This window comes from Salmonella sp. 741265073_HBA (assembly GCF_046569105.1).
GTDB lineage: Bacteria > Pseudomonadota > Gammaproteobacteria > Enterobacterales > Enterobacteriaceae > Salmonella > Salmonella enterica.
In genome coordinates, this window is the sequence record NZ_JBKFRY010000014.1 from 1 (window position 1) to 115343 (window position 115343).

Annotated in this window: 105 protein-coding genes, 4 pseudogenes and 1 riboswitch (1 of these 110 running past the window's edge); of the genes and pseudogenes, 58 read left to right on the forward strand and 51 right to left on the reverse strand. The window is 52.8% G+C overall.

The window, feature by feature from the left end; translation table 11 throughout:
* Positions 1-93: 93 nt before the first annotated feature.
* Together murI and btuB are read right to left on the reverse strand one after the other, a co-directional pair.
* Positions 94-945 carry a glutamate racemase gene (murI, locus tag ACLD3P_RS17480; protein ID WP_262944092.1) on the reverse strand — a complete coding sequence of 284 codons (852 nt, stop codon included), beginning with the start codon at positions 943-945 and terminating at the stop codon, positions 94-96.
* Entirely contained in the window at positions 890-2734 is a 1845-nt protein-coding gene (gene btuB / locus ACLD3P_RS17485; RefSeq protein WP_411006553.1) for a TonB-dependent vitamin B12 receptor BtuB, read from the reverse strand. The genes murI and btuB overlap by 56 nt, the downstream gene beginning before the upstream one ends.
* A gap of 65 nt (positions 2735-2799) precedes the next feature.
* A riboswitch (cobalamin riboswitch) is annotated at positions 2800-2993 on the reverse strand.
* A gap of 114 nt (positions 2994-3107) precedes the next feature.
* On the opposite strand from btuB, the gene trmA reads away from it, so the two are divergent.
* Positions 3108-4208: a tRNA (uridine(54)-C5)-methyltransferase TrmA gene (gene trmA / locus ACLD3P_RS17490; RefSeq protein ID WP_411006552.1), complete on the forward strand. Its 1101-nt coding sequence runs from the start codon at positions 3108-3110 to the stop codon at positions 4206-4208.
* Positions 4209-4254: 46 nt separating this feature from the next.
* Here trmA and ACLD3P_RS17495 read toward each other — a convergent pair whose 3' ends face one another.
* Both ACLD3P_RS17495 and fabR read right to left on the reverse strand, forming a co-directional pair.
* Entirely contained in the window at positions 4255-4614 is a 360-nt protein-coding gene (locus ACLD3P_RS17495) for a YijD family membrane protein (RefSeq protein WP_000813838.1), read from the reverse strand.
* A gap of 15 nt (positions 4615-4629) precedes the next feature.
* The gene (gene fabR / locus ACLD3P_RS17500; protein WP_000971958.1) at positions 4630-5265 is read right to left on the reverse strand and encodes an HTH-type transcriptional repressor FabR; all 636 of its coding nucleotides are present in this window, start codon (positions 5263-5265) and stop codon (positions 4630-4632) included.
* Between the two features lie 198 nt (positions 5266-5463).
* Between fabR and sthA the strand changes: the two genes are divergently transcribed.
* Positions 5464-6864: a Si-specific NAD(P)(+) transhydrogenase gene (sthA, locus tag ACLD3P_RS17505; protein ID WP_001120789.1), complete on the forward strand. Its 1401-nt coding sequence runs from the start codon at positions 5464-5466 to the stop codon at positions 6862-6864.
* On the opposite strand, the gene oxyR is transcribed toward sthA, so the two are convergent.
* The 4 genes from oxyR to argC all read right to left on the reverse strand — a co-directional run bounded on the left by oxyR (position 6847) and on the right by argC (position 11330).
* A complete protein-coding gene (gene oxyR, locus ACLD3P_RS17510; RefSeq protein ID WP_001025919.1) occupies positions 6847-7764 on the reverse strand; it encodes a DNA-binding transcriptional regulator OxyR in 918 nt (305 codons plus the stop codon). The two genes, sthA and oxyR, sit on opposite strands and share 18 nt — an antisense overlap.
* A 283-nt stretch (positions 7765-8047) precedes the next feature.
* Positions 8048-9424, reverse strand: coding sequence for an argininosuccinate lyase (argH, locus tag ACLD3P_RS17515; protein WP_001230054.1), 1377 nt, complete (start codon positions 9422-9424; stop codon positions 8048-8050).
* A 117-nt stretch (positions 9425-9541) separates the two neighbouring features.
* A complete protein-coding gene (gene argB / locus ACLD3P_RS17520; RefSeq protein ID WP_086776771.1) occupies positions 9542-10318 on the reverse strand; it encodes an acetylglutamate kinase in 777 nt (258 codons plus the stop codon).
* A 7-nt stretch (positions 10319-10325) separates the two neighbouring features.
* Positions 10326-11330 (reverse strand): N-acetyl-gamma-glutamyl-phosphate reductase, encoded by a 1005-nt coding sequence (argC, locus tag ACLD3P_RS17525; protein WP_000935332.1) that lies wholly within the window; start codon positions 11328-11330, stop codon positions 10326-10328.
* 88 nt (positions 11331-11418) lie between these two features.
* Here argC and argE point away from each other — a divergent pair, with 88 nt between their 5' ends.
* The 6 genes from argE to ACLD3P_RS17555 all read left to right on the forward strand — a co-directional run bounded on the left by argE (position 11419) and on the right by ACLD3P_RS17555 (position 20586).
* Positions 11419-12570: an acetylornithine deacetylase gene (argE, locus tag ACLD3P_RS17530; RefSeq protein WP_000800208.1), complete on the forward strand. Its 1152-nt coding sequence runs from the start codon at positions 11419-11421 to the stop codon at positions 12568-12570.
* A 391-nt stretch (positions 12571-12961) separates the two neighbouring features.
* Positions 12962-15613, forward strand: a complete 2652-nt coding sequence (gene ppc, locus ACLD3P_RS17535; protein ID WP_001005549.1) for a phosphoenolpyruvate carboxylase — start codon at positions 12962-12964, stop codon at positions 15611-15613.
* A gap of 210 nt (positions 15614-15823) precedes the next feature.
* On the forward strand, positions 15824-17557 hold the full coding sequence (locus ACLD3P_RS17540; RefSeq protein WP_001528929.1) for a phosphoethanolamine transferase CptA: 1734 nt from the start codon (positions 15824-15826) through the stop codon (positions 17555-17557).
* Positions 17558-17717: 160 nt separating this feature from the next.
* The gene (locus ACLD3P_RS17545) at positions 17718-18554 is read left to right on the forward strand and encodes a helix-turn-helix transcriptional regulator (RefSeq protein ID WP_000274595.1); all 837 of its coding nucleotides are present in this window, start codon (positions 17718-17720) and stop codon (positions 18552-18554) included.
* A gap of 254 nt (positions 18555-18808) precedes the next feature.
* Entirely contained in the window at positions 18809-19471 is a 663-nt protein-coding gene (gene fsa, locus ACLD3P_RS17550; protein ID WP_000424866.1) for a fructose-6-phosphate aldolase, read from the forward strand.
* Between the two features lie 11 nt (positions 19472-19482).
* Entirely contained in the window at positions 19483-20586 is a 1104-nt protein-coding gene (locus ACLD3P_RS17555) for a glycerol dehydrogenase (protein ID WP_000374038.1), read from the forward strand.
* A gap of 106 nt (positions 20587-20692) precedes the next feature.
* Here ACLD3P_RS17555 and katG read toward each other — a convergent pair whose 3' ends face one another.
* The 3 genes from katG to ACLD3P_RS17570 form a co-directional block, all read right to left on the reverse strand.
* Positions 20693-22873 (reverse strand): catalase/peroxidase HPI, encoded by a 2181-nt coding sequence (gene katG / locus ACLD3P_RS17560; RefSeq protein ID WP_131046849.1) that lies wholly within the window; start codon positions 22871-22873, stop codon positions 20693-20695.
* Positions 22874-23037: 164 nt separating this feature from the next.
* Positions 23038-23928 (reverse strand): methylenetetrahydrofolate reductase, encoded by an 891-nt coding sequence (metF, locus tag ACLD3P_RS17565; RefSeq protein ID WP_000007508.1) that lies wholly within the window; start codon positions 23926-23928, stop codon positions 23038-23040.
* Between the two features lie 194 nt (positions 23929-24122).
* On the reverse strand, positions 24123-25679 hold the full coding sequence (locus ACLD3P_RS17570; protein ID WP_183052843.1) for a bifunctional metallophosphatase/5'-nucleotidase: 1557 nt from the start codon (positions 25677-25679) through the stop codon (positions 24123-24125).
* Between the two features lie 135 nt (positions 25680-25814).
* On the opposite strand from ACLD3P_RS17570, the gene ACLD3P_RS17575 reads away from it, so the two are divergent.
* Both ACLD3P_RS17575 and ACLD3P_RS17580 read left to right on the forward strand, forming a co-directional pair.
* Entirely contained in the window at positions 25815-26939 is a 1125-nt protein-coding gene (locus ACLD3P_RS17575; protein WP_316988030.1) for a cytoplasmic protein, read from the forward strand.
* Between the two features lie 234 nt (positions 26940-27173).
* A pseudogene (locus tag ACLD3P_RS17580) lies at positions 27174-27604 on the forward strand (hypothetical protein).
* Positions 27605-27666: 62 nt separating this feature from the next.
* On the opposite strand, the gene ACLD3P_RS17585 reads toward ACLD3P_RS17580, so the two are convergent.
* Positions 27667-30099: a bifunctional aspartate kinase/homoserine dehydrogenase II gene (locus ACLD3P_RS17585; RefSeq protein ID WP_411006551.1), complete on the reverse strand. Its 2433-nt coding sequence runs from the start codon at positions 30097-30099 to the stop codon at positions 27667-27669.
* A gap of 2 nt (positions 30100-30101) precedes the next feature.
* Complete coding sequence (metB, locus tag ACLD3P_RS17590) at positions 30102-31262, reverse strand: cystathionine gamma-synthase (protein ID WP_000197211.1); 1161 nt, start codon at positions 31260-31262, stop codon at positions 30102-30104.
* 264 nt (positions 31263-31526) lie between these two features.
* On the opposite strand from metB, the gene metJ reads away from it, so the two are divergent.
* From metJ to ACLD3P_RS17605, 3 genes are all read left to right on the forward strand, one after another.
* Positions 31527-31844, forward strand: a complete 318-nt coding sequence (metJ, locus tag ACLD3P_RS17595; protein ID WP_000852811.1) for a met regulon transcriptional regulator MetJ — start codon at positions 31527-31529, stop codon at positions 31842-31844.
* Between the two features lie 455 nt (positions 31845-32299).
* On the forward strand, positions 32300-34090 hold the full coding sequence (locus ACLD3P_RS17600) for an aryl-sulfate sulfotransferase (protein ID WP_411006550.1): 1791 nt from the start codon (positions 32300-32302) through the stop codon (positions 34088-34090).
* Positions 34091-34290: 200 nt separating this feature from the next.
* Positions 34291-34953, forward strand: coding sequence for a TIGR02117 family protein (locus tag ACLD3P_RS17605; protein WP_220538418.1), 663 nt, complete (start codon positions 34291-34293; stop codon positions 34951-34953).
* Positions 34954-34998: 45 nt separating this feature from the next.
* Here the strand turns inward: ACLD3P_RS17605 and rpmE are convergent, their stop codons facing one another.
* On the reverse strand, positions 34999-35211 hold the full coding sequence (gene rpmE / locus ACLD3P_RS17610) for a 50S ribosomal protein L31 (protein WP_000715284.1): 213 nt from the start codon (positions 35209-35211) through the stop codon (positions 34999-35001).
* 203 nt (positions 35212-35414) lie between these two features.
* On the opposite strand from rpmE, the gene priA reads away from it, so the two are divergent.
* From priA to rraA, 7 genes are all read left to right on the forward strand, one after another.
* Positions 35415-37613 (forward strand): primosomal protein N', encoded by a 2199-nt coding sequence (gene priA, locus ACLD3P_RS17615; RefSeq protein ID WP_411006719.1) that lies wholly within the window; start codon positions 35415-35417, stop codon positions 37611-37613.
* A 154-nt stretch (positions 37614-37767) separates the two neighbouring features.
* The gene (gene cytR / locus ACLD3P_RS17620) at positions 37768-38793 is read left to right on the forward strand and encodes a DNA-binding transcriptional regulator CytR (protein ID WP_000841339.1); all 1026 of its coding nucleotides are present in this window, start codon (positions 37768-37770) and stop codon (positions 38791-38793) included.
* A gap of 93 nt (positions 38794-38886) precedes the next feature.
* Positions 38887-39873, forward strand: a complete 987-nt coding sequence (gene ftsN / locus ACLD3P_RS17625) for a cell division protein FtsN (protein ID WP_000068803.1) — start codon at positions 38887-38889, stop codon at positions 39871-39873.
* Positions 39874-39964: 91 nt separating this feature from the next.
* Positions 39965-40495: an ATP-dependent protease subunit HslV gene (gene hslV / locus ACLD3P_RS17630; RefSeq protein ID WP_000208240.1), complete on the forward strand. Its 531-nt coding sequence runs from the start codon at positions 39965-39967 to the stop codon at positions 40493-40495.
* A gap of 9 nt (positions 40496-40504) precedes the next feature.
* Complete coding sequence (gene hslU / locus ACLD3P_RS17635) at positions 40505-41836, forward strand: HslU--HslV peptidase ATPase subunit (RefSeq protein ID WP_001293360.1); 1332 nt, start codon at positions 40505-40507, stop codon at positions 41834-41836.
* Positions 41837-41902: 66 nt separating this feature from the next.
* Positions 41903-42832 (forward strand): 1,4-dihydroxy-2-naphthoate polyprenyltransferase, encoded by a 930-nt coding sequence (gene menA / locus ACLD3P_RS17640; protein WP_000139639.1) that lies wholly within the window; start codon positions 41903-41905, stop codon positions 42830-42832.
* 92 nt (positions 42833-42924) lie between these two features.
* Complete coding sequence (gene rraA, locus ACLD3P_RS17645; RefSeq protein ID WP_000872918.1) at positions 42925-43410, forward strand: ribonuclease E activity regulator RraA; 486 nt, start codon at positions 42925-42927, stop codon at positions 43408-43410.
* 221 nt (positions 43411-43631) lie between these two features.
* Here the strand turns inward: rraA and zapB are convergent, their stop codons facing one another.
* A complete protein-coding gene (gene zapB / locus ACLD3P_RS17650) occupies positions 43632-43871 on the reverse strand; it encodes a septal ring assembly protein ZapB (RefSeq protein WP_000051370.1) in 240 nt (79 codons plus the stop codon).
* Between the two features lie 398 nt (positions 43872-44269).
* Here zapB and ACLD3P_RS17655 point away from each other — a divergent pair, with 398 nt between their 5' ends.
* The 4 genes from ACLD3P_RS17655 to fpr all read left to right on the forward strand — a co-directional run bounded on the left by ACLD3P_RS17655 (position 44270) and on the right by fpr (position 48609).
* Positions 44270-45115, forward strand: a complete 846-nt coding sequence (locus ACLD3P_RS17655) for an MIP/aquaporin family protein (RefSeq protein ID WP_000084285.1) — start codon at positions 44270-44272, stop codon at positions 45113-45115.
* 20 nt (positions 45116-45135) lie between these two features.
* Entirely contained in the window at positions 45136-46644 is a 1509-nt protein-coding gene (glpK, locus tag ACLD3P_RS17660) for a glycerol kinase GlpK (RefSeq protein ID WP_000136809.1), read from the forward strand.
* Between the two features lie 111 nt (positions 46645-46755).
* Positions 46756-47766, forward strand: a complete 1011-nt coding sequence (glpX, locus tag ACLD3P_RS17665; protein WP_001250617.1) for a class II fructose-bisphosphatase — start codon at positions 46756-46758, stop codon at positions 47764-47766.
* A 96-nt stretch (positions 47767-47862) separates the two neighbouring features.
* The gene (gene fpr / locus ACLD3P_RS17670) at positions 47863-48609 is read left to right on the forward strand and encodes a ferredoxin--NADP(+) reductase (RefSeq protein ID WP_000796303.1); all 747 of its coding nucleotides are present in this window, start codon (positions 47863-47865) and stop codon (positions 48607-48609) included.
* Between the two features lie 109 nt (positions 48610-48718).
* Here the strand turns inward: fpr and ACLD3P_RS17675 are convergent, their stop codons facing one another.
* Positions 48719-49147 carry a DUF805 domain-containing protein gene (locus ACLD3P_RS17675; RefSeq protein ID WP_000155237.1) on the reverse strand — a complete coding sequence of 143 codons (429 nt, stop codon included), beginning with the start codon at positions 49145-49147 and terminating at the stop codon, positions 48719-48721.
* A 100-nt stretch (positions 49148-49247) separates the two neighbouring features.
* Here ACLD3P_RS17675 and ACLD3P_RS17680 point away from each other — a divergent pair, with 100 nt between their 5' ends.
* Together ACLD3P_RS17680 and tpiA are read left to right on the forward strand one after the other, a co-directional pair.
* On the forward strand, positions 49248-49844 hold the full coding sequence (locus tag ACLD3P_RS17680; protein ID WP_000802241.1) for a YiiQ family protein: 597 nt from the start codon (positions 49248-49250) through the stop codon (positions 49842-49844).
* A 112-nt stretch (positions 49845-49956) separates the two neighbouring features.
* The gene (tpiA, locus tag ACLD3P_RS17685) at positions 49957-50724 is read left to right on the forward strand and encodes a triose-phosphate isomerase (RefSeq protein WP_001216339.1); all 768 of its coding nucleotides are present in this window, start codon (positions 49957-49959) and stop codon (positions 50722-50724) included.
* A 91-nt stretch (positions 50725-50815) separates the two neighbouring features.
* Here tpiA and ACLD3P_RS17690 read toward each other — a convergent pair whose 3' ends face one another.
* From ACLD3P_RS17690 to lsrA, 7 genes are all read right to left on the reverse strand, one after another.
* Positions 50816-51580 carry an epimerase gene (locus ACLD3P_RS17690; protein ID WP_411006549.1) on the reverse strand — a complete coding sequence of 255 codons (765 nt, stop codon included), beginning with the start codon at positions 51578-51580 and terminating at the stop codon, positions 50816-50818.
* Positions 51581-51589: 9 nt separating this feature from the next.
* The gene (lsrG, locus tag ACLD3P_RS17695; protein WP_001543603.1) at positions 51590-51880 is read right to left on the reverse strand and encodes a (4S)-4-hydroxy-5-phosphonooxypentane-2,3-dione isomerase; all 291 of its coding nucleotides are present in this window, start codon (positions 51878-51880) and stop codon (positions 51590-51592) included.
* An 82-nt stretch (positions 51881-51962) separates the two neighbouring features.
* Positions 51963-52838: a 3-hydroxy-5-phosphonooxypentane-2,4-dione thiolase gene (gene lsrF / locus ACLD3P_RS17700; RefSeq protein WP_000774146.1), complete on the reverse strand. Its 876-nt coding sequence runs from the start codon at positions 52836-52838 to the stop codon at positions 51963-51965.
* Positions 52839-52866: 28 nt separating this feature from the next.
* On the reverse strand, positions 52867-53889 hold the full coding sequence (gene lsrB, locus ACLD3P_RS17705) for an autoinducer 2 ABC transporter substrate-binding protein LsrB (RefSeq protein ID WP_000090737.1): 1023 nt from the start codon (positions 53887-53889) through the stop codon (positions 52867-52869).
* A gap of 28 nt (positions 53890-53917) precedes the next feature.
* Complete coding sequence (gene lsrD, locus ACLD3P_RS17710) at positions 53918-54919, reverse strand: autoinducer 2 ABC transporter permease LsrD (protein ID WP_411006548.1); 1002 nt, start codon at positions 54917-54919, stop codon at positions 53918-53920.
* The gene (gene lsrC, locus ACLD3P_RS17715) at positions 54916-55959 is read right to left on the reverse strand and encodes an autoinducer 2 ABC transporter permease LsrC (RefSeq protein WP_411006547.1); all 1044 of its coding nucleotides are present in this window, start codon (positions 55957-55959) and stop codon (positions 54916-54918) included. Before lsrC ends, lsrD begins: the two co-directional genes overlap by 4 nt.
* On the reverse strand, positions 55953-57488 hold the full coding sequence (lsrA, locus tag ACLD3P_RS17720) for an autoinducer 2 ABC transporter ATP-binding protein LsrA (RefSeq protein WP_411006546.1): 1536 nt from the start codon (positions 57486-57488) through the stop codon (positions 55953-55955). The genes lsrC and lsrA overlap by 7 nt, the downstream gene beginning before the upstream one ends.
* Positions 57489-57743: 255 nt before the next feature.
* On the opposite strand from lsrA, the gene lsrR reads away from it, so the two are divergent.
* From lsrR to ACLD3P_RS17735, 3 genes are all read left to right on the forward strand, one after another.
* Positions 57744-58703 carry a transcriptional regulator LsrR gene (lsrR, locus tag ACLD3P_RS17725; protein ID WP_411006545.1) on the forward strand — a complete coding sequence of 320 codons (960 nt, stop codon included), beginning with the start codon at positions 57744-57746 and terminating at the stop codon, positions 58701-58703.
* Positions 58704-58792: 89 nt separating this feature from the next.
* Positions 58793-60385 (forward strand): autoinducer-2 kinase, encoded by a 1593-nt coding sequence (gene lsrK, locus ACLD3P_RS17730; RefSeq protein ID WP_000113084.1) that lies wholly within the window; start codon positions 58793-58795, stop codon positions 60383-60385.
* A gap of 13 nt (positions 60386-60398) precedes the next feature.
* Positions 60399-60749 (forward strand): cupin domain-containing protein, encoded by a 351-nt coding sequence (locus tag ACLD3P_RS17735; RefSeq protein WP_001173085.1) that lies wholly within the window; start codon positions 60399-60401, stop codon positions 60747-60749.
* A gap of 89 nt (positions 60750-60838) precedes the next feature.
* Here ACLD3P_RS17735 and ACLD3P_RS17740 read toward each other — a convergent pair.
* From ACLD3P_RS17740 to cpxP, 11 genes and pseudogenes are all read right to left on the reverse strand, one after another.
* Positions 60839-60979 (reverse strand): annotated as a pseudogene (locus ACLD3P_RS17740) (CDP-diacylglycerol diphosphatase); the annotation flags it as partial.
* Between the two features lie 45 nt (positions 60980-61024).
* Positions 61025-61150, reverse strand: a pseudogene (locus ACLD3P_RS17745) (hypothetical protein); the annotation flags it as partial.
* A gap of 97 nt (positions 61151-61247) precedes the next feature.
* Positions 61248-61970, reverse strand: a complete 723-nt coding sequence (locus ACLD3P_RS17750; protein WP_001518326.1) for a GntR family transcriptional regulator — start codon at positions 61968-61970, stop codon at positions 61248-61250.
* Between the two features lie 62 nt (positions 61971-62032).
* On the reverse strand, positions 62033-63073 hold the full coding sequence (locus tag ACLD3P_RS17755; protein ID WP_000557882.1) for an ADP-ribosylglycohydrolase family protein: 1041 nt from the start codon (positions 63071-63073) through the stop codon (positions 62033-62035).
* Between the two features lie 9 nt (positions 63074-63082).
* Positions 63083-64042 (reverse strand): aminoimidazole riboside kinase, encoded by a 960-nt coding sequence (locus ACLD3P_RS17760; protein ID WP_411006544.1) that lies wholly within the window; start codon positions 64040-64042, stop codon positions 63083-63085.
* 10 nt (positions 64043-64052) lie between these two features.
* Positions 64053-65387: an MFS transporter gene (locus ACLD3P_RS17765; protein ID WP_174895244.1), complete on the reverse strand. Its 1335-nt coding sequence runs from the start codon at positions 65385-65387 to the stop codon at positions 64053-64055.
* A gap of 262 nt (positions 65388-65649) precedes the next feature.
* The gene (locus ACLD3P_RS17770; protein ID WP_000750756.1) at positions 65650-66405 is read right to left on the reverse strand and encodes a CDP-diacylglycerol diphosphatase; all 756 of its coding nucleotides are present in this window, start codon (positions 66403-66405) and stop codon (positions 65650-65652) included.
* A 100-nt stretch (positions 66406-66505) separates the two neighbouring features.
* A complete protein-coding gene (locus tag ACLD3P_RS17775) occupies positions 66506-67495 on the reverse strand; it encodes a sulfate ABC transporter substrate-binding protein (RefSeq protein WP_000758711.1) in 990 nt (329 codons plus the stop codon).
* 203 nt (positions 67496-67698) lie between these two features.
* Positions 67699-68661, reverse strand: a complete 963-nt coding sequence (gene pfkA, locus ACLD3P_RS17780) for a 6-phosphofructokinase (RefSeq protein ID WP_000591793.1) — start codon at positions 68659-68661, stop codon at positions 67699-67701.
* 184 nt (positions 68662-68845) lie between these two features.
* Entirely contained in the window at positions 68846-69748 is a 903-nt protein-coding gene (gene fieF, locus ACLD3P_RS17785; RefSeq protein ID WP_001077322.1) for a CDF family cation-efflux transporter FieF, read from the reverse strand.
* 147 nt (positions 69749-69895) lie between these two features.
* Positions 69896-70396 (reverse strand): cell-envelope stress modulator CpxP, encoded by a 501-nt coding sequence (gene cpxP / locus ACLD3P_RS17790; protein WP_001233468.1) that lies wholly within the window; start codon positions 70394-70396, stop codon positions 69896-69898.
* A 150-nt stretch (positions 70397-70546) separates the two neighbouring features.
* Between cpxP and cpxR the strand changes: the two genes are divergently transcribed.
* The gene (gene cpxR / locus ACLD3P_RS17795) at positions 70547-71245 is read left to right on the forward strand and encodes an envelope stress response regulator transcription factor CpxR (RefSeq protein WP_001033731.1); all 699 of its coding nucleotides are present in this window, start codon (positions 70547-70549) and stop codon (positions 71243-71245) included.
* A complete protein-coding gene (gene cpxA, locus ACLD3P_RS17800) occupies positions 71242-72615 on the forward strand; it encodes an envelope stress sensor histidine kinase CpxA (protein WP_000580402.1) in 1374 nt (457 codons plus the stop codon). Before cpxR ends, cpxA begins: the two co-directional genes overlap by 4 nt.
* Before the next feature lie 50 nt (positions 72616-72665).
* Here cpxA and ACLD3P_RS17805 read toward each other — a convergent pair whose 3' ends face one another.
* The 3 genes from ACLD3P_RS17805 to sodA form a co-directional block, all read right to left on the reverse strand.
* Positions 72666-73061 carry a nuclear transport factor 2 family protein gene (locus tag ACLD3P_RS17805; RefSeq protein ID WP_000133441.1) on the reverse strand — a complete coding sequence of 132 codons (396 nt, stop codon included), beginning with the start codon at positions 73059-73061 and terminating at the stop codon, positions 72666-72668.
* An 11-nt stretch (positions 73062-73072) separates the two neighbouring features.
* Positions 73073-73762, reverse strand: a complete 690-nt coding sequence (gene yiiM / locus ACLD3P_RS17810) for a 6-hydroxyaminopurine reductase (protein ID WP_000559223.1) — start codon at positions 73760-73762, stop codon at positions 73073-73075.
* A gap of 69 nt (positions 73763-73831) precedes the next feature.
* Complete coding sequence (gene sodA / locus ACLD3P_RS17815; protein ID WP_000122632.1) at positions 73832-74452, reverse strand: superoxide dismutase [Mn]; 621 nt, start codon at positions 74450-74452, stop codon at positions 73832-73834.
* Positions 74453-74780: 328 nt separating this feature from the next.
* Between sodA and ACLD3P_RS17820 the strand changes: the two genes are divergently transcribed.
* Genes ACLD3P_RS17820 through ACLD3P_RS17830 form a run of 3 tightly spaced genes read left to right on the forward strand, consistent with a single transcriptional unit; the run spans position 74781 to position 77598 of the window.
* The gene (locus tag ACLD3P_RS17820) at positions 74781-75764 is read left to right on the forward strand and encodes a TRAP transporter substrate-binding protein (RefSeq protein ID WP_000812822.1); all 984 of its coding nucleotides are present in this window, start codon (positions 74781-74783) and stop codon (positions 75762-75764) included.
* An 18-nt stretch (positions 75765-75782) separates the two neighbouring features.
* Entirely contained in the window at positions 75783-76298 is a 516-nt protein-coding gene (locus ACLD3P_RS17825) for a TRAP transporter small permease (protein ID WP_001091413.1), read from the forward strand.
* A complete protein-coding gene (locus ACLD3P_RS17830; RefSeq protein ID WP_000566800.1) occupies positions 76291-77598 on the forward strand; it encodes a TRAP transporter large permease in 1308 nt (435 codons plus the stop codon). Before ACLD3P_RS17825 ends, ACLD3P_RS17830 begins: the two co-directional genes overlap by 8 nt.
* Before the next feature lie 157 nt (positions 77599-77755).
* Here the strand turns inward: ACLD3P_RS17830 and ACLD3P_RS17835 are convergent, their stop codons facing one another.
* Entirely contained in the window at positions 77756-78439 is a 684-nt protein-coding gene (locus tag ACLD3P_RS17835) for an oligogalacturonate-specific porin KdgM family protein (protein ID WP_000378716.1), read from the reverse strand.
* A 618-nt stretch (positions 78440-79057) separates the two neighbouring features.
* Between ACLD3P_RS17835 and rhaT the strand changes: the two genes are divergently transcribed.
* Entirely contained in the window at positions 79058-80092 is a 1035-nt protein-coding gene (gene rhaT, locus ACLD3P_RS17840) for an L-rhamnose/proton symporter RhaT (protein ID WP_000063541.1), read from the forward strand.
* Here rhaT and rhaR read toward each other — a convergent pair.
* Positions 80089-80937, reverse strand: a complete 849-nt coding sequence (gene rhaR, locus ACLD3P_RS17845; protein WP_000013292.1) for an HTH-type transcriptional activator RhaR — start codon at positions 80935-80937, stop codon at positions 80089-80091. The two genes, rhaT and rhaR, sit on opposite strands and share 4 nt — an antisense overlap.
* 152 nt (positions 80938-81089) lie before the next feature.
* Complete coding sequence (gene rhaS, locus ACLD3P_RS17850) at positions 81090-81926, reverse strand: HTH-type transcriptional activator RhaS (RefSeq protein WP_001636299.1); 837 nt, start codon at positions 81924-81926, stop codon at positions 81090-81092.
* A gap of 287 nt (positions 81927-82213) precedes the next feature.
* Between rhaS and rhaB the strand changes: the two genes are divergently transcribed.
* The 5 genes from rhaB (at position 82214) to rhaM (ending at position 87495) form a co-directional block, all read left to right on the forward strand.
* Positions 82214-83683 carry a rhamnulokinase gene (gene rhaB / locus ACLD3P_RS17855; RefSeq protein ID WP_411006543.1) on the forward strand — a complete coding sequence of 490 codons (1470 nt, stop codon included), beginning with the start codon at positions 82214-82216 and terminating at the stop codon, positions 83681-83683.
* Positions 83680-84939, forward strand: coding sequence for an L-rhamnose isomerase (gene rhaA, locus ACLD3P_RS17860; protein ID WP_024798218.1), 1260 nt, complete (start codon positions 83680-83682; stop codon positions 84937-84939). The genes rhaB and rhaA overlap by 4 nt, the downstream gene beginning before the upstream one ends.
* A gap of 142 nt (positions 84940-85081) precedes the next feature.
* Positions 85082-85909, forward strand: coding sequence for a rhamnulose-1-phosphate aldolase (gene rhaD / locus ACLD3P_RS17865; protein WP_001179697.1), 828 nt, complete (start codon positions 85082-85084; stop codon positions 85907-85909).
* Positions 85910-86035: 126 nt separating this feature from the next.
* Positions 86036-87184: a lactaldehyde reductase gene (gene fucO, locus ACLD3P_RS17870; RefSeq protein ID WP_023217882.1), complete on the forward strand. Its 1149-nt coding sequence runs from the start codon at positions 86036-86038 to the stop codon at positions 87182-87184.
* A complete protein-coding gene (rhaM, locus tag ACLD3P_RS17875; RefSeq protein ID WP_000619478.1) occupies positions 87181-87495 on the forward strand; it encodes an L-rhamnose mutarotase in 315 nt (104 codons plus the stop codon). Before fucO ends, rhaM begins: the two co-directional genes overlap by 4 nt.
* 88 nt (positions 87496-87583) lie before the next feature.
* On the opposite strand, the gene ACLD3P_RS17880 is transcribed toward rhaM, so the two are convergent.
* Positions 87584-88132, reverse strand: coding sequence for a helix-turn-helix domain-containing protein (locus tag ACLD3P_RS17880; RefSeq protein WP_001517951.1), 549 nt, complete (start codon positions 88130-88132; stop codon positions 87584-87586).
* Between the two features lie 100 nt (positions 88133-88232).
* Here ACLD3P_RS17880 and ACLD3P_RS17885 point away from each other — a divergent pair, with 100 nt between their 5' ends.
* Complete coding sequence (locus tag ACLD3P_RS17885; protein ID WP_000683586.1) at positions 88233-88892, forward strand: AzlC family ABC transporter permease; 660 nt, start codon at positions 88233-88235, stop codon at positions 88890-88892.
* The gene (locus tag ACLD3P_RS17890) at positions 88892-89215 is read left to right on the forward strand and encodes an AzlD domain-containing protein (RefSeq protein ID WP_000527673.1); all 324 of its coding nucleotides are present in this window, start codon (positions 88892-88894) and stop codon (positions 89213-89215) included. Before ACLD3P_RS17885 ends, ACLD3P_RS17890 begins: the two co-directional genes overlap by 1 nt.
* Positions 89216-89570: 355 nt before the next feature.
* Here ACLD3P_RS17890 and ACLD3P_RS17895 read toward each other — a convergent pair whose 3' ends face one another.
* Positions 89571-90671: a YiiG family protein gene (locus ACLD3P_RS17895; protein WP_411006542.1), complete on the reverse strand. Its 1101-nt coding sequence runs from the start codon at positions 90669-90671 to the stop codon at positions 89571-89573.
* A gap of 192 nt (positions 90672-90863) precedes the next feature.
* A complete protein-coding gene (gene fdhD / locus ACLD3P_RS17900) occupies positions 90864-91700 on the reverse strand; it encodes a formate dehydrogenase accessory sulfurtransferase FdhD (RefSeq protein ID WP_001059743.1) in 837 nt (278 codons plus the stop codon).
* A gap of 194 nt (positions 91701-91894) precedes the next feature.
* Between fdhD and fdnG the strand changes: the two genes are divergently transcribed.
* Genes fdnG through fdhE form a run of 4 tightly spaced genes read left to right on the forward strand, consistent with a single transcriptional unit; the run spans position 91895 to position 97418 of the window.
* On the forward strand, positions 91895-94945 hold the full coding sequence (fdnG, locus tag ACLD3P_RS17905; protein ID WP_077248424.1) for a formate dehydrogenase-N subunit alpha: 3051 nt from the start codon (positions 91895-91897) through the stop codon (positions 94943-94945).
* A gap of 12 nt (positions 94946-94957) precedes the next feature.
* Positions 94958-95860 (forward strand): formate dehydrogenase subunit beta, encoded by a 903-nt coding sequence (gene fdxH, locus ACLD3P_RS17910; RefSeq protein ID WP_411006541.1) that lies wholly within the window; start codon positions 94958-94960, stop codon positions 95858-95860.
* Entirely contained in the window at positions 95857-96492 is a 636-nt protein-coding gene (gene fdoI, locus ACLD3P_RS17915; RefSeq protein ID WP_000829025.1) for a formate dehydrogenase cytochrome b556 subunit, read from the forward strand. Before fdxH ends, fdoI begins: the two co-directional genes overlap by 4 nt.
* Complete coding sequence (gene fdhE, locus ACLD3P_RS17920) at positions 96489-97418, forward strand: formate dehydrogenase accessory protein FdhE (RefSeq protein ID WP_000027730.1); 930 nt, start codon at positions 96489-96491, stop codon at positions 97416-97418. Before fdoI ends, fdhE begins: the two co-directional genes overlap by 4 nt.
* Before the next feature lie 46 nt (positions 97419-97464).
* Here the strand turns inward: fdhE and ACLD3P_RS17925 are convergent, their stop codons facing one another.
* Together ACLD3P_RS17925 and ACLD3P_RS17930 are read right to left on the reverse strand one after the other, a co-directional pair.
* Positions 97465-97755, reverse strand: a complete 291-nt coding sequence (locus tag ACLD3P_RS17925; RefSeq protein ID WP_000362050.1) for a helix-turn-helix domain-containing protein — start codon at positions 97753-97755, stop codon at positions 97465-97467.
* Positions 97756-98067 (reverse strand): annotated as a pseudogene (locus tag ACLD3P_RS17930) (type II toxin-antitoxin system RelE/ParE family toxin). It abuts the gene before it with no gap.
* A gap of 217 nt (positions 98068-98284) precedes the next feature.
* Between ACLD3P_RS17930 and ACLD3P_RS17935 the strand changes: the two are divergent.
* The 3 genes from ACLD3P_RS17935 to ACLD3P_RS17945 all read left to right on the forward strand — a co-directional run bounded on the left by ACLD3P_RS17935 (position 98285) and on the right by ACLD3P_RS17945 (position 100054).
* On the forward strand, positions 98285-99214 hold the full coding sequence (locus ACLD3P_RS17935) for an alpha/beta hydrolase (RefSeq protein ID WP_411006540.1): 930 nt from the start codon (positions 98285-98287) through the stop codon (positions 99212-99214).
* Between the two features lie 85 nt (positions 99215-99299).
* Positions 99300-99611, forward strand: a complete 312-nt coding sequence (locus ACLD3P_RS17940) for a type II toxin-antitoxin system HigB family toxin (protein ID WP_111769633.1) — start codon at positions 99300-99302, stop codon at positions 99609-99611.
* Entirely contained in the window at positions 99608-100054 is a 447-nt protein-coding gene (locus ACLD3P_RS17945; protein WP_001259009.1) for a type II toxin-antitoxin system HigA family antitoxin, read from the forward strand. The genes ACLD3P_RS17940 and ACLD3P_RS17945 overlap by 4 nt, the downstream gene beginning before the upstream one ends.
* Positions 100055-100068: 14 nt before the next feature.
* Here the strand turns inward: ACLD3P_RS17945 and fabY are convergent, their stop codons facing one another.
* The 6 genes from fabY to ACLD3P_RS17975 all read right to left on the reverse strand — a co-directional run bounded on the left by fabY (position 100069) and on the right by ACLD3P_RS17975 (position 104878).
* On the reverse strand, positions 100069-101010 hold the full coding sequence (fabY, locus tag ACLD3P_RS17950) for a fatty acid biosynthesis protein FabY (RefSeq protein WP_001518251.1): 942 nt from the start codon (positions 101008-101010) through the stop codon (positions 100069-100071).
* A gap of 44 nt (positions 101011-101054) precedes the next feature.
* Positions 101055-101492 (reverse strand): D-aminoacyl-tRNA deacylase, encoded by a 438-nt coding sequence (gene dtd, locus ACLD3P_RS17955; RefSeq protein ID WP_000560969.1) that lies wholly within the window; start codon positions 101490-101492, stop codon positions 101055-101057.
* A complete protein-coding gene (locus ACLD3P_RS17960; RefSeq protein ID WP_000921423.1) occupies positions 101489-102361 on the reverse strand; it encodes a virulence factor BrkB family protein in 873 nt (290 codons plus the stop codon). The genes dtd and ACLD3P_RS17960 overlap by 4 nt, the downstream gene beginning before the upstream one ends.
* Positions 102355-102954: a glucose-1-phosphatase gene (gene yihX, locus ACLD3P_RS17965; protein WP_411006539.1), complete on the reverse strand. Its 600-nt coding sequence runs from the start codon at positions 102952-102954 to the stop codon at positions 102355-102357. The genes ACLD3P_RS17960 and yihX overlap by 7 nt, the downstream gene beginning before the upstream one ends.
* Positions 102955-103144: 190 nt before the next feature.
* A complete protein-coding gene (locus tag ACLD3P_RS17970; protein WP_000059693.1) occupies positions 103145-103948 on the reverse strand; it encodes a DeoR/GlpR family DNA-binding transcription regulator in 804 nt (267 codons plus the stop codon).
* 33 nt (positions 103949-103981) lie between these two features.
* On the reverse strand, positions 103982-104878 hold the full coding sequence (locus ACLD3P_RS17975) for a sugar kinase (protein ID WP_080108605.1): 897 nt from the start codon (positions 104876-104878) through the stop codon (positions 103982-103984).
* Positions 104879-105042: 164 nt separating this feature from the next.
* Between ACLD3P_RS17975 and yihU the strand changes: the two genes are divergently transcribed.
* The 9 genes from yihU to ACLD3P_RS18020 all read left to right on the forward strand — a co-directional run.
* The gene (gene yihU, locus ACLD3P_RS17980) at positions 105043-105939 is read left to right on the forward strand and encodes a sulfolactaldehyde 3-reductase (RefSeq protein ID WP_000268248.1); all 897 of its coding nucleotides are present in this window, start codon (positions 105043-105045) and stop codon (positions 105937-105939) included.
* Positions 105940-105961: 22 nt separating this feature from the next.
* Positions 105962-106840 (forward strand): sulfofructosephosphate aldolase, encoded by an 879-nt coding sequence (gene yihT, locus ACLD3P_RS17985; RefSeq protein WP_001067413.1) that lies wholly within the window; start codon positions 105962-105964, stop codon positions 106838-106840.
* Positions 106841-106855: 15 nt separating this feature from the next.
* Complete coding sequence (gene yihS, locus ACLD3P_RS17990; protein WP_000870942.1) at positions 106856-108097, forward strand: sulfoquinovose isomerase; 1242 nt, start codon at positions 106856-106858, stop codon at positions 108095-108097.
* A 3-nt stretch (positions 108098-108100) separates the two neighbouring features.
* Entirely contained in the window at positions 108101-108958 is an 858-nt protein-coding gene (locus tag ACLD3P_RS17995; protein WP_015406200.1) for an aldose-1-epimerase, read from the forward strand.
* Between the two features lie 43 nt (positions 108959-109001).
* Complete coding sequence (locus ACLD3P_RS18000; RefSeq protein WP_411006538.1) at positions 109002-111038, forward strand: alpha-glucosidase; 2037 nt, start codon at positions 109002-109004, stop codon at positions 111036-111038.
* 45 nt (positions 111039-111083) lie between these two features.
* Entirely contained in the window at positions 111084-112466 is a 1383-nt protein-coding gene (locus tag ACLD3P_RS18005; RefSeq protein WP_000084245.1) for an MFS transporter, read from the forward strand.
* A gap of 45 nt (positions 112467-112511) precedes the next feature.
* Entirely contained in the window at positions 112512-113933 is a 1422-nt protein-coding gene (locus tag ACLD3P_RS18010; protein ID WP_000064888.1) for an MFS transporter, read from the forward strand.
* Between the two features lie 67 nt (positions 113934-114000).
* A complete protein-coding gene (gene ompL, locus ACLD3P_RS18015) occupies positions 114001-114693 on the forward strand; it encodes a porin OmpL (protein WP_000838828.1) in 693 nt (230 codons plus the stop codon).
* Positions 114694-114849: 156 nt separating this feature from the next.
* Positions 114850-115343, forward strand: partial view of an STM4015 family protein gene (locus tag ACLD3P_RS18020; protein ID WP_411006537.1) — the 5' portion only. 355 nt of this gene lie beyond the right edge of the window; only the first 494 of its 849 coding nucleotides appear in the window; it begins with the start codon at positions 114850-114852; its stop codon lies off the right edge, out of view.

The following is a 115343-nucleotide window of genomic DNA, read 5'->3' on the forward strand; positions in this document are numbered from 1 at the left end:
GTCAGTGGTGGCGCATTATAGGGAGTTATTTCTGCCTGACAAGAGGAAATTTAAAATAATTTTTCAAGTGCCTGGTATTTACCCAAAACGCCATTAAACCGCCAGTTTTTCGAGCGTTTCAAAGCCATAACGCTGTAAAACGGGTAATAATTGTTCAGCTCCTGGCGTCATTGCCATGCAATAAGCAATATTGGCATCGGTTGATTTCGCATCCGGCGCTTCATGTTCCAACAGCCAGGCTGTACGACGCGCTATCGCCGCGCCGGAATCCACTAACCGCGTCCCTTCGGGTAGGACTTGCAAAAGCTCGTCCCGTAATAGAGGGAAATGCGTACACCCCAGAACGACCGTATCAGGCGGCTCCGGCATTCGTAGCCATGGGCGTAATATGCGGCGCAGCTCTTCCAGCGATACCGAGTCGCCATGTAATTTAGCTTCCGCCAGTTCCACCAGTTCTGCCGACCCCAACATCGCTATCTGACATTCATTGGCGAAGCGCGCAATCAGCTCGTGAGTATAAGGACGTTTGACCGTCGCTCTCGTCGCCAGTAGCCCGACGACGCCATTGGCGGTCAGCCGCGCCGCTGGTTTAATCGCAGGCACAACGCCCACTACCGGGAAGGCAAACTTTTCACGTAATGCGGGAAGTGAGACCGTACTGGCGGTATTGCAGGCAATCACCGCCAGTGAAAGGGGATAGCGCTGCTGTACTGCAGTCACAATCTCGACAACGCGCTTAACGATAAACGTTTCGCTCTTTTCCCCGTAGGGGAAAGCCACGTTATCGAAAGCATATATATAGTGGAGATCCGGCAGGAGCCGCCGAATCTCATCATAGACCGACAATCCACCGACGCCGGAATCAAATACCAGCACGGTGGGACGTGGTTCAGAAGGTGTAGCTGCCAGACAAGGTGTATTCTCGTCCTGCAGTTTGGTAGCCATAAACTGTCTCGTAATCTTTGTCGAACAGGTTGGCTATTTTACCACGAACTGTCAGATGTGAGGTGACCGGATATGCAACCGTAAGATCCCATAAACTGACGCCGCCCATTTTTACTGTCCGGTATGGGTAAGCGGAGTAATCCGAATCATAGCGGGAACCAAGGTATTGATATGTCACCCCCCAGTCAAAATCGTAAACGTCCCAGTCAAGTTGATATTTTGCCATCTGTTTGGAACGCCGGGGTAATGGCGTATCGGTAATCGCATTACGCGCATCAACGTAATCATAACTGACCGTATGCGTTAACGGTCCGGTATCGAAATTCGCCGTCGCCTCAATACCTTTAATGCGCGCCTTACCTTCGTTGTAATATTTTTGCAGATGATCGTCATAATCGATCATGTCATTAATATCGTTACGATAACCTGAAATACGCCAGCTGACGCCAGCGGTTAGCCCTTCAAATGCGCCTTCCCACTGTTTACTCTTTTCAGGATTCAGGTTCGGATTACCGTAATAACCATACAGTTGGCCCAAATTAGGCGCTTTGTAGGAGGTTCCGTAGGAGGCAATAAAGCGGTAACCTTCTATAAACTCCCATCCCGCGCTGGTTTGCCATGTACCGTGACGACCAAACTGGGAGTTGTCATCACTGCGCGCCGCCGCTTCCAGAGTGAAGTCACCCAACTGTTGTAATCCTGTCAGGTAAACCCCGGTATTACGCTGGTCATATCCCTCGGGCACATAGCCGGTACCTGGCGTGGTAGTCTGTTTCTGCCAGTCTACGCCCGCCCCAACATTACCGTGCCCCACGACCACACTGTTGGTCCATTGAACATTGTACTGTTTCATCTCATCCAGCGTGGCGGAGGTATCATACCGGCCATAGTGCGGATCATAGTTGTAATCTTTACTGTGGCTATAGCTTGAAACCAGCTGAGACTGAATACGTTCGCCATTAAAGCGCAGCCCGGCGTCCCAGCTTTGGCTATAAAGTTTGCGTGTATCAATCAGCGGCGAGCCCGGCGAGTAATAGGCGTCGTAATCGGTACGGTTATCGTAGCCATAACCACGCACGAATCCGCTCCAGCGATCAGAAAAGGTATGCTCTAACGCGCCATAAAGCGTTTTACTCAAAAAGCCGTCCCGGTCAGGCTGCGCCTGCATCCCGGTACCGCCTTTCGCTACCACGTCAAACCCTTTGGTGTATTCGTAATCGCCGATCAACGTCGCCCGCGTGTTTTCGCCAAGTTGCTGTTGCGTCGAGATGTCGTAATTCTGGTAGCTATTGCTTCCCCATCCAGCGGTTAATGTTGTGCCTGGGTTATCGCGCGTCGTAATGATATTCACTACGCCGCCGATAGCATCAGAACCATAAATAGCGGAGCGCGGACCGCGAATATATTCAATGCGCTGTACCAGCGACACCGGGAACTGGCTGAGATCGGCGGACCCGCTCACGCCTGCTAAATTCAGACGCACGCCGTCAATCAATACCAGTACATGGCTGGAGTTGGTGCCGCGAATGAAAATGGAGGAGTTTTGTCCGGCGCCGCCGCTCTGCGCAATATCGACGCCAGGCAAACGGCGCAGAACATCATTTACGGAGGTCGATTGCCAGCGTTCAATATCCTGACGCGTCACGATGGTAACGGGCGCCAGAACCGCGCTGCGCGGCTGCTGAAAACGGTTGGCGGTAACAACCAGGGTATCCGGGCTAGTGTCCTGCGCCCAAGCGGAAAAGGCCGTGACGGAGAACGCCGTCAGCAGCGTAGCTTTTTTAATCATTGTAAAGCATCCACAATATAAGAAGGATGCCGCAGGCTTCATCGATAGTACGCGATGATGAAAAACCAGATGCGACGTTAGCCGGCAGGTCTTCGGGCTTGGAGGGTTATCCGTTGGCTGGATAGCAGAAATGATGACTTCCCGCCGGAGGCAGTGTCTGCTTACGCTCTCATCTCACCTTTCCTTACCGCTGCGCGTCAGCTCCAGATTTTCACTGGATTCCCTATTAACTCACAGGACCGGCCCACGGATGCTACCGTCTGTCACAACACCCTGTCCAGACCGCGCATCACAAATCAGAAATCATCAATAGCTGGACATCCACTGAGCAATCCCTACAATCCCCGCGTACTTTTATTATTCAGGATGCGATATGACCCCCGAACATCTTCCGACAGAACAGTATGAGGCGCAGCTGGCCGAAAAAGTGGCGCGCTTGCAGAGTATGATGGCGCCGTTTTCTGGCCTGGTTCCGGAAGTATTTCGCTCGCCGGTCAGTCACTATCGTATGCGTGCGGAATTTCGCCTGTGGCATGACGGCGATGACCTGTACCACATTATGTTTGATCAGCAGACCAAAAGCCGGATTCGCGTTGACACCTTCCCGGCGGCCAGCCAACTGATTAATACCTTAATGAAGGCGATGATTGCCGGCGTGCGCGATAATCATGCACTGCGGCATAAGCTGTTCCAGATCGATTATCTCACGACCTTGAGCAACCATGCGGTAGTGTCGTTGCTGTACCATAAGAAGCTGGACGAAGAGTGGCGTGAAGCCGCCACTGCGTTACGCGATGCTTTACGCGCGCAAGGTCTGAACGTACACCTGATTGGCCGGGCTACTAAAACCAAAATCGAATTGGATCAGGATTATATTGATGAGCGTCTGCCTGTGGCAGGTAAAGAGATGATCTACCGCCAGGTCGAAAACAGCTTTACGCAGCCAAACGCCGCCATGAATATTCAGATGTTAGAGTGGGCGCTGGAGGTGACGAAAGACTCAAAAGGCGATCTGCTTGAGTTGTATTGCGGCAACGGCAATTTTTCTTTAGCGCTGGCGCGCAATTTTGACCGCGTGCTGGCAACCGAAATCGCCAAACCGTCCGTCGCTGCCGCACAGTACAATATTGCCGCTAATCATATTGATAATGTGCAAATTATTCGCATGGCGGCGGAAGAGTTTACCCAGGCGATGAATGGCGTTCGTGAGTTTAACCGCCTGCAGGGGATCGACCTGAAGCGCTATCAGTGCGAAACCATTTTTGTCGATCCGCCGCGCAGCGGTCTGGACAGCGAAACGGAAAAAATGGTGCAGGCTTATCCACGTATTCTGTACATTTCCTGCAATCCGGAAACGTTGTGCAAAAACCTGGAAACGTTAAGCCAGACGCACACGGTGTCTCGCCTGGCGCTATTCGATCAGTTCCCGTATACGCATCATATGGAATGCGGGGTATTACTTACCGCAAGGTAAAATGTACGTCGGATGGCCGGTTATACCGCCATCCGGCCTTCGCACACTACTCTGCGGTGTCCTGCTTGCGGTTACGCAGCTTAAAGCCAATCCAGAATACCAGAATCACCGACAGCACCGCCGGGAAGAAATTAGAGCCAATATCCGGATATTCTGCACGCACGACGGTGCTATACAGTAAAACGCCAAGAATGAAACAGGCGGCGGCCAACCCCGGCAAACCTACCGGCATAGTACGATTTTGGTAGCGCTGATGCAGGCAATATACCGTCAGCACCAGCGAGATAACCGGGAATACGGAGAACGGCACAATAGCGCTAAACAGCGCCGCGAATGTGCCGTTAATCGATAAGCCAGCGATGAGCGCCAGCAACAGCGTACCTTTATCTTGACCTGACTGTTTCATTACTCGTCCTTCACGTTATTCGGAATGATGTGCTATTTTCTCTTGCTCACGGCGATACCAGTAATACGCCCCTTTCGCAATCATGCGCAGTTGCAATACCAGCCGCTCTTCTAATTGCCGACGCTGTTCAGCGCCGATGTCCAACGCCTCTGCGCCCGCGCTAAAAACAATAGTCACCATCGCTTCGGCCTGGGCTTCAGTAAACGCGCGCGGCATATGGTTTTCGAGTTCCAGATAGTCGGCAAGTTCCGCAATAAAATGCTGAATCTCCCGCGCGACGGCGGCACGAAACGCCGCTGAAGTGCCGGAACGCTCGCGCAACAACAGACGGAAGGCGTTGGGGTTGTTGCCGATAAACTCCATAAATGTGGAGACCGACGTGCGAATGACGCTGCCGCCTTTCGCGATGCGCTGTCGCGCCTGACGCATCAACTGACGCAGCATCAGACCGCTTTCATCCACCATCGTCAGACCGAGTTCATCGACATCGCGAAAATGACGGTAAAACGACGTTGGCGCAATGCCCGCTTCACGCGCCACTTCACGCAAACTCAGGCTGGCGAAACTCCGCTCAGCGCTCAGTTGGCTGAATGCAGCTTCCACCAGCGAACGCCGGGTTTTTTCTTTTTGTTGCGCTCTAACACCCATCACAATGTCTGAATCCTTCCATATGCCTTATTCGGCACTATACCAGAGAATAAAAGTAACGGGTTCACACTGGATTGTGAATGATTGTTTACAGACAGTTTGTGCTCCGGCTTCGCAAAAAAGCACAACGATAATTGGGTTAAAGCTGGGCAAATGTTATCATCGTGTTTATTTTATGTATAAAAACAGGTGAGTAATACCATGCCACATTCCTGGGATTATGATGCAGTCGTCATAGGGTCAGGCCCCGGCGGTGAAGGCGCTGCAATGGGTCTGGTTAAGCAAGGAGCACGCGTCGCGGTGATTGAGCGTTATCATAACGTTGGCGGCGGATGTACCCACTGGGGCACCATTCCATCCAAAGCCCTTCGCCACGCAGTCAGCCGCATTATTGAATTTAATCAAAACCCGCTCTATAGCGACCACTCCCGTCTTCTTCGTTCTTCATTCGCCGATATCCTTAATCATGCCGATAACGTGATTAATCAACAAACGCGTATGCGTCAGGGGTTTTATGAGCGTAACCACTGTGAAATCTTGCAGGGCAACGCCCATTTTATTGACGAACATACCCTGGCGCTGGAATGCCATGACGGCACGGTTGAAACTCTGACGGCAGAAAAATTTGTTATTGCCTGTGGTTCGCGTCCTTACCATCCCAATGATGTGGATTTCTCGCATCCGCGCATTTATGACAGCGACTCAATCCTGAGTCTCCACCATGAACCGCGCCACGTTATTATTTACGGCGCCGGCGTTATCGGCTGCGAATATGCGTCCATCTTCCGCGGTATGGATGTGAAAGTGGATCTGATCAACACCCGCGATCGCCTGCTGGCCTTTCTCGATCAGGAGATGTCCGACTCTCTCTCTTACCATTTCTGGAATAGCGGCGTGGTTATTCGCCACAATGAAGAGTATGAGAAAATCGAAGGCTGCGATGATGGCGTCATCATGCACCTGAAATCCGGTAAAAAACTGAAGGCTGACTGCCTGCTCTATGCTAATGGCCGTACCGGTAACACCGATTCGCTGGCGCTGGAGAATATTGGTCTGGAAACAGACAGCCGTGGACAGCTCAAAGTCAACAGTATGTACCAGACCGCCCTGCCGCACGTCTATGCGGTGGGCGACGTGATTGGCTATCCCAGTCTGGCCTCTGCCGCCTACGATCAGGGGCGTATTGCAGCGCAGGCGCTGGTGAAAGGCGAAGCGACCGCGCATCTTATCGAAGATATCCCCACCGGGATTTATACCATTCCGGAAATCAGTTCTGTCGGCAAAACCGAGCAGCAGTTAACGGCAATGAAAGTGCCTTACGAAGTGGGCCGCGCGCAATTTAAGCATCTGGCGCGAGCGCAAATCGTCGGCATGAACGTCGGCACGCTAAAAATTCTCTTCCACCGCGAAACCAAAGAAATTCTGGGGATTCACTGCTTTGGCGAACGCGCCGCCGAAATTATTCATATCGGCCAGGCGATCATGGAGCAGAAAGGTGGCGGTAACACCATCGAATACTTCGTTAACACCACCTTTAACTACCCAACCATGGCGGAAGCTTATCGGGTTGCGGCGTTGAACGGCTTAAACCGCCTGTTTTAACGCCTTGTCGAAATGGCCATCCATTGCGCCACGGATGGCCTCTGCCAGTTGCTCATAACGGCTACGCAGCGGCGATCCCGGGCGATAAACCAGCCCCACGGTACGACGCGGCTCCGGCTTAATGCATGGCAGATAAACCACGCCGTCGCGCTTACGCTCCTGCGGTACGGCCAGCGCGGGGAGTAGTGTAATACCACTGCCCGCCGCCACCATGTTGCGCAGCGTTTCCAGACTGGTCGCCCGGAAATGGGTATCTTCATCCGCTCCCGCTTCAAAACAGAACCCCATCGCCTGATCGCGCAGACAGTGGCCATCTTCCAGCATCAGCAATTTCTCGCCCGCCAGGTCGGACATCGGCACGCGATCGCGATTCGCCCACGGATGATCCTCATAAATAGCCAGCATCATGGGCTCATCAAACAGCGGCACTTCGATAAACGCCTCGCTCTCTTTCACCAGCGCCAGAATAGCGCAGTCAAGCTTGCCGCTATCGAGTTGCGCTAACAACTGATGCGTTTGCGCCTCATGCAGATACATTTCCAGCTTCGGGAAAGTCTGGTGCAACATTGGAATGATAAGCGGCAGCAAATAGGGACCAATCGTTGGGATTAAACCAATATGCAGCGGGCCGGACATCGTCTCGCCTTGTTGGCTTGCCATCTCCTTGAGCACCTTGACCTCACGCAGTACGGTACGCGCCTGATCCACCAGCAGTAAGCCCGCCTGGGTAAACAGCACCTTACGGCTCGTACGCTCCAGCAGCATAACGCCCAGCTCATCTTCCAGCTTACGTATTTGCCCACTAAGGGTTGGCTGGCTGACGTGACAGGAGTCCGCCGCTCGCCGGAAATGGCGATGTTCGGCTAACGCCACCAGATATTCAAGATCACGAATATTCATTATTCATCCTCCGTCGCCACGATAGTTCATGGCGATAGGTAGCATAGCAACGAACGATTATCCCTATCAACCTTTCTGATTAATAATACATCACAGAACGGAGCGGTTTCTCGTTTAACCCTTGAAGACACCGCCCGTTCAGAGGGTATCTCTCGAACCCGAAATAACTAAAGCCAACGTGAACTTTTGCGGACCTCTGGTCCGCTTTTTTTTGCGTAAAAAAGCCCGGCGTCGCTGATGCTCGGCCGGGCAGTATTACCTGATAGCGCGACGCTTATAAGGCCTACAACGCGAGGCGCGCCCTGGCATCGTCGATGGCCTGCGCCACCTGCTGCGGAGAAACGCCGCCTTTTGCCGCCCGTTTATCCAGACACGACTGCAAAGACAATATCGGATACACATCGTCGCCAATCACGCGGCTGAATTTCTGTAAATCGGCCAGCGGCAACGCTTCCAGCGGCTTACCCTGGCGAATAGCTTCTACCACCGCTTCGCCGACAATATGGTGCGCTTCGCGGAACGGCACGCCTTTCGCGACCAGGTAATCCGCCAGCTCCGTGGCGTTGGCATACCCCTGTTGCGCCGCGTCCTGACAACGTGGGCGTTTCACCTGAATACCGTCCAGCACCAACGCCGCCATATGCAGGCAGTCAAGCCAGGTATCGAGCGCATCGAACAGCCCTTCTTTGTCTTCCTGCATATCTTTGTTATACGCCAGCGGCAGACCTTTTAAAGTCATCATCATGCCGGTTAGCGCCCCTTGTACGCGACCGCACTTACCGCGAATCAGCTCCAGCGCGTCCGGGTTTTTCTTCTGTGGCATTAACGATGAACCGGAAGTCACGCGGTCAGAAAGCTCTACAAAGCCCGCTTCACCAGAATTAAAGAAAATCAGATCTTCCGCGAAGCGTGACAGATGCACCATGCCGATAGCCGCATCAGAAAGCAGTTCCAGTACGTGGTCACGATCAGACACGCTGTCCAGGCTGTTGCGGGTCGCAGACGTAAAGCCCAGCCAGCCTGCCAATTGTTCACGGTCAATTTCATAGGCCGTTCCCGCCAACGCGCCGCAGCCTAGCGGACTCACGTCCAGACGTTTAAGCGTGTCCTGCAGGCGGCTTTCATCGCGCGCCAGCATTTCGACATACGCGAGACACCAGTGGGCGAAAGTCACTGGCTGCGCGCGTTGCAGATGGGTATATCCCGGCATTACCGCGTCCTGGTTCGCCTGCGCGGTTTCCACCAGCGCGCTCTGTAGCTGGCGGTTAGCGGTAAGCAGTTCCCTCACCGTCTCTTTGCACCACAGTTTCAGGTCCGTCGCCACCTGATCGTTACGGCTGCGTCCGGTGTGCAGCTTTTTACCCAACTGACCCACTTTGTCGATGAGCTTACCTTCCACCCAGCTATGGATATCTTCCGCATCGCTTTGCAGGATTTGCTGCGGATTCGCGCGAACCTCTTCCAGCAGCACGTTCAGCGCTTCTTCCAACTGTCGTTGCTCATCGGCAGTCAGTACGCCTACCGTGACCAATGCTTTGGACCAGGCCACAGAACCGACAATATCCTGCTCCGCCAGACGGTAATCGAAGCGCAACGAATCATTGAATTGTTTAAACCGCTGGTCTGCCGCCTGTGTAAAACGCCCACCCCAAAGTGCCATAATAGACTTCCTTAAATTCTTCGAATTTCACTGCCGGATGGCGCTACGCTTATCCGGCCTATAATTTCTGTTCACGTAGGCCCGATAAGGCGCAGCCGCCATCGGGCGAACAAATAGTTAAGCCAGAATACGCGTGCCAATCGGCGTGCCGTTAAACAGCGCCGGCAGTTGCTCCGCATGACGCCAGGAAGCGATATCCACAGGGCGACCCAGCGCCCGCGCAGCATCGAGGGCCGCATTCACTTTCACAATCATCCCGTCGGTAATAATGCCCTGGTCGATAAGCTGCTCGGCTTTGGACGCCGTCATTTCGGCGATACGCTGGCCTTTGCCGTCCAGAATACCGCTCACGTCAGAAAGCAGGATCAGATCGGCCCCCAGCGTCGCCGCCAGCGCGGTTGCCGCCTGATCGGCGTTGACGTTCATCAGTTGGCCGTCGTCTGTTACGCCAATGGAGCTGACCACCGGCAGAAAGCCATTTTCCAGCAGCATGTTAATCAGCTTCGGCGACCCCGGCTGTGCCAGCCCGACGTGGCCTAAAGCTTCATCGAGTTGGGTCACTTTTACGCTGTCGCCATCGCCCAGAAACAGACCAACAGAGGCGATATGGTGTTTCTTCGCCCAGGCCAGCAGAGTTTTGTTAGCGGTTCCCGCCAGCGCGCCGGTAATGATGCCAATCTGATCGGCAGGCGTCACGCGCAGGCCGTCTTTCTTTTTCACTGGCAAATTAAGCCCTTTCATCAGCTCATCCACCACGCAACCGCCGCCGTGAACAATCACCAGCGGACGCTGATGGGACTCACGATAGTTGACCAGCGCGGTAAAAAGACGTTCCAGAGCCTCTTCGCTATCCAGTAATACGCCACCCAGCTTGATAATTAATGGATTCATCATTTCACCCTTAAATAAGAGACTGCGTTTCAGCGAAGCCAAAACGAATATTAGCGCACTGCACCGCCTGCGCCGCTGCGCCTTTCAACAAGTTGTCTTCGGTTGCCACCACAATCAGATGTTCGCCCTGGACGGCAAAACCAATATCGCAGAACGGCAGCCCGACGACGTTCTTTAACGCCGGAACGCCTTTGTCATACAGGCGCACCAGCGGTTTGTCGCCATAGGCTTTTTGCAACACGTCGGCGACCTGCGCATGGGTTACTCCCGCTTTCAGGCGGCAGGTAATGGTTTCCAGAATCCCGCGCGGGAAATTCCCCAGATGCGGGGTGAAGATGACCTCCGCGCCCAGATGGGCGGCGATTTCCGGCTGATGACGATGCGTAAACACGCCATACGGTTGCAAACTCACTTCACAGAAACTGTTCGATATTGCCGCCTTGCGCCCCGCGCCGCTCACCCCGCTGGTGGCATTAATTACCGGCCACTGCGTCAGATCCAAAAGACCGCCGTCAATCAGCGGTTTTAGCGACAACTGCGCTGCGGTTGGATAGCAACCAGGAACCGCAATCAGATTCGCCGTGTTCAGTTTATCGGCATTCCACTCCGCCAGACCGTACACCGCCTGCTCCAGCAGCTCAGGATACTGATGAGTAAATCCGTAGTACTTTTCATAGAAGGCGCGATCGTTTACCCGAAACGCGCCGGAAAGATCGAATACGACGCATCCGGCCTGTAAAAATTGCGGCGCCAGATCGTGGCTCACTTCATGCGCTGTCGCCAGGAACACCACATCAACATCTGCACTAAAATCACGTACATCCGACATCGGTTGCAATGGCAGGTCGACAATCCCTTTTAACTGCGGATGTAAATCAGAAATTAACTTTCCTGCATCATTGCTTTGCGCTGAGACGGTCAAAGCGGTTATGGTCATATGTGGGTGGCGATTTACGTAGCTTACAAGCTCTGCGCCCGCATAACCGCTAGCGCCTACAATCAGCGTATTCAACATCGGGTTCCTTTATGCTCAACGTTAATGTATTTTTATTCATAATTAATGCATGAATATTGATACTATCATGACCTGAGGTGTGTCAACAATGAAAAACGTTTTACCGCCATTTATCGAGATTTACCGCGCTCTGATTGCCACACCGTCGATAAGCGCAACCGAAGAATCCCTGGATCAAAGTAATGCGTCTTTAATCACTTTGCTTGCAGGCTGGTTCAGCGATCTTGGTTTCAACGTAGAGGTTCAACCGGTTCCAGGAACGCGAAACAAATTTAATATGCTCGCCAGCACCGGACATGGCGCGGGCGGTTTGCTGCTGACCGGCCATACCGACACGGTTCCCTTTGATGACGGACGCTGGACGCGCGACCCGTTCACGCTGACCGAGCACGACAATAAGCTCTATGGTCTGGGCACTGCGGATATGAAAGGCTTCTTCGCTTTTATTCTGGACGCGCTACGTGACGTTGACGTCACAAAGTTGAAAAAGCCACTCTACATTCTGGCGACCGCCGATGAAGAGACCAGCATGGCGGGGGCGCGTTATTTTTCCGAAACCACGGCATTACGTCCGGACTGCGCGATCATTGGCGAACCGACGTCGTTGCAACCGATACGCGCGCACAAAGGGCATATCTCTAATGTCGTTCGCGTCCTGGGGCAGTCCGGTCATTCCAGCGACCCGGCGCGTGGGGTTAACGCCATTGAACTGATGCACGATGCGATTGGCCATATCATGCAACTGCGTGACTCGCTGAAAGCGCGGTATCACTACGAGGCGTTTACCGTTCCGTATCCAACGCTGAATCTGGGCCATATTCACGGCGGCGATGCCTCAAACCGTATCTGCGCCTGCTGCGAATTGCATATGGATATTCGTCCACTGCCGGGCATGACGTTAAACGACCTTAATGGACTGCTTAACGACGCGCTGGCCCCGGTAAGCGAACGCTGGCCGGGCCGCCTGACGGTGGCGGAATTACATCCGCCGATTCCAGGTTACGAGTGTCCACCGGACCACCAACTGGTTGAAGTAGTAGAAAAACTGTTGGGAACAAAAACCGACGTGGTGAACTACTGTACTGAAGCGCCGTTTATGCAGACATTATGCCCAACGCTGGTGCTTGGTCCGGGCTCAATTAATCAGGCGCATCAGCCGGATGAATATCTCGAAACGCGTTTTATTAAGCCAACCCGGGAATTGATTACCCAGGTAGTACACCATTTTTGCTGGCATTAATGCATATTGCCCGGTGACACGATGTTTACCGGGCCTCCCCCGTCTTGTAGGCCGGATAAGCGCAGCGCCATCCGGCATCTCTACGCCACATGTTCATAAGCATTTCTTATTTGGCACGATGCGAATTAACTTTAATAAATTACCGCCATTTTTTCGTTTGCTGAACCGATTTCGCAGTAATTGACGCCACGGGTTTTACGTGGCTTTATAAAGATGAGAAGTGATGTGAAAAAGCTTGGTCCGAAAGATTTCGCGTTGCGGCAAGACGGCAAACGAGCACATCCCAGGGAGCTTACATAAGTAAGTGACCTGGGTGGGAGAGCGCAGCCAACGCCGCCGCAGCGTGAAAGATGCAGGACAATTACAACAGAGATGGGGTGTCTGGGATCATATGAACGAACAATATTCCGCGTTGCGTAGTAATGTCAGTATGCTCGGCAAGGTGCTGGGAGAAACCATCAAGGATGCGCTGGGAGAACACATTCTTGATCGCGTAGAAACAATTCGTAAGCTATCCAAATCTTCACGCGCCGGCAATGAAGCTAATCGCCAGGAGCTGCTCACCACGCTACAAAATTTGTCTAATGACGAGCTGCTGCCAGTTGCGCGCGCGTTTAGTCAGTTCCTGAACCTGGCCAATACTGCCGAGCAATACCACAGCATTTCGCCAAAAGGCGAAGCCGCCAGCAACCCGGAAGTGATTGCCCGCACTCTGCGCAAACTGAAAAACCAACCGGACCTCAACGACGCAACCATCAAAAAAGCGGTAGAGTCGCTGTCTCTGGAGTTGGTGCTAACCGCCCATCCGACAGAAATTACCCGCCGTACGCTTATTCACAAGATGGGTGAAATCAATAACTGTCTGAAACAGCTTGATAATACCGATATCGCCGACTACGAACGCCACCAGGTGATGCGTCGCCTGCGCCAGTTGATTGCCCAATCCTGGCATACGGATGAGATCCGCAAGCAGCGCCCAAGCCCGGTGGATGAAGCCAAATGGGGCTTCGCCGTGGTTGAGAACAGCCTGTGGCAGGGCGTACCTAACTATCTGCGTGAACTGAACGAACAGCTGGAAGAAAATCTCGGCTACAAATTGCCGGTAGATTTTGTGCCGGTACGTTTTACCTCCTGGATGGGCGGCGACCGTGACGGCAACCCGAACGTGACGGCGGATATCACCCGCCACGTACTCTTGTTAAGCCGCTGGAAAGCCACCGATCTGTTCCTGAAAGACATTCATGTTCTGGTATCAGAACTGTCGATGGTCGACGCCACGCCGGAGCTGCTGGCGTTAGTGGGCGAAGAAGGCGCGTCTGAACCGTATCGCTACCTGATGAAAAAATTGCGCGCCCGTCTGATGGCGACCCAGTCCTGGCTGGAAGCGCGTCTGAAAGGCGAGAAACTGCCCAAACCGGATGGCCTGCTGACGCAAAACGAGCAGCTCTGGGAACCTCTGTACGCCTGCTACCAGTCGTTACAGGCCTGCGGCATGGGCATTATCGCCAACGGCGAGTTACTCGACACGCTCCGCCGCGTGAAGTGTTTCGGCGTACCGCTGGTGCGTATTGATATCCGTCAGGAGAGCACCCGCCATACCGAAGCGCTGGGCGAAATTACCCGCTACCTTGGTATTGGCGACTACGAAAGCTGGTCGGAAGCCGACAAGCAGGCCTTCCTGATCCGCGAGCTGAACTCCAAACGTCCGCTGCTGCCGCGTAACTGGGAGCCGAGCAACGATACCCGCGAAGTGCTTGAAACCTGCAAGGTTATTGCCGAAGCGCCAAAAGGGTCGATCGCCGCCTACGTGATTTCAATGGCGAAAACGCCGTCTGATGTGCTGGCTGTGCATCTGCTGCTGAAAGAGGCTGGTATCGGCTTTGCCATGCCGGTCGCGCCGCTGTTTGAAACCCTCGACGACCTGAACAACGCCGACGACGTGATGACCCAGTTGTTGAATATCGACTGGTATCGCGGGCTGATTCAGGGTAAGCAGATGGTCATGATCGGCTACTCCGACTCGGCAAAAGACGCCGGCGTTATGGCCGCGTCATGGGCGCAGTATCAGGCGCAGGACGCCCTGATCAAAACCTGTGAAAAAGCCGGCATCGAGCTCACCCTCTTCCACGGCCGCGGCGGCTCTATTGGCCGTGGCGGCGCGCCAGCCCACGCGGCGCTGCTTTCGCAACCGCCAGGCAGTCTGAAAGGCGGTCTGCGCGTGACCGAGCAGGGCGAGATGATCCGCTTCAAATACGGCCTGCCGGAAGTCACCGTCAGCAGCCTGTCGCTCTACACCAGCGCAATTCTGGAAGCAAACCTGCTGCCGCCGCCGGAACCGAAAGACAGCTGGCGTCATATTATGGATGAGCTTTCCGTCATCTCCTGTGAAACCTACCGCGGCTACGTGCGCGAAAATAAAGACTTTGTACCGTACTTCCGCTCCGCGACGCCGGAACAAGAGCTGGGCAAATTGCCGCTCGGCTCACGTCCGGCGAAACGTCGTCCAACTGGCGGCGTCGAATCGCTGCGCGCGATTCCGTGGATCTTCGCCTGGACGCAAAACCGCCTGATGCTGCCAGCCTGGCTGGGCGCGGGTACTGCGCTGCAAAAAGTGGTGGAAGACGGTAAACAAAGCGAACTGGAAGCCATGTGCCGCGACTGGCCGTTCTTCTCCACGCGTCTTGGGATGCTGGAAATGGTATTCTCGAAAGCCGACCTGTGGCTGGCCGACTATTACGATCAGCGTCTGGTGGCGAAAACGCTATGGCCGCTGGGCAAAGAGCTACGAGACCTGCTGGAAGAAGACATTAAAGTGGTGCTGGCGATTGCCAACGATTCGCACCTGATGGCCGACTTACCGTGGATTGCGGAGTCCATTCAGTTAAGAAACGTTTATACCGATCCATTAAACGTGTTGCAGGCCGAGTTGCTGTATCGTTCCCGTCTGACTGAAGAGCAGGGCAAATCGCCCGATCCTCGCGTCGAACAGGCGTTGATGGTCACGATTGCGGGCGTCGCCGCCGGTATGCGCAACACCGGCTAACGCCAAAAGAAAGCCGCCCTCACGCAGTTATGTGGGGGCGGCATGAAATACTGCTGTCATCCTCGTCATTTTTTCAATATATTCCTGTCTGCATTTTATGCATTTGTAAATCTTTCTTAGCAAAACGTGCGGCATAAAGCAGGTTTGCTTCAGATTCTTTTAAGGTTCAGGCGTTACGTTTGGCGCTACGATTAAAGACAGGCTCTCATTATGCAATCCACATTACTCCAGACTAAACCCGCGTTTAGCTGGAAAGCCCTGGGCTGGGCACTGCTCTACTTTTGGTTCTTTTCCACCCTCCTGCAGGCCATTATTTATCTCACCGGATACAGTGGGACAAACGGTCTGCGGGATTCGCTACTGTACAGCTCACTGTGGCTGATCCCGGTCTTTCTGTTTCCAGGCCGCATCCGGGTTATTGCTGCCGTTATTGGCGTCGTACTCTGGGCCGCCTCGCTGGCGGCGCTGAGCTATTACGTAATCTACGGGCAGGAGTTCTCGCAAAGCGTGCTGTTTGTGATGTTTGAAACCAACGCCAATGAAGCCAGCGAATATTTAAGCCAATATTTCAGTCTGAAAATTGTTCTTGTCGCGCTGGCTTATACGGTGGCGGCGATTTTGCTGTGGACACGTCTGCGCCCGGTTTATATTCCATCCCCCTGGCGTTATCTGGTGTCGTTTGCCCTGCTGTACGGGCTGATCCTCCATCCCATCGCGATGAATACCTTTATCAAGCATAAGTCGATGGAGAAAACGCTGGATAGCCTGGCGTCACGAATGGAACCCGCAGCACCGTGGCAATTTATTACTGGCTACTATCAGTACCGTTTACAGCTCGCCTCGCTGAATAAACTGCTGAATGAAAACGATGCCCTGCCGCCGCTGGCTAACTTCAAAGACCACTCCGGCGATGCGCCGCGCACGCTGGTACTGGTGATTGGCGAATCGACCCAGCGTGGCCGTATGAGTCTGTACGGTTATCCGCGCGAAACCACGCCGGAACTGGACGCGCTGCATAAAACCGACCCCGGGCTGACCGTGTTTAATAACGTGGTAACTTCGCGACCGTACACCATTGAGATTCTGCAACAGGCGCTAACGTTCGCGGACGAAAAGAACCCGGACTGGTATCTGACGAAGCCATCGCTGATGAATATGATGAAACAGGCCGGGTATAAAACCTTCTGGATCACTAACCAGCAGACGATGACGGCGCGTAATACCATGCTGACCGTGTTCTCTAAGCAGACTGATAAGCAGTTCTATATGAACCAGCAGCGCACTCAAAGCGCACGCGAATATGACAGCAACGTGCTGGCGCCGTTTAAAGCGGTGTTAGCCGACCCGGCGCCGAAAAAATTCATTATTGTGCATCTGCTGGGAACGCACATTAAATACAAGTTCCGCTATCCAGAAAACCAGGGCAAGTTTGATGGTAAAACCGACCATGTTCCGCCGGGATTAAGCAGCGACGAACTGGAATCGTATAACGATTACGACAACGCGAACCTGTATAACGACTATGTTGTCGCCAGCCTGATTAAGGACTATAAAGCGACCGATCCGAACGGTTTCCTGCTCTACTTCTCCGATCACGGTGAAGAAGTGTATGACACGCCGCCGCATAAGACGCAGGGACGAAACGAAGATTCGCCAACCCGTCATATGTATACGGTGCCGTTCCTGCTGTGGACCTCAGAGAAATGGCAGGCGGCGCATCCGCGCGACTTCTCACAGGATGTCGATCGTAAGTACAGCAGTTCCGAGCTTATCCATACCTGGTCGGACTTAGCGGGCCTGACCTATGATGGTTACGACCCGACGCGTTCCATCACCAACCCGCAGTTCAAAGAGACCACGCGCTGGATTGGCAACCCGTATAAGAAAAATGCGCTGATTGATTATGATACGTTGCCGTATGGCGATCAGGTCGGTAATCAATAGCCTATATGCTGCCCGATAACGCTAACGCTTATCGGGCCTGGTGTTCTTCTCTCCCGTAGTCCGGATAAGGCGCAAAGCGCCGCTATCCGGCAATAATCGCTTGAGGACATCGGTTTTCGACGTTACTGTTTCCTCTGTTTGCGATCGGCAGGGGATTATCATGTATCACGACGTCAGCCACCTTCTCTCCCGTCTCATCAACGGCCCGCTGCCGCTGCGCCAGATTTATTTTGCCAGCGCCAGCGGCCCAGCGCCGGAACTGGCGTACCAGGTGGATTTTCCGCGGCTGGAGATTGTGCTGGAGGGCGAGCTTACTGATATGAGCATTACCGCCCCGCTCATTCCTTGCGATGTTCTCTACGTTCCGGCTGGCGGCTGGAACATCCCGCAGTGGCAAACGCCCGTCACCACCCTGAGCATTCTGTTTGGCAAACAGCAGTTAGGTTTCAGCGTGGTCCACTGGGACGGTCAGCAGCATCAAAACCTCACGAAACAGCACGTTGCGCGCCGCGGCCCGCGTATCGGCTCGTTCCTGTTACAAACGCTTAATGAGATGCAGATGCAGCCGCAAGAGCAGCAAACGGCCAGATTGATTGTCGCCAGCCTACTAAGCCATTGCCGCGATCTGCTCGGCAGCCAAATCCAGACCGCCTCCCGCAGCCGCGCGCTTTTTGAAGCCATTCGGGAGTATATTGATGAACGCTACGCCGCGCCGTTGACGCGCGAATCGGTAGCACAGGCGTTCTATATCTCGCCAAATTACCTCTCGCACCTGTTCCAGAAAACGGGGGCCATCGGCTTTAACGAATACCTGAACCATACGCGACTGGAACACGCCAAAACGTTGCTGAAGGGTTATGACCTGAAAGTGAAAGAGGTGGCGCACCGCTGCGGCTTTGTCGACAGTAACTATTTCTGCCGCCTGTTTCGCAAAAATACGGAACGCTCGCCGTCGGAGTATCGCCGCCAGTATCACAGCCAGCTAACGGAGAAATAATCCACACGCCAGTAAAGAGAATACAGTAGATAAAACGCGCATTTACTGGATTATTGTAATATCAATGCAAAAACCTCACTCCCCCACATGGCATACAACAGCACGTTATACGTTAATCATCACCAACTTGTGAAGTAAATCACACTTTACCAAGAGCATCACATTTGTCCAGTTTTTGGCAGATTTGTCACATAGCGTATCCGGGGCACGCTCCTTTATCCTGTCCATAACGAAAACTCACGAAGAGAAAGACTATGGAACTCTATCTGGATACCGCTAACGTGGCGGAAGTTGAACGTCTGGCGCGCATTTTCCCGATTGCCGGCGTCACCACCAATCCAAGCATTGTGGCAGCCAGCAAAGAATCTATCTGGGATGTGCTGCCCAGGCTGCAAAACGCCATCGGCGAAGAAGGCACTTTATTTGCGCAGACCATGAGCCGCGACGCGAAAGGGATGGTGGAAGAAGCCAAACGGCTGAATAACGCCATCCCCGGCATTGTGGTTAAAATTCCGGTGACCGCCGAAGGTCTTGCAGCGATTAAATTGCTGAAAAAAGAAGGCATCGTGACGCTGGGCACCGCCGTCTACAGCGCATCGCAGGGCCTGCTGGCGGCGCTGGCGGGCGCAAAATATGTCGCTCCCTACGTCAACCGCGTTGATGCGCAGGGCGGCGATGGCATTCGTATGGTTCAGGAGCTGCAAACGCTACTGGAACATCACGCTCCCGACAGCATGGTGCTGGCGGCCAGCTTTAAAACGCCGCGGCAGGCGCTGGATTGCTTACTGGCAGGTTGCCAGGCGATTACCCTTCCTTTAGATGTAGCGCAACAAATGCTCAATACGCCTGCGGTAGAGTCAGCAATAGAGAAGTTTGAGCAAGACTGGAAAAACGCTTTTGGTAATCTGAACCTGTAGGGGAGAAATGTATGGATCGCATTATTCAGTCACCAGGTAAGTATATTCAGGGTGCAAACGTCATCGCGCGTCTTGGCGATTATTTAAAACCAATGGCGAACAACTGGCTGGTTGTGGGCGATAAATTCGTGCTGGGATTTGCCGAAGAGACGCTGCGCAAAAGCCTGACGGATGCCGGTTTGTCAGTAGAAATCGCCCCGTTTAGCGGCGAATGTTCGCAAAATGAGATCGACAGGCTGCGCGCCGTCGCCGAAAAAAGTCAGTGTGGCGCCGTACTGGGTATCGGCGGCGGTAAAACGCTGGATACCGCCAAAGCGCTGGCGCACTTTATGAACGTCCCGGTCGCTATCGCGCCGACCATCGCCTCTACCGACGCACCGTGCAGCGCGCTCTCGGTTATTTATACGGATGCCGGTGAGTTTGACCGTTATCTGCTGCTGCCGCATAACCCGAATATGGTCATTGTCGATACGCAGATAGTGGCGGGCGCGCCGGCGCGTCTGCTGGCAGCCGGTATCGGCGATGCGCTGGCGACCTGGTTTGAAGCGCGCGCCTGCTCACGCAGCGGCGCCACCACAATGGCGGGCGGTAAGTGTACACAGGCCGCGCTGGCGCTGGCGGAGCTATGCTATAACACGCTGATCGAAGAAGGCGAAAAAGCCATGTTGGCCGCCGAACAGCACGTCGTCACGCCAGCGCTGGAACGCGTCATCGAAGCCAACACCTACCTGAGTGGGGTCGGTTTTGAAAGCGGCGGTCTGGCCGCAGCACACGCGATTCATAACGGTTTAACGGCGATTCCGGATGCGCACCACTATTATCACGGTGAGAAGGTCGCTTTCGGTACGCTGACGCAACTGGTGCTGGAAAACGCGCCGGTCGAAGAGATCGAAACCGTTGCGGCGCTGTGCCATTCCGTTGGCCTGCCGATTACGCTGGCGCAACTGGATATTAAACAGGATATCCCGGCCAAAATGCGCACCGTCGCGGAAGCCTCCTGCGCAGAAGGTGAAACTATTCATAACATGCCTGGCGGCGCAACGCCGGATGAAGTGTACGCCGCGCTGCTGGTCGCCGACCAGTACGGTCAACGCTTCTTGCAGGAATGGGAATAAGGTCTGCTTGCAATGAAAAATCCCCGCAATTGCGCGGGGATTTTTTTGCCCGGTGGGCATATGAGACGGTAGGCCGGATAAGCGTTAGCGTCATCCGGCATAAGATTTACAACAGATCGAAACGGTCCAGGTTCATCACTTTCACCCATGCCGCGACGAAGTCCTTCACAAACTTCTCGTGCGCATCGCTACACGCGTAAACTTCCGCCAGCGCGCGCAGTACGGAGTTGGAACCAAACACCAGATCGGCGCGGGTCGCCGTGTATTTCACCTCGCCAGTCAGACGATCCCGGCCTTCGAACAGCTCATTAGCGTCGTCGGTCGGCTTCCACTCGTAACGCATATCCAGCAGATTAGCGAAGAAGTCTGTACTGAGCACGCCCGGTCTGTCGGTAAAGACACCGTTCTGGCTGCCGTCAAAGTTGGTTCCCAGCACACGCATCCCGCCAACCAGTACCGTCATTTCCGGCGCGGTCAACGTTAACTGCTGCGCTTTATCAATCAACAGCGATTCGGTCGTCGACACATCCAGACGCGCACGATAGTTACGGAATCCATCGGCAATCGGTTCAAGCAGCGAGAACATCTCGATGTCGGTCTGATCCTGACGCGCATCCACCCGGCCCGGCGCAAAAGGTACGCTGATGCTGACACCCGCAGCAGCGGCCGCCTGCTCGATACCGACCACGCCCGCCAGCACAATAATATCGGCCAGCGAGGCTTTATTCGTCGTTTTCTGGAGCGCTTCTAATACCGGCAGAACGCGAGCCGCAACAGCGTTAACATCCCAGTCGCGCTGAGGCGCTAATGCCAGACGCGCGCCGTTAGCGCCGCCACGCTTATCGCCGCCGCGGAAAGTAGACGCGGATGCCCAGGCAACCGAAACCATCTCGCTAATAGAAAGCCCGGATGCAGCGATCGCCGCTTTCAGGTTGATAATGTCTTCCTGCGTTGGCTGGTAGAGCGGTTGCGGCAACGGATCTTGCCAGATCAGATCTTCTTTCGGCACTTCCGGTCCGATGTAACGCGCTTTTGGTCCCATATCTCTGTGCGTCAGTTTGAACCAGGCACGAGCAAAGGCTTCATTAAAGGCCTGCGGATCGTTAAGGAAACGGCGGGAAATCTTCTCGAACTCCGGATCAAAACGCAGCGTCAGGTCGGTGACCAGCATGGTTGGCTTACGTTTTTTCGACGGATCGAACGGGTCCGGGATGATATCCGGCGCGTCTACCGCTTCAAACTGGATAGCGCCAGCCGGACTACGGGTTTGTACCCACTCATATTTGAACAGGTTCTCGAAGAAATAGTTGCTCCACTGGGTCGGCGTCTGCGTCCAGACCACTTCCAGCCCGGAGGTGATAGCATCCGCGCCAACGCCGCTACCATAGCTGCTGGCCCAACCTAAGCCCTGCGCTTCAATCGGCGCGGCTTCCGGATCGGCCCCTACATGGGATGCCGCTGCCGCGCCGTGGGTTTTACCGAGGGTATGCCCGCCAGCGATCAACGCCACGGTCTCTTCGTCGTTCATCCCCATATTGCCAAAGGTAGCGCGAATGGCGGCGGCGGCAGAAAGTGGTTCGCCACTGTGATCCGGCCCTTCCGGGTTAACGTAGATAAGGCCCATCTCGGTCGCGCCCAGCGGCGCTTTTGCCAGCGCTTCAGGGTGTCGGTGAGTCAACCAGGCTTTTTCATCGCCCCAGTTCACATCCAGATCCGGTTCCCAGACATCTTCACGCCCGGCGCCGAAACCGAAGGTACGGAAGCCGGAGTTTTCCAGCGCCACGTTACCCGCCAGAATAAACAGGTCGGCCCAGGAAATTTTCTGGCCATATTTCTGCTTAATCGGCCACAACAAACGACGCGCCTTATCCAGGCTGACGTTATCCGGCCAGGAGTTAAGCGGCGCAAAACGCTGTTGACCACGACCTGCGCCGCCACGACCATCAATAGAACGGTAGGTGCCAGCGCCATGCCAGGCCATACGAATAAACAAACCGACATAGCTGCCCCAGTCGGCGGGCCACCACGGTTGTGAATCGGTCAGCAGCGCCTTGAGATCCCCTTTCAGGGCGGAGTAGTCTAACTTGCTAAACTCTTTGCGGTAGTCAAAGTCTTCACCCAGCGGGTTAGAACGGTTGGAATGTTGATTCAAAAGATCCACGCGAAGCTGGTTCGGCCACCAGTCGCGGCTGGCAGTCCCTGCGCCTGCGCTTCGGTCATGCCCCCCCTGATGGAAAGGACATTTTCCAGTGGATAACGTGTTATGGGTATCGTCGGTCGTGCTCATATCTCAGCTCCCTTTTAAAGTGTTACCGTTACGATATACACCAGGAGCAAATAGATATAGTTGAATTAATCCACAGATTCGATAGCTAATACCTTTTATATTTTTAGTTACAGAGATGTAGATCAATATGAGGTGTAATAAAGCTCCCGGCAGGGAGCTGGAGGTTATAAACCCGGTCTTACGCCCAGTGTGTGGCAAATGGCATAACTCATTTCCGCACGATTCAACGTGTAGAAGTGGAAATCCTTCACTCCTTCACGGCTTAAAATTTTCACCATGTCCATCGCAATGTTAGCGCCCACCAGCTTGCGGGTTTCTGCGTCATTATCCAGCCCCTCAAACATCAGTGACATCCAGGACGGAATGCGGACATTGGTCATATCGGCAAATTTTTTCGCCTGTTTAAAGTTAGACACCGGTAAAATGCCGGGAATAATTTCTACGTCGATACCGGCAGAAACACAGCGGTCACGAAAACGCAGGTAGCTTTCCACATCGAAGAAAAATTGGGTTATCGCGCGGTTAGCGCCAGCATCCACTTTACGCTTCAGATTAAGCAGATCGGCCTGCGCGCTTTTCGCTTCCGGATGTACCTCCGGATAGGCCGCTACTGAAATATCGAAATCGGCCACCTCTTTGAGCAAACCAACCAGATCGGCGGCGTACATCTCCGGCTTACCGCTGCCCGGCGGCAAATCGCCGCGCAAAGCGACAATGTGGCGGATACCGTTATTCCAGTAGTCGCGGGCAATGGTGCGCAGTTCATCGCGCGTGGCGTCAATACAGGTAAGGTGCGGCGCGGCCTCAAGCCCAGTACGCTCTTTAATGCCTTTAATAACGCTATGAGTGCGGTCGCGTTCCCCGGAGTTGGCGCCATACGTTACCGAAACAAACTTCGGTTTCAGACTGCTCAGGCGATCGATGGAGTTCCACAGGGTTTGCTCCATTTCACTGGTGCGCGGCGGGAAAAATTCAAACGAAACGTTAATCTGACCCTGTACTTCCGCCAGGCTCTGATTCAGGGCTTCCCGCTGGTTGGCGTGAAAAAAGCTCATACCTTACCTCATCAATCGCATGTTATTATTTGTTGTGTTGTAAACATCTATCCGTTTAGACGTCCAGATGTAAAAATGACGGAAAAGCAGAAGGACGTCAACTGAAAAATCACGCCAAAGAATGAGGAATATTCAGCAAAGTTGAATTTTCTTCATGTCACGCCGCGACACTGAACGCGCCGCGGCAGGGGAAATTACTTCTTCACATCCGCAACGCGCATCCCTTTGAGCTGCTCATCCGTGATGGTGTTGCCCGCCTTAAAGTAATCGACTATCGCATTCGACACATAGTAGCCGCCGGAGGTATTCCGCGCCTGGCCTTCCGTGAATGCCGCAAAACCGTCGCCGCCGTCGGCAAGGAAGCTGTTGGTAGCGATGTGATAAACCGTAGCATCGTCAATCGGCTTGCCATTGAGCGTCAGCACGGTAACCCGCTGGCCGATAGGTTTGCTGCTGTCATACTTCATCTCCAGCCCTTTAGACACCTGCAAGACGCCGTTGCTTAATCCAGCGCCATGCTCCATCAGGCTGCGCAATTGTTTACCGGTTAAATCCATCGTGACCAGTTCATTAGGGAACGGGAAGGTACTGATTACCGCCCCCATCGTCACCGCGCCAGCCGGGATTTCGTTGCGGATACCGCCAGAGTTAGTAAGCGCTAACTGGGTGTCTTTCCCCGCCGTAAAAAGCAGCGCATCCGCCGCCAGATTCCCCAGCGACGACGATTCGCCATACGCGCGGGTCAACTCAACCGGCGACTGCGCCACCGTCTGCTGCACGACTTTATCGAGCTTTTTGTTCCAGCCGTCGATCACCTGTTTCGTTTGCGGATCTGGCTTCCACTCATCAGCAAAAATGGTCTTCAGCTCGAAGTTCTTCACCGTAAACTGATGCGGCTTTTCCTGGTAGTCCAGCACCAGTTTGCCGACATCAATGCCGCCGCTGTCCGTTGAGAGGATCAGCGTATTGCCGACTTTAATCGGTTCCGGCGTACCGACATGCGCGTGGCCGGTAATCAAAATATCCAGCCCTTTTACCTGACTTGCGGTCTGAATATCTTTATCCAGCGCGCGTCGCACATCGGTATTCCCCATGCTGGACTGGCGGGCCGGGGTGCCTTCGTGGATCAGCGCGACGGTCAGATCGACTTTACCTTTAAGTTCATCAATGTAACGTTGCAGCCACTTAATCTCATCGCGTGCCTCAATGCCCACGCGCGTCGCGGCAGAAACCGTATCATTAAAAGCAAAGACACCGTGTAAGCCGATTACGCCAATCTTGACGCCATCTTTTTCAATAATGGTGTACGGCTTATCCCAGAAGGATTTACTGCTGTCCTCATAAAAAATATTGCCCTGCACGATAGGGAATTTCGCCCGGCTCAGTTGCAACAATGTATTGTCCCAGCCATGATCGAACTCATGATTACCGATAGTGGCAGCGTCATACTGCATGGTATTCAAAATATCGATAATCGCTTTACCCTTCGTCAGACTGCTGATATACGGTCCGGTAAAGTAATCTCCGGCATCAAAAAACCACGTCGCCTTATTTTTGGCTTTTTCCTGCTTCACCAGCGTAGTGATATTGGCCCAACCGCCAATATCGCGTTTACCGTCAGCAATCCACGGCACTTTATAAGGCTCCACATGGGCGTGTAGATCGTTGGTGTAAATAATGGTGACATCTTTGGCGCAGGCCCAGAACGGCAGCGTGAACAAAATACCGGCAGCAAGCAGTTTTACTTTCATAAATAAGTCCCTTTCAGTCATATAAAGATTCGCTACGTTACGTTCTGAAAGGTTTTTTTATGTGAGAGTCCTCACACCCGCGTACCGTTTTATGAAGGCAGAATCAACGACCTGCCAAAATCGTTGGTAAAATGTATGCCGCCTCTGTTCACCATTAATGCCTGCAAAAGCGCTGGTTGTCGCAATCTTGGGCTGCCTGACTCGCCGGATTATGTGTGGCCGGACTATCGCCTGGGTTATCCGGCATTGCATTGTCGAGCCTGCGGCAGTTATCCGCCGCTCTTCAACGAGGGGGAATTTCGCCGCTGGGCGTCTGCTTATATCGCGCAATATGCCAAAGAGCATGGTCACTTTTGTCCCGACTGCTATCAAAAAACATGGATTCGCTATGGACGTAATCCCGGCGGAACGCAGCGACTTCAGTGCCAGTACTGTAAGAAGGTCTGGACGCCAAAACAGCACGCGCTGAATGTCGCCGAAACGCCGGAACAGATTTGCAGTATTCCGCTGCTCGTACCGTTTCAGGGAGCGAATGCCTTCCAGCAATTGTATTTTTTATTCAGTTTTGACGCTGTTCGCGGCAATATTCTTCACCTTTCCAGCAATTTCACGTTACTTTCTGCCGGAAAGAGTTTGCATTACCACTGGAAAGGAATTGCGCCGCCCGAGGGTGAGAATGGCGATATTATTCACCGTATCGCCACTAAAGAACGGCAATTTTTGCAGCGCAGTCAGTTCGATGAGATTCAGTATGGCCCGGCGGCGCTTAAACGTAACGCGCAAGGAACAATACTTCGCCCGGTCATTACGGCGCATGGTCATTTTCGGGTGCTGAAAAACCGCTTTCCTGATGTCACGACACACATCATTGCCCATGAGTGTTTTTTGCGCGGCGCGGTCATTACGGCATGGGCGGAGCGGTTTCGCCAGCGTCTCTCCTCGCTGTGGTTCGTTGAGGAAGAGATAAACGATGACGATTACCGCGCAGAGTGGCAACTGTTAGGCAAAACATGGCAGGGATGGTGGCAAAATCAGTGGCAACTCTGGGGGCAAGGTCACAACCGCAAAATGGTCTGTTCGTTAACTGGTTCCCACTTAGAACAAGGTGTCGCCGTTAATCTGGCGGCCAGTCGCCGCTTTGTTACCTGGCTATGGCAACAACCTGAATTCCAGCAAAGCGCCCACTATTCCGCCAAACGCGTCACGCAAATTCTGTATTTGCTGACGGAAAAATATAACTCACAATGGAATCACATTTAACCCAATGATGTAATGCCACGCATAAAAAATCACAGATTATCATTCAGAAGGCGCTATAGATTTAATCACCTCACATCCTGCTTTTATACGCTGAAAAAGAATAGAACTATTTGATAAAATGGCCCTTCGTTTTAAGTTAAAATCGGCTATAAACGTTGTTCACATAATAAATATTTATTATCGATTTGAATAGTTCTATACATTCTTATTTTCTATGGAAAACAAGGGATAAATATGGAAATTACTTTACCGTCAATGTCAGATAAAAAATGGACCTGCGCCGATCTCCTGAGTAGCTATCGATTCTGGGGGATCACTTTTTTCTTTTTGGTGCTCTCTTTTATCGGTTCGCTGGGATCGTCGTATGGTGTTTATTTTTGGAGTAAATCACTGTCTATTCCAGCCGATCGTATTGGTGTTATTCTCGTTGGCGTAAATGGCCCATCTGACGTAGTCAGGCTTATCATAGCACAGCAATATTGTGTCTGACGCTTAGCGGCGAAGTCCGAACATTGCTGGCGAATGCAAACGAAAATACGGGGATACAGAGCGGCTGGGCGCTATTTTGGGCCTTGCTGTTCCCCCCTGTCGGCATAGCCATTATTCAGGCGAAGATGAATCGATTTATCGTCGCCAATGCAGAAAACGCATCTGACGAAGAATAAACAGATACCCCGGTTTGCCCGCTGCCGGATCTGGCGAAGCCGCTATCCGGCAGGCAGGTGTATTACAATAGCTGCGCCAGGCGGTTGATGTCAGACTGAATCGCCCCGGCGGTCACATCGCGGCCCGCGCCCGGCCCACGGATCACCAACGGGTTATCGCGATACCAGCGGCTTTCAATAGCAAAGACATTATCGCACGGCAGCAGCGCCGCCAGCGGATGTTCCGGACGCACCGCTTCAACGCCGACGCGCGCTTTGCCATTGGCGTCGAAACGCGCCACGTAACGCAACACCAGCCCCAATTCGCGGGCTGCTTCCAGACGCTGTACCATCTGTTCATTCAGCGCGTCGCCGTTTTCGAAAAAGTGATCGATAGACCCTTCTTCACAATGCGCCGGCACCAACGATTCTACACGCACCTGATCCGGCTCGATGTCGTATCCCGCCTCGCGCGCCAGAATCACCAGCTTACGCATGACATCTTTTCCGGAAAGATCGACGCGCGGATCGGGTTCCGTCAACCCCTGCTGCCAGGCCTGATCCACCAGATCGGTGAACGGCACCGTACCGTCAAATTGCAGGAACAGCCAGGATAGCGTCCCGGAGAAGATCCCGCTGATCGAGAGAATCGTATCGCCGCTGTCAATCAGATCCCGCACCGTGTGGTTGATCGGCAATCCCGCGCCCACGGTGGCGTTATACAGCCAGTAACGCCCGGTTTTTTCAAACGCGTCATGAATCTGGCGATACTTATCGCTGGCGCTTGCGCCCGCCAGTTTATTGGCGCTAATCACATGAAAACCGTGGCTGGCGAAATCCAGATACTGATCGGCCAATTGCTCGCTTGCTGTCACATCCAGCACCACTAAATCATCATACGGATGCGCACGCATCCACAGGAACAGCGACTCTTCGTCCTGCTCAACGGCTTCATCATCAAAGAATGCCAGCGCGCGGCTGGCGTCCAGCCCCTCATAATTCAGCAGGCTACGGCGGCTATCCACCACGCCCGCCAGCACAAATTCAAAACCAGTACGCGCGGAAAGCGTGCTTTGTTCACGGGCAAACAGTTCAAGCCAACGGGAGCCGATGTTCCCCTTACCGAACAGCATCAGGCCAATGCGTTTTTCGGCACGGAAAACCGACTGATGCAGCCCCTGAATCAGGCTCTCAGTCGGGCCGGTACGCAGGACCGCCACCAGACTGATGCCCTCCTCCGACTGCCAGGTAAATTCCACTGGCTGACCTTTCAACTGCTGCCAGAAGCGATGGCAGTGTAGCGGATTGCGAGTAACGCCCGCACCGACCATCGCCACCAGCGCCAGCCCCTGCCGCAGGCGCAATTCGCCCGGAAGCCCGACATCGTCGAGGAGTTTCAGTACGCTATCCGCTACCTCGGCGGTATAGCAGAACTGCAATAGCTGGCGATCGCGATGCACGCCCACCGCCAACGGACGCGCCTGCGCCCGTTTTAAAATTTGGTCGAGCTCTTTATGCGCCAGCCTGAAATCCTGGCTGGCGGGCACCTGAAACTCAATCAGACAGATATCATCGTGACTGGTCACGATACGCGCGCCCGTCCCGGAAGCCAGCACACGTTCAATGCGCGTGGAGCCTTGATCCGGCGTGTAGCTACAGCGCAACTGGAGGTCAATATCGCTGCCGGAAACCGGCTGTAGTGTGCGGGCGTGCAGAACAGGCGCCGCCAGACGCGCCAGCTCGCTGGCTTCGTCCAGACGCAGCAACGGCAGCAGGCAGGCATCTTTCACTTTACGCGGGTCGGCGCTATAAACGCCCGCGACATCGCTCCAGATGGTCACGCGGGAAACGCCCGCCAGCGCGCCGATTTGCGTGGCGGAATAGTCGGAACCGTTCCGGCCTAACAGGACCGTTTCGCCGTCGTGATTGCGGCTGATAAAGCCGGTCACGACCAGACGTTTGCCAGGATGCTGCGCCAGTAGCTGTTGCAATAAAGGATAAGATAGCCCTTCATCAACCTGCGGCTGTGCGGCGCGTTCGGCGCGTAAAAATGCGCGCGCGTCCAGCCAGGCGGCATCCAGACCCTGGTGATTCAGGACGGCGGACATCAATCTCGCCGACCAAATTTCGCCGTGTCCGACGATCTCAGCATAGACGGCATCCGTTACGCCGCCGTCGAGCAAGGCGGCAAGACGTTCCAGATCGCTGATAAAAGCGCTGGTTAAGTCATCTGCCGCGTCGGCGGGAAGCAGCCCGCTAATCAGATCGCACTGGTAGCGGCGTAACGTCTGTAATACCTGATGCGCAGAAAGGCGATCGGTCTGGCTTAACTTGAGCCAGCTAATCAACTGGTTGGTGGTACTGCCTGCGGCGGACACTACCATCATATCGTCAGGCTGCGAATACTCCGCCATAATGCCTGCGACACGCAGGTAACACTTCACATCCGCCAGACTACTGCCGCCAAATTTATGCAGTTGACGACCTTTCGCCCCTGCCTGCGCAATCACACTCATGTTTACCCCTTGTTTGCAGCCCGGAAGCCATTTTCCAGGTCGGCAATTAAATCTTCGCCATCTTCAATACCGGTGGAGATACGCAGTAGCGTTTCGGAGATCCCGGCGGCGGCACGCGCCTGCGGCGACATACCGGCATGCGTCATGGTGGCGGCGTGAGAGATCAAACTTTCCACTCCCCCTAAAGATTCCGCCAGCGTAAACAGCGACAGCCCGCCCAGAAAACGACGCAGCGTCTCCTCATCCCCATCCAGTTCAAAACTCAACATTGCGCCAAAGCCTTTTTGCTGACGCGCGGCAATCTCATGTCCCTGATTTTCCGGCAGCGACGGATGATACAGTTTTTTCACCAACGGCTGGGTTTGCAGGTAATCCACAATCGCCTGCGCGTTGCGCTGCGCCAGCTCCATACGCGGCACCAGAGTTCGCAAACCACGCAGCAGCAGATAACTATCAAACGCCCCGCCCGTCACGCCAATATTATTCGCCCACCACGCCAGTTCAGTGACCATTTCCGGATCTTTAGCAATCACCACGCCGGCCACGACATCCGAATGACCGTTGAGATATTTCGTGCATGAATGCAACACCAGATCGGCACCCAACGCCAGCGGATTTTGCAGCGCCGGGCTTAAAAACGTGTTATCAACGACGCTCACTGCGCCCGCCTCGCGCGCCAGCCGACAGATTTTCGCAATATCCACCACGCGTAACAATGGATTACTTGGACTTTCTACCAGTACCAGCTTCGGTTTTTCTTCCAGCGCCGCCTGTAAGGCGCGTTCATCGCCCTGATCGACAAACCGCACACGATAACAGCCGCGTGTCGCCAGACTGTCAAACAGACGATAACTGCCGCCGTAGCAATCATGCGGCGCGACCAGCAGATCGCCCGGCTTGAGGAAAACGGTGGTGACCAGATGAATCGCCGACATGCCGGTATTCGTCAATACCGCGCCCGCGCCGCCTTCCAGTTCCGCTAATGCGCGCTGAACCACATCACGCGTGGGATTACCGCGGCGGGAATAATCATGCGCGCGCGGCTCATTGAAACCGGTAAAGTTATAGGTACTGGAGAGATGGATTGGCGGCACAACGCAGCCGTATTGCTCGTCGTCGTTTAATCCGCTACGCACTGCGATAGTGGCCTGTTTACGCGTCATATGAAGATATTCCTGGCTGAGTCGGTGAAAGTCAGGCCACAGATTAACCACTACCACAATAGACGTCAATACATCTGGACATCTAAACTTCTTTGCGTATAGATTGAGCAAACCGCAAATAGCCGTTAAAATTATATGCATTAGCGCACATCTGCGACCGCTAACTTCGTGTCAGGGCCGCGCCACTACGGTAAACTACGCGCGATTATGGTCCGGGCTCAGGTTCAGACCTCAATATTAATGACGAAGAGGATTAAGTATCTCATGGCTGAATGGAGCGGCGAATATATCAGCCCATACGCTGAGCACGGTAAGAAGAGTGAGCAAGTCAAAAAAATTACGGTTTCCATTCCTCTGAAGGTGTTAAAAATCCTCACCGATGAACGTACGCGTCGTCAGGTGAACAACCTGCGCCACGCCACCAACAGCGAGCTGTTGTGTGAAGCATTTCTGCACGCCTTTACCGGGCAACCCTTGCCGGATGATGCCGATCTGCGAAAAGAGCGCAGCGATGAAATCCCGGAAGCGGCAAAAGAGATCATGCGTGAGATGGGGATTGACCCGGAAACGTGGGAATACTGATAGCAAAGCATGCGGTCAGAACGCCTCTGGCCGCGCTTTTTTAACGATTCCCTTGTACACGGCTATCTCCGACATTTTTCTAAATGTTCATCTTCCCGAATAGCCCTCGGTGGATAAATTTGTCAGACATGATAAGTTTCTCTTCGTTATTTTCCTGAAAAAAATTCCCGGCATGCCATAACCGATATAATTTTACTATATTTAAACTTCCAATCTTTATTTAAAGTTTCACGTAGCAAAGCGCACATGAATAATAATACACCACCATATATTTACTGAACAAATAGTATAACGATGAGTATTGTTAAAAAGACCATGGACACCTCATATTTGTGACCAACATCATTATTCCCCTCCGCGGATTGTTTTACTTTTTTAAATGTTTTTTCATCTCCAACAAATAAGAAAGTTAATATACATTCAACTTATCGATAATATCGAATGGGGAAATAAATATGTTATTTACAAGGAAAGTCTTACCTGTATTATGCTGCCTGTGTTTGAGCGGCAGCGTTTTGGCCTCAGGCGTTTTAGACCCAAACAGGCCAATGGTCGCATCAGCAGATGTCATTCCAGTACATGAAGGGCCATTAGGTATGGTCGATGTCGCACCCTACGGCGGCGTTTTCCCATTAACAGCAATCATTAATAAAGCCAATCATAATGTACAGGACGTGAAGGTTACCGTTTTAGGGAAAGGGGAAAAAGGTATCCCGATCAGTTATGATGTCGGCCCGCAGGCTATAAATACCCATGACGGCATACCTGTATTTGGCTTGTATCCAGATTATGTCAATAAGGTTAAAGTTGACTGGACTGAAGAAGGTAAAAAACAAACTTATACGTGGTCCATTTACGCCGCACCGGTATCATTACCCTCTACTACCGGGCAAACTGCCGTTCTTCCTACAGTAGAACCGGTTAAAGTCGATAGCTCGCTTAAAAATCGCTTATATCTTTTTAACCATATAACAGGGATGCCAAGAACCGGCCACATTATGCATGTCGCAGGCGGCGCGGCGAACTGGGATTATACCGGTATCAACTGGATTAGCGATACGAATGGCGATGTTCGCGGCTATATGAATATTGATAAATTCCGTAACCAGGATGATATAACGCGCTTTGGTTCCATGATGAGCTTCCATCAGGTTAACGATGGCAATCTTATTTTTGGCCAGGGTCAACGTTACTTTAAATATGATTTCTTAGGCCGCGTTATTTCCGATAAACGACTGCCAAAAGGATTTATTGATTTTTCGCACGCCATTACCGAAACGCCGAAAGGCACCTACCTGCTGCGTGTCGCAAAAGAAAATTATCCATTAAATGGTAAATACACCATCAATACGGTGCGTGATCATATTCTTGAAGTTGACCAGAACGGCGATACCGTCGATTACTGGGATCTGCCAAAAATCCTCGCCCCCTATCGTGACGACGTTATTCTGGCGATGGATCAGGGAGCGGTATGTTTGAGCGTCGATGCCGAACATTCCGGTCAGGTCATGACCAAAGAGCAGCTTGCAAAGCAACCCTTCGGCGATATCGCGGGTTCCGGCCCGGGCCGCAACTGGGCGCATGTTAACTCCGTCAGCTACGATCCTCGCGACGACAGCATTATCATTAGCTCGCGCCACCAGTCTGCCATCATCAAAATTGGTCGCGATAAAAAAGTGAAATGGATACTTTCCGATCCATCCGGCTGGAAAGGCGAACTGGCGAAAAAAGTGCTGAAACCCGTAGACAGCAACGGTAAACCGCTGACCTGCGAAGCGCACCACTGCGACGGTGGATTTGACTGGACATGGACACAACATACCGGTTGGTTAGTGCCATCCAAAAGCACCGGAGGTAAAACCGTCGTGACCGCCTTTGATAACGGCGATGCGCGCGGCATGGAACAACCGGCCATGCCGTCAATGAAATATTCCCGCGGCGTGGAATATCAGATTGACGAAAAAAATATGACGGTTTCCCAAATGTGGGAATATGGTAAAGAGCGCGGTTTTGACTGGTACAGCGCCATTACTTCCGTCACGGAATATCGCCCGGAAACCAAAACGATGTTCATGTACTCGGCTACAGCGGGAATGAGCGGTACAAAACCGATCGTTTCCGTTCTGGATGAAGTCAAAGACGGTACTCAGGATGTGATGCTGGAGCTAAAAGTACACAGTAACCGTGCCGGTATGCTGGGTTATCGGGCGCTGATTATCGATCCAGAGCAGATGTTTAAAAAATAAAGCGAGATAGTAAAAGTAAAACAGGCGGAAGCTAACTTCCGCCTGAATGGTTAAAACGTATTGTAGTTATGACATTCGCTTTATTACCCTCGAAGAGGAATGTAAAAATATCAATGGATTACCAATCCGGTACCGACCCGATAAGCGCTGCGTCATTAGACAAACGCCACAACATACCGCGCCTTTACTGGTGATATGTCATGAAAAATCTCTTTATCGCCTGGTTAAGTTTATTGCTATATGGCTGCACAACCTTTCCACAAGCCGTAAAACCTACGACAGGCGGACATCCCTCCCCGACGGAAATCTATATCGTCAGTCATGGCTGGCACACGGGAATTATTGCGCCGGCCCATGATGTTAATACCGTTCTGCCACAGCTTAAAAAACGGTTCGTTCAGGAGGCGCAGTGGTATGAAATCGGCTGGGGCGATAAGGGCTTTTATCAGTCACAAGAAATAACCACCGCGCTTACGCTCCAGGCCATGTTCTGGTCATCCGGCGCGGTTATGCACATCGTAGCCTTTTCCGGTAAACCAGAACGCTATTTCGCCGGTAGCGAGATAAAATCACTGCTCCTGCACACAAACCAGCGTAACAGTCTGATGCGCTATTTGGGCCGCAGCTTTGCGCGTGACGAAGAGGGTAATCTGATTCCGTTAAAACAAGGAATTTACGGCGATAGCCAGTTTTATGCCGCGAATGGCCGCTACGGCATACTCAATACCTGCAATAAATGGACAGCGAAGGGGCTGGAAAGCGCGGGACTGACTATAAATCCTTCGTTAAAACTCACGGCAGGAAGCGTAATGAAAGCGATTGCGGATCACAGAATGTGTCTGAACAAATACTGTTATCCCTAGAAAACAAAAAAAGCGCCCTGCGGCGCTTTTTTTTCTGGCAGTAACTTATTTGCTGCCAGGGATGCTGAAGCGCTTGTTGAAGCGCTCAACACGACCACCGGTATCAACAACACGCTGCTTACCAGTGAAGAACGGGTGGCATTTGCCGCACACGTCCAGGTTCAGGTCGTGACCCACGGTAGAGTGGGTTTTGATAACATTACCGCAAGAACAGGTTGCAGTAATTTCTACGTAATTCGGGTGAATACCTTTTTTCATGGGGAACCTCAGTGTAAGGCCGCGTCGCTCTTCCAGCCCTAACGCCAGACACCACGCGAAGTTAATAGTAAAGGGTTTGATGCTCACAACACGCACCAAAGGCGGCGAATCATACAGAATTTGACCACCGTATGCAAACTGATCCGCGCTCCCTTATCGTAATGTGTATACTACCCGACGAAATTTCAAGTCAGGAAGATGCTATGTCCGTCGCGCACGTTGCCTTGCCCGTTCCGCTTCCCCGAACCTTTGATTACCTGCTGCCGGAAGGCGGGGTCGCCAAAGTCGGGTGCCGCGTGCGCGTGCCGTTCGGCAAGCAGCAAGAGCGCGTGGGCATTGTCGTCTCGGTTAGCGACCACAGCGAATTGCCGCTCGATGAATTAAAATCGGTCATTGAAATCCTGGATAACGAGCCAATCTTTTCTCCCTCCATCTGGCGCTTACTCCTCTGGGCGGCGGATTACTACCACCATCCCCTCGGCGACGTTCTGTTTCACGCTCTGCCGGTTTTACTGCGTCAGGGAAAACCAGCCAGCAACGCGCCCCTATGGTATTGGTTCGCCACCGAAGAGGGGCAAGCCGTCGACATCAACAGCCTGAAACGCTCCGCCAAACAACAACAGGCGCTGGCGGCGCTACGGCAAGGAAAGATCTGGCGCTATCAGGTAGCCGAGCTTGATTTTACTGACGCCACGCTGCAAACGCTGCGGCGTAAGGGGCTTTGTGAGCTTGCCAGTGAAACGCCCGCGTTTACCGACTGGCGGGAGCGTTATGCCGTCGCAGGAGAGCGCCTGCGGCTGAATACCGAACAGGCGACAGCAGTCGGCGCGATTCACAGCGCGTCGGACGGTTTCTCCGCCTGGTTGCTGGCAGGCGTAACCGGTTCCGGCAAGACCGAAGTGTATCTGAGCGTGCTGGAAAACGTCCTCGCCCAGGGCAAACAGGCGCTGGTGATGGTGCCGGAAATCGGCCTGACGCCGCAAACGATCGCCCGTTTTCGCGAACGTTTTAACGCGCCGGTGGAAGTGCTGCATTCCGGGCTAAACGACAGCGAGCGTCTTTCGGCATGGCTGAAAGCGAAAAACGGCGAAGCGGCGATTGTCATCGGCACGCGCTCCTCGCTGTTTACGCCGTTTAAAAATCTTGGCGTGATTGTCATCGACGAAGAGCACGACAGCTCTTATAAACAGCAGGAAGGGTGGCGCTACCATGCCCGCGATTTGGCTGTGTATCGCGCCCATAGCGAGCAGATCCCGATTATTCTCGGCTCCGCCACCCCAGCCCTGGAAACGCTATGCAACGTGCGGCAGAAAAAATACCGGATGCTGCGTCTGACGCGGCGCGCAGGCAATGCCCGTCCAGCCCTGCAGCATGTGCTGGATTTAAAAGGCCAGCGTCTTCAGGCGGGACTGGCGCCCGCCCTTATCGCCCGTATGCGCCAACATCTCCAGGCCGACAATCAGGTAATTTTATTTCTTAACCGCCGGGGATTCGCGCCCGCGCTGCTTTGCCACGACTGCGGCTGGATTGCGGAGTGCCCGCGTTGCGATCACTACTACACGCTGCACCAGGCGCAGCATCATTTACGCTGTCATCACTGCGACAGCCAGCGTCCGGTACCGCGTCAGTGCCCCTCCTGCGGCTCCACACATATGCTACCGGTTGGGTTAGGGACGGAACAGCTGGAGCAGGTGCTGGCGCCCTTCTTCCCCGGCGTGCCGATCTCACGAATCGACCGTGATACCACCAGTCGTAAAGGCGCGCTGGAGCAGCATCTGGCGGAAGTTCACCGCGGCGGAGCGCGCATTCTGATAGGCACACAAATGCTGGCGAAAGGCCATCACTTTCCGGACGTCACGTTGGTGGCGTTGCTGGACGTCGATGGCGCGCTTTTTTCCGCAGATTTTCGTTCGGCGGAACGCTTCGCCCAGCTCTACACTCAGGTTTCCGGCCGCGCCGGGCGCGCGGGTAAACAGGGCGAAGTGGTGCTCCAAACGCACCATCCTGAGCATCCCCTGCTGCAAACGTTACTGTATAAAGGCTATGATGCGTTTGCGGAGCAGGCGCTGGCGGAACGGCAAACGCTCCAGCTTCCGCCGTGGACCAGCCACGTCATTATTCGCGCAGAGGATCACAACAATCAGCAGGCGCCCGTCTTTCTCCAGCAGTTGCGTAATCTGATTCAGGCCAGCCCGCTATCAGACGATAAGCTGTGGATCTTAGGTCCGGTTCCGGCCCTCGCGCCAAAACGCGGCGGCCGCTATCGCTGGCAAATTTTACTTCAGCATCCTTCACGGATTCGCCTGCAACACATCATCAGCGGCACGCTGGCGTTGATCAATACGCTCCCTGAAGCGCGGAAAGTTAAATGGGTTCTGGACGTCGATCCGATTGAAGGATAGTCCTCACGATGCGAGGCGGATCGTAAAATTAAAGATCCATCACACTTTTTATGAAAATTCTGTAACCGCTTCCACGCACTATCTGATAAAAATGTTTTCGATGAGTGTTACCAGGGATAGATCTGCGCCAGCAGTTCCCAGGCGAGGAGAAAGAGTGAAATCGAACAAGCAGGTTACTGCCGCTACGATGAAGGATGTTGCGTTGAAGGCGAAAGTCTCTACGGCAACCGTATCCCGCGCGTTAATGAACCCCGATAAAGTCTCCCAGTCGACCCGTAGCCGGGTTGAACAGGCCGCGCTTGAAGTGGGTTATTTCCCGCAGTCGATGGGGCGAAATGTAAAACGCAATGAATCCCGTACGATTCTGGTGATTGTCCCGGATATTTGCGATCCCTTCTTCAGTGAAATTATCCGCGGTATCGAAGTGACCGCGGCAGAACAGGGGTATCTGGTGCTGATTGGCGATTGCGCCCATCAAAACCAGAAAGAAAAAACCTTTCTTAATCTCATCATCACCAAACAGATCGACGGCATGGTACTTCTCAGTTCCCGACTGCCCTTTGACGCCAGCGTTGAGGAGCAGCGCAATTTGCCTCCGATGGTGATGTCGAATGAGTTTGCGCCGGAGCTTGAACTGCCGACGGTACATATCGATAACCTGACCGCCGCGTTCAATGCCATGAACTACCTGTTGGATTTGGGCCACAAGCGGATTGGCTGTATTGCGGGGCCGGAAGATATGCCGCTCTGTCACTATCGCTTACAAGGTTACGTACAGGCATTAAGACGCAGTGGCATTGTGGTCGATCCGCATTACATCGCCCGTGGCGACTTTACCTACGAAGCCGGGGCAAACGCATTAAAGCAGTTGCTTGAGCAACCGTTGCCGCCTACCGCCGTCTTTTGTCATAGCGACGTAATGGCGCTGGGCGCCCTCTCCTGGGCCAAGCGCCAGGGTCTGAAAGTGCCTGACGATCTGTCGATTATCGGCTTTGACAATATCGCGCTAGCCGAGTTTTGCGACCCTCCGTTGACAACCGTGGCGCAGCCGCGTTTTGACATTGGTCGCGAGGCGATGCTGCTGTTGCTCGATCAGATGCAGGGGCAAAATGTGAGCAGCGGCTCGCGTTTAATGGATTGCGAGCTGATTATTCGCGGTTCTACGCGCGCTTTACCCTAAAGTAAATAGCTTTAAGACTCACCTGTCTGGTCAAAGGCCCGCCGCTTCAGTAACATGACGGGCTGACGAACGAATAAATACAGCGAAACGATAGTGGCACAACGAGATTATGTACGTCGCGGCCAACCGGCTCCTTCGCGGCGCAAAAAGAGCACCTCACGGAACTCACGGAAGAAGCAAAGCAACATGCCTGCCGTCTCGCCGGCAATGGTCGCGATTGCGGCAGCCGTCCTTGTGACCTTTATCGGCGGTCTGTACTTCATTACTCACCATAAGAAAGAAGAGTCCGAAACGCTACAAAACCAGAAAGTCACCGGCAATGGGCTTCCGCCAAAACCGGAAGAGCGCTGGCGTTACATCAAAGAGCTGGAAAGTCGCCAGCCGGGCGTGCGTACGCCAACGGAACCGTCCGCCGGCGGTGAAGTCATGAATCCGAATCAGCTCACCAGCGAGCAGCGTCAACTCCTGGAACAGATGCAGGCGGATATGCGTCAGCAGCCGACGCAGCTTAACGAAGTGCCGTGGAACGAGCAGACGCCAGAACAACGCCAGCAAACGCTACAGCGCCAGCGTCAGGCGCAGCAGCAGCAGCAGCAGCAGCAGTGGGCTCAAACGCAGCCTGTTCAGCAACCACGTACGCAGCCGCGGGTAAACGAACAGTCGCAAACGCGCACGGTACAGTCCGCCCCGGCGCAACCCGCGCGCCAAAGTCAGCCGCCGAAGCAGACGGCCTCGCAGCAACCTTATCAGGATTTGCTGCAAACGCCGGCGCATACCAGCGCGGCAGCGCCGAAAGCCGCACCAATTACGCGCGCGCCTGAAGCGCCGAAGGCGACAGCAGAGAAAAAAGATGAGCGTCGCTGGATGGTGCAATGTGGTTCATTCAAAGGCGCCGAGCAGGCAGAAAGCGTCCGCGCTCAGCTGGCGTTTGAAGGCTTTGACTCCAAAATTACCACCAATAACGGCTGGAATCGCGTGGTTATCGGGCCGGTGAAAGGTAAAGAAAATGCCGACAGCACCATTAACCGTCTGAAGATGGCGGGCCATACAAACTGCATTCGACTCGCCACCGGGGGTTGAAACCCTCAAAATCTCCCCCATCTATACTTGCATTATGCCCCGTACGCCGTACGGGGCCGCAATTCAGCATTAGTAACCAAGGGGTCTGCTCGTGACAACAATAGTAAGCGTACGCCGTAACGGCCACGTGGTAATCGCCGGTGATGGTCAGGCCACACTGGGTAACACAGTAATGAAAGGCAACGTGAAGAAAGTCCGCCGCCTCTACAACGACAAGGTCATTGCGGGCTTTGCGGGCGGTACTGCGGATGCATTCACGCTGTTCGAGCTGTTTGAACGTAAACTGGAAATGCATCAGGGGCACCTGGTCAAAGCCGCCGTTGAACTGGCGAAAGACTGGCGTACCGACCGTATGCTACGCAAACTGGAAGCGTTGCTGGCCGTCGCGGATGAAACCGCCTCGCTCATCATCACGGGTAACGGCGATGTCGTGCAACCTGAAAACGATTTAATTGCTATCGGCTCCGGCGGTCCTTATGCCCAGGCTGCCGCTCGCGCTCTGTTAGAAAATACCGAGCTCGGCGCGCGCGAAATTGCTGAAAAGGCGTTGGATATTGCAGGCGATATCTGCATTTACACCAACCATTTCCACACCATTGAAGAATTGACCGCCAAAGCGTAAGGACCTCTCATGTCTGAAATGACCCCACGCGAAATTGTCAGCGAACTGAACAAACACATTATCGGCCAGGATAACGCTAAGCGTTCCGTGGCGATTGCATTGCGTAACCGCTGGCGTCGTATGCAGCTTGATGAAGAGCTGCGCCACGAAGTAACGCCGAAAAATATTCTGATGATTGGCCCGACCGGCGTCGGTAAAACCGAAATCGCCCGTCGTCTGGCAAAACTCGCCAACGCGCCGTTCATTAAAGTCGAAGCCACCAAATTCACCGAAGTGGGCTATGTCGGGAAAGAAGTGGACTCTATCATCCGCGATCTGACCGATGCCGCTGTGAAAATGGTTCGCGTACAGGCTATCGAGAAAAACCGCTATCGTGCGGAAGAGTTGGCGGAAGAACGTATTCTCGACGTACTGATCCCACCCGCAAAAAATAACTGGGGCCAGGCCGAACAGCAGCAGGAGCCTTCTGCCGCCCGTCAAACGTTCCGCAAAAAACTGCGCGAAGGCCAGCTCGACGATAAAGAGATCGAGATTAACCTCGCCGCCGCGCCGATGGGCGTAGAGATTATGGCGCCTCCGGGCATGGAAGAAATGACCAGCCAGTTGCAGTCTATGTTCCAGAACCTGGGCGGTCAGAAACAGAAACCGCGTAAGCTGAAAATTAAAGACGCGATGAAACTGTTGGTTGAAGAAGAAGCTGCTAAGCTGGTCAACCCGGAAGAGCTGAAACAGGACGCTATCGACGCGGTTGAACAGCACGGCATCGTGTTTATCGATGAAATTGACAAAATTTGTAAGCGTGGCGAAACCTCCGGCCCGGATGTTTCACGCGAAGGCGTACAGCGCGACTTACTGCCGCTGGTAGAAGGCTGCACGGTTTCAACCAAACACGGGATGGTCAAAACGGATCATATTCTGTTTATCGCCTCTGGCGCGTTCCAGGTGGCGAAGCCGTCTGATCTGATCCCGGAACTGCAGGGCCGTCTGCCGATTCGCGTTGAACTTCAGGCGCTGACCACCAGCGATTTCGAACGCATTTTGACCGAGCCAAACGCCTCCGTCACCGTGCAGTATAAAGCGCTGATGGCAACTGAAGGCGTCAATATCGAGTTCACCGATTCCGGTATTAAACGTATTGCCGAAGCCGCCTGGCAGGTTAACGAAACCACCGAAAACATCGGCGCGCGCCGTCTGCATACCGTACTGGAGCGTCTGATGGAAGAGATTTCCTATAACGCCAGCGATCTGCACGGCCAAAACATCACAATTGATGCGGAATATGTGAGCAAACATCTGGATGCGCTGGTCGCAGATGAAGATCTAAGCCGTTTTATCTTATAATCGCGTCCAATGCATTTTCATCACTGTTGATGGGGCTGAAAAGCCCCATTTTTATTGGCGCTAAATATGACTGAACAACAACAAATTAGCCGCACCCAGGCCTGGCTGGAAAGCTTACGACCCAAAACCTTACCCCTCGCCTTTGCGGCGATTATCGTCGGTACGGCCCTGGCATGGTGGCAAGGCTATTTCGATCCTCTGGTCGCACTGCTGGCCCTTATCACCGCCGGGCTGCTGCAAATTTTATCCAACCTCGCCAACGATTACGGCGACGCTGTCAAAGGCAGTGATAAACCGGATCGCATCGGGCCGCTGCGGGGGATGCAAAAAGGCGTCATCACCCGGCAGGAGATGAAGCGGGCGTTAATCATTACCGTCGTGCTGATCTGTATCTCCGGACTGGCGCTGGTGGCGGTCGCGTGCCATACGTTAACCGATTTTGTCGGCTTCCTGATTTTGGGCGGGCTGTCGATTATCGCCGCCATCACCTACACCGTGGGTAATCGGCCCTACGGCTATATCGGGCTGGGTGATATCTCTGTTCTGGTATTCTTTGGCTGGCTAAGTGTCATGGGGAGCTGGTATCTCCAGGCGCATACGTTGATTCCGGCGCTAATTCTCCCGGCCACCGCCTGCGGTTTACTGGCGACGGCGGTGCTGAATATTAATAATCTGCGCGATATTAATAGCGACAGAGAGAACGGCAAAAACACCCTTGTGGTACGACTCGGCGATGTCAACGCGCGTCGTTATCACGCCTGTCTGTTGCTAGGCGCGCTGCTCTGTCTGGCGCTGTTTAATCTGCTCTCGCTACACAGTCCGTGGGGATGGTTGTTTATTCTGGCCGCGCCATTGCTCATTAAACAAGCGCGCTACGTAATGCGCGAAAGGGAGCCTGCGGCAATGCGCCCGATGCTTGAACGTACCGTTAAAGGCGCGTTGTTAACCAACCTGTTATTTGTGATTGGGATACTCTTAAGTCAGTGGGCCGTTTAACTGACAAATATCAATTAACAATTGATGATTTTGCCAACAGTATACTTAGCGCGATATACTAAAAATTCTCGCAGCAACTGAACGTTAAGCCTATGAAATACGATACTTCCGAGCTTTGTGACATCTATCAGGAAGATGTCAACGTCGTGGAACCGCTGTTCTCCAATTTTGGAGGACGGTCGTCGTTTGGCGGACAAATCATCACGGTAAAATGTTTCGAGGACAACGGGTTGCTGTACGATCTGCTCGAACAAAATGGCCGTGGTCGGGTTCTGCTGGTCGATGGCGGCGGTTCTGTCCGTCGTGCATTAGTCGATGCGGAGCTGGCGCGTCTGGCTACGCAAAATGAATGGGAAGGGCTGGTTATCTATGGCGCGGTGCGTCAGGTGGACGATCTGGAAGAGCTGGATATCGGCATTCAGGCGATCGCCGCCATTCCGGTTGGCGCCGCAGGTGAAGGCATTGGGGAAAGCGATGTGCGCGTCAATTTCGGCGGCGTGACGTTCTTCTCCGGCGATCATCTCTATGCCGACAACACCGGGATTATCCTTTCCGAAGACCCGCTTGATATCGAGTGATCAAAAAAGGCGCCGTAAGGCGCCTTTTTTATGCGTTGTCGCTGATTGCCGGATGGCAGCTTACGCCTTATCCGACCCACCGGTATCCGCATTCTAAACCCTCTATAGATTTCGCGTCAGGGCAAGGCGGCAAGTAAGTGAATCCCCAGGAGCATAGGCCACTATGTGACTGGGGTGAACGCACGCAGCCAACGCCGCCATAACGTGAAATATGACGAGGATTAGACTTCTTCCATACGACCAAGCAGCGCCTGCAAACGTTCCTGCCAGCCGCTCTGCTGTTCCTTCAGAGAATTATTTTCACGCTCGAGTTCTTCACGCTGATGCTGTGCAGACTGCACTTCCTGCGTCAGGCTGTTGTTCTTTTCTTTCAGCTCTTCAATTTCCATCTGTAACAGGGTGATGGTGTCAATCGCCTGCTGTACTTTTGCTTCCAGTTTCTCAAACACTTCTAAAGACATGATCTTACCTCTCCTGAATTGCAAGGCGACGCTTCACGTAAACGCGCACAATATATAGTGTCGATTGTATGAAGCCCCGCTCTCGCTGTCCAGCGACATACCGCGTAGATCGCGGTTTGCAGCAATTTTCATCCATCTCCTGGTAACATTCATTCAATAACTTAAAAGTGTTAACATATTGGTTAATGAAATGATTCAATTCACTCTCTTCTGCTGTCTCAAAATGCGCCTCATGGCGCGATAACGCTCATTTTATTGACGCAGTACACACATTTTGATTTCGATATTTCTCGTTTTTGCTCGTTAACGATAAATTAACAGTGTGCCTACAGGGCATCGTGGATGTCCATGACCTCCTCGCATACCAATAATCATTACATACTCTTCAGGATCCGATTATGAGTCAAACATCAACCTTAAAAGGCCAGTGCATTGCTGAATTCCTCGGTACCGGGTTGTTGATTTTTTTCGGTGTGGGTTGTGTCGCTGCGCTTAAAGTTGCCGGAGCTACTTTTGGACAGTGGGAAATCAGCGTCATCTGGGGTCTGGGGGTAGCGATGGCTATCTACCTGACGGCAGGTGTTTCTGGCGCACACCTGAACCCGGCAGTGACCATCGCACTCTGGCTATTTGCCTGTTTCGACAAACGTAAAGTTGTTCCTTTTATTATTTCTCAAGTTGCCGGCGCCTTTTGCGCAGCGGCGTTAGTTTACGGGCTTTATTACAATCTTTTTGTGGACTTCGAACAAACCCACCATATCGTCCGTGGCAGCGTTGAAAGTCTCGATCTCGCAGGCATTTTCTCAACTTACCCGAATCCTCATATCAATTTTGTGCAGGCCTTCGCGGTTGAAATGGTGATTACCGCTATTCTGATGGGGCTGATTCTGGCGCTGACCGACGACGGCAACGGCGTACCTCGCGGTCCGCTTGCGCCACTGCTCATTGGTTTACTGATCGCCGTTATCGGTGCCTCTATGGGGCCGTTGACCGGGTTTGCGATGAATCCGGCGCGTGACTTTGGCCCCAAAATGTTTGCCGGGCTTGCCGGCTGGGGTGAAATTGCGTTTACCGGCGGTAGAGACATTCCTTACTTCCTGGTGCCGCTGTTTGGCCCCATCGTCGGCGCCATTCTGGGCGCGTTTGCTTATCGCAAATTTATTGGCCGTCATTTGCCGTGCGATACCTGCGTCGTGGAAGAGAAGGACTCCACCGCGACCACACAACAAAATGCTTCGCTGTAATCTGATTACGGGACAAAATTATGACTGAAAAAAAATATATCGTTGCGCTCGACCAGGGTACCACCAGCTCCCGCGCGGTCGTTATGGATCATGACGCGAATATCGTCAGCGTATCACAGCGTGAATTTGAGCAAATTTATCCTAAGCCAGGCTGGGTAGAACACGACCCGATGGAAATTTGGGCGTCCCAAAGCTCAACGCTGGTAGAAGTGCTGGCTAAGGCCGATATCAGTTCCGATCAGATTGCCGCTATCGGTATCACCAACCAACGTGAAACCGCGATCGTCTGGGAACGTGAAACCGGCAAACCGATATACAACGCTATTGTCTGGCAGTGCCGTCGTACCGCCGATATTTGCGAACAGCTTAAACGCGACGGCCTGGAAGATTACATCCGCGACAATACCGGTCTGGTCGTCGATCCGTACTTCTCTGGCACTAAAGTGAAATGGATCCTTGACCATGTGGAAGGTTCGCGCGAACGCGCGAAGCGTGGCGAGCTGCTGTTCGGTACGGTGGATACCTGGCTTATCTGGAAGATGACGCAGGGCCGCGTCCACGTTACGGATTACACCAACGCCTCACGAACCATGCTGTTCAACATCCATGATTTGGACTGGGACGATAAGATGCTGGACGTGCTGGATATCCCACGCGCGATGCTGCCCCAGGTACGTAAGTCCTCCGAAGTCTACGGCCAGACCAATATTGGTGGTAAAGGCGGTACACGTATTCCTATCGCCGGGATTGCCGGGGATCAGCAGGCCGCGCTATTCGGCCAACTGTGCGTAAAGGAAGGAATGGCAAAGAATACCTACGGCACCGGCTGCTTTATGCTGATGAACACCGGCGAGAAAGCGGTAAAATCGGAAAACGGCCTGCTGACCACCATCGCCTGCGGCCCAAGCGGCGAAGTCAACTATGCGCTGGAAGGCGCGGTGTTTATGGCGGGAGCGTCCATTCAATGGCTGCGTGATGAAATGAAGCTCATCAGCGACGCGTTCGACTCCGAATATTTCGCCACGAAAGTGAAAGATACCAACGGTGTCTACGTGGTTCCAGCCTTCACCGGTCTGGGCGCGCCGTACTGGGATCCGTATGCCCGCGGCGCCATTTTTGGCCTGACCCGCGGCGTGAACTCTAATCACATTATCCGCGCGACGCTCGAATCCATCGCTTACCAGACCCGCGACGTACTGGAAGCGATGCAGGCCGACTCCGGTATCCGCCTGCACGCTCTGCGTGTGGACGGCGGCGCAGTGGCCAACAACTTCCTGATGCAGTTCCAGTCAGATATTCTCGGCACGCGGGTGGAACGCCCGGAAGTGCGCGAAGTGACCGCGCTGGGCGCCGCCTATCTGGCTGGTCTGGCCGTCGGTTACTGGCAGAACCTGGACGAGCTGCAGGAAAAAGCCGTCATTGAGCGAGAATTCCGCCCCGGCATTGAAACCACCGAGCGTAACTACCGTTACAGCGGCTGGAAGAAAGCGGTTAAACGCGCAATGGCGTGGGAAGAGCACGACAAGTAAGGTCGCCATCCGGCAAAATCTTTGTGCGGGGGCAACTCCGCACACACATCAATTATTCCCTCCTTCCCCTGTGCTACACTGCGCGCCACTCCTTTTTGCTACGAGTTTTTTATGAGACGAGAACTTGCCATCGAATTTTCCCGTGTGACCGAAGCGGCGGCGCTGGCTGGCTACAAATGGCTGGGACGCGGCGATAAAAATACCGCGGACGGCGCGGCGGTTAACGCCATGCGTATCATGCTCAACCAGGTCAACATTGACGGCACCATCGTGATTGGCGAAGGCGAAATCGACGAAGCCCCGATGCTCTATATCGGCGAGAAAGTCGGTACCGGCCACGGCGATGCGGTAGATATCGCCGTCGATCCGATTGAGGGCACGCGCATGACGGCGATGGGTCAGGCGAACGCGCTGGCGGTGCTGGCGGTCGGCGATAAAGGCTGTTTCCTGAATGCGCCCGATATGTATATGGAAAAACTGATTGTCGGTCCGGGCGCCAAAGGGGCGATCGATCTCAATCTGCCGCTGGCGGATAATTTGCACAACATCGCGGATGCGCTGGGTAAACCGCTTGGCGATCTGACCGTGACCATTCTGGCAAAACCGCGTCATGACGAGGTCATCGCAGAGATGGCCAAACTGGGCGTACGCGTGTTTGCCATTCCTGACGGCGACGTCGCGGCCTCAATTCTGACCTGTATGCCGGATAGCGAAGTCGACGTGCTGTACGGGATTGGCGGCGCGCCAGAAGGCGTGGTATCCGCAGCGGTGATCCGCGCGCTGGACGGCGATATGCAGGGGCGTCTGCTGGCGCGCCATGACGTGAAAGGCGACAGCGAAGAAAACCGCCGCATTGGCGAACAGGAACTGGCGCGCTGCAAAGCAATGGGCATTGAAGCGGGCAAGGCGTTATGCCTGGGCGACATGGCGCGTAGCGATAACGTTATTTTCTCCGCGACCGGCATCACGAAAGGCGATCTGCTGGAAGGAATTAGCCGGAAAGGCCATATTGCCACGACGGAAACACTGCTGATCCGTGGCAAATCACGCACTATCCGCCGCATTCAGTCGATCCACTATCTTGATCGTAAAGATCCGGATGTACAGGCACATATCCTCTAGCGCATTTGTTAGTTAGAGCCTTCCAGCCTCGCGGGGCTGGAAATCTTTCTCCTGACGAACGAAGATAAGGTTAGCGATTCAGAACAGGAGAAAACCATGGCCGATTGGGTAACAGGTAAAGTCACTAAGGTGCAAAACTGGACTGACGCACTGTTCAGCCTGACCGTTCACGCCCCCATTAATCCTTTTACTGCAGGCCAATTTACCAAACTCGGACTGGAGATCGATGGCGAGCGCGTTCAGCGCGCGTATTCCTATGTGAATGCGCCTGACAATCCGAATTTAGAGTTTTATCTGGTGACGGTTCCGCAAGGAAAGCTCAGCCCACGGCTGGCGGCGCTAAAACCTGGCGATGAGGTACAAGTGGTCAGCGACGCGTCGGGTTTCTTTGTACTGGATGAAGTGCCTGACTGCGAGACGCTATGGATGCTGGCGACCGGAACCGCTATTGGCCCGTATTTGTCTATTCTGCAATATGGCCAGGATGTCGCGCGCTTTAAAAATCTGGTCTTGGTCCACGCCGCACGCTTCGCCGCCGATTTAAGCTATCTGCCGCTAATGCTGGAACTACAACAGCGTTATGAAGGCAAGCTGCGCATCCAAACGGTGGTCAGCCGGGAGAGCGTGCCAGGCTCGCTTACCGGACGCGTGCCAGCGCTCATTGAAAACGGCGAGCTGGAAAAAGCCGTTGGATTACCGATGGATAAAGAGACCAGCCACGTTATGCTGTGCGGGAACCCGCAGATGGTGCGCGATACGCAGCAACTGCTGAAAGAGACCCGACAGATGACTAAACATCTGCGCCGCCGACCGGGGCATATGACAGCTGAACATTACTGGTGATGTTTTACCGAATGGCGGCTGGGGCTTATCCGGCCTCCTGCAAATCATCACCAATCTGTGGGCCCGGTAAGCGTCAGCGCCACCGGGCAAATTACGGTTTACCGCCCGTTTACGGTTCTGCTTTAAACTTCACGTCCTGTGTCGCTTTCCCAAACTTATTTTCCCCCTGAACACCGACAAACGCGCCCAGATCGATAAGCATCATCACCAGGATCAGCGTCGGAATAAATCGCCCGACGACCCACTGCCACATCCCCGGCAGCATCACCCAGTTTCCGGCCAGCAGCATCCACGCCAGAATCATTAGCAACGCCCACGCGCCGGAACGCCCCCGGTCATGCAGACGTTTGACCATGACGGCGGCGGTCGGCCACAGCAGGCACACCAGGCAAAATGCCGCCGTTTGGATATCAAGCAGGTTTTTCCCCGCCAGCGAAAATAGCGCCAGCATCCCGGCAAACCAGAGGCCGATCCAAATCCAGAAATCACGGCGTCCGATACGCCCTTTAAATGAGAATAACCATTGCTGTATGGTCATGTAAGTTCCTTATATTTTGCCTTCCGCTACAGTTTACCCTTTTGACAAGCCCGACAGTTATCGTTTTAATCGTGAGCAGTCCTAACGAAAGGTAAGATTGATGAAGCCAGGATGTACTCTGTTTCTACTGTTGTTTTCTGCTCTCACCGCCAGCATAACGGCGCACGCGCAGCTCTCTTCATCGACCACGACAGCGCCCTATCTGCTGGCGGGCTCGCCAACCTTTGATCTTTCTATTAGCCAGTTTCGTGAGAACTTTAACCGCCAGAATCCCGATCTGCCGCTCAATGAATTTCGCGCCATTGAGAATAGCCGCGATAAGGCGAATCTGACCCGCGCCGCCAGTAAGATTAACGAAAATCTGTATGCCTCCACGGCGTTGGAGCGCGGTACGCTCAAAGTGAAAAGTATGCAGATTACCTGGCTGCCCATTCAGGGGCCGGAACAGAAAGCGGCGAAAGCGAAAGCGCTGGAATATATGGCCGCCATTATTCGTACTGTCGCCCCGTTGCTGACAAAAGAGCAAAGCCAGAAAAAACTGCAAAAGATGCTTATCGCCGGTAAAGGTAAACACTATTACGCCGAGACCGAAGGCGCGGTACGTTATGTTGTCGCAGATAACGGCGAAAAGGGGCTGACCTTCGCGGTTGAACCGATTAAGCTGGCGTTATCTGAAAATCTGGAAGGGGCGAATTGATGACAAAAAGCAAAGCCTTTCCGGGGATGAATCTCTATACTGTTTCACAGACCATGCTGCTCTGACGAGCGGCCATCTTCCTTAATTCGCTGACTAAGCGTGGAGAAATGAAATGCGACATCCTTTAGTGATGGGTAACTGGAAACTGAACGGCAGCCGCCACATGGTAAACGAACTGGTGGCTAACCTGCGTAAAGAACTGACGGGCGTAGCAGGCTGCGATGTGGCAATCGCTCCGCCGGAAATGTATATCGATCTGGCGAAACGCGCTGCTGCCGGTAGCCACATTATGCTGGGCGCGCAGAACGTTGATCTGAACCTGTCTGGCGCATTCACTGGTGAAACTTCGGCTGAAATGCTGAAGGATATCGGCGCGCAGTACATTATTATCGGCCACTCCGAGCGTCGTACTTATCACAAAGAATCTGACGAGCTGATCGCCAAAAAATTCGCCGTACTGAAAGAACAAGGTCTGACGCCGGTACTGTGCATCGGTGAAACCGAAGCGGAAAACGAAGCGGGCAAAACAGAAGAAGTATGCGCACGCCAGATCGACGCGGTACTGAAAACGCAGGGCGCGGCAGCCTTTGAAGGCGCGGTTATCGCTTACGAACCCGTATGGGCGATCGGTACCGGTAAATCTGCAACGCCTGCGCAGGCTCAGGCAGTGCACAAATTCATCCGTGACCACATTGCTAAAGCTGACGCGAAAATCGCTGAACAGGTCATTATCCAGTACGGCGGTTCTGTTAATGCCTCCAACGCAGCCGAACTGTTCGCGCAGCCGGACATCGACGGCGCACTGGTAGGCGGCGCTTCTCTGAAAGCTGACGCCTTCGCGGTGATCGTGAAAGCAGCAGAAGCGGCTAAGCAAGCTTAATTGCCAATCAATGTCTGATGGCGCTGCGCTTATCAGGCCTACCAGCCGAGTGCTTATGTAGGCCTGATAAGGTAAAGCCGCCATCCGGCATTTATGCTGTGGAGGGTAAGAAAGTAGTATCCCCGGCAACCTTAAACATCGCCCTCCAGCTCCGCGTATTCTCAACCAGCCGATCATCACGAAATAACGCACTACCAGAAACAACACGATCGATGCCCTGTGCAATCAGCGAAGGCAATTGATCCTGCGTTAACGACCCATCAATAACGATAATTTTACCTTCGCGTTTATCACCAAGTAGACAGAGAAGCTGCGCCACACGCTCGTGCAAATCACTGAAGCGCATTTTACTGCCGTATCCAGGGTTTACTGCCAGTAGTTGAATAACCTCAACGTCGCTCAGAATGGGGATAATGACATCCAGAGGCGTTGCCGGGCATAAACTAATCCCCCGGATCACCGGCATTTCACCGCCGATAACGGGCACGGTCTGCTGACTAAGCCAACTTAACGTATGATGCAGATGAATATCGCCTTCAGCCTGAAGCGTGATGCAGTGTGCGCCCGCCTTCACGCAGGCTTGCGCCGCCGTCCATTGATCCGCTACCATCAAATGAACATCTTTGATAAAGGTTTGCGGCAGTTGCCCAACTGCCCATGGCCCAACGGTAAACTGCGGGCAAAATTGACCATCCATCAAATCCAAATGCAACAGCGGCTGGTTTAGCGCTTCCAACTGTTGCAGATAGCGATGCAACGCAATCCACTGCCCTGCCAGAATACCCACACTAAGCGGATATGACGCTAACAATGCCACACATGCTTCGCGCGTTAATCCGGCAAACTGGCTGTTCATGAGCGCTCCTTAAGGCATCAAACCCATAAAAACTTTTTTTGTCCGCGGACCGGTCATCAACGGTTCAAGCTGCTCCACGCAAGTTTTGTAGTGTGGCGTTGTCTTGTGAAAAGCGACGGCCTGTTCATCAACGTAGGCTTCATAAATATAAAATCGCGTAGGCACCTGCGGATCCTGCAGAACATCAAAACGCAAGTTACCCGGCTCTTTAATTGAGCCCAGATGATTCTGCCGAAAAACATCGATAAATTGTTCAACCTTGTCATCATGAACGTTAATTTCAACCAGCGTAACGTGCATCATTAACCCCCTGATTATTCAAAATAAAATAACAGTCATCCCCATCTCCTCGCATCGGTAAAAGATGGGGAAGCGATCTCATTTAACCTTTCTCACTCAAAAACAGCTCATAAGCACGCTCTGCTGTTTCGTTATGATGAACGACAGCATGTACCGCTTTAATCATGGCTACCGGATCTTCTGACTGGAATATATTACGCCCCATATCTACGCCAGAAGCCCCCTGGTCAATCGCCTGATAGCACATTTCCAATGCTTCACGTTCAGGCAGTTTTTTACCGCCGGCGATGACAATCGGCACCGGACAACCTGCCGCAATACGCTCAAAACCTTTATCGACATAATACGTTTTGATAATTTGCGCCCCCATTTCCGCAGCGATACGCGTTGCCAGTGAAAAATAACGCTGGTCGCGAGCCATATCTTTACCCACCCCGGTCACTGCCATTATTGGCATCCCGACGCGTAACCCGGCATCAATCAGTTGAATAATATTTTTAATCGACTGATGTTCATGCTCACTACCAATATAAACCTGTGCGGCAGCAGCACAGCTATTCAACCGCACAGCGTCATCCATCGCCACCGCAACCGCCTCATTGCTTAATTCAGTGAGAATAGAATTCGCCCCGGACGCGCGTAAAACGACTGGTTTATTAATTGCCGGAGGTACCACACTGCGTAATATGCCGCGAGTACACATTAAGACATCAGCATATTCAAAGAGCGGCGCAATATTGATATCAATACGCTCAAGTCCGGTTGTCGGCCCCTGGAAATATCCATGGTCAAAGGCCAGCATGACCGTTTTTCTGGTCTTGGGATTAAAAATCCTCGCCAGTCTGGACTGCATTCCCCAATCCAGCGCGCCACAGCCTTTTAATGCGAACAAAGTGTTAGTTTGTGGTTTATCGGTGTGAAAATCTTTGCCATCTTTAATATCATCTAAATCAGCCATTCTTTACTCCGTCGATACATAACAGTTATCAGAAATCATATTTGTCGATATTGTCTTTGTTGAAAATGACACGCTCCGGCAATAACACAATGCCGTTACCTTTTGCCTCATAGTGATATCCCTGCTCACTATTAGGTGAAACGGTGACTTTGCCGATGCCGGGAATATCCAGTGAATCACCGACATTCATTGGCATATTTTTCAGCAACGCGTTGGCGACATATACGGAAATTTTTCCCTGTTGGACGACATCCCACAGGCCAAACTCTTTAACAGTGCCGCGCTGAACATAAGGGCGCATTACATTCGGCGTACTAAAACCAACAATCGCGAGATTATTGCGTTTAAGGTTCTCCGCCGCCTGTGCCGCAGCAGGTAAAGCGTTAGCGTCAGGCGCGATGATGGCATCCAGATCGGGATACGCTTTGATGATACCTTCCGCCGTCTGGAGCGATTTCGTGGCATCGTTATAGCCAAACTGGGTAGTGACTATCTCCCACCCCGGATGTTCCTGGCTAATTTTGGCTTTAGCTTCTTTCACCCACTGGTTCTGGTCGGTCACCGTTGGGCTGGAATAGAAGAAAGCGACTTTCGCTTTCTCTTTGTCCACCTGATGAGCGGCCATCTCTACCAGCATGCTGCCGAGCTGTTTTGGCGTCCCTTGATTGATATAGTAAGAGCGGCACTCCGGCTTGGTATCGGAATCCCAGGTTAATATTTTCACGCCTCTTTGCATTGCCCGCTTCAACGCCGGGCACAGGCCATCAGGCGAAACGGCAGAAACGATAATGGCGTCATACCCCTGATTGACAAAGTTATTCACCAGTTGAACCTGGCCTGAGACGCTGGGCTCTGTAGGGCCATCGTAAGTTACGTCAATGCCCAGCGCTTTTCCCGCTTCCTGCGCGCCATTGCCGCCGCTGGTAAAAAAGCCCACGCCAACCAGTTTGGGAATAAAAGCAATCCGCTCTGCCGCCTGCACGGTCATTGCCGCAGATGCCAGACCAAACGCAGTGAGTAAGGCGATCATTTTAATGCTGTGTCTTGCCATTTTTTTCTCCATAAATTTCAAAAGGAAATCATGCCTGATGCGCATTGCGACGGCGTGAGTACCATTCAAGGATTTGGTGACGATGCAAACTGACGGAACGACCAACGACAACAACAATGAGAAGCGCACCGGACAATGCGCTGGAAATTTGATTCGGCACTCCGGCCATCTGTAGCCCCTGCTGTAAAAATCCCACCAGCAGCGCCGCCAACGCGGACCCCATAATCGACCCGGAGCCGCCATAAATATTGGCGCCTCCCAGCACAACCGCCGTAATGGCCGGCATCAGGAAAGAGGCGCCCAGATCCGAACGTGCGGAGCCAAAGTAAGAAACCAGTAATACGGCGGCGATCGCGGAGGCGCATCCGGTCATGGCATACACTGTATACAACGTGCGATTCACCGGGATCGCGCTGTACTGCGCGACACGGGCGCTCTGGCCAATCAGAAAAACGTTGCGTCCCATATGCGTGCGATGCATGAGCAGCCAGAAAAACAGACAGCACACAAGAAAAAAAATAAGCGGCATGGGAATACCAAGAAATGAAATATTGGCAAAGTCAGTGAACGCTGTGGGAAATCCACCAATACCTTCATAACCCGTGGCGCCAGCCATACCAGATAACAATAATGCGCTACCACCAAATAAATACATGGTTCCTAGGGTAATCACCAACGGGTTTACGCCGGTATAAATAATAAGTCCGGCATTTATCAGCCCACATATTGCGCCGAGTAGTATGGTAATAATAATCGCTAAAGGTAGCGGCATACCGAGCTGAAACAGCACACCCAGGGTAATCGCGCATAGCCCGATTGTAGAACCAAATGAAATATCCATGCCACCGCTGACAATAACCATTGTTAGCGGCAAAGCGACAATACCGATACAAATAAAATCGCTAGTGCTAAAAAGTAAGACATTAATATCTAATAAACGTGGATTAATCAGACCGAAAGCCAGAATTTCAAAGATCAATAAGGCTGCCAGCGCAATTTCCCAGCTATAGCGTCGCCATGGATTCATCATGCCACCTCTTTGTTTTTATTCTGTTGTGCGTGCGTTTTTGCTTCCGCCTGTAGTGGAGTGGGTGGTGATATAAAACGGGCATATTTCTGGCGGCGCAGATTGCGTTGTAATGCGCAACGCAGCCGCCCATCGAATACCAGTACGCCCAACAATACCAGGCCGGCAATAAAATCGTTCCACCAGGCGGGAATACGCAGCAGCACTAACACACTATCGATTTGCGTAAGAAAATAAGCGCCGAGAATAGCGCCGATGACCGTGCCTGACCCGCCTAACAGGCTAATTCCCCCCAATACGCAGGCCGCGATGGCTTTCATTTCCAGCCCCGTGCCGGTTTGATTGGGAATAAAGCCAATCTGCGAGGCAAACACGATTCCAGCCAATGCCGCCATACCGCCATTAAGTGAAAATGCCATGATGCGTACCATCTCGGTACGGACACCCAATTGCCGGGCGCCCTGCAGGTTATCGCCGGTGGCGTAAAAATTGCGGCCAAAGGCGGTTTTCGCCAGGAGCCAGGCCATAAGCAGCGCTAACACCAGGGTAAACCAGCCGATTGCGGAAATTCCCAGAAACACCGGAGCAGAGAGTTGCTTTAAGCCTGCGGGTAATCCTTCAATCCATTTCCCCCCTGTCCATAGCAGCATGATCCCACGATACAAGCCCAGCGTTCCCAGCGTGGCGACAATGGCGGGTATCTTCAACCAGGCAACCAGTACGCCATTAAAAAATCCGGCGACAATTCCTAACATTAGTGTGGCCAGGCAGGCGACCGGCAGGCTATAGCCGGCGTTTAACATCACTCCCAGCAATACCGCGCACATGCCTGTCGTCGAGCCCACCGATACATCAATATTGCGGGTGAGCATTACCATCGTCGCGCCAATCGCCAACAGCATCAAAATTTGCGCGCTACTGAAAACCATTGTCAGCGTTTGCACGCTCAAATACTGGCTATCCAGCGCGCCAGGAAACACGAATAAACAGACTATTGCCAGCAGTGCCGTCGCTTCCCGGTTATTTTGGATGAATTTCAACATGTTGCCTCCGACGCACCATGTTCGCCAAACGCAACGTGCATGATGGTATCAACGTTAATTTCCTCGCCGCATAACGCAGGCCCCCCCAGTTCCCCCTGGTGCATGACATATACGCGATCGGCCATTTGCTCTATCTCTTCCAGATCGGAGGAAATAAACAGCACTGCGACATTTTGTTGCGCGATACTGCGCAACAGCTGATAAATATCGCTGCGGGCGGAGACATCGACACCGCGTGTCGGTTCATCGGCAATCAGTAATTGCGGAGAGGCTTCCAGGCATTTGGCAATCAATACTTTTTGCTGGTTACCGCCGGATAAAGTACGCGCCGCCTGTTCGGCATTATTGAGTTTGATATTTAACGCGCGGTGGTAACGTTCAAGGGTGGCGTTATCCCGCTGGGGCTTTATCCAAAATCCTTTTTGGTTGTGGGTCAGCGAACAGACATTCCATGCCAGGGAAGCGTCAAGATACAGCCCGGATGACTGCCGATCTTCCGGCAAATAGACCAGGCCGAGCTGCAACCGCTGTTGGGTTGTCAGGGCGTTAATTTCTTGACCATTGAACAGCATCCGCCCCGCATTGACCGGTCTAATACCGTACAGCGTTTCAGCCAGTTCTGTGCGTCCCGCGCCGACCAACCCGGCCAGACCAAGTATTTCGCCTGCCCGCACCTCAAGGTTGATATTCATAAAACCTTCGCCCGTCAGCGACTCCAGCGCTAATACCGTCGCGCCGCGTTCGTTCTGCGGGCGGCTGCCAGGCAATTCCAGCCACAACTTTTGATTCGCGGAAAGACTGACGCCCTGCGTTGCCGGGGTGATAGCTTGAATAATCTCGTCGGTAGAAAGGTCATGCGTTTTTCCGAATAATGCGATTTTACCGTCACGCATCACGCTAACGCAGTGAGCTAACTGTCTAATTTCTGGCAGCTTATGAGAAATAAATACAATTCCGACACCCTTTTTCAGCAACTCTTGCAGACGCGTAAATAACCGGTCAGTTTCGGCAGGCGTTAACGACGCCGTGGGCTCATCAAGAATTAAGATTCGCGAGTCGCGCATCAAGCCGCGCATAATTTCAACGATCTGGCGGTCTGCAACATCAAGCGTACCCGCAGCGCTCGCCGGATCGAGTTGGCATCCCATCGCCTTTAATAGCTGCTGCATTTTTTCCGTGGAGGCCTGACGTCCCTGCAAGCCAAACAAGATATTTTCCCGCACAGATAAACTCGGAAATAACAGAGGCTCCTGGGGAACCAGGTAAATGCCATACTGGTGCGCCTTCAGAGGCGTTAAATGACTGCAACGCACACCAGCAATATCGATAGTCCCTCCATCTGGCGGGACTATACCGGCAATAATCTTCATTAATGTTGATTTACCCGCACCATTGCCGCCAAGCAATGCGTGCACCTCTCCCGCATGCAGAGTAAAGTCAATTCCCTTTAGTACTTCGACGCCGGAATAACTTTTATAAATGTTCTGCACACAAATCAGAGGGGATGCAGTATTGTGACTGATTTGCATGTTGCCTCCGCTCCCTCAATGTTGACTGACGGGACTGAACAAATGTTTTTTGAAAAAGAAATTGTTCAAAACGGTAGTAGTTATTTGGTCAAAAAACTCTCATCCAGATCACGTTTTCTGAATAAATGAATTTTTAGATGATAAATGTTCAGATTTGGCGCGTTTTTGTGGCGTTAATCACGGTTATTTCGGAGTGATAACTGAACAATTGTGTTAATGATTTAGAAATGTTCAAAGTAAAGCCAGGTTATGACAATGAGCGATAATACGTTGGTATCTGATTATGGAATGTGCGAAGAAGAGCTGGTGGCGCGTATTGCCTGGTTCTACTATCACGATGGATTGACGCAGAGTGAAATCAGCGAGCGTCTGGGGCTAACCCGGCTAAAGGTTTCTCGTCTGCTGGAGAAAGGGCATCAGTCCGGTATTATTCGCGTACAAATCAACTCCCGTTTCGAAGGGTGTCTTGAGTATGAAAATGCCTTGCGTAACCACTTCGCATTGCAGAATATCCGCGTGCTGCCGGCATTACCCGATGCCGATATTGGTCTGCGCTTAGGAATCGGCGCCGCCCATATGTTGATGGAGTCACTGCGGCCACAGCAACTACTGGCCGTCGGCTTTGGCGAAGCCACGATGACCACATTAAAACGCCTCAGCGGATTTATCTCGGCGCAACAAATCCGACTGGTCACGTTATCCGGCGGCGTGGGGCCGTATATGACCGGAATAGGCCAGCTTGATGCCGCTTGTAGCGTAAGTATTATGCCCGCGCCGCTGCGCGCATCATCGCAGGAAATTGCCTGCACGCTGCGCAATGAAAATAGCGTGCGGGATGTGATGCTCACAGCGCAAGCTGCCGATGCCGCCATCGTGGGGATTGGGGCAATTAACCAGAAAGATCAAGCCAGTATCTTAAAATCCGGTTATATCACTCAGGGTGAACAACTCATGATTGGCCGCAAAGGCGCAGTAGGCGATATTCTGGGCTATTTTTTTGATGCTCATGGCGAAATTATTCCAGACATCAAAATCCATAACGAATTAATTGGCCTGAAGTTAAATTCACTTTCCACGATCCCAACCGTGATTGGCGTCGCCGGCGGCGAACAAAAAGCAGAAGCTATTATTGCCGCTATGCGCGGTAACTATATCAATGCGCTGGTTACCGATCAGAAAACCGCAGGGAAAATAATTCAACTTATTGAAAAATAAAAAAAAATAAAACAACACTTACCTCAATTCAATAAACAATAACTGACAGGATTTTATGTAACGATGTAAAAATAGCCGAGGATAAAAAAATGGCTCGACTCTGTACCCATACTGAATCAGGACATTACCTGATGGCTCTTGACGCCGGTACCGGTAGCGTCAGAGCAGTAATTTTTGATCTACAAGGAAAGCAAATAGCTGTCGGTCAAGCGGAATGGCAGCATCTGGCCGTGCCGGATGTGCCTGGTTCGATGGAGTTTGATCTTGCCAAAAACTGGCAACTGGCTTGCCAGTGTATCCGTCAGGCACTACAGAAAGCCGCCATCCCTGCAACGGCTATCGCTGCCGTATCGGCCTGCTCGATGCGTGAAGGCATTGTTATTTATGACAGTAACGGCGAACCCATTTGGGCCTGCGCTAATGTTGACGCCCGCGCGGCGCACGAAGTCAGTGAATTAAAAGAGCTGCACGATAACACCTTTGAGGAGGAAGTTTATCGTTGCTCCGGGCAAACGCTGGCGCTCAGCGCTATTCCGCGTCTGCTCTGGCTTGCCCACCATCGTCCGGATATTTATCATCGCGCGTCAACCGTCACTATGATCAGCGACTGGATGGCCTTTATGCTCAGCGGCGAACTGGCGGTCGATCCCTCCAACGCAGGCACGACGGGGTTATTGGATCTGGTGACCCGCAACTGGAAACGTAGTCTGTTACAGATGGCGGGCCTGCGTTCTGACATTCTCTCGCCGGTAAAAGAAACCGGGACGCTGCTCGGTCACATTTCACAGAAAGCGGCTGAACAGTGCGACCTGCAAGCGGGTACGCCGGTCATCGTTGGCGGCGGCGATGTGCAGTTAGGCTGTCTGGGGCTGGGCGTCGTACGCCCGGCGCAAACGGCCGTGCTGGGCGGAACCTTCTGGCAACAGGTGGTCAATCTTCCCGCGCCGGTCACCGACCCAAACATGAACGTTCGCATCAATCCTCATGTGATCCCCGGTATGGTACAAACCGAGTCTATTAGCTTTTTTACTGGGTTAACGATGCGTTGGTTCCGCGACGCCTTTTGCGCCGAGGAAAAACTAATCGCTGAAAGGTTAGGTATTGATGCGTATTCCCTGCTGGAAGATATGGCCAGCCGGGTGCCTCCCGGCGCGTACGGTGTGATGCCCATCTTCTCTGACGTTATGCGTTTTAAACGCTGGTACCATGCCGCGCCGTCGTTTATCAATCTGTCTATCGATCCTGAAAAGTGTAATAAAGCGACCCTATTTCGCGCGCTGGAAGAGAATGCCGCCATTGTTTCCGCCTGCAATTTACAGCAAATTGCCGCGTTTTCCGGCGTACAGGCCGACTCGCTGGTTTTTGCCGGCGGAGGATCTAAAGGCAAATTATGGAGCCAAATCCTTGCCGACGTTACGGGACTCACCGTTCACGTACCTGTCGTCAAAGAAGCTACCGCGCTAGGGTGCGCTATTGCCGCAGGCGTTGGCGTGGGTATCTGGCCATCGCTGGCGGAAACGGGAGAAAAGCTAGTGCGCTGGGATCGGGAGCATAAACCTAATCCTGAAAATTTCGCTGTCTACCAGCAGGCCAGAGAAAAATGGCAGGCCGTTTATCAGGATCAACGCGCGCTGGTCGATGGTGGCTTAACGACATCCCTCTGGAAAGCGCCAGGCCTGTAACAGGAGAATAAGCATGCAAAAAACGAATGAGAAGAATCATCAATACCGCTTTGGCGATAATGGCCCTAAATACTTAATCCGTGGGCCGGGCTGCGATATGGGCGTCGTCATACTACAACCAGGGCAGTCATTCCCTAACCATCGCCATAATACCGCTTGTGAGATTTTTTATACCCTAAGCGGTGAAGTGTGCCTGTATCTGGAAGGAACACCTCATATCCTGCAAACTGGAGATGTTTTACAGTGCGAACCTGGGGAGGCGCATTATCTCATTAATAACGGTGATAAACCCTGGAAAGGCGTGTTTATTAAATCGCCGCATCTGGAAAATGACAGCCACCCCGCAGATCCACCGGCCTGGTAACGCCCGCGCCATCGCCAGATTTTGCCGGATAGCGCCACGAGAGCCTTGTCCGGCCTCCAAACGGCATTCGTTAATGCAATATCAAGCTGTCATTTGATGACCTGTTGGTTCAAGATATCACACTGATGATCCTGAATTTCCTCGGCAGAAGCGCGATTGAAGATCAGTAAATTACGCTCGGTCGCCAGCAGGACAAAAGAGCCATCGCTTTGGCGTATCACCGCCAGCGCGATACATCACAGCATCCCCGCCCGCGCAGGAACTTTCCCTGGTCCCATCGCCACAGCAAAAAATAGCAGTGCGGTCATAAACTCCGGCAGTGGCGAAGTCGCCCAGAGCAAAATGGTGATGCCAACGATGATAGAAGGAAGAAACAGAGGATGGGACAACCAGAGCGACATACCTGTCTCCTGACGATTTTTTCAGCAAGAATACGACGGACAGTAAGGCAGGTAAACGCCAGATATAGTGGGGTTATCGCAGGATTAAGCGGACAGATCAGTGATAATGAATTTCACCAAAGTATTCAGACAGCACGTAATAGCGGCAATACTCAAAAGGACTGTCCTTCCCGGCCTGAAACGTCTGTCTGGCGACGGATAACAGCGGTTTATTGGCGGCGATTTGCAATTTTTCGCACAGGTCAGCGGAAGGTAAAATCGCCTCAACTTTTTCTATCGCCGAGTCGCTTGTGACGTTTAATAACGAATAAAGCGACGTATGCTCCAGCGCCTGCGGTGTGAGTTGCAGATCGGGAAAGAAGCTAAGATCGAGATAGATCTTTTCATGGTTAAACGGACGGTTATTCAGGCAACGAATACGCGAAATATAGAGATAGTGATGCTGTGCGGGCAGGCTCAAGCCGTCTGCCTGAGCGTCGCGCGCGCGGCGCGGCGCGATTTCCAGAATACGGTTCTCAATCGCCACGCTGGCGTCCTGGAGATCGCGGGTAATACCGCGAAACGTGTGCCCGTAGCTCACGCCTTCCGGCACCGAGCACACCACCGAACCACTCCCGCGCTGCGACGAAATAATGCCCGCATTGATCAGTTCGCTCCAGGCCTGTTTAACCACAATCAGCGAAACGTTATAAGCCCTGGCGACCTCTTTTTGCGTCGGCAACTGGCTGCCTAAAGGCAAAGACCCGTTCTGGATCTGCTGACAGATGATAAAAAATAGTTGCTTATAAAGCGGAGTAAAGCTCGTTTTATCAACCTGCAAGCTGCGCACCTCACGTCTTCGCCAGCAGGGGACGTTTTACCGTCCCCGGCAGGGTGAATTCGCTACCCTGCGATTTGCCTGGCCAGTTCTGCCAAATCGAAATGATTCATACGATCCAAAGTCGTTAAATAATCGGCGGGAAAAGCCTCCACGCCATGGAATGCGCCGGAAATCGCCCCGACCATGGTGGCGACAGTATCAGTATCATTGCCGATATTAACGCCGGAGATAATAGCATCTACGGCAGAATTCGGACAACACGCGAACAGGCCAAAGGCCGCCGGCACCGCTTCACTCACGTGCAGCCCGGAGCCAATAATATCAGCAAGTTCCACCACCGCCGTTTCCCAATGGCGATGACGTTTACCGATATCTACGGCCAGCTCAATGCGTCGGGCAACGGAAGGACCTGCCACCATCATCGCACCTTGCTCCTGCGCCAGCAGATAGCCTCTTTGCGCACCGTAAATACCGGCGGCAATAATGCTGTCTGCGTTGGTCTGCGCTCTTAACGCCTCGCTGGTTGCCGCCGCCATCGCCGCTGCGCCGGACATCGCCAGCACGTTATTATGGGTAAAGCGGCAAATCTGCAGCGCGCAGTCAATCGCCGCGTCAATATCACCCGGATGCAGCACCGCCGCTGGCCAAATCTTCATGGCGGCGCCGTTCGTTGCCTCCGCGTTACCCTTATTAATAATCTGTACCGACTGTTTCTCGCCTTCCAGCTCACCCTGTAAAGAGGCACGGTTATCATTGAATATTGCCTTCATTGCCGCACGCGTCGTCGGGCCGGTAAAGTTGGCGTAGTACGGGTAATCCAGCCACTGCTGAAAAGCCTCGCGCATCGCCTCGTCGCTGACCTGGCGTTGATGGCGCAGCAGCGCATCCATGATGTACTTCGCCTGAATAAAATCATCCGTGCACATCCCTGCTTCGTTGCAGCGGCCAAACGTGTCCGCAGGCGGTTTTTGAAAGGTCGTCACCCAGCCGCCAAAATAGTCTTTTATTTGCTGCTGGGTGCGTACTTCCGTCGCGGCTCCCATCGCGTCCGCGGCGGCGGCACCCACCAGGCATCCCAGTATTTTGTTTTGATCAACGTGCATGATGACTCCTTATTTCACGGTCATGGCTTGCGCCAGCGAATGGCTGGACAGAAAAGTGTTTAGCTGGTCGGGAAACGGCAGAGCGGTCATTGCGCCTTTTGCCGTCACCGCCATAGCGCCGCAGGCATTGGCATTGCTGATGGCTTCCGCCAGCAGGGCATGATCCCAGCAATTTGCGCGGGAAAGGGTGAACAGCAGGCCGCCGACAAAAGCATCGCCTGCCCCGGTGGTATCGACGACATCGACGCGCGGTGCGGGAAAATGGAGCTCCCCCTCGGCGGTAATCAACAGCGCGCCATCGGCCCCCAGCGAAATGATGGTGGTGTCGCAGCCCAGATCGCGCAGGTAATAACGCGCATCCTGCCAGTGACTGGCCCCGCTGAGCTGGCACAGCTCATCTGCCGAGACTTTGCAGATAGAAGCCAGCGCGGTGGAGCGGGCGATCAGTTCAGGGATTTCATCGGTATTGCGCCACATCTTGCTGCGTAAGTTGACGTCGAATAACACGTAGCCACCGGCTTCTCGCATGCGTCTCGCCCCTTCCAGACATGCTTCGCGAGCGGGACTGTCGGTGAGGCCAATTGAACTGAAGTAAAACCATTCGTACTGCCTGAACGGCGGCAGGTCCTGCGGCGAAACGTAGGTATCAGCCCCCGGATGCACCAGATAGGTAAAGCTGCGCTCCCCATCAGCAGTCAGGTTGACGATCAGCACCGCGCTGGTCAGGGCCGGATCCATGCGTAGAAAAGAGACATCCACACCGTTATCCTGAAAAACCTGGCGCAGGAAACGGCCGGCGTCATCGTCGCCAAGACAGCCAATAAAACCGCACTCTCCGCCCAGCCTGGCAACGCATACCCCCACATTCGCCGACGCTCCGCCGGGGCATTTCAGATAGCTGTTCTGTTTTTCCGGCACCAGATCAACGGAAGCATCGCCGATAACCCAAACCTTATTCATGGCCTTCATTTGCGCCTCCTTATGCCTGTTTCTGCGCCAGGGCAAGCTGAATATCACGATAATATTCGTTGTTAATCAGATACTTTTTCATCAGCAGTCCAACCGCAAGGTGGAACAGAGCAGGAATGAGCGTCATCATCAGCGCAATACCGGTGAGCGAACGTGCGGTCTGTTCAACATCGGCCTGATAGCCAAAGTGGCTCAGCAGGAATCCAAGTATCCCGCCCGCGATCCCCATCCCAAACTTCTGGAAGAAGAGGATGCCGCCAAACGCCAACCCGGAAACGCGCAGACCGGTTTTCTTTTCGCCGTAATCCACCGCTTCGGCGATAGAGGACCAGAACACCGGCATTTGCATATCGCAGAAGAAATTAATAAGAAAATAAAACGCAAACGCCAGGATAAGATTTTCACGCCCGACGGAGAAATACATCAGCGCGCTCAGGACAAAGGTAATAATCTGGGTGTAGCGGAACATCTTAATTTTGTCCCAGAACTTGGTTATCCAGGTGGTGGCGATCATCGCTAAAATTGAAGCGATGACGCCGGTAGTCAGGAAGGGTGAAATCAGGCTATCTCCGCCGTTCAGATAATACTTAGCGTAATAAGCGGCAACGGAACCGCGAATAACATAACCGCACATCAGCAGCAGAATAACAACGCCGAGAATAATCCACTGATCGTTACGTAACAGATATTTAAACTGTTTCCCCACCGATAGCGAGGTAATTTCCGGCTCGCTGCGTTCACGCGTGGTGAGAAAACAGAAGATAAACAGCAGCGCACCCATTGCCCCCATTAAGCCCATCGAAAACTGATAGCCCAAAGCCTTATTACCCTGCCCCAGCCAGACGGCAAGCATCGGTACGACGATAGTCACCAGGAAAGCGGCAATCTTAGTCATCACAAAACGATAGCCGTTGGCGCTTAACCGTTCGACGGGGTCGCTGGTAATCACGCCAATCATCGAAATATAGGGAATGGTGATCGCGGTATAGACCAGGGTCATAAGAATATAAGTGCCATAGGCCCATGCCAGTTTGGCCATATAAGCCATATCAGGCGTAATAAACATCAAATAAACGGCGAAGCCAAAAGGAATAGCAAACCACAGCAGCCACGGGCGGTAACGCCCCCAGCGCGTGTTCAGTTTATCGGTCAGAACCCCCATGGCCGGATCGATAATGGCATCAATCATCCGCACAACCACAAACAGTACGCCAACATCAGCGGCGCTCAGGCCGTAGATATCGGTATAGAAATAGGCGAGGAGCAGCTGCATGGCGATAATCACAACGTTTATCGCCATATCTCCCGCGCCGAAGCCGATTTTTTCCACGATAGAAAGTTTCATGTTGATATTCCTTTACGCTTAACAGCGCAAATCTGGTGAACAATTAATGATGTCACTACATGAAATAAAAACGTTTTTATATAAGCCATCCACCAGACAATCTATGGAGGCTATGAAGAGAGTGTAACTAACCACAAAAAGATATAAAGGTATACCTTTATATCTTTTGATCGGTTTCACATATTTTTATAGACACGACCTTACCCCGGTTTTAAACCGGGATAAGAATCAATAAGATAATGAGCAGGGGGTGTAACGAAAATCAGCGGGAAGACAAAATGGCGCAACTATGGTCCTGAATTTCTTCCGCCGATGCGCGATTGAAGGTCAGTAAATTACGCTCGGTCGCCAGCAGGACAAAAGAGCCATCGCTTTGGCGTACCACCGCCAGCGCATAGCGTCCCATATGATCGCGCGCTTCCGGCACCTCTTCCGCCAACATCATAAACGGACTACGCTGCGCCAGTTCGCTCTCGGTTACCCGGCGCGCCAGGTATTCATGCCCCATCAGGTCGCCCGGTAGCGGAAGCCAGCGAGTGCTGATACGCGTGAGATCGTTATCCAGTTGCTCCCGAACGTCAGGACGGATGCAAGAAATATGGATATGCAAATGGTCCTGTGAACGACCAAGCCGCGAATTAATCGCCAGCGAGACCGCGCTATCCGGAATATCATGCCCGTATTTTTTACTCATATAGCCGCGAGCCTGCCAGGCCAGCCAGAAAAAGTTGGGCGTAGCGGGTTCCAGCAATAGCGGGCTTTCTGTACCGTTGATACGATAGGTGGGCATCAATAAATATTGCAATGGACCGTGACGATCTTTAAAGACGACATAGCCGGCGCGAGGTTTGACTTCCGCGCACGGCGCTGGGTTTTGATGCTGTAACTGATCGGGCAGGCACTGTTCAAGCACGATTTCCCGTAATGCATCAGGATTGCCGGAAAATTTCCAGTAACCGACGCCCGCCGCGGCGACAATCACTATCACCGCCAGTAAAAAGTAGCCTGTTTTTTTCATGATATGCGTTCCCTGTGACCCATAGACGGGGAAGAGTAACGCAAAATTGTGGCAAAGAAAAAACCCGGTAACATAATACGTTACCGGGTTTATAAACGGTTTAGCGTTTGCTGATTTGGTCGAACGTACCGCCATTAGCGAAGTGATCTTTTTGCGCCTTCGCCCAGCCGCCAAACACCTCGTCAATGGTGAACAGCTTCAGCTTCGGAAACGCATCGTCGTATTTTTTCGCCACGTCAGCATCGCGCGGACGGTAGAAGTTTTTCGCTGCTATCTCCTGCCCTTCCGGCGAGTAGAGATACTTGAGATAGGCTTCCGCTACCGCTTTGGTGTCTTTCTTTTCCACCACTTTGTCGACTACGGAAACGGTCGGCTCTGCGAGAATAGATTCACTCGGGGTCACTATCTCGAATTTATCTTTACCCAGTTCGTTCGTCGCCAGCAGCGCTTCATTTTCCCAGGCGATCAGCACATCACCGATACCGCGTTCAACGAAAGTATTGGTTGAGCCACGCGCACCGGAGTCCAGCACTTCAACGTTTTTAAACAGGGCTTTGACAAAGTCCTGAGCTTTGGCCTGATCGTTATTGTTGTGGTGCAGGGCGTAGCCCCATGCCGCCAGATAGTTCCAGCGTGCGCCACCAGAGCTTTTCGGGTTTGGCGTAATCACCGACACACCGGGTTTAATCAGATCGTTCCAGTCATGAATTTGTTTTGGATTGCCTTTACGGACCAGGAAAACGATGGTGGAGGTGTAAGGTGCTGAGTTATCCGGCAGACGCTTAATCCAGTTTTTATCGATACGACCACGTTCAGCAATAGCGTCCACATCGTAAGCCAGCGCCAGCGTCACGACATCGGCTTCAATGCCGTTAATAACGGAAGTCGCCTGTTTACCCGAACCGCCGTGCGATTGACGGATCACGACGTTGTCGCCGGTTTCCTGCTTCCAGTGCGCGCTAAACGCTTTGTTGTACTGCTCGTACAGCTCACGCGTTGGATCGTACGATACGTTAAGTAACTGAATATCCTTTGCCAGAATGCTGGTTGACGCCAGCAATAATGTGAACCCCACGCCCCACTTTTTCATCGCCCGACTCGCTTATGTTGTGTTGTGATGAACAAAGCGTGCCAGAAAGAGATCCAAACATTAAAGAATAAAAAAAGATTGGCTATAACTTCGAGGAATAAATCTGAGGGATTGCCGGATGGCGGCTAGCGCCTAATCCGGCCTACACGTTTCTGCAACCTGTAGGCCTGATAAGCGTAGCGCCATCAGGCGCGCAAAAACAATCAGTACAGTTTTTTCGCGCACTCCATCCAGTCGCTTTTGAACGGACGCTTCATGTTTTCAATCGCATCAATGATGTCATGATGAACAAGCTGCTCGTTCTGGATACCGACACAACGACCGCCATGGCCTTCCAGCAGCAGGTCAATAGCATACGCGCCCATACGGGAAGCCAGAATGCGATCGTAAGGTACCGGGGAACCACCGCGCTGAATGTGGCCGAGCACCGTCGCACGCGTTTCACGGCCCGTTTCTTTTTCAATAAAGTGCGCCAGTTCGTCAACATCGCACATATGTTCGGTGATAGCGACGATAGCGTGTTTTTTCCCTTTCGCGATCCCGGCTTTGATTTCCGCCACCAGATCTTCGCGATTAAATTCAACTTCCGGCACCACGATAAACTCACAGCCACCAGCAATAGCCGCCGCCAACGTCAGGTCGCCGCAATAACGGCCCATCACCTCAACGATAGAGATACGCTGGTGAGAAGAGGAGGTGTCACGCAGACGGTCAATCGCTTCCACTACAGTGCCGAGAGCAGTGAAGTAGCCGATAGTGTAGTCGGTGCCTTTGATGTCGTTATCGATAGTGCCTGGCAGACCGATGCACGGGAAGCCCATTTCAGTCAGACGTTTTGCACCCATATAAGAACCGTCGCCGCCAATAACTACCAGCGCATCGATACCGCGTTTTTTCAGGTTTTCGATCGCGACAGCGCGAATATTTTCGTCACGGAATTCCGGGAAACGGGCAGAACCGAGGAAAGTACCGCCACGGTTGATCATGTCAGATACGCTGTAACGGTCAAGCTGCACCATACGATCTTCATACAGGCCCAGATAGCCGTCATAAATGCCCATGACTTCCAGCCCTTCCGTCAACGCTGCGCGCACAACACCGCGGATTGCCGCGTTCATGCCCGGCGCATCACCGCCGCTTGTCAACACACCGATTTTCTTAATCATGACTACCTCTGAACTTTGGAATGCAAAATGAAATCTATTGCCGGAAGCCGATTTCGCACTTCGAAACGATCCAACGAATATACAGATAGTATAACAATCCCTTCCTGCTGAATTGATTCAGGTCAGGCCAAATGGCGGTAATTTATACACAAAATGCTGGCCTGGCTCACTTTTTAACAATCAATTATACAAGCTCGAACTTCTTGCCTTCCGTGGGGACGACTGAACAGGGATCCTGATGAATAATGACATCTGAACCCGGAAAACGCCGCAAAATCGCCTGCTCTACCTGTTCAGCCACTAAATGCGCCTGAACGAGCGGCAGATTATCTTCCATTTCCAAATGAATCTGAATAAAGCGGGTCGGCCCTGACTGCCGCGTGCGGAGATCGTGCGCGCCGCTGACTCCCGGCCATGACGTCACGATATCAATAATTTCCTGTCGTTCCGCATCGGGCAGCGCGCGATCCAATAATGACTGCACCGCCTCATACCCCATACGCAACGCGCTATACAAAATATAGATGCCGATACCTAACGCAAACAGGGCATCCGCACGATGCCAACCGTACCAGGATAACCCCAGCGCGATAAGAATCGCTCCGTTCATCATAACATCAGACTGATAATGAAGCATATCCGCCCGTACCGCCTGACTTTGGGTCTTGCGTACCACCCAGCGCTGAAACGTGACCAGTATAATAGTGCATATCAGAGCGATGACGGTAACGCCAATCCCCACGCCAGGGTCGTTCATTGGCGTCGGCTTAATCAGATTCTGGATACTGGTCAAAAACAGAAACAACGCCGAACCGGAAATAAACATACTTTGCGCCAGCGCCGCCAGCGACTCCGCTTTACCGTGCCCAAACGTGTGTTCATCATCTGCGGGTTGCAGCGAATAACGCACGACCAACAAATTCGTCAATGACGCGGCAATATCCACCAGCGAGTCCACCAACGCCGCCAGAATACTCACCGATCCCGTATACCACCACGCAAAAATTTTGATCAAAAGTAACGCTGATGCCATCGCTGTTGCCGCGATAGCCGCCCGGCTAACCAGCCGTCCATAGGTTTGATTCATAAATACTCCCGCTATCTTCTGCCGGTAGTATAACGGATGGTTTAAAACAGTAAGCTAATAACAGAATGACAAACTGGAGATAAAAAAAACCCCCACATCATGTGGGGGAAGACAGGGATGGTGTCTATGGCAAGGAAAACAGGGTTGTTACTGGGAACGTGAGTTGCTACTACTCAATAATTTCAACGATGAACTTTTTTGCCATTGCGCCACGTCGCGCAGTTGCTCCATTCGTTGCTGATGCTTTTCATTCAAAACCGCTTGCTGCTCCGGCGTTAACAGGCGATACATCTGGTTACGCACGCGGGCCATTTCGACCTGGCGGGCAACCTGCTCTTGCGCCATTTTTTCTGCCTGAGCGCGCACAGCGCTTTCATCAAATTTTTCTGCGGTGACAAGCCGATGCATTGTCTCCATTTCGCTAACATTAACAGGAGGCTGTTCGTGCCTTGCCTGTTGCATAAGATCTCGCATCTGCTGACGCTGATGTTCGGTTAAACTTATGCCGTCAAACATATGATTTTGCGCGCTACGCTGCGTGGTCCCGTCACCGGGGTGCCAGTTATCGCTTGTAACAACTTCAGCTGCGTGGCTTAAAAAACTGAATGCCAGCGTTGAGGCCATAACAGCAGCGGTAACTTTGCGCATCGCTTGCTCCCAAAATCTTTTCTGTCGCGATTCAACGAGAGACAGTTTACGATTCGGGCTGCAAACATGCGTCAGGGGGTGTAAAACAACGTAAAGTCATGGATTAGCGACGCCTGATGACGTAATTTCTGCCTCGGAGGTACGTAAACAATGAATAAAATCCTGTTAGTTGATGATGACCGAGAGCTGACTTCCCTGTTAAAAGAGCTCCTCGAAATGGAAGGTTTTAATGTCCTGGTGGCCCACGACGGCGAGCAGGCGCTTGAGCTTTTGGATGACAGCATCGATTTACTTTTGCTTGACGTCATGATGCCGAAGAAAAACGGTATCGATACGTTGAAAGCGCTTCGCCAGACACACCAGACGCCTGTCATTATGCTGACCGCGCGCGGCAGCGAGCTGGATCGCGTTCTCGGCCTTGAGCTGGGCGCGGACGACTATTTGCCCAAACCGTTTAACGACCGCGAGCTGGTAGCGCGCATCAGGGCTATTTTGCGCCGTTCCCACTGGAGCGAACAGCAGCAGAGCAGCGACAACGGCTCGCCGACGCTGGAAGTCGATGCGCTAAGCCTTAATCCGGGCCGCCAGGAAGCCAGTTTCGATGGCCAAACGCTGGAGCTGACCGGTACGGAATTCACCCTGCTCTATTTGCTGGCGCAACACCTCGGCCAGGTAGTTTCCCGTGAACATTTAAGTCAGGAAGTGCTGGGCAAGCGCCTGACGCCGTTCGATCGCGCCATTGATATGCATATTTCTAACCTGCGCCGCAAACTGCCGGAACGCAAAGACGGTCACCCGTGGTTTAAAACATTGCGTGGTCGCGGCTATCTGATGGTTTCCGCTTCATGATAGGAAGTTTAACCGCGCGCATCTTCGCCATCTTCTGGTTGACGCTGGCGCTGGTGCTAATGCTGGTACTGATGTTGCCCAAGCTCGATTCACGCCAGATGACCGAGCTGCTGGACAGCGAGCAGCGCCAGGGATTGATGATAGAGCAACATGTAGAAGCTGAACTTGCGAACGATCCGCCCAACGACCTGATGTGGTGGCGTCGCCTGTTCCGCGCGATCGATAAGTGGGCGCCGCCTGGACAGCGGTTATTACTGGTGACCTCTGAAGGACGCGTGATCGGCGCTGAACGCAGCGAAATGCAGATCATTCGTAACTTCATTGGTCAGGCGGATAACGCCGATCATCCGCAGAAGAAAAAATATGGCCGCGTAGAGATGGTGGGGCCGTTCTCCGTTCGCGACGGAGAGGATAATTACCAGCTTTACCTGATTCGACCGGCCAGCAGTTCGCAATCCGATTTTATTAATCTGCTGTTTGACCGCCCGCTCCTGTTGCTCATTGTCACGATGCTGGTCAGTTCGCCGCTCTTACTATGGCTGGCATGGAGTCTGGCGAAACCGGCGCGTAAGTTGAAAAACGCGGCTGATGAAGTGGCGCAAGGCAACCTGCGTCAGCATCCGGAGCTGGAGGCGGGTCCGCAGGAGTTCCTCGCCGCTGGCGCCAGTTTTAACCAGATGGTGACGGCGCTGGAACGGATGATGACCTCGCAGCAGCGTTTGCTGTCAGATATCTCCCATGAGCTGCGAACGCCCCTTACGCGCCTGCAACTGGGTACCGCGCTGCTGCGTCGTCGTGGCGGCGAAAGCAAAGAGCTGGAGCGTATTGAAACCGAAGCGCAGCGTCTGGACAGCATGATCAATGACCTGCTGGTGATGTCGCGTAACCAACAGAAAAACGCGCTGGTCAGCGAAACGATGAAAGCCAATCAGCTATGGGGCGAAGTGCTGGATAACGCCGCCTTTGAAGCCGAACAGATGGGCAAGTCGTTAACGGTAAATTATCCGCCGGGGCCGTGGCCGCTCTATGGCAACCCAAACGCGCTGGAAAGCGCGCTGGAAAATATTGTTCGTAATGCGCTGCGCTATTCACATACGAAGATTGAAGTCGGCTTCTCGGTGGATAAAGACGGTATTACGATCACGGTCGATGACGACGGGCCGGGCGTCAGCCCTGAAGACCGCGAGCAGATCTTCCGTCCGTTCTATCGCACTGATGAGGCGCGCGACCGTGAATCCGGTGGTACTGGCCTGGGTCTGGCGATTGTCGAAAGCGCCATGCAGCAGCACCGCGGCTGGGTTAAGGCTGACGATAGCCCGCTCGGCGGGTTGCGGCTCACGCTGTGGCTACCGCTGTACAAGCGAACCTAAAAACCATCGGCCTGCGAATGCAGGCCGATTTTTTATCTCGCCGTCGAGATTTACCGGGAAATGTCTGGCGCTAAAATCCACTCGGCGCTGTCATTCCACACGTCCATCCGGGTAATTTTGCCATCGCGCACTTCGAAGCGGTCGATAAAGCGGTTATCGGCAAACGGGCGACCGTCGGGCCATTCGCCATACAACGTACCGTTGGAATAAATCACAACGTAATCATCATGCTGCACCGCATCAAACTCGCCCAGCGCCTTCTTCACCCACTTGTAGCGAGCGCCGTTAAACTGCGCGATATCTGCCGCGCCCGCCATCGCCCGGCCTCCGGTGAAGGTAATTTTCACCTCCGGGTGCATATACGTTGCGGCGCGTTCAGCATCAGGAATCATCGAGGCCACCAAAAATTCTTTTACGATCGCCACCGCATTTTCAGCTTCAGTCATAACCCTTCCTTTCATTTTGGCGGAGTTTTATCCCCCCACAGTCGTCTGGCGCTATCTTCAATTTTGCCGCTCAAACGACGCTTCTGCATGGTGCGGCTCCAGCTCGCCGACAGCCCGGCGGCGCTCAGCAGCCGATGATATTGTTCGTCATCAAACGGCATAGACCAGGCGATAACACCCGCTTCATGAATCGAGACATCGCTCAGACGCGACGCCAGTTCCAGCGGCGCATCGCTGGAGACTTTACCTGGCGCAATGACCCGATACAACCAGCCGGTTTTTCCGCTGTTCTGCATAAGGAGGGCCATGTCGCTGATGGCAAAGTGGAAATTAAGTTTAAAGCATGGAGAGCGCGGCTGAGTGACCTGGATCAACGCCTCGCCCCAGCGGTAGATATCGCCAATAAACACGTTGTGTTCGGTCATTCCGTCCGTCGACAGATTCTCGCCAAACGCCGGGGCGCAAAACAGCGTCGCCTGCTCGGGGAACTGGCGAATCCAATCAGCATAGTGTTCACGGGGGTAATGGCATAGCGCGCGGTCGGGGCCGCCGTGGATTTTCTTTTCGGCCTGCTGATCGCCTGCCAGACCCAGCTCGGTCAGCATGAGTTCGCCGTCGATTTGCACCTTGGCGATAGCGCTCGGGCGGCTGCCGTCATAGTCACGAATTTTGCCAATAAACACGTCAACCGGATAATGCATCTGCTGCTCCTTACGCGGATACAAAAAAAGCGAGTCATCAGACTCGCTTCTACAGACGTGCAATGCAAATTATTTTTTAGCGGCGAAACGCGCTGCTGCTTCGTCCCAGTTCACCACGTTCCAGAACTCTTTGATGTAGTCCGGGCGGCGGTTCTGGAATTTCAGATAGTAAGCGTGTTCCCACACGTCCAGACCCAGGATCGGGAAGCCGGAAGCGCCGGAAATGGCTTCACCCATCAGCGGGGAATCCTGGTTTGCGGTAGAAACCACAGCCAGTTTGTCACCTTTCAGCACCAGCCACGCCCAGCCGGAGCCGAAACGGGTTGCTGCTGCTTTTTCGAATTCAGCTTTGAAGTTGTCAACGGAACCGAAGTCACGCTCAATAGCCGCTTTCAGATCGCCCTGCAGAGTGGTGCCTTTTTTCAGCCCTTTCCAGAACAGGCTGTGGTTAGCGTGGCCGCCCGCGTTGTTACGCAGCACGGTTTTTTTGTCCGCTGGCACCTGGTCCAGTTTAGTAATCAGTTCTTCAACCGGCAGGTCAGCAAACTCAGGCAGGTTTTCCAGCGCCGCGTTAGCGTTGTTGACATAGGTTTGATGGTGTTTGGTGTGGTGAATCTCCATCGTCTGCTTATCGAAGTGCGGTTCCAGTGCATCATAAGCGTACGGCAGGGATGGCAGTGTATAACTCATAATCATCTCCATTATTGTCGAGCGGCACAGTGTTAACGCCGCGTAAGCAGTTGGTTCATTATAGTTAATTAAATGATATTGAAAATGATTATCAATGCCGTACTTTTTCCAGGGTTATAAACGTTACGGCATCCGCTGAAAAAAACCGTTTTTTACGCCTCCAACCGAAACCGTCTGTTGATGAATTCCTGGAAATCATGAAATGTGAAACAGGGTTTCAAAATCTTTCTTTTGGTGCCAGATTTTGTCAGCGGTGGCAAAATCAAGAAGGTTATAATTTCACCATGCAATTACATTCCCGGTAAATTATTACAATTGCGAGGGAATCATGAAGCAACCTGGTTTTATACGTCTGGCTACGTTGGCCTTACTCTCCACACTCTCTTTCTTCTCCCACGGCGAAACCATTTTGCGCCTGGCCTACGCTGAAAATAGCCAGCCGGTAAAAGATGCGTTGCACTTCCTGGGGCAGCAAGTTGAAGAGAAAACGGGCGGCGATATCAAAGTACAGTACTTCCCGGACGGACAGCTTGGCGGCGAGCGCGAACTGGTGGAGTTGACGCAGGTCGGCGTCGTCGACATCACTAAAGTGTCGTCTGGGCTAATGGAGAGTTTTTCGCCTGAGTACGGCGTGTTCTCACTTCCCTACCTGTTTGCCACCGTCGAGGAATACTACCGCGTAATGGATAACCCACAGGTGATGGAGCCTGTTTATCAGTCCACCGCCGCACAGGGGTTTGTCGGCGTAGGCTGGTATGATTCCGGCGCGCGTAATTTTTATATGAGCAAAGCGCCGGTTAAACGCATTGAGGATTTACGCGGGAAGAAGATCCGCGTCATGCAGAGTGAGACGGCGATCCAAACCCTCAAACTGCTGGGCGCTTCGCCCATCGCCATGAGTCAGGCGGAGGTCTATACCTCGTTACAACAAGGCATTCTCGACGGCGCGGAAAACAATGAGTTCGCTCTCACCATCGCCCGCCACGGTGAAGTCGCCCGTTATTACACCTACGATATGCACACTCGCATTCCCGATATCCTGCTAATGAGTACCCTCACGCTGGAAAAGCTGACGCCGGAACAGCAGCGCATCGTCGAAGCCGCCATCAAGGCGTCGATCGAATTTGAGAAAGCCGCATGGGACAAGGAAATAGAGAAAACCAGGCTGGCGGCGGTAAAAGATTTCAACGTTGAATTCTACGAGATCGACAAAAAGCCCTTCCAGAAGGCAGTACAGCCTATTTACGACGGTCTGAAAAACAAGCCGCGGCTTTACGGGCTGTATCAACGTATCCAGACAGCAAAAAATTAATCTAATCAGGAAATTAAGATGAACACATTCAGAAAAGGACTTGATTTATTGCTGGGCGCTATCTGTTGCCTGGTGCTGGCGATAATGGTTGGCATCGCCTGCTGGCAGGTGGTGAGCCGCTACATTCTGGGCGTTCCCAGCACCCTTACCGAAGAGATGCTGCGATTTCTCCTGGTGTGGGTATCAATGCTGGGCATGGCTTTTGTCGCCGGTCAGAAACAGCATATCAGCCTGACTCTCTTACTGGATAAAGTGTCGCCGACGATTCGCGGCTGGTGGGATATTATTCTGCAGGTCATTTTTATCGCGTTTTCCATTTGGGTATTGATTATCGGCGGCTTAAAGATTTCTGCGATTTCTATGCTGCAAATCTCCCCTGCGCTGGGCATTCCGATGGGGAAAATTTATTACGCACTCCCCTGCGCGGGCGTACTGATCATCCTCTATGGGCTGCTGAATATCGTTGACGCCCTGAAAGCTATCCATTCCGCCACGGATACCACTGAGCACACTCTGGAGAAATCACATGATTGACCCTATTTTTGCGTCCTGTACGCTAATTGCCGTCTTTGTTGTTTTACTGGCCATGGGCGCGCCTATCGGGATCTGCATCGTTATCGCCTCTTTCAGCACCATGATGCTGGTACTGCCTTTCGATATTTCGATGTTCGCCACCGCGCAAAAAATGTTCTCCAGCCTGGACAGTTTTGCCTTGCTGGCCGTGCCGTTCTTCGTTTTGTCCGGGGTGATCATGAATAGCGGGGGAATTGCCGCCCGACTGGTCAATTTTGCCAAACTGTTTACTGGCAAACTACCCGGCTCGCTCTCTTACACCAACATCGTCGGCAATATGATGTTCGGTGCAATTTCCGGATCGGCGATTGCCGCCTCAACCTCTATCGGCGGCGTGATGGTGCCGATGAGCGCGCGCGAAGGTTACGATCGCGGCTTTGCGGCCGCGGTGAATATCGCCTCCGCGCCGACGGGAATGTTAATTCCACCCACCACGGCTTTTATCCTTTATGCGCTGGCAAGCGGGGGAACATCGATTGCCGCTCTGTTCGCCGGCGGTCTGGTTGCGGGTGTGCTGTGGGGCGTTGGCTGTATGCTGGTCACGCTGGTGGTCGCTAAGCGTCGAAATTATCGGGTTTTCTTCACCGTCCAAAAAGGCATGGCGCTAAAAGTTGCCGTTGAGGCCATTCCCAGCCTGCTGCTGATCGTGATTATTGTCGGCGGCATTGTGCAGGGGATTTTCACCGCCATTGAAGCCTCCGCGATTGCCGTGGTGTATACGTTATTGCTGACGATGGTGTTTTACCGCACGCTGAAAATTAAGGATTTGCCTTCGATTTTGCTCCAGACAGTGGTAATGACCGGGGTCATCATGTTCCTGCTGGCAACCTCTTCGGCGATGTCCTTCTCGATGTCGATCACCAATATTCCTGCGGCGCTGAGCGATATGATCCTCGGTATTTCCGCCAATAAACTGGTTATCCTGTTAGTCATTACCGTCTTTTTGTTGATTATCGGCGCATTCATGGATATCGGTCCGGCCATTCTGATTTTTACGCCGATTCTGCTGCCGATCATGGCTAAACTGGGCGTCGATCCGGTGCATTTCGGCATTATCATGATCTATAACCTGGCGATTGGCACCATTACGCCGCCAGTTGGCAGTGGTTTATATGTCGGGGCGAGCGTCGGTAAGGTCAAAGTTGAGGAAGTGATTAAACCGTTGCTGCCTTTTTACGGCGCGATTATCGGCGTTCTGTTATTAATTACCTACATTCCGGAAATCACACTGTTCTTACCCCGTCTACTGGGCATCATGTAAGCGCATAGTTTCCTGCACATCTCGTTGCCGGATGGCGATTCGCGTCTTATCCGGCCAACGCGCGATAATAATTATCCGCAGGTAATCACCAGGTAAAAAAAACCGGCTACCTATAAAGTAGCCGGAAAAGGGAATAAATAATAAACAGGGATAATGATTAGAATGTGTAGCCTATACCCACGCGGAAACGGGTTTGTCTTTCATCGCTGTTGCTATTGACGGAAACATTACCTACCTCAACGAATGGCGACCATTGGTCAATAATATAGGCAGTTCTGAAGTTATATTCATAGTTATCTTTGCCGCCATCGTAAAGATCATATTTATCGGCTTTCTTATAAATTCCTTCGATTGTCCAGTCAAAGTTGTTCCATTTATAACCTGCCCAGACATCCATACGATTGATGGTATCATCATCCCGGATATCAGAAGAACGGCGTACATATTCAAAACGATAGCGCGCGCCAACCCACCAGCTTTCATTTAATGTCCACGTCGCGCGGAAGTAAGGCTTATAGGTAGAGTAACCATTGCCTGTTTCCAGCACAAAACCCGGTTGCCAGGCGACATCACCGGTTTTAAATTGGTAGCTTATCGTATATTCGTTGCCCTGTGTTTCCAGGTCATTAAACGCTTTATTGGTGTCATCCCCGCCTGATTTTGAGATAGCTTCTATCGCAAAACCAAAACCATTCGCAAACCGATGAGAAATATACGCACGGTCATAGTTAGCTTTACTGTCGTCAAGATATTCATGACGAACATCGACATATACTGCATGCGCATTTGTTACAACAAGAGGTAATAGTAAGAAAAGAGATTTTCTCATAACAGAATCCATTTAATTTAAAATTAAAACGTTGTTTTATGTCAGGCCGTTACAACCATAATACGCAATGTGAATGGCGACAATATAGGCAAAGATCTTTAATTTAAAATTGGGATAATGTTCAAAAAGCAAAATAAAATAAATGAAATTCATATTCGTCATATAAAATAAAAATCAAAACACCATCAACAACGCCAATATAGGGATTTCCCTATATTTATATTTCATTGATTCCTAACGTTAATTTCAATATATTTAAATTGTAAATACAAATAAAACAACTAAATAATTACTGTATAACTACCCTTTTATCAAACGGTAAGTCAGACTATTCCCATTATGTGAGCTCACGCAGCGTTTTCTTTGCATTGTTGCCAGCTAAGTCGTTTCGTGTCGTTATGATGAAGGTATTTTAGAAAACAAATATTACCCACTGATTTAAATAACATCCAGACGGCCACGATGCGCTCCGACTTTTTTAAAACGTGAAGTTAATCACTTCATTAACGTGCTGATTGCCAGAATACACCCAACGGCGGCAATCGTTATAAGGTTACCAGGCTGCGTAATTTTTAAACTCATGCAAACGGAAGGGGTATCCCGTCCATAAAAAATAATGAGGAACATGTCATGAGTAACGCGATTACGATGGGTATTTTCTGGCATTTGATAGGGGCGGCCAGTGCAGCCTGCTTCTATGCCCCGTTCAAGCAAGTGAAACAGTGGTCATGGGAAACCATGTGGTCAGTGGGCGGCATCGTCTCCTGGCTTATTCTGCCGTGGACAATTAGCGCTCTGTTACTGCCTGATTTCTGGGCCTATTATGGACAGTTTAACCTCTCCACCCTTTTACCGGTTTTTCTGTTCGGCGCCATGTGGGGCATCGGCAATATTAATTACGGTCTGACTATGCGTTATCTCGGGATGTCGATGGGTATCGGCATCGCTATTGGCATTACGCTTATCGTCGGCACGCTGATGACGCCTATCATCAACGGTAACTTCGATGTGTTAATCCATACCGAAGGGGGACGCATGACGCTACTTGGCGTTTTTGTCGCGCTGATCGGCGTCGGGATTGTGACGCGCGCCGGACAGTTAAAAGAACGCAAAATGGGCATTAAAGCGGAGGAGTTCAATCTGAAGAAAGGGCTTCTGCTGGCAGTGATGTGCGGTATTTTCTCGGCGGGGATGTCTTTTGCCATGAACGCCGCGAAACCGATGCATGAAGCTGCTGCCGCGCTTGGCGTTGACCCGCTCTATGTCGCGCTGCCGAGTTACGTGGTGATTATGGGCGGCGGCGCGCTGGTTAACCTCGGTTTCTGTTTTATCCGCCTGGCAAAAGTGCAAAATCTGTCGATAAAAGCCGACTTCTCGCTGGCAAGACCGTTGATTATCAGCAATATTCTGCTGTCCGCGCTTGGCGGTCTGATGTGGTATTTACAGTTCTTTTTTTATGCTTGGGGTCACGCGCGCATTCCCGCGCAATATGACTACATGAGCTGGATGCTGCACATGAGCTTCTATGTGCTGTGCGGGGGGCTTGTCGGTCTGGTGCTAAAAGAGTGGAAAAATGCTGGCCGCCGTCCCGTTGCCGTATTAAGCCTCGGCTGCGTGGTAATTATTATCGCGGCGAATATTGTCGGTTTAGGCATGGCCAGTTAATCGCTTTGATTACTGAGATGACGCCATTGGCTCGGCGTCATCCCGGTTTCCCGCGTGAACACCACTGAAAAATAATTGCTATCTTCAAAACCGCACTGCATCGAAATCTCGCTAATCATCAGCGGGCTATGCTGAAGCAGATACTGCGCGTGGCAAATACGGACCTGGCGTAAATATTGATTAATCGTCATCCCGGTTTGGGCGCGAAACTGCTGCCGCAGCACCCGTTCGCTGCATTGTTCCTGCTGGCAAAACGCATCCAGCGCAAAGGGACGCTCAAGGCTATTAGCCAAAGCGGTAATTAATTTATCCAACAGGGTTTCTCTGGAGGTTGCCGGAAGATCGTCGGTCGCATAGCGATGCCGTTTTAACGTCATCACCAGTTGACCAAACAGCAATTCCGCCATCTCATTCGCCAGCGGATCGCGTCCATTACTCTCATGTTCAAGCTGGTTAATGACCTGCCGCGCCTGATTCATTCCCATACTGCCCAGCCGCCAGTGAGGATGCCACTGCGCTCCCTGAAAGCCGGGAATCATCGCCTGCCAGTTTACATTGAGTTTCAAACGCTCCGGGCAGTAAATGATATTTTGCAGCACCAGATCGTTAACGGAGGTATAGGAGTGTTTGTCTTCAGCACGAATGTAAAACAGATCGCCGCGGGTAATTCTGTATGGGCGCTCATTAAGAACGTGTAGGCCATTGCCCCGCCAGACCATCACCAGTTCACAAAACTCATGCGTATGTTCCGCAAAAACATCCTGTGGATAGCGATCGGCAACCGTAACGGCCTGCTGCTCATCAGTAAAAAAATCTTTTTTCAAAAGGATTAACTGATTTGCCACCGCAGCACCTCATGTTGAATGCTTGCCGGATGGCGCTACGCTTATTCTGTCTACCGCTCGCCGCCGTAGGCCAGGTAAGGCGCAGCCGCCATCCGGTATTAAAGGGTATAATTATCAGCATATTGGCGACGAAAACGTTGATAGCGTTCGCGTTACTGGATTATCGCATCGCGTCCCTGGCGGATATCCCGCGGCGACCAGTTAAATTCTCGGCGAAACAGAGTCGAAAAGTGGTTACTGTCGCCAAAACCGCAGCGGTACGCAATTTCTGTCACGCTATGATCGCTATGGCGCAATAAATGCCGGGCTTTGATCAAACGCAGGCGATTAAGATAACGTTGCGGCGTCAGCCCGGTATGCTGTTTAAGCTGACGATGCAGCGTACGTAGCGACAGCGAAAACTGTTCAGCTACCGCCTCCCAGCAGACCTCCTCCGCAAAATGGTCTTCCAGCCATGCCATCAGTTGGTTGAGTTTGGCGTCGTTATTGGTCGCGCCTTCCATCAGGCTACTGCGGCGCAACAACACCAGTAGTTGCATAAACAAAATTTCGCGATTCGCCACCGCAGGCGCATCCATGCTGTCTCCGGCGCGCTCCATCAGACCGACCAACTGGCGCACCTGCTGCAACACACTCTGATTCACCCGCCAGTGAGAAGGATAGTAACCATCCTGCTCCTGCGGCAGCAATTGATCCAGCCCCGCCAGGAATTGGAAAGCGTCCGGCGAACGCCACAGTACATTCGTCAGGCATAGGTTGTCGGTATGTTCATATAAATGCCGGTCGTGATCGCGAACAAAACACACGGTACCGCCGCTGATGGTATACGGCTGCCCGTTGAATACATGAATGCCCGTACCGTGTTCCACAATCACGATTTCATGAAAATCATGATGATGTTCAGGGAAAGCGGCTTGCGGCAGACGGGGTTCAATCGCCACGGGCGCTTTACCTGATGGAAAAAAATCCACGCTATGCAGTACGGTCATGGTTGCTTCCTCCTGAATTCAACATGTCCGAATAGTAATTAAGGGCTATCGGCCTCACCTTAAATTTTTGACGCTAAAGCGCGCAAACATGGTCTTTTTTTCAAGAAAAGGCGGGAAAAAGCGGGAAATGCGGACGACATCACACCGGCCTATTAGTAGAAACTGTGAACGCTATCACGTTCATCTTTGCCTTGTTGCCAGCGGCTCATTTTCCTGTCAGTAACGAGAAGGTAGGTCTTTGAGGGCTTTTTTAGACTGTGCGCAATGACTCTAAGAAGGACCTGATTATGACTTTTCGCCATTGTGTCGCGGTTGATCTCGGCGCATCCAGCGGGCGCGTGATGCTGGCGCGTTACGACAGCAAACACCGTACCCTGACGCTACGTGAAATTCACCGTTTTGTGAACTGCCTACAAAAAACAGACGGGTTTGACACCTGGGACATCGACAGTCTGGAAAAGGATATCCGTCTTGGTCTGAAGAAAGTCTGCAATGAAGGCATTCTTATCGACAGCATCGGCATCGACACCTGGGGCGTCGATTATGTCCTGCTGGATAAACAAGGTCAGCGTGTCGGCCTGCCGGTCTCCTACCGCGATAACCGTACCACGGGCATCATGCCGCAAGCGCTGGTCCAGATCGGCAAAAGCGAAATCTATCGCCGCAGCGGGATTCAGTTTCTGCCGTTTAACACCATCTATCAGCTACGCGCGCTGACGAAACAACAGCCTGAGTTAACGGCGCAGGTCGCTCATGCGCTGCTGATGCCCGATTATTTCAGCTACCGCCTGACCGGTGAAATGAACTGGGAATACACCAACGCCACGACCACCCAGTTGGTCAATATCAATACCGATGACTGGGACGAGACCCTGCTGGCGTGGACTGGCGCGAAAAAGAGCTGGTTCGGTCGCCCCTCGCACCCTGGCAATGTTATCGGCGACTGGATTTGCCCGCAGGGCAACCGTATTCCGGTGGTAGCCGTCGCCAGCCACGATACCGCCAGCGCCGTTATTGCCTCTCCGCTGGCAAATAAACATAGCGCTTACCTGTCTTCAGGCACCTGGTCGTTGATGGGTTTTGAAAGCAAAATGCCCTACACCACCGACAACGCGCTGGCTGCCAATATCACCAACGAAGGCGGCGCGGAAGGGCGTTATCGGGTACTGAAAAACATTATGGGTTTGTGGCTGCTCCAGCGTGTGCTGAAAGAACGGCGCATTACCGATCTGCCTGCGCTTATCGCCCAAACAGAAGCGCTGCCGGCCTGCCGTTTCCTGATTAACCCGAATGACGATCGCTTTATCAATCCTGACGATATGAGCGCCGAAATCCAGGCCGCCTGTCGCGAGACCGACCAGCCCGTTCCCGTCAGCGATGCCGAACTGGCGCGCTGCATTTTCGACAGTCTGGCGCTGTTGTATGCCGACATTCTGCACGAACTGGCAAATCTGCGCGGCGAAAAATTTACCCAACTGCATATTGTCGGCGGCGGATGCCAAAACGCGCTACTCAACCAGTTGTGCGCCGATGCATGTGGCATTCGCGTGATGGCCGGGCCGGTTGAAGCCTCCACCCTTGGCAATATTGGTATTCAGCTTATGACCCTCGACGAATTAAACAACGTCGATGACTTCCGTCAGGTCGTCAGCGCTAACTACGACCTGACAACCTATATCCCTAATCCTGATAGTGAAATTGCCCGCCACGTTGCGCAGTTTCAACCCAAACGACAGACAAAGGAGCTTTGCGCATGACCACTCAACTGGAACAAGCCTGGGAACTGGCAAAACAACGTTTCGCCGCAGTAGGTATTGATGTCGAGGAGGCGCTGCGCCAGCTCGATCGCCTGCCGGTTTCCATGCACTGCTGGCAGGGCGACGATGTTGCCGGATTCGAGAACCCGGAAGGTTCGTTGACGGGCGGAATTCAGTCGACCGGCAACTATCCGGGCAAAGCGCGTAACGCCACCGAACTGCGCGCCGATCTGGAACAGGCGCTGCGTCTGATCCCAGGACCAAAACGGCTGAACCTGCACGCCATTTACCTTGAGTCGGATGCGCCGGTTGCCCGCGACCAGATCAAACCGGAGCATTTTAAAAACTGGGTGGAGTGGGCGAAAGCGAACCGGCTGGGGCTGGATTTCAACCCCACCTGTTTTTCTCATCCACTGAGCGCTGACGGTTTTACCCTCTCTCATCCCGACGCGAAAATTCGCCAGTTCTGGATCGATCACTGCAAAGCCAGCCGCCGCGTCTCGGCATACTTTGGTGAGCAGCTCGGTACGCCGTCGGTGATGAACATCTGGATTCCGGACGGCATGAAAGACATTACCGTCGACCGTTTAGCCCCGCGCCAGCGCCTGCTGGAAGCGCTGGATGAGGTCATTAGCGAGAAATTCGACCCGGCGCACCACATCGACGCCGTTGAGAGCAAACTGTTTGGCATCGGCGCGGAAAGCTACACCGTCGGCTCCAATGAGTTCTACATGGGCTACGCCACCAGCCGTCAGACCGCGCTGTGCCTGGATGCGGGCCACTTCCATCCCACTGAAGTGATTTCCGACAAAATTTCCGCCGCCATGCTCTACGTGCCACGGCTGCTGCTGCACGTCAGCCGCCCGGTACGCTGGGATAGCGACCACGTGGTGCTCCTGGACGATGAAACCCAGGCAATTGCCAGCGAAATCGTCCGTCATAACCTGTTCGACCGTGTGCATATCGGTCTGGATTTCTTCGACGCCTCTATCAACCGTGTCGCCGCGTGGGTTATCGGTACCCGCAACATGAAAAAAGCGCTGCTGCGCGCTCTGCTGGAACCCACAGATCAACTGCGTCAGCTTGAGGCCAGCGGCGATTACACCGCGCGTCTGGCGCTGCTGGAAGAGCAGAAATCTCTGCCGTGGCAGGCCGTCTGGGAAATGTATTGCCAGCGTCACGACACGCCGGCTGGCAGCCAGTGGCTGGACAGCGTTCGCGCCTACGAAAAAGAGATCCTGAGCAAACGTAGCTGACTGCGACACCTGATCTGTAGGCCGGATAAGACGCCCGCGTCACCATCCGGCAATAAATGAAACACGATTGCCGGATGGCGCTGCGCTTATCCGGCCTACGTAAGACCCGAATAACCTTCGGGCAATAAATGGGAACACGAACATGCAAAATATTACCGATTCCTGGTTTGTCCAGGGCATGATTAAAGCCACGTCTGATGCGTGGCTGAAAGGGTGGGACGAACGTAATGGCGGTAACCTGACGCTGCGTCTGGATGAAACCGATATCGCGCCTTTTGCGGCTAATTTCCACGAAAAACCGCGCTATATCGCGCTAAGTCAACCCATGCCGCTGCTGGCGAATACGCCGTTTATCGTTACCGGTTCCGGCAAATTCTTCCGCAACGTGCAGCTCGATCCGGCAGCCAATTTAGGCGTGGTCAAAATCGACAGCGACGGCGCAGGCTACCACATTCTGTGGGGCTTAACCCACGACGCGGTCCCCACCTCTGAACTCCCGGCGCATTTCCTCTCCCACTGCGAACGCATCAAAGCCACCCACGGCAAAGACCGCGTCATTATGCATTGCCATGCGACTAACCTGATCGCCCTCACCTACGTACTGGAAAACAACACTGCGCTGATCACCCGCAAACTGTGGGAAGGCAGCACCGAATGCCTGGTGGTATTCCCGGACGGTGTCGGCATTCTGCCGTGGATGGTGCCAGGCACCGATGAAATCGGCCAGGCCACCGCGCAAGAAATGCAGAAACATTCGCTGGTACTGTGGCCGTTCCACGGCGTGTTCGGAAGCGGACCTACGCTGGATGAAACCTTCGGTTTGATAGATACCGCAGAGAAATCCGCTGAGGTATTAGTCAAAATCTATTCGATGGGCGGTATGAAGCAGACCATCACGCGCGAAGAACTGGTCGCACTCGGCAAACGTTTTGGTGTGACACCGCTGGCCAGCGCCGTAGATCTGTACTGATACCTCCCAACTCAACGCCGGATGCGGCTTTGCCTTATCCGGCCTACAGGTCGGTGCGCATTTTACCGTAGGCCCGATAAGCGTAGCGCCATCGGGCAACAGGGAATCTTTTTAAGGAGAATAGTGATGAGCTTTATGTTGGCACTGCCAAAAATTAGCCTGCATGGCGCTGGAGCGATTGCCGATATGGTGAACCTCGTGGCGAATAAGCAATGGGGCAAAGCGCTGATCGTTACCGATGGTCAACTGGTAAAGCTGGGCCTGCTGGATAGCCTGTTTAGCGCACTGGATGAACATCAAATGTCTTACCACCTGTTTGATGAGGTGTTCCCAAACCCGACAGAAGAGCTGGTGCAGAAAGGTTTTGCGGCGTATCAGAGCGCAGAATGTGACTACATTATCGCCTTCGGCGGCGGCAGCCCGATCGATACCGCTAAAGCGGTGAAAATTCTGACCGCCAACCCAGGTCCATCTACCGCCTACTCCGGCGTCGGCAAAGTGAAAAACGCCGGCGTACCGCTGGTAGCGATTAATACTACGGCAGGTACCGCGGCCGAGATGACCAGCAACGCGGTGATTATCGACTCTGCCCGTAAGGTCAAAGAGGTGATCATCGACCCGAATATCATCCCGGATATTGCCGTGGATGACGCCAGCGTCATGCTGGAAATCCCGGCGTCTGTGACCGCCGCAACCGGCATGGATGCCCTGACCCATGCGGTGGAAGCCTATGTCTCCGTTGGCGCGCATCCGCTCACCGACGCTAACGCGCTGGAAGCGATTCGCTTAATCAATTTGTGGCTACCGAAAGCGGTTGACGATGGCCATAACCTCGAAGCCCGTGAGCAAATGGCATTCGGCCAGTACCTGGCGGGTATGGCGTTCAACAGCGCTGGTTTGGGGCTGGTTCACGCGCTGGCGCACCAGCCGGGCGCAACCCACAATCTGCCGCACGGCGTCTGCAACGCTATCCTGCTGCCAATTGTCGAGAACTTTAACCGTCCGCACGCCGTCGCGCGTTTTGCCCGCATCGCACAGGCGATGGGCGTGGAGACGCGCGGTATGTCTGACGAAGCCGCAAGTCAGGAAGCGATTAACGCTATCCGTACGCTGAGCAAACGCGTCGGCATTCCAGACGGTTTCAGCACGTTGGGCGTCACAAAAGAAGATATCGAAGGCTGGCTGGATAAAGCCCTCGCCGACCCGTGCGCGCCGTGTAACCCGCGCACCGCCAGCCGCGATGAAGTTCGCGAGCTGTACCTGGAGGCGTTATGATCCGCAAAGCCTTTGTGATGCAGGTAAATGCCGACGCGCACGAGGAGTATCAGCGTCGTCATAACCCAATCTGGCCGGAGCTGGAAGCCGTATTAAAATCTCACGGCGCGCATCACTACGCGATTTATCTCGATCAGGAGCGCAATCTGCTGTTCGCCACCGTTGAGATTGAATCCGAGGAACGCTGGAACGCCGTTGCCAGCACCGACGTTTGCCAGCGTTGGTGGAAACATATGCGTGACGTTATGCCCGCGAATCCGGATAACAGCCCGGTCAGCGCAGAGCTAAAAGAGGTGTTCTATCTGCAGTAAGTCGTGTGCCCGGTGGCGCAAGCTTACCGGGCCTACAGTTTTATTTTTTGTCGGCCGGATAAGGCGGTTACGCCGCCATCCGGCAATTTCAATTCTGCTCCGCTACCAGGATAGCCTGTGTATCCGGTTCCAGCGCTTTAAAGATATGCGCCTGGTCGCCGGGATAACAAATGTAATCGCCCTCCGCCAGCTCTTCCGGCGCCTCGGTTAAGCCGACGAGGGCTTTTCCCTGCGTAACAATAATATGTTCCACCGACCCCGGCGGATGCGGGTGAGAGATCCGGTCGGCCCCCGGCTGCGTCAACAGCAGATAGATATCACGCCGCGCGCCGGGCGGACACGCCGCCAGTAATATCGCCTGATAATGCGCCTGCTCCGCCACCACTTTGGTGCCTTCTCCGCGGCGAATCACCTGCGTTTTTTGTACCTGCGGCTCCAGCAGCCTGGCAAAGGGAATGTCGAGCGCGACGCATAGCGACCATAACGTCTCCAGGCTGGGGTTGCCGTTCCCTGCTTCCAGTTGTGAAAGCGTAGATTTAGCGATGCCTGCGCGCCGCGCAATCTCCGCCAGCGACAGTCCGGTTCGCTGGCGTTCGCGTACCAGACTTCTGGCAATGACGCTAATAGGTTGTGTCATAAAGCATCCAACGTTCACTATAACGAACGAAATGTTCGTCTTGTAAAGCAAATCTGTTCCGTTCATTATAATGAAAATTCGTTCGATATGACTAAAGAAGATGAAACACTATTTTTCCTGTCTCAAAGGAGACACGATAAAAGCGATATTTTTAGTGTGCCTGGCCGTGGGCGTCGTCGGCATGTCCTATGGCTCACTGGCGATGGCCTACGGTTTCCCACTGTGGGTGCCGTTTGTCCTCTCTATTTTTGTACTGGCGGGCGCGTCCGAATTTATGTTTATCGGCATTGTTGCCAGCGGCGGCAATCCGTTAGCGGCGGCGGCGGCAGGACTGCTGGTGAATGCGCGCCACGTGCCGTTTGGCGTAACGGTGCGCGATTTGGTTGGCACCCGCGCCGCCAGCTTTTTCGGCTGCCATATTATGAATGATGAGAGCGTGGTGTTCGGCCTGTCGCAAAAAACCCCCGAACAACGTAAAGCCGCCTACTGGCTATGCGGTCTGGGCGTCGCCCTATTCTGGCCGATTGGCACACTGATTGGCGCGGGTGTCGGCAAACTGCTCCCTGCCCCAGAAACCATCGGTCTGGATGCCGTATTCCCGGCAATCTTACTGGCGCTGGTGATCCCGGCGTTTAAAAACCGCACCACATTGATTCGTGGTTGCAGCGGCGCCGCGCTGTCGCTTGCCGCCGTTCCCTTTGTGGCGGCCGGATTGCCGGTGTTGCTTTCGCTGCTTGGCCTACTGGCGAGGAAAAAATAATGGGCAATATGACGCTATTTATTATCGGTATTGCTCTTTTGTCTGCGGGAACCTATTTGATGCGCCTCGGCGGCGCGAAACTTGGCAGCCGTCTGGCGCTGTCTGAGCGTTCACAGGCGCTGCTCTCGGATGCGGCAACGGTGCTGCTATTCTCCGTCGCGCTGGCGACCACCTTTTACGAAGGCGAACATTTTGCCGGAATGGCGCGCGTATTGGGCGTCGCCTTCGCCGTATTTTTAGCCTGGCGTAAAATGCCGCTTATTGTGGTGATTATCGCCGCTGCGGTAGTGACAGCACTGCTGCGGCTGGCAGGTATTAATTAACGTCTTACAGAACAGTTGGGCGTGACCCCCTATAAACGATGAAGGCTGGGCCGCCCTATGCTGAAGTGGCTCAGAATTTTCGCATCAGGCGGGATAAATGCTTTCCATATAAATGCCGATCCTCAATTACACTACCAGTACCTTCCAGCGTGACGTCAACATCTTATGATAGCTTCAGATTACTGGTTTTTCTAATAGCTCTCTTTAGTTAATGTTTACGTCAGCTATTTTTACGGATATTGCCTGATGAAGAATACATAAACGAAAAAAGCGCCTGATCGGCGCTTTTTATTGGCGTTATAGCGTAATTTTATAGGCGCTTGCGCCAGCCTGCACGCAGTTAATGCGCCATCACTCAACGCAGGCGGTTATAATCATCCACCATCTCGTTATAACTTCTCAACGACGCCGGATAAGAATCCGCAACCATCCATCCTGTTGCAGGGTCCTGCACCCGTTTCTTTTCAAAATCAGAATACTCAACATTGTCTCTGATGCGACGAATATATTTTTTAGCTTGTAGCTGATAATCAGCCGCAGAGCTGATGAAAGAAGAATTACGGCCATCAGTATTCACTTCTTTCAATTGCGCAATCATTGTTTCCAGTTCCGCGACTTTTTTCATCATCGCTTCGGCATCAAAGGTATCGGCAGAAATAACCTTGTTGATCTGCTTTGCCGAAATCATGACAGCCAGAGAATAATAGTTAAATGTTTTACCTTCCGATTCTTCTATTTTCTTCAACTGTGTCAATTGCCGTTTGTCATTTATTTCCTGAATAGCCTCATGATATTTTTCCGAGACGGGTTTAAAATCCTCGATATTCTTCAGTAATGTCTGATGCAGCGCCTTACCTTTAGCAAAGGCATCATCTTTATAGTTTTCCTGGGTATAATATTTTTCCATTTCGTTAATGGTATTACCCAGCGCGGCGGCGCTATCAATATAGCTAACGGCAACGCCATCAATAGGCTCAAGTAATGGCGTTAAGGCGGCCACCTGTTTCATCTCTTTCTGGCAATTCGTTATGTAAGACTCCGTAATACCATAAATGCCATAAACCAGACTCTCTTTCCCTGTCGGACCTTTTTTAAAGTCTTTCACCCAATCCGCGTAACGCGCCAGACTGTGCTGAACGGGCAATTGAAGTTTATTAAAACAATCGATATAGACATCCATTTTTTCACTATAAACTTCTTCAGCGTCAACCTCCGGCTGAGCTGGCGTTTCTGGCTTCGCCGCCGGGGGCTGAGTTGCCGTTTCTGGCTTCGCTGCTGAGAGCTGCGCTGGACTTTCGTCAGATTGCGTTTCCGGCGTCTGAGAAGGCGCTGGCGTCGCAGGCTGACTGCTGGTGGCCGACGTCGCCTCGGTTTTAACATTATTGTCATCACATCCTGTTGCGCCCAGGGTCATTAGCGCAATGATTATCGCTGAGGATAATAAATTCCTTTTCATTTAATTGCCTTTTGTATATTTACGTTGAGGTTCTCTTATTTTAACGAAAATATGGCCTCGCCACTACACGTCATTCCGTTATTAAGAGAGGCTGTAAAATCCAGAAAATATATATTTCATATACCATCATTCTACATAAAATATATATTAAATTAATAATATATATTTTACGCAAATGTAGAGGGTACTATTTTAGTCTGCGATTAACCGCTGCGGATGGGTATAAATCGTCGCCCGACCCGGCTTACAGAACCCCACCAGCGTAAGATTACACCGTTCAGCGACGTCAACCGCGAGCGTGGTGGCAGCAGAAACCGCAAACAAAATTTCCACACCGCACATCGCCGACTTCTGCACCATTTCGTAACTCGCACGACTGGAAACCAGCGCCGCGCCTTGCCGCCATTCCTCACCCTCCGTGGCGCGGCGACCGAGCAGTTTATCCAGCGCAACGTGGCGTCCGACATCTTCATGGCCCCCCGCCAGTTCACCCGACGGCATGACCCACGCCGCAGCGTGCGTACACCCCGTCAGCTTACCCGTCGGTTGAAAATCATTCAGATGTTTTAACGCGCGATCAAGGTTACCGAGATTAAACGTTTGGCTAAACGGCAGCGGTTGCACCGGCTTACCGATGTCATTGAGCTGTTCCACGCCACATACGCCGCAACCGGTGCGTCCGGCCAGCGCGCGACGACGCGCTTTCAGCCCCATAAATCGACGGCTGGAAAGATCAATCTGCACTTCAAGTCCGTTACAGGACGGTACAACGTCCATGCCATAGATTTCACGCGGGCTGTCAATGATCCCTTCCGACAGAGAAAACCCCATTGCAAAATGCGTCAGATCTTTCGGAGAGGCCATCATAACGACATGCGAAATGCCGTTATACACCAGTGCCACTGGCACTTCCTCGGCAACATCATCAAGTTGGGGGGACTGCAAATCCTCGCGTTTCCAGAGAGTCAACTGGCGTGAGGTTGTGAAATCAGTCACATTTAGGACTTCTTCAGACAGTATATTGTTCACTTTCTTTTAACCATATAAGAACACACACACCAACATTATGGTATTCTGTTACAACTCCTCCCGGATGGAGGAAAATTTATCCAATTCTGAACCTTTGCGGGCCCGTCCGCAAAGAAAAATAACAACCACTCCCTGAGCGTTTCAGATAGAGAAATGTGAAAGAGAAGTGACAATGTCGAAACAAGGAGCAAACCATGCAGGTCAGCAGAAGGCAGTTCTTTAAGATCTGCGCTGGCGGTATGGCAGGCACCACGGCGGCGGCACTGGGCTTCGCGCCCGGCGTAGCGCTAGCGGAAACACGGCAATATAAACTGCTGCGCACCCGCGAAACCCGTAACACCTGCACCTACTGTTCCGTTGGCTGCGGGCTGTTGATGTACAGCCTCGGCGACGGTGCGAAAAACGCCAAAGCATCTATTTTCCATATCGAAGGGGACCCGGATCATCCGGTAAGCCGTGGCGCGCTGTGCCCGAAAGGGGCCGGTCTGGTGGACTTTATCCACTCTGAAAGCCGCCTGAAATTCCCGCAATACCGCGCGCCGGGTTCAGATAAGTGGCAACAAATCAGTTGGGAAGAAGCGTTTGACCGCATCGCTAAACTGATGAAGGAAGATCGCGACGCCAACTATCAGGCGCAGAACGCCGAAGGCGTTACCGTTAACCGCTGGCTCACCACCGGGATGCTGTGCGCTTCCGCATCCAGTAACGAGACGGGTTATTTAACGCAAAAATTCTCCCGCGCGCTGGGTATGCTCGCGGTCGACAACCAGGCGCGTGTCTGACACGGACCAACGGTAGCAAGTCTTGCTCCAACATTTGGTCGCGGTGCGATGACCAACCACTGGGTCGACATCAAGAACGCCAACCTCGTCGTGGTGATGGGCGGTAACGCCGCAGAAGCTCACCCGGTCGGGTTCCGCTGGGCGATGGAAGCCAAAATTCACAACGGCGCGAAGCTGATTGTGATCGATCCGCGCTTTACGCGTACCGCGTCGGTGGCCGATTTCTATGCGCCAATACGCTCTGGTACTGACATTGCCTTCTTGTCAGGCGTGATGCTGTATCTGCTGACCAACGAAAAATACAACCGTGAATACACCGAGGCCTATACCAATGCCAGCCTGATCGTGCGTGAAGATTTTGGCTTCGATGATGGTCTGTTCACCGGCTACGACGCAGACAAGCGGCAGTACGATAAAACCAGTTGGCACTATGAGCTGGACGAAAACGGTTTTGCCAAACGCGATACGACACTGCAACACCCGCGCTGTGTCTGGAATCTGTTGAAACAGCATGTCTCACGCTATACGCCGGACGTGGTAGAAAATATCTGCGGTACGCCGAAAGCGGACTTCCTGAAAGTGTGCGAGTACATTGCAGAAACCAGCGCAAAAGATAAAACCGCGTCGTTCCTGTACGCGCTGGGCTGGACGCAGCATTCCATCGGCGCGCAGAACATCCGTACTATGGCGATGATCCAGCTTCTGCTCGGTAACATGGGGATGGCGGGCGGCGGCGTTAACGCCCTGCGCGGTCACTCCAACATTCAGGGACTGACCGACTTAGGACTGCTGTCGCAAAGTCTGCCGGGCTACCTGACGCTGCCGAGCGAAAAACAGACCGACCTGCAAACCTATCTGGCTGCCAATACGCCGAAGCCATTGTTGAAGGATCAGGTCAACTACTGGGGCAACTATCCGAAATTCTTCGTCTCAATGATGAAGGCCTTCTTTGGTGATAAAGCGACAGCGGAAAATAGCTGGGGCTTTGACTGGCTACCGAAGTGGGACAAAGGGTACGACGTGTTGCAGTACTTCGAGATGATGAAACAGGGCAAGGTCAACGGCTATATCTGCCAGGGCTTTAACCCGGTGGCCTCATTCCCGAACAAAAACAAAGTGGTCGCGTCGCTTTCCAAACTGAAGTACCTGGTGACTATCGATCCGCTCAACACCGAAACGTCCACCTTCTGGCAAAACCACGGTGAGTCGAACGACGTTGATCCCGCAAAAATCCAGACCGAAGTGTTCCGTCTGCCTTCCACCTGTTTTGCCGAGGAAAATGGTTCCATCGTTAACTCAGGTCGCTGGTTACAGTGGCACTGGAAGGGCGCGGACGCCCCGGGAATTGCCATGACCGACGGCGAAATCCTCGCCGGTATCTTCTTACGCCTGCGTAAGATGTACTCTGAACAGGGCGGCGCCAACCCGGAACAGGTGTTGAATATGACCTGGAACTACACCAAACCATACGAACCCGCCTCTGAAGAAGTGGCGATGGAAAGTAACGGTAAAGCGCTGGCCGATCTTATCGACCCGGCAACCGGCGCGGTGGTGGTGAAGAAAGGTCAACAGCTCAGTTCGTTCGCGCAACTGCGCGATGACGGTACGACGTCCAGCGGCTGCTGGATTTTCGCCGGTAGCTGGACGCCGGAAGGCAACATGATGGCGCGTCGTGATAACGCCGACCCGTCTGGTCTCGGCAACACGCTGGGCTGGGCATGGGCATGGCCGCTTAACCGCCGCATCCTCTATAACCGCGCCTCCGCCGATCCGCAGGGTAATCCCTGGGACCCGAAACGTCAGCTACTGAAATGGGAAGGCGGAAAATGGGCCGGATGGGATATTCCGGACTACAGCGCCGCCGCGCCCGGCAGCGACGTCGGACCGTTTATCATGCAGCCGGAAGGGATGGGTCGCCTGTTTGCTATCGATAAGATGGCGGAAGGGCCGTTCCCGGAACACTACGAACCGTTTGAAACGCCGCTGGGCACTAACCCGCTGCACCCGAACGTTATCTCTAACCCTGCCGCCCGTATCTTTAAAGACGATGCCGACGCGCTGGGTAAAGCGGATAAGTTCCCGTATGTCGGAACTACTTACCGTCTGACCGAGCACTTCCACTACTGGACCAAGCACGCGTTGCTTAACGCTATCGCCCAGCCGGAACAGTTTGTGGAAATTGGCGAGAAGCTGGCGAATAAGCTCGGCATCGCGCATGGCGACACCGTGAAGGTCTCCTCGAACCGCGGCTATATCAAAGCCAAAGCGGTGGTGACCAAGCGTATTCGCACGCTGAAAGCGGACGGCAAGGATATCGATACCATCGGTATTCCTATTCACTGGGGCTACGAAGGCGTGGCGAAAAAAGGCTTTATCGCCAATACGTTAACGCCTTTCGTCGGTGATGCGAACACGCAAACGCCGGAGTTTAAATCCTTCCTTGTGAACGTGGAAAAGGTGTAACGGAGACGACCTATGGCTTATCAATCGCAAGACATCATTCGTCGTTCCGCCACTAACGGTTTCACCCCCGCGCCCCAGGCGCGGGACCACCAGGAAGAGGTGGCGAAACTCATCGACGTCACCACCTGTATCGGCTGTAAAGCGTGTCAGGTGGCGTGCTCCGAGTGGAACGACATCCGTGATGAAGTGGGCAATAACGTCGGGGTGTATGACAACCCGGCTGATTTGACCGCGAAATCCTGGACGGTAATGCGCTTCTCGGAAGTGGAACAGAACGACAAACTGGAATGGCTGATCCGTAAGGATGGCTGTATGCACTGCGCCGATCCCGGCTGCCTGAAGGCCTGTCCGGCGGAAGGGGCAATCATTCAGTACGCTAACGGTATTGTCGACTTCCAGTCCGAGCAGTGTATCGGCTGCGGCTACTGTATCGCTGGCTGCCCGTTCAACGTGCCGCGCCTCAACCCGGAAGACAACCGCGTCTATAAATGTACGCTGTGCGTCGACCGCGTGACCGTGGGGCAAGAACCGGCCTGCGTGAAGACCTGTCCAACCGGCGCCATTCATTTTGGCTCGAAAGAGGATATGAAAACGCTGGCGGGCGAGCGGGTGGCGGAACTCAAAACCCGTGGTTATGACAACGCGGGTCTGTACGATCCGGCGAGCGTAGGCGGTACGCATGTCATGTACGTGCTGCATCATGCTGACAAGCCGAATCTGTATCACGGTCTGCCGGAGAACCCGGAAATCAGCGAAACCGTTAAGTTCTGGAAAGGCGTCTGGAAACCGCTCGCCGCGTTCGGTTTTGCCGCGACCTTTGCCGCCAGCGTCTTCCACTATGTCGGCGTCGGCCCGAACCGTGCGGAAGAGGAAGATGACAACCTGCATGAAGAGAAAGACGAGGTGCGCAAATGAAACGACGTGACACCATCGTGCGCTATACGGCGCCGGAACGCATCAACCACTGGATCGTCGCCTTCTGCTTCGTGCTGGCGGCGGTGAGCGGGCTGGGCTTTTTATTCCCATCCTTCAACTGGTTGATGCATATCCTGGGCACCCCACAACTGGCGCGAATTCTGCACCCGTTTGTGGGCGTGGTTATGTTTGCCTCGTTCATCATCATGTTTTTCCGTTATTGGCACCACAATCTAATCAATCGGGATGATATCTTTTGGGCGAAGAATATTCGTAAGATCGTCGTCAACGAGGAAGTGGGTGACACCGGGCGTTATAACTTCGGTCAGAAATGCGTATTCTGGGCGGCGATTATCTTCCTGGTGCTGCTGCTGGTAAGCGGGGTAATTATCTGGCGTCCGTACTTTGCGCCTGCTTTCTCAATCCCGGTGATCCGATTCGCGTTAATGTTGCATTCTTTTGCCGCAGTAGCGTTAATTGTGGTTATCATGGTGCATATCTACGCCGCCCTTTGGGTGAAAGGCACCATTACCGCGATGGTGGAAGGCTGGGTAACCCGGTCGTGGGCGAAGAAACATCACCCACGCTGGTACCGAGAAGTCCGCAAGACAACGGAAAAAGAAACTGAATGAGTATTCGCATAATCCCGCAAGATGAGCTGGGGTCGAGCGAGAAACGTACGGCGGATATGATTCCGCCGTTATTGTTCCCCCGACTCAAAAACGTCTACAACCGCCGCGCCGAACGTCTGCGCGAGCTGGCTGAAAATAACCCGCTGGGCGATTACCTGCGCTTTGCCGCGCTTATCGCGCACGCGCAGGAAGTGGTGCTGTACGACCATCCGCTGGAGATGGATCTGACCGCACGTATTAAAGAAGCGAACGACCAGGGCAAGCCGCCGCTGGATATCCACGTGCTGCCGCGTGATAAACACTGGCAAAAACTGCTGCATTCGTTGATTGCCGAGCTAAAACCCGAGATGAGCGGCCCCGCGCTGGCGGTGATTGAGAACCTGGAGAAAGCCTCAGAGCAGGAGCTGGAGCAGATGGCCAGCGCGCTGTTTGCCTCGGATTTTGCCTCCGTCAGCAGCGATAAAGCCCCGTTTATCTGGGCCGCGCTCTCCCTTTACTGGGCGCAAATGGCCAGCTTGATCCCAGGCAAAGCCCGCGCGGAATACGGTGAAGCGCGCCAGTATTGCCCGGTGTGCGGTTCGATGCCGGTCTCCAGCATGGTGCAGATCGGCACCACGCAGGGGCTGCGTTATCTGCACTGTAACCTGTGCGAAACCGAATGGCACGTCGTGCGCGTAAAATGCAGTAACTGCGAACAGAGCCGCGACTTACACTACTGGTCGCTGGAAAATGAGCAGGCTGCGGTGAAAGCCGAAAGCTGCGGCGATTGCGGGACTTACCTGAAGATTCTGTATCAGGAAAAAGACCCGAAAGTAGAAGCAGTGGCCGACGACCTCGCTTCGCTGGTGCTGGACGCGCGCATGGAACAGGAGGGCTTCGCCCGCAGCTCCATCAACCCGTTCCTGTTCCCGGGGGAAGGGGAATAAGTTCTCTGGTATACCGGCTAGCAATCTACGTTAGCCGGATCATTGCTCAATAACGCAATGCTTGTATAACGTTTCTCGGGTCGTTGGCAATGGCGCGAAGTAACGCTTTGGCTGGCCCTGTCGGTGAACGTCTTCCTTGCTCCCAGTTGCGCAGCGTATCCACGTTGACCGAAATCAGTTCTGCAAACTTAGATTGCGACAACCCAGATGCCTGCCGTATTTCTTTAATCTTCATTGCATCAATATGAAAGGTACGAGAAGGCTCACGGGTCCCTTCAATGATTTCATTCATTTGAGACATACTTTGAGTTAATCGCTCAAATAACACTTTATCCATCTACCACCTCTCATTCAGCATACGAAGCACCGCTTTTTCCTGCGGCGTGAGATCATCTTTAATGCCTTTTTGATAAATCAGAAGCAAGCGAATCTCATACCGTTAACTACGGTGAAAATAGATAATTCGCACGCCACTACGCTTTCCTTTGCCTCGCGCTCCCCAGCGCATTTTTCTCAGGCCGCCCGTTTCCTGAATGACATCACCACAATCTGGATGCTGAGCCATAAAAACCTGAAGCTTATGGTATTCATCATCATCGAGCAGTTTTTTAACATCTTCAGTAAAGAGTTCCGTTTCTATAAATTGCATATTCCATACGCCATTGGCTTATAGTAGTGAAAATAATCTATACGTCAATGGCGTATAGCATCATCATTTCACAGTACAAAAATTAAAAACCCAGCGCCAACCGCATTCCATTTTTTGCGAACCTCTATCCAGAATCATCATCCCCTCGTTTCACCACTTTCCATCCCCAACGAACCAGGTTATAAACTGTACATATATACAGTCAAAGGAGCGTTATATGCCACTGGAAAAAGGAATTGCCGAACTGGTCGCTGGGTTTATCGCCGCGGGCCGCCCCTCTTCACGAGAGCAGAATATTGATGACCGGAGAGCGGGCTATATTGCCAGCACGACGCTGGCGGGTGAGAAAGAAATTCGGGTGAGTTCGGAAGATATCGTGCTGGAAGGGATGACATTTCGCGTCGTTTCGCCGCCAAACGCATCCGGTTCTCTACCCTGTATCCTCTACTATCACGGCGGCTGTTTTGTTAGCGGCGGCTTTCTGACTCATGACCCCCAGCTACGGCAACTGGCCTGGAAAAGCGGCTGTAAGGTGATTGCCATTCAGTATCGCCTTGCGCCAGAGCACACCTTCCCTGCGGCTCATGACGACGCTGAACGCGGGGCCAATATCGTCCATCAATACGCGGAGCAGTTAGGCATCGATCGTGAACGTATCACGCTTGCTGGCGACAGCGCAGGCGGGCACCTGGCATTGGTCAGCGCGCTACGCCTGAAATCCACCGCCCACTGGTCTCCGGCGAAGCTGCTGTTGATCTACCCGATGCTTGACGCTACTGCCAGTTTCCCCAGCTATGCCAGCAACGGGCAAGACTACATCATCACCCGCGATACGCTGTTATCGGGTTTCGAAATGTATCTCCAGGATACCGACCTCCGCCACCCGGAAGCCAGTCCGATATGGCGTGAAGATTTTGCCGGTTTACCGCCGGTGCATATCCTCACCGCAGAGTTCGACCCACTGCGCGATGAGGGCGAGGCCCTGTATCAACGGTTCCAGGAACAGGGTGTGGAATGCACTTGCCAGCGCTATCTCGGTGTCATCCATGGCTTTTTCCAGCTCGGAGGCGTGAGCCAGGCGGCACGAAGCGCCATGCGAGATGTGGCCTGGCGTGTTGTAAGTCCATCAACAGGCAAAATGACCTAAAATTCAATTTTGTTTTCAACTTGAAAACTGGATAACGTTGCGCTAAATTGTTTTCAGGTTGAAAACTTTGTAATGGAACTACATTGTGCATGTTATCAGCCGAAAACCGTTCAATGAAGCGATGCTCATGTATCCAAACCATGAGCTTGCCCTCACTGAGTTGCTGAATGTTCTGGAGAAAAAAACATTCACTCAGCCTGAAGAGATAAAGCGGTATATTCCTTCACTGGATAATTTTAAGTACAGAGATAAATGGTGGGTGATTGATGTTTCTGGTAACAGCCTGAGACTCATTTCCTACATAGATTTCAGGTTACATAAGATATTTGTGAAACATATCGTTTCCCATGCCGAATATGACAAACTGACCGCATATTATCGGGGTAATAAAGAATGAGAACTCATCGTCAGATGGATGCAACCAGCGCAAAAAAGATCGTTGATACCTTCAGCGATGCGGTAAAAAGCGTCCCACTGATGGGGGAAGACCGAAATGACAATGAGTATCGCAGGGCACTAGCGCTAGTGGAGTTTCTGGTCGACCACGACGATCTTGAAAACCCACTATTTGAATTGCTCTGTGCCCGAATCAGTGAATACGAAAAACATGCGCCGGAATTCAAAGCACTCAACCAACACCTGGAGAAAACGCCCCCTGGCGTTTCAGTATTGCGAACGCTCATGGATCAATACGGTCTCAAAGCAGCAGATCTTGCCAACGAACTTGGTTCTAAATCGAACGTCAGCAACATCTTAAATGGCCGCAGAGCACTAACGGTTAATCATATTAAAGCGCTTACACAACGCTTTAAACTACCAGCGGATGCCTTCATCGAGTAGTTGGATATGTCCAGCTACTCCTCCTCGTTGCCGCCCTCTTCATACGGGCCGAACGGTTTCGCGGGTAGTACGATATAAATGCCTTCGAAAATTGCCCCAGCGGTCTCGCCGCCCAACAGTTCAACCTGCAACTGGACACGCGCTTTTTTACCCCGCGCCAGCCTGTCCAAATCACCGCTTAGCGACCCCAAATCAGCCACGGCGTTTGGCTTTCCGCTAATCGGTTTACTGTAGCGAATATGGGCGTCAGCAAGAATAATCGTCCCGCCCAGGTGGCGTTCACGGAGCATCAGCCAGATAAGTCCCCATCCGGTCAGCGTCGCCAGGGAGAACAGGCTGCCGGCAAACACCGTGTGATGCGGATTTTGATTACCGGTTTCCGGCATCGTGGTAATAAATTTTTGCCCGGTGTACTGCTGAATGCGCACCCCCATCTTTTCGCTCAATGGAATGTGCTCATACCAGGCCTGCTGAAGCTGCCCGCACCAGTCGCCGCGATGCAGGATATCATCCAGCGATGCTACCGGTTTAATCATCAGAAAATGGCGGATTGGCGTAGTTGTGGGCGTAGTAATCTCCCCCTGATTGACAAACCCGAGTTTGGCAAAGAACTCAACCGCATCTTCGCGCGCGCTGCAGGTGACGCGCTTAACGCCTTCCTGGCGGGCGACAGACTCCAGGGTCATCGCCATTAATGTCCCCAGCCCTTTATCCTGTACCGAGGGATGTACAGCCATAAAACGGATAGACGCCTCGTTATCTGCATTGATATACAGGCGGCCCACTGCAACTAAATTTCCTTCTTCGTCCACCACCATTTGATGGTGCGCCAACGCATCCCAGCCATCCCGTTCCGACCCTTTCGGCTGGTGCAGCGGTTTACGCAGCATCTCCCAGCGAAACTGGTAGTAACGTTCTAATTCTTCTTCTGTTTGCGGAACTCGAAGGTGATACATAGCCGTACTCTCTCTTGTTATCCGCGGCCACGCCGGAAGCTGACTCATACCTGGAGCCAGAATGTCACGGGACCGTCATTAACCAGCTCAACCTGCATATCGGCAGCGAAGCGTCCGGTTTGCGTGTTTATCGCCTGCTGGCGGCAGCGTTCGACAAAATATTCATAAAGCGCCTGCGCGCGATCCGGCGCAGCCCCGCCGGAAAAGCTTGGTCGCATACCGCGCTCGGTATCTGCCGCCAGCGTAAACTGCGACACCACCAGCACGCTGCCGCCAGCCTGTTGTACATTCAGATTCATCTTGCCGTCAGCATCGCTGAAGATACGGTATCCCAGCACGCGCTCGCACAGACGATTCGCTTTTTGTTCGTCATCTTCTTTTTCGACACCCAATAACACCAAAAGTCCTGGGCCGATTTCACCCGTCACCTCATCCTCCACGGTGACGCTGGCACGGGTTACGCGTTGAATTAATGCAATCATGGTTGGTCAGCTTCTTCTTGTTCTGCGGCTTGTTTGAGTTTTCGGTATTCCCCGAGAGTGACAGTTATTTCTGCGCCAAGCAAGACTATACACCAGGTCCAGTATACCCAGACAAACAGGATAGGGATCACTGCCAGTACGCCATAAATGAGCTGATATGACGGGAACATGGTGATATAAAGCGCGAAACCTTTCTTTCCGGCCTCGAACAGCAACGCTGCGACAAACGCGCCGACAAGGGCGTCACGGTTCGGTACGCGAGTTGTTGGGACAATACTGTAAAGTAACCAGAATGAGATCCACGAGAGCAGCAGCGGAAGGATGCGCAATACATTGTCGATGACCGTATTCAGATCGCTGGCCCAGCGTAAAGAAAGCAGGTAGGAGCTGATTGCCAGGCTGGCGCCAGCGAGAAGCGGGCCGAGCGTGAGGATCATCCAGTACACCGCAAAAGAGTACACTTTTGGCCGTGTGCGTTTGCTGCGCCAGATAGTGTTTAAGGCGCTATCAATGGCGTACATCAACAGCAATGCCGTCACAATCAGTCCACAGGCGCCCACCGCCGTCATTTTGTTGGAGTTAGCGACAAACTGCTCAATATAGCGCTGAATCACGTCTCCGGTGGCTGGCATAAAGTTAGCAAAAATAAAATGGCGTAACTGAATGCTGACATCAGAAAACATCGGAAAAGCAGCGAAAAGGGCAAAAACGACGGCAATAAGCGGTACTAAGGAGAGTAATGAGACATAGGCGAGATTTCCCGCCAGAGTCGTCATATTATCCTCATCGATACGCTGCCATAATAGCTTGAGCCAGGCCCGAACAGGGCGCGTATGGCGTCCAGCTTTTTGGTGAACGGTTTTTAGCATAACAGCTTCGCGAAGTAGTCAGGGATGGTGGCTTTATCCTTCACCAGAATGCTGGTGATCCCCAACTGGTTGGCCCCTTCTATATTATCGGCATTGTCGTCGAAAAAGACCGCATCGGCAGCGGAAAAACCTTCTTTCTGCAGGACGTGCTGATAAATACGCGCTTCCGGCTTACGCATTCCCAAATCCTGCGATAAATAGATATGGTCGGCGGCAGCGCGCACCTCCGGATATTCTTCCGGCCAGAAGTGGGTATGCAGTCGGTTAGTATTGGATAGCACCACCACGCGATGCCCCTGCTCGCGCAGTTTATGCATGATAGCAATCACTTCGGGCCGTAATCCGACAAATACCGCCTGCCAGCCGTGCGCGAATTGTTCATAACTGAGCGATAACGCCATTTCATGACAGAAAGCTTCAACAAACGCTTCGTCCGTTATCTCACCGCGTTCATGTTGGTGAAAAGTCTCGCCCATCGTAAATTTTTGCTTCAGCGAAGCCAGCGGTACTCGACTCAGATCGCTCCACACACCTAATACGCGGTTAAAGTCGATGTCGACAATCACATTACCTAAATCAAAGATGTAGAGCATGTCATTCTCCTTGCTAACCGGGGATGAATAACTGTAGCGGGAAAGGAGAAGTTTGACTATGTATCCCTTTATAAATCAATTAACAAAAAGACAATAGAAACGCAGACGATGCCCAATATCGCCTGCATCACAGCGCCGTTTTATTGGCCGGATAAAGCGCTGACGCAACCCTCCGGCGCAAGGGCGCTTGTCACGCTGAAACGGCGTCGTCCAGCGAAGGACTCACCTGAACCACTTCGATTTGCTGGGATTGAAGTAAATTCTGTAATGCCGGACCGGGATACTCGTCCGTAAACAGAGCGGTAATCTGTGACACATTGCCGATCTCAACCGCCGCAGAAGCATGGTATTTCGTATGATCGGCGGCCAGCAAAATATGTCGCGAGTGGGCCATCATGGTTTTCACTACGCTGGCTTCGTTGACATCAAACTCCAGTAACGCGCCATCGCTCTCTATCGCGCCTACGCTGGTGACGAGATAGTCCGCCCGGAACCCCGCGACAAACGCCGCCGCGGATGGCCCGATAATGCCGCTATTATGCGGGCGCAGCGTGCCGCCAGGCACCATCACTTCAAAACGAGGGTTATTATAAAGAATGTGCGCGACGCGCAGGCTATTGGTGATAATGCGCAGATGATTATGGTTGAGCAGCGCGCGCGCCACCTGCTCAACCGTCGTTCCAATCGTGATAAATATCGTGGAGCCATCCGGAATATAGTCAGCCACGGCTTCCGCAATGGCTTTTTTCTCTTGCGTCCAGGAGACCTCTCGCTGCTCAAAGGCGGTATTGACCACACTGGACGCTCTGCCAGCGCCGCCGTGATGACGCGTAATCAGCCCCTGCTCGCTTAATTTACGAATATCGCGGCGAACCGTCTGGGTAGAGACCTCCAACAAACTGGCTAACTCATCGATATTCATATAGCCGCGCTCATCAATTAGCATTAACAGCCGATCGTGTCGCGGATTACCGGTCAGTTCGGTAAGACTCATGAGCATTCCTCTAAAAGCTTCCTACTGCTCATATTATACAAAAAGTGACAAGAAAGATCGGGTTTGCTCACAATCAGGGATACCCGCCCGGCCACCCGGGCGCGTACACTTCAGCGCGGCAACGCCGCTGGCGAATCTGACAGCCTCTTCAATGGCGTATCCGCTTGCCAGGCCAAATGCCAGTGCGCCATGAAAAACATCGCCCGCGCCGGTAGTATCCACCGCCTCCACGGTAAAACCCGGTTGGTGGCGTACCGCCGCTTTTTCCAACCAGTTGCAGCCTTCACTGCCTCGCGTGACATAGACATGTCCATTTGTGAGCATTTGTGCTTTTTTTAGCGCATCAATGGCTTCGCTCATCCCCGTCAGGCGTGCCAGCCCTGGCTCGGAGAAGGCGGCGTGGTCGCTTAACGCCACCAGCTCGCTAATATCCTGCGGCGTAATATCGCCATCAAGAACAGTCATGACGCCAGCCTGACGCGCCAGCGTAAACGCCTGTTTTGCGCCGTCATGCCAGCGCACATCCGCCAACACCACATCCCACTGCGAAAAATCGATGTCGTTAAGCCAGTCGGCGTCAGGTAATAAATCCGGGCTGGGATAATTAACGATAATCCGCTCTCCTTTGGCATCCACCATAATCGCTGACTGCGACGACATGGCCTGCGTGTAGCGGCGGGTATAGCGCGTATTTACCCCCAGGGATTCCAGTTCCGCCAGCAGGCTGTTTCCGGTGTCGTCATCGCCCACACGGCCAATAAAGTCCACCTGCGCGCCCAATTTCGCCGCAGCCACGGCAGCGGTCGCCGCAGGCCCGCCGCCCACTTCCGTATAGCGCTTCGCCACATATTTACCCCCTTCTGTCGGTAATCCTTCCACGTAATAGATGCGATCCATCACGGTAATACCTACACAAGCAATACGAACCATGGTCATTCCTCAAGCATTTTCGATGTGCTCATTTTAATTTCACGAAATGTTTAAAAAGTGACGGCTGTCAATTTTTTGACCATAAATTACAAATACGATCACAAACAGACAGAAAAAGGCTCATTAATGACAAAAAATGACACCACCGTGTTCAGGAGAACGATATGGCAGTTATAGCATTTATCGGGTTGGGACAGATGGGCTCTCCTATGGCGAGCAATCTGCTAAAGCAGGGCCATCAACTCAGCGTCTTCGATGTTAATCCCGACGCCGTACAGCGTCTGGTAGACAAAGGCGCGCAACCTGCAAGCAGCCCGGCTCAGGCAACCATCGGCGCTGAATTTGTTATCACCATGCTCCCGAACGGCGATCTGGTTCGTTCCGTTTTGTTTGGCGAGCAAGGCGTTTGTGAAACTCTTTCCCGTGAAGCGCTGGTCATTGATATGTCCACTATTCATCCGTTGCAAACCGATAAGCTGATTGCCGACATGCAGAGCAAAGGGTTCAGCATGATGGATGTACCGGTAGGCCGGACATCCGACAACGCGATTACCGGCACATTGTTGCTGCTGGCAGGCGGTACGGCGGAGCAAGTAGAGCGCGCTACCCCTGTTCTGATGGCGATGGGTAATGAGCTGGTCAACACCGGCGGCCCGGGAATGGGTATTCGCGTAAAACTGATCAACAACTACATGAGTATTGCGCTAAATGCGCTCTCCGCCGAAGCCGCCGTGCTGTGTGAAGCGCTGGGGCTTTCCTTCGACGTGGCTTTAAAAGTGATGAGCGGCACTGCCGCAGGCAAAGGGCATTTCACCACCACCTGGCCGAATAAAGTGATGAAAGGGGATCTGTCTCCCGCCTTCATGATCGATCTGGCGCACAAAGATCTTGGCATCGCGTTGGATGTCGCCAATCAACTGCACGTACCGATGCCGCTCGGCGCCGCCTCCCGTGAAGTTTATAACCTGGCGCGGGCCGCAGGCCGCGGTCGGGAAGACTGGAGCGCCATCCTGGAACAGGTGCGCATCAGCGCCGGGCTGACCGCCAACGTAAAAAAGTAACGACTGTATAAAGGAAAATTGAATGAACAACTACACCATCAAAGACATTACGCGAGCGTCCGGCGGGTTTGCCATGCTGGCTGTCGATCAGCGCGAGGCGATGCGTTTAATGTTTGCTGCTGCTGGTGCAAAAACACCCGTTGCCGATAGCGTGCTGACGGATTTCAAAGTGAATGCGGCGAAAATTCTTTCCCCGTATGCCTCTGCCGTTCTGCTGGATCAGCAGTTCTGTTATCGCCAGGCCGTAGAACAAAACGCGGTCGCTAAAAGCTGCGCCATGATCGTCGCGGCGGATGATTTCATCCCGGGCAACGGTATTCCCGTTGATAACGTGGTCATTGATAAAAAAATTAATGCGCAGGCGGTAAAACGGGATGGCGCGAAAGCCTTAAAACTGTTGGTGCTGTGGCGCAGCGACGAAGACGCGCAGCAGCGTCTGGATATGGTCAAGGAATTCAATGAATTATGTCACTCCAATGGTTTGCTGAGCATTATCGAACCGGTTGTACGTCCGCCGCGCTGCGGCGACAAGTTCGATCGCGAGCAGGCGATTATCGATGCGGCCAAAGAGCTGGGCGACAGCGGCGCCGATCTTTACAAAGTTGAAATGCCGCTCTACGGCAAAGGCGCGCGTTCCGATCTTCTTACCGCCTCACAACGCCTGAATGGGCATATCAATATGCCGTGGGTCATCCTCTCTTCCGGTGTGGACGAAAAACTGTTCCCTCGCGCGGTCAGGGTCGCCATGGAAGCTGGCGCATCCGGGTTCCTGGCGGGACGCGCGGTCTGGTCATCAGTGATTGGTCTACCGGATACCGAGCTGATGCTACGTGATGTTTCCGCGCCTAAGTTGCAACGTCTGGGCGAGATCGTCGATGAAATGATGGCGAAACGTCGTTAATACGAGGATGAAAGAATGAAATGGTTTAACACGTTGAGCCACAACCGCTGGCTGGAGCAGGAAACCGACCGCATCTTTAATTTCGGTAAAAACGCCGTGGTGCCGACAGGCTTCGGCTGGCTGGGAAATAAAGGGCAAATTAAAGAAGAGATGGGCACCCATCTTTGGATCACGGCGCGTATGTTGCACGTTTATTCCGTGGCGGCGTCGATGGGCCGACCGGGCGCTTATGATCTGGTCGATCATGGTATCAAAGCCATGAACGGCGCGCTGCGCGACAAAAAATACGGCGGCTGGTATGCCTGCGTTAACGATCAGGGCGTGGTGGATGCCTCTAAACAGGGTTATCAACACTTCTTCGCCTTGCTGGGCGCAGCCAGCGCCGTCACGACCGGGCATCCTGAAGCCAGGAAATTGCTGGATTACACCATAGAAGTGATTGAGAAATACTTCTGGAGTGAAGAAGAGCAGATGTGCCTGGAGTCCTGGGATGAAGCCTTCAGCAAAACCGAAGACTACCGTGGCGGCAACGCCAATATGCACGCCGTCGAAGCGTTCCTGATTGTTTATGACGTTACCCATGACAAAAAATGGCTGGATCGCGCGCTGCGTATCGCGTCGGTAATTATTCATGATGTGGCGCGCAACGGTGATTACCGTGTCAATGAACACTTCGATTCACAGTGGAACCCTATCCGCGACTACAACAAAGATAATCCTGCCCACCGTTTTCGCGCCTACGGCGGTACGCCAGGTCACTGGATTGAGTGGGGCCGTCTGATGCTCCATCTCCATGCTGCGCTGGAGGCCCGCTTCGAAACGCCGCCCGCCTGGCTGTTGGAGGATGCGAAAGGTCTGTTCCATGCCACTATCCGCGACGCCTGGGCGCCAGATGGCGCAGACGGCTTTGTCTACTCAGTCGACTGGGACGGTAAACCTATCGTACGTGAACGCGTGCGCTGGCCGATTGTGGAAGCGATGGGGACAGCCTACGCCCTCTACACCCTGACGGGCGATAGCCAGTATGAAGAGTGGTATCAGAAATGGTGGGACTACTGCATTAAGTACCTGATGGACTATGAAAATGGTTCCTGGTGGCAAGAGCTGGACGCCGATAACAAAGTGACCACCAAAGTGTGGGACGGCAAGCAAGATATTTACCATCTGCTGCACTGTCTGGTCATTCCTCGTCTGCCACTGGCGCCGGGCCTGGCTCCAGCGGTCGCGGCGGGTCTCCTGGATATCAACGCGAAATAGGTCATGAGGATGGCAGCCATGCACAGCGGTGGAAAAACTATTCAGCTTAATGCGGGCCATTACCAGGCGAAAATCGTCACGGTTGGCGCAGGTCTGGCGGAACTGACCCATCATGGACGCCATGTGGTCATCCCGCATAAACCGGAAGAAATACCCATGGCGCATCTGGGGAAAGTATTGATTCCCTGGCCCAATCGCGTGACAAATGGCTGCTACTCCTATAACGGCAAGGTTTTCCAGCTTGCCGTTAACGACCCGGTTTCGCAGACCGCCATTCACGGTCTGTTAGCCTGGCGAGACTGGCAGATTAATTATCAGTCGGCGACGGAAGCGTCGCTAACGATTTTTCTGCCGCCCTCTTACGGCTATCCCTTTGCGTTGATATCGGAAGTGATTTATCGGTTAGATGCCGCCAGTGGGCTGCGCGTATTGATTCGTACGCAAAACATTGGCGATGAATCAGCCCCTTATGGCGCGGGCGCACATCCTTATTTGACTTGTAATCTACAAAGCATCGATAGCTGTGTATTAACACTGCCTGCAAGCGAAGAATTGCCCGCAGGCAGGGATTTTTCCGCATCATGCCTGCTCGGCGAAACGCGCCTTGATCATGCGGTTAAGACCGCGACTACCCCGGCTGAGTGGGAGGTCAGACTTACCAGCCCAACGCAGAACATGTCTACATTTTTACGCAGCAATCAACCCTGGCTACAGATCTATACCGGCGAAAAACTCAGCCGAAAAGGTCTCGCGGTAGAGCCTATGAGCTGCCCGCCCGATGCATTTAATTCCGGGATCGCACTGATTCATCTTGCCCCAAAAGCGATCCATCAACTGCATTTTTCCATCGGCTGTGACTAGCCCAAATGGATTACCGAATTACCCTACATTCACGGAGATTACAATGAATTCTCTACCACAACGGTCAACCGATTTTGAACTGACAACATCACAGGATGGTTTTGCACTTAGCTGGCAGCAGCGCCTGATTTTACGCCACAGCACCGAAAATCCCTGTCTGTGGATTGGCACGGGCGTTGCCGACATTGACATGTTTCGCGGCAACTTCAGCATCAAAGACAAACTTAACGAAAAGATTGCATTAACGGAGGCTACGGTCAGCGAGCTACCCGACGGCTGGCTGGTACAATTCAGCCGTGGCGCAACAATTAGCGCCACCCTTCGCATCTCCGCCGATGAGGCGGGACGCCTGACGTTGGATCTGCAAAACGACGACCTGCACCATAACCGTATCTGGTTACGCCTCGCAGCTAATCCAGACGACCATATCTACGGCTGCGGCGAACAGTTCTCTTATTTCGATTTGCGCGGCAAGCCGTTCCCGCTGTGGACCAGCGAACAGGGCGTTGGCCGTAATAAAACCAGCTATGTCACCTGGCAGGCAGACTGTAAAGAGAATGCCGGCGGCGACTATTACTGGACCTTCTTCCCGCAACCGACCTTTGTCAGCACGCAGAAGTATTACTGCCACGTCGATAATAGCTGCTATATGAATTTCGACTTCAGCGCGCCGGAGTATCACGAACTGGCGCTGTGGGAAGATAAAACTACGCTGCGTTTTGAGTGTGCCGACACCTACATCGCCCTGCTGGAAAAACTGACTGCGCTGTTAGGCCGCCAGCCGGAGCTGCCGGACTGGGTTTACGACGGCGTCACGCTAGGCATTCAGGGCGGTACGGAAGTTTGCCAGCAAAAACTGGATACCATGCGCAACGCAGGCGTAAAAGTGAACGGTATTTGGGCGCAGGACTGGTCCGGTATCCGCATGACCTCCTTTGGCAAGCGCGTGATGTGGAACTGGAAGTGGAATAGCGACAACTATCCGCAACTGGATAGCCGGATCAAACAGTGGAAAGAAGAAGGCGTCCAGTTCCTCTCTTATATCAACCCATACGTCGCCAGTGATAAAGACCTCTGCGCTGAGGCGGCGAAACACGGCTATCTGGCGAAAGACGCCACGGGCGGCGACTATCTGGTCGAGTTTGGCGAATTCTATGGCGGCGTGGTCGATCTGACCAATCCTGAAGCTTACGACTGGTTCAAAGACGTCATCAAAAAGAACATGATCGCGCTCGGCTGCAGCGGCTGGATGGCGGATTTCGGCGAATATCTGCCGACCGACACGTATCTGCACAACGGCGTCAGCGCCGAGATCATGCATAACGCCTGGCCTGCGCTGTGGGCGAAATGTAACTACGAAGCGCTACAGGAGACCGGCAAACTCGGCGAGATCCTGTTCTTTATGCGTGCGGGTTACACCGGCAGTCAGAAATATTCCACCATGATGTGGGCAGGTGACCAGAACGTTGACTGGAGCCTTGATGATGGTCTGGCCTCTGTAGTGCCTGCGGCATTGTCGCTGGCGATGACCGGCCATGGTCTGCATCACAGCGATATCGGCGGCTACACCACCCTGTTTGACATGAAACGCAGCAAAGAGTTGCTGCTGCGCTGGTGCGATTTCAGCGCCTTTACGCCGATGATGCGCACCCATGAAGGCAACCGCCCCGGCGATAACTGGCAGTTCGACGGCGACGCGGAAACTATTGCCCACTTTGCCCGCATGACCACCGTCTTTACCACGCTGAAACCGTATCTCAAGCAGGCGGTGGCGCAAAACGCGGCTACCGGTCTGCCGGTCATGCGTCCGCTATTCCTGCACTACGAGAACGATGCCGCAACCTACACCCTGAAATACCAATATCTGCTCGGTCAGGATCTGCTGGTCGCGCCGGTTCACGAGCAGGGGTGTTGCGACTGGACGCTGTACCTGCCGGAAGATCACTGGGTGAATATCTGGACCGGCGAAGTTCACCACGGCGGTGAAATTACCGTGGATGCGCCCATTGGCAAACCGCCGGTCTTCTATCGCGCGAAGAGCGAGTGGGCTTCACTTTTTGCTTCTTTACGGAATATCTAATACGGCTCGCCCGCAGGGAAACCTGCGGGCAGATGGAGAAGAATAATGAGTCAAACATCATCGAATCCGGCAACCCTACGCTTGCCGTTTAAAGAAAAACTTGCCTATGGACTGGGGGATTTAGGTTCCAATATCCTGTTAGATATCGGGACCCTCTATTTACTCAAATTTTATACCGATGTGCTGGGTTTACCAGGGACTTACGGCGGGATCATTTTCCTGATCGCCAAATTTTTTACCGCATTTACCGATATGGGTACCGGCATTATGCTCGACTCGCGGCGTAAAATTGGTCCGAAGGGCAAATTCCGCCCGTTCGTGCTTTACGCGGCATTTCCGGTAACGCTACTGGCGATTGCTAACTTTGTCGGCACACCGTTTGAGGTGACGGGAAAAACCGTCGTCGCAACGATACTGTTTATGCTGTACGGACTGGTTTTCAGCATGATGAACTGCTCGTATGGCGCGATGGTGCCAGCGATTACCAAGAACCCGGATGAACGCGCCTCGCTTGCTGCCTGGCGCCAGGGCGGCGCCACTCTCGGCCTGCTGCTGTGTACCGTTGGCTTTGTGCCGGTCATGAACCTGATCGAAGGCAATGCCCAGCTCAGCTATATTTTCGCCGCCACGCTATTTTCATTGTTTGGCCTGCTATTTATGTGGCTGTGCTACGCCGGCGTTAAAGAGCGCTACGTCGAAGTGAAACCTGTCGATAACGCGCAAAAGCCCGGATTATTGCAGTCGTTCCGCGCCATCGCCGGTAACCGTCCGCTGTTTATTCTGTGTATCGCCAACCTTTGTACTCTCGGCGCCTTCAACGTCAAACTGGCGATTCAGGTTTATTACACACAGTACGTTCTTAACGACCCGATCCTCCTCTCCTGGATGGGCTTCTTTAGCATGGGCTGTATTTTTATCGGCGTCTTTTTGATGCCCGGCGCAGTAAGGCGTTTTGGCAAGAAGAAAGTCTATATCGGCGGGCTGTTAATATGGGTGGCGGGCGATCTGCTCAACTACTTCTTTGGCGGCGGCTCGGTCAGTTTTGTCGCCTTCTCCTGCCTGGCGTTCTTCGGTTCCGCCTTCGTCAACAGCCTGAACTGGGCGCTGGTTTCCGACACGGTGGAGTACGGTGAATGGCGCACCGGCGTCCGCTCGGAAGGGACGGTTTACACCGGCTTCACGTTCTTCCGTAAGGTCTCCCAGGCGCTGGCAGGGTTCTTCCCCGGCTGGATGCTGACGCAAATCGGTTATATCCCGAATGTGGTGCAATCGGCAGGCACCGTCGAAGGCCTACGCCAGTTGATCTTTATTTATCCTTGCGTGCTGGCGGTCATCACCATTATTGCGATGGGCTGTTTCTACAACCTCAACGAGAAGATGTACGTGCGAATTGTGGAAGAGATTGAGGCCCGGAAACATACGGTTTAACAACAATAAAATATAACGCCCTGCGGGGCGTTTTGAGAGGCGATTATGTCTAATCATGATCCGCTAACGCTAAAGTTGAGCCTGCGGGAAAAATGCGCCTATGGCGTGGGCGATTTCGGCTCAAATCTGATGCTGTGTATCGGTACGCTGTATCTACTGAAGTTTTATACCGATGAACTCGGGATGCCTGCATATTACGGTGGAATTATCTTTCTGGTGGCGAAATTCTTCACTGCTTTTACCGATATGCTCACCGGCGTATTGCTGGATTCACGCCGTAATATTGGCGCAAAAGGAAAGTTTCGGCCTTTTATTCTGTATGCGTCATTTCCGGTGGCTCTGGTTGCTACTGCGCAATTCTTTGCCACTCACTTTACTTTACCCGTTAAAACAGCCTTCGCGACGGTGCTGTTTATGTTGTTCGGTCTGTTCTACAGCCTGATGAACTGCTCATACGGCGCGATGGTACCCGCTATTACCAAAAATCCGCATGAGCGGGCCCAGCTCGCCGCATGGCGACAAGGCGGCGCTACCATTGGCCTTCTTCTTTGTACCGTAGGTTTTATGCCCATTCAGGCACTGTTTACCCGTTCCCCTTCGCTGGGTTATCTGATTGCAGCAGTCATCTTTTCGGTCTGCGGGCTGTTCAGCATGTGGTGGTGCTTTAGCGGGGTGAAAGAACGGTATATCGAAACCGTACCTGACACGCATAAACCCAGCATATTGAAATCCTTCTGCGCGATTTTTCGTAATCCGCCGCTGCTGGTGCTCTGCGTCGCCAATTTGTGCACGCTGGCCGCCTTTAATATTAAGCTGGCCATTCAGGTTTATTACACTCAGTACGTGCTGAACGATATTCATTTGTTGTCATGGATGGGTTTTTTCAGCATGGGCTGTATCCTGATTGGTGTTTTATTAGTACCTGCTGCGGTAAAACGCTTCGGGAAAAAACAGGTTTATCTTGGTGGTCTGATATTGTGGGCCGTTGGCGATATCCTGAATTTTATCTGGGGTGGAACGTCATTCCTGTTTGTCATTTTCTCTTGTATCGCCTTCTTCGGTACCGCTTTCGTCAACAGCCTGAACTGGGCACTGGTTCCGGATACGGTTGACTACGGTGAATGGAAAACGGGTATTCGCGCTGAAGGCTCGGTGTACACGGGTTATACCTTTTCCCGCAAAATTTCCGCTGCGCTTGCTGGCTTTTTGCCAGGTATTATGCTGACGCAAATCGGTTATATCCCCAACATAGCTCAAAGTGACACCACGTTGCTTGGTTTGCGTCAGCTCATTTTTTTATGGCCTTGCGGTCTTGCCATTATCGCAGCACTAACGATGGGCTTTTTTTATAAGCTCAATGAACAACGTTTCGCTTTTATTATCGAGGAAATTGCCCAACGAAAGAAAACAGGTAATCAAATTGTCGCGACTAATAATAAACAAAGTATTTCTACTGTAAATAATTAAACGACGCTTGCCGCTTTATCCATCCCGATGGATGGCGGCTTCCCTATATTTGAAAAATGGATTTATTATGAAATCTCTGAATACTCTAGTGATATTAACTTCAGTAATATCCACCTCTGTTTTTGCTGGCGCTTATGTAGAAAACCGTGAGGCCTATAACCTGGCGTCTGACCAAATGGAGTTTATGCTCCGCGTCGGCTATAACTCCGATATGGGGGCCGGAATTATGTTGACCAATACCTATACGCTACAGCGTGATGATGAATTAAAGCACGGTTATAATGAGATTGAGGGCTGGTATCCGTTATTTAAACCTACAGATAAATTAACCATCCAGCCTGGTGGGTTAATAAACGACAAAAGCATTGGTTCCGGCGGCGCCGTCTATCTGGATGTTAACTATAAATTTACCCCGTGGTTTAATCTTACGGTACGTAACCGATATAATCACAATAATTATAGTTCAACCGATTTGAATGGCGAACTGGATAATAATGACAGCTATGAAATCGGTAACTATTGGAATTTTATCATTACCGATAAATTTTCTTATACCTTTGAACCACACTATTTTTATAACGTTAATGATTTTAATAGTAGTAATGGTACGAAGCATCATTGGGAAATCACCAATACCTTCCGTTATCGTATCAATGAACACTGGTTGCCCTATTTTGAATTACGCTGGTTAGATCGTAACGTGGGCCCCTACCATAGAGAGCAAAACCAGATTCGTATCGGGGCGAAGTATTTCTTCTGATATTATCGCCTCTATTTTTCGAATCTGCATCACAGCGGGTAGTTGTTCTGCCCGCTCATTCATCCTGAATCAGACTCCCGATATCCCGCCTCTAAGCGCCATGATAATATTCGCAAAGCGTTTTACCATATTCATGCTTATAGAGAAGGGAAACAAATGAATAAGCGATTTAATATTGATTGGGACAATGAATTAACCCAGGAACAGCTCATTAATTTGATTTTAACCGATGAAGATCTGCCAAAGCTTCGCTCACTGACCATTGGTAACTGGGGTGATTGTTGGGAAGACGAAACCTGCCAGCCTATTATTGATATGATTGTGGAGAACGCCTCCCGCTTTACTCACCTGGAATCACTGTTTATCGGTGATATGGAGAGCGAAGACTGCGAGATCTCCTGGATTAAACAAGGTGACTATTCCAGGCTCTATGCGGCGTTACCCAATCTGAAAGAACTGATTATTAAAGGCGCGTCGGATCTGCGACTGGGCGCTATACATCATGAGAAACTGGAGCACCTGGAAATCATTTCCGGCGGCATCCCTTCTAACATACTTGCCGAACTACAAAATGCGCAGCTCCCTGCATTAAAAACGCTGAAGCTCTTCCTGGGCGTAGAGGGATACGGTTTTGACGGTTCGCTGGATGA

What these genes read in the sequence shown, in the direction of transcription:
- murI (WP_262944092.1), bottom strand. Translation starts at nt 945, where the DNA reads ATGGCTACCAAACTGCAGGACGAGAATACACCTTGTCTGGCAGCTACA.
- btuB (WP_411006553.1), bottom strand. Translation starts at nt 2,734, where the DNA reads ATGATTAAAAAAGCTACGCTGCTGACGGCGTTCTCCGTCACGGCCTTT.
- trmA (WP_411006552.1), top strand. Translation starts at nt 3,108, where the DNA reads ATGACCCCCGAACATCTTCCGACAGAACAGTATGAGGCGCAGCTGGCC.
- ACLD3P_RS17495 (WP_000813838.1), bottom strand. Translation starts at nt 4,614, where the DNA reads ATGAAACAGTCAGGTCAAGATAAAGGTACGCTGTTGCTGGCGCTCATC.
- sthA (WP_001120789.1), top strand. Translation starts at nt 5,464, where the DNA reads ATGCCACATTCCTGGGATTATGATGCAGTCGTCATAGGGTCAGGCCCC.
- oxyR (WP_001025919.1), bottom strand. Translation starts at nt 7,764, where the DNA reads ATGAATATTCGTGATCTTGAATATCTGGTGGCGTTAGCCGAACATCGC.
- argH (WP_001230054.1), bottom strand. Translation starts at nt 9,424, where the DNA reads ATGGCACTTTGGGGTGGGCGTTTTACACAGGCGGCAGACCAGCGGTTT.
- argB (WP_086776771.1), bottom strand. Translation starts at nt 10,318, where the DNA reads ATGATGAATCCATTAATTATCAAGCTGGGTGGCGTATTACTGGATAGC.
- argC (WP_000935332.1), bottom strand. Translation starts at nt 11,330, where the DNA reads ATGTTGAATACGCTGATTGTAGGCGCTAGCGGTTATGCGGGCGCAGAG.
- argE (WP_000800208.1), top strand. Translation starts at nt 11,419, where the DNA reads ATGAAAAACGTTTTACCGCCATTTATCGAGATTTACCGCGCTCTGATT.
- ppc (WP_001005549.1), top strand. Translation starts at nt 12,962, where the DNA reads ATGAACGAACAATATTCCGCGTTGCGTAGTAATGTCAGTATGCTCGGC.
- ACLD3P_RS17540 (WP_001528929.1), top strand. Translation starts at nt 15,824, where the DNA reads ATGCAATCCACATTACTCCAGACTAAACCCGCGTTTAGCTGGAAAGCC.
- ACLD3P_RS17545 (WP_000274595.1), top strand. Translation starts at nt 17,718, where the DNA reads ATGTATCACGACGTCAGCCACCTTCTCTCCCGTCTCATCAACGGCCCG.
- fsa (WP_000424866.1), top strand. Translation starts at nt 18,809, where the DNA reads ATGGAACTCTATCTGGATACCGCTAACGTGGCGGAAGTTGAACGTCTG.
- ACLD3P_RS17555 (WP_000374038.1), top strand. Translation starts at nt 19,483, where the DNA reads ATGGATCGCATTATTCAGTCACCAGGTAAGTATATTCAGGGTGCAAAC.
- katG (WP_131046849.1), bottom strand. Translation starts at nt 22,873, where the DNA reads ATGAGCACGACCGACGATACCCATAACACGTTATCCACTGGAAAATGT.
- metF (WP_000007508.1), bottom strand. Translation starts at nt 23,928, where the DNA reads ATGAGCTTTTTTCACGCCAACCAGCGGGAAGCCCTGAATCAGAGCCTG.
- ACLD3P_RS17570 (WP_183052843.1), bottom strand. Translation starts at nt 25,679, where the DNA reads ATGAAAGTAAAACTGCTTGCTGCCGGTATTTTGTTCACGCTGCCGTTC.
- ACLD3P_RS17575 (WP_316988030.1), top strand. Translation starts at nt 25,815, where the DNA reads ATGCCGCCTCTGTTCACCATTAATGCCTGCAAAAGCGCTGGTTGTCGC.
- ACLD3P_RS17585 (WP_411006551.1), bottom strand. Translation starts at nt 30,099, where the DNA reads ATGAGTGTGATTGCGCAGGCAGGGGCGAAAGGTCGTCAACTGCATAAA.
- metB (WP_000197211.1), bottom strand. Translation starts at nt 31,262, where the DNA reads ATGACGCGTAAACAGGCCACTATCGCAGTGCGTAGCGGATTAAACGAC.
- metJ (WP_000852811.1), top strand. Translation starts at nt 31,527, where the DNA reads ATGGCTGAATGGAGCGGCGAATATATCAGCCCATACGCTGAGCACGGT.
- ACLD3P_RS17600 (WP_411006550.1), top strand. Translation starts at nt 32,300, where the DNA reads ATGTTATTTACAAGGAAAGTCTTACCTGTATTATGCTGCCTGTGTTTG.
- ACLD3P_RS17605 (WP_220538418.1), top strand. Translation starts at nt 34,291, where the DNA reads ATGAAAAATCTCTTTATCGCCTGGTTAAGTTTATTGCTATATGGCTGC.
- rpmE (WP_000715284.1), bottom strand. Translation starts at nt 35,211, where the DNA reads ATGAAAAAAGGTATTCACCCGAATTACGTAGAAATTACTGCAACCTGT.
- priA (WP_411006719.1), top strand. Translation starts at nt 35,415, where the DNA reads ATGTCCGTCGCGCACGTTGCCTTGCCCGTTCCGCTTCCCCGAACCTTT.
- hslU (WP_001293360.1), top strand. Translation starts at nt 40,505, where the DNA reads ATGTCTGAAATGACCCCACGCGAAATTGTCAGCGAACTGAACAAACAC.
- menA (WP_000139639.1), top strand. Translation starts at nt 41,903, where the DNA reads ATGACTGAACAACAACAAATTAGCCGCACCCAGGCCTGGCTGGAAAGC.
- rraA (WP_000872918.1), top strand. Translation starts at nt 42,925, where the DNA reads ATGAAATACGATACTTCCGAGCTTTGTGACATCTATCAGGAAGATGTC.
- zapB (WP_000051370.1), bottom strand. Translation starts at nt 43,871, where the DNA reads ATGTCTTTAGAAGTGTTTGAGAAACTGGAAGCAAAAGTACAGCAGGCG.
- ACLD3P_RS17655 (WP_000084285.1), top strand. Translation starts at nt 44,270, where the DNA reads ATGAGTCAAACATCAACCTTAAAAGGCCAGTGCATTGCTGAATTCCTC.
- glpK (WP_000136809.1), top strand. Translation starts at nt 45,136, where the DNA reads ATGACTGAAAAAAAATATATCGTTGCGCTCGACCAGGGTACCACCAGC.
- glpX (WP_001250617.1), top strand. Translation starts at nt 46,756, where the DNA reads ATGAGACGAGAACTTGCCATCGAATTTTCCCGTGTGACCGAAGCGGCG.
- fpr (WP_000796303.1), top strand. Translation starts at nt 47,863, where the DNA reads ATGGCCGATTGGGTAACAGGTAAAGTCACTAAGGTGCAAAACTGGACT.
- ACLD3P_RS17675 (WP_000155237.1), bottom strand. Translation starts at nt 49,147, where the DNA reads ATGACCATACAGCAATGGTTATTCTCATTTAAAGGGCGTATCGGACGC.
- ACLD3P_RS17680 (WP_000802241.1), top strand. Translation starts at nt 49,248, where the DNA reads ATGAAGCCAGGATGTACTCTGTTTCTACTGTTGTTTTCTGCTCTCACC.
- tpiA (WP_001216339.1), top strand. Translation starts at nt 49,957, where the DNA reads ATGCGACATCCTTTAGTGATGGGTAACTGGAAACTGAACGGCAGCCGC.
- ACLD3P_RS17690 (WP_411006549.1), bottom strand. Translation starts at nt 51,580, where the DNA reads ATGAACAGCCAGTTTGCCGGATTAACGCGCGAAGCATGTGTGGCATTG.
- lsrG (WP_001543603.1), bottom strand. Translation starts at nt 51,880, where the DNA reads ATGCACGTTACGCTGGTTGAAATTAACGTTCATGATGACAAGGTTGAA.
- lsrF (WP_000774146.1), bottom strand. Translation starts at nt 52,838, where the DNA reads ATGGCTGATTTAGATGATATTAAAGATGGCAAAGATTTTCACACCGAT.
- lsrB (WP_000090737.1), bottom strand. Translation starts at nt 53,889, where the DNA reads ATGGCAAGACACAGCATTAAAATGATCGCCTTACTCACTGCGTTTGGT.
- lsrD (WP_411006548.1), bottom strand. Translation starts at nt 54,919, where the DNA reads ATGATGAATCCATGGCGACGCTATAGCTGGGAAATTGCGCTGGCAGCC.
- lsrC (WP_411006547.1), bottom strand. Translation starts at nt 55,959, where the DNA reads ATGTTGAAATTCATCCAAAATAACCGGGAAGCGACGGCACTGCTGGCA.
- lsrA (WP_411006546.1), bottom strand. Translation starts at nt 57,488, where the DNA reads ATGCAAATCAGTCACAATACTGCATCCCCTCTGATTTGTGTGCAGAAC.
- lsrR (WP_411006545.1), top strand. Translation starts at nt 57,744, where the DNA reads ATGAGCGATAATACGTTGGTATCTGATTATGGAATGTGCGAAGAAGAG.
- lsrK (WP_000113084.1), top strand. Translation starts at nt 58,793, where the DNA reads ATGGCTCGACTCTGTACCCATACTGAATCAGGACATTACCTGATGGCT.
- ACLD3P_RS17735 (WP_001173085.1), top strand. Translation starts at nt 60,399, where the DNA reads ATGCAAAAAACGAATGAGAAGAATCATCAATACCGCTTTGGCGATAAT.
- ACLD3P_RS17755 (WP_000557882.1), bottom strand. Translation starts at nt 63,073, where the DNA reads ATGCACGTTGATCAAAACAAAATACTGGGATGCCTGGTGGGTGCCGCC.
- ACLD3P_RS17760 (WP_411006544.1), bottom strand. Translation starts at nt 64,042, where the DNA reads ATGAAGGCCATGAATAAGGTTTGGGTTATCGGCGATGCTTCCGTTGAT.
- ACLD3P_RS17765 (WP_174895244.1), bottom strand. Translation starts at nt 65,387, where the DNA reads ATGAAACTTTCTATCGTGGAAAAAATCGGCTTCGGCGCGGGAGATATG.
- ACLD3P_RS17770 (WP_000750756.1), bottom strand. Translation starts at nt 66,405, where the DNA reads ATGAAAAAAACAGGCTACTTTTTACTGGCGGTGATAGTGATTGTCGCC.
- ACLD3P_RS17775 (WP_000758711.1), bottom strand. Translation starts at nt 67,495, where the DNA reads ATGAAAAAGTGGGGCGTGGGGTTCACATTATTGCTGGCGTCAACCAGC.
- pfkA (WP_000591793.1), bottom strand. Translation starts at nt 68,661, where the DNA reads ATGATTAAGAAAATCGGTGTGTTGACAAGCGGCGGTGATGCGCCGGGC.
- fieF (WP_001077322.1), bottom strand. Translation starts at nt 69,748, where the DNA reads ATGAATCAAACCTATGGACGGCTGGTTAGCCGGGCGGCTATCGCGGCA.
- cpxP (WP_001233468.1), bottom strand. Translation starts at nt 70,396, where the DNA reads ATGCGCAAAGTTACCGCTGCTGTTATGGCCTCAACGCTGGCATTCAGT.
- cpxR (WP_001033731.1), top strand. Translation starts at nt 70,547, where the DNA reads ATGAATAAAATCCTGTTAGTTGATGATGACCGAGAGCTGACTTCCCTG.
- cpxA (WP_000580402.1), top strand. Translation starts at nt 71,242, where the DNA reads ATGATAGGAAGTTTAACCGCGCGCATCTTCGCCATCTTCTGGTTGACG.
- ACLD3P_RS17805 (WP_000133441.1), bottom strand. Translation starts at nt 73,061, where the DNA reads ATGACTGAAGCTGAAAATGCGGTGGCGATCGTAAAAGAATTTTTGGTG.
- yiiM (WP_000559223.1), bottom strand. Translation starts at nt 73,762, where the DNA reads ATGCATTATCCGGTTGACGTGTTTATTGGCAAAATTCGTGACTATGAC.
- sodA (WP_000122632.1), bottom strand. Translation starts at nt 74,452, where the DNA reads ATGAGTTATACACTGCCATCCCTGCCGTACGCTTATGATGCACTGGAA.
- ACLD3P_RS17820 (WP_000812822.1), top strand. Translation starts at nt 74,781, where the DNA reads ATGAAGCAACCTGGTTTTATACGTCTGGCTACGTTGGCCTTACTCTCC.
- ACLD3P_RS17825 (WP_001091413.1), top strand. Translation starts at nt 75,783, where the DNA reads ATGAACACATTCAGAAAAGGACTTGATTTATTGCTGGGCGCTATCTGT.
- ACLD3P_RS17830 (WP_000566800.1), top strand. Translation starts at nt 76,291, where the DNA reads ATGATTGACCCTATTTTTGCGTCCTGTACGCTAATTGCCGTCTTTGTT.
- ACLD3P_RS17835 (WP_000378716.1), bottom strand. Translation starts at nt 78,439, where the DNA reads ATGGATTCTGTTATGAGAAAATCTCTTTTCTTACTATTACCTCTTGTT.
- rhaT (WP_000063541.1), top strand. Translation starts at nt 79,058, where the DNA reads ATGAGTAACGCGATTACGATGGGTATTTTCTGGCATTTGATAGGGGCG.
- rhaS (WP_001636299.1), bottom strand. Translation starts at nt 81,926, where the DNA reads ATGACCGTACTGCATAGCGTGGATTTTTTTCCATCAGGTAAAGCGCCC.
- rhaB (WP_411006543.1), top strand. Translation starts at nt 82,214, where the DNA reads ATGACTTTTCGCCATTGTGTCGCGGTTGATCTCGGCGCATCCAGCGGG.
- rhaA (WP_024798218.1), top strand. Translation starts at nt 83,680, where the DNA reads ATGACCACTCAACTGGAACAAGCCTGGGAACTGGCAAAACAACGTTTC.
- rhaD (WP_001179697.1), top strand. Translation starts at nt 85,082, where the DNA reads ATGCAAAATATTACCGATTCCTGGTTTGTCCAGGGCATGATTAAAGCC.
- fucO (WP_023217882.1), top strand. Translation starts at nt 86,036, where the DNA reads ATGAGCTTTATGTTGGCACTGCCAAAAATTAGCCTGCATGGCGCTGGA.
- rhaM (WP_000619478.1), top strand. Translation starts at nt 87,181, where the DNA reads ATGATCCGCAAAGCCTTTGTGATGCAGGTAAATGCCGACGCGCACGAG.
- ACLD3P_RS17880 (WP_001517951.1), bottom strand. Translation starts at nt 88,132, where the DNA reads ATGACACAACCTATTAGCGTCATTGCCAGAAGTCTGGTACGCGAACGC.
- ACLD3P_RS17885 (WP_000683586.1), top strand. Translation starts at nt 88,233, where the DNA reads ATGAAACACTATTTTTCCTGTCTCAAAGGAGACACGATAAAAGCGATA.
- ACLD3P_RS17890 (WP_000527673.1), top strand. Translation starts at nt 88,892, where the DNA reads ATGGGCAATATGACGCTATTTATTATCGGTATTGCTCTTTTGTCTGCG.
- ACLD3P_RS17895 (WP_411006542.1), bottom strand. Translation starts at nt 90,671, where the DNA reads ATGAAAAGGAATTTATTATCCTCAGCGATAATCATTGCGCTAATGACC.
- fdxH (WP_411006541.1), top strand. Translation starts at nt 94,958, where the DNA reads ATGGCTTATCAATCGCAAGACATCATTCGTCGTTCCGCCACTAACGGT.
- fdoI (WP_000829025.1), top strand. Translation starts at nt 95,857, where the DNA reads ATGAAACGACGTGACACCATCGTGCGCTATACGGCGCCGGAACGCATC.
- fdhE (WP_000027730.1), top strand. Translation starts at nt 96,489, where the DNA reads ATGAGTATTCGCATAATCCCGCAAGATGAGCTGGGGTCGAGCGAGAAA.
- ACLD3P_RS17925 (WP_000362050.1), bottom strand. Translation starts at nt 97,755, where the DNA reads ATGGATAAAGTGTTATTTGAGCGATTAACTCAAAGTATGTCTCAAATG.
- ACLD3P_RS17935 (WP_411006540.1), top strand. Translation starts at nt 98,285, where the DNA reads ATGCCACTGGAAAAAGGAATTGCCGAACTGGTCGCTGGGTTTATCGCC.
- ACLD3P_RS17945 (WP_001259009.1), top strand. Translation starts at nt 99,608, where the DNA reads ATGAGAACTCATCGTCAGATGGATGCAACCAGCGCAAAAAAGATCGTT.
- fabY (WP_001518251.1), bottom strand. Translation starts at nt 101,010, where the DNA reads ATGTATCACCTTCGAGTTCCGCAAACAGAAGAAGAATTAGAACGTTAC.
- dtd (WP_000560969.1), bottom strand. Translation starts at nt 101,492, where the DNA reads ATGATTGCATTAATTCAACGCGTAACCCGTGCCAGCGTCACCGTGGAG.
- ACLD3P_RS17960 (WP_000921423.1), bottom strand. Translation starts at nt 102,361, where the DNA reads ATGCTAAAAACCGTTCACCAAAAAGCTGGACGCCATACGCGCCCTGTT.
- yihX (WP_411006539.1), bottom strand. Translation starts at nt 102,954, where the DNA reads ATGCTCTACATCTTTGATTTAGGTAATGTGATTGTCGACATCGACTTT.
- ACLD3P_RS17970 (WP_000059693.1), bottom strand. Translation starts at nt 103,948, where the DNA reads ATGAGTCTTACCGAACTGACCGGTAATCCGCGACACGATCGGCTGTTA.
- ACLD3P_RS17975 (WP_080108605.1), bottom strand. Translation starts at nt 104,878, where the DNA reads ATGGTTCGTATTGCTTGTGTAGGTATTACCGTGATGGATCGCATCTAT.
- yihU (WP_000268248.1), top strand. Translation starts at nt 105,043, where the DNA reads ATGGCAGTTATAGCATTTATCGGGTTGGGACAGATGGGCTCTCCTATG.
- yihT (WP_001067413.1), top strand. Translation starts at nt 105,962, where the DNA reads ATGAACAACTACACCATCAAAGACATTACGCGAGCGTCCGGCGGGTTT.
- yihS (WP_000870942.1), top strand. Translation starts at nt 106,856, where the DNA reads ATGAAATGGTTTAACACGTTGAGCCACAACCGCTGGCTGGAGCAGGAA.
- ACLD3P_RS17995 (WP_015406200.1), top strand. Translation starts at nt 108,101, where the DNA reads ATGAGGATGGCAGCCATGCACAGCGGTGGAAAAACTATTCAGCTTAAT.
- ACLD3P_RS18000 (WP_411006538.1), top strand. Translation starts at nt 109,002, where the DNA reads ATGAATTCTCTACCACAACGGTCAACCGATTTTGAACTGACAACATCA.
- ACLD3P_RS18005 (WP_000084245.1), top strand. Translation starts at nt 111,084, where the DNA reads ATGAGTCAAACATCATCGAATCCGGCAACCCTACGCTTGCCGTTTAAA.
- ACLD3P_RS18010 (WP_000064888.1), top strand. Translation starts at nt 112,512, where the DNA reads ATGTCTAATCATGATCCGCTAACGCTAAAGTTGAGCCTGCGGGAAAAA.
- ompL (WP_000838828.1), top strand. Translation starts at nt 114,001, where the DNA reads ATGAAATCTCTGAATACTCTAGTGATATTAACTTCAGTAATATCCACC.